This window comes from Helicobacter bilis (assembly GCF_900198365.1).
GTDB classification, from domain to species: domain Bacteria; phylum Campylobacterota; class Campylobacteria; order Campylobacterales; family Helicobacteraceae; genus Helicobacter_A; species Helicobacter_A bilis_B.
This window is the reverse complement of record NZ_FZMS01000009.1, coordinates 57,672-163,299: the sequence shown is the minus strand read 5'-3', so window position 1 is coordinate 163,299 and position 105,628 is coordinate 57,672. Positions and strand designations below refer to the sequence as shown.

Annotated in this window: 91 protein-coding genes, 5 tRNA genes and 5 pseudogenes (1 of these 101 running past the window's edge); 48 read left to right on the top strand and 53 right to left on the bottom strand. The window is 34.5% G+C overall.

Going from position 1 to position 105,628, the window contains the following annotated elements:
- Positions 1 to 279: 279 nt before the first annotated feature.
- The 5 genes from C6H08_RS02135 to dnaB all read left to right on the top strand — a co-directional run bounded on the left by C6H08_RS02135 (position 280) and on the right by dnaB (position 5,811).
- Positions 280 to 942 carry an AtpZ/AtpI family protein gene (locus C6H08_RS02135; RefSeq protein ID WP_233708440.1) on the top strand — a complete coding sequence of 221 codons (663 nt, stop codon included), beginning with the start codon at positions 280 to 282 and terminating at the stop codon, positions 940 to 942.
- A 73-nt stretch (positions 943 to 1,015) separates the two neighbouring features.
- Positions 1,016 to 1,381, top strand: coding sequence for a hypothetical protein (locus C6H08_RS02130; RefSeq protein ID WP_034578983.1), 366 nt, complete (start codon positions 1,016 to 1,018; stop codon positions 1,379 to 1,381).
- Positions 1,382 to 1,554: 173 nt separating this feature from the next.
- Positions 1,555 to 2,898, top strand: coding sequence for an Asp-tRNA(Asn)/Glu-tRNA(Gln) amidotransferase subunit GatA (gatA, locus tag C6H08_RS02125; protein ID WP_034565600.1), 1,344 nt, complete (start codon positions 1,555 to 1,557; stop codon positions 2,896 to 2,898).
- 154 nt (positions 2,899 to 3,052) lie between these two features.
- Positions 3,053 to 4,240: a CapA family protein gene (locus C6H08_RS02120; RefSeq protein WP_034578980.1), complete on the top strand. Its 1,188-nt coding sequence runs from the start codon at positions 3,053 to 3,055 to the stop codon at positions 4,238 to 4,240.
- A 104-nt stretch (positions 4,241 to 4,344) separates the two neighbouring features.
- On the top strand, positions 4,345 to 5,811 hold the full coding sequence (gene dnaB, locus C6H08_RS02115; protein WP_034565601.1) for a replicative DNA helicase: 1,467 nt from the start codon (positions 4,345 to 4,347) through the stop codon (positions 5,809 to 5,811).
- A 538-nt stretch (positions 5,812 to 6,349) separates the two neighbouring features.
- Here the strand turns inward: dnaB and C6H08_RS02110 are convergent.
- A complete protein-coding gene (locus tag C6H08_RS02110; RefSeq protein ID WP_034565602.1) occupies positions 6,350 to 7,885 on the bottom strand; it encodes an anthranilate synthase component I family protein in 1,536 nt (511 codons plus the stop codon).
- Positions 7,886 to 8,170: 285 nt separating this feature from the next.
- Between C6H08_RS02110 and C6H08_RS02105 the strand changes: the two genes are divergently transcribed.
- The 12 genes from C6H08_RS02105 (at position 8,171) to clpP (ending at position 19,534) form a co-directional block, all read left to right on the top strand.
- On the top strand, positions 8,171 to 8,380 hold the full coding sequence (locus tag C6H08_RS02105) for a DUF362 domain-containing protein (RefSeq protein ID WP_034565603.1): 210 nt from the start codon (positions 8,171 to 8,173) through the stop codon (positions 8,378 to 8,380).
- A gap of 22 nt (positions 8,381 to 8,402) precedes the next feature.
- Positions 8,403 to 9,896 (top strand): Ppx/GppA phosphatase family protein, encoded by a 1,494-nt coding sequence (locus C6H08_RS02100; protein ID WP_034565604.1) that lies wholly within the window; start codon positions 8,403 to 8,405, stop codon positions 9,894 to 9,896.
- Positions 9,897 to 9,990: 94 nt separating this feature from the next.
- The gene (locus C6H08_RS02095; RefSeq protein WP_004086899.1) at positions 9,991 to 10,536 is read left to right on the top strand and encodes a DUF507 family protein; all 546 of its coding nucleotides are present in this window, start codon (positions 9,991 to 9,993) and stop codon (positions 10,534 to 10,536) included.
- A gap of 3 nt (positions 10,537 to 10,539) precedes the next feature.
- A complete protein-coding gene (gene carA, locus C6H08_RS02090; protein ID WP_034565605.1) occupies positions 10,540 to 11,685 on the top strand; it encodes a glutamine-hydrolyzing carbamoyl-phosphate synthase small subunit in 1,146 nt (381 codons plus the stop codon).
- A 169-nt stretch (positions 11,686 to 11,854) separates the two neighbouring features.
- Positions 11,855 to 12,700 carry an aminotransferase class IV gene (locus C6H08_RS02085; protein WP_034565606.1) on the top strand — a complete coding sequence of 282 codons (846 nt, stop codon included), beginning with the start codon at positions 11,855 to 11,857 and terminating at the stop codon, positions 12,698 to 12,700.
- Positions 12,701 to 12,784: 84 nt separating this feature from the next.
- Positions 12,785 to 13,450: a glycerol-3-phosphate 1-O-acyltransferase PlsY gene (gene plsY / locus C6H08_RS02080; protein ID WP_034565608.1), complete on the top strand. Its 666-nt coding sequence runs from the start codon at positions 12,785 to 12,787 to the stop codon at positions 13,448 to 13,450.
- Positions 13,451 to 13,544: 94 nt separating this feature from the next.
- Complete coding sequence (locus C6H08_RS02075; RefSeq protein WP_034565609.1) at positions 13,545 to 14,735, top strand: MFS transporter; 1,191 nt, start codon at positions 13,545 to 13,547, stop codon at positions 14,733 to 14,735.
- Positions 14,736 to 14,835: 100 nt separating this feature from the next.
- Positions 14,836 to 15,123, top strand: a complete 288-nt coding sequence (locus C6H08_RS02070) for an SEL1-like repeat protein (RefSeq protein WP_034565610.1) — start codon at positions 14,836 to 14,838, stop codon at positions 15,121 to 15,123.
- Between the two features lie 231 nt (positions 15,124 to 15,354).
- On the top strand, positions 15,355 to 16,686 hold the full coding sequence (gene aroA, locus C6H08_RS02065; protein ID WP_034578978.1) for a 3-phosphoshikimate 1-carboxyvinyltransferase: 1,332 nt from the start codon (positions 15,355 to 15,357) through the stop codon (positions 16,684 to 16,686).
- An 8-nt stretch (positions 16,687 to 16,694) separates the two neighbouring features.
- A complete protein-coding gene (locus tag C6H08_RS02060) occupies positions 16,695 to 17,174 on the top strand; it encodes a hypothetical protein (RefSeq protein WP_233708439.1) in 480 nt (159 codons plus the stop codon).
- 409 nt (positions 17,175 to 17,583) lie between these two features.
- Entirely contained in the window at positions 17,584 to 18,876 is a 1,293-nt protein-coding gene (hemL, locus tag C6H08_RS02055; RefSeq protein ID WP_034578975.1) for a glutamate-1-semialdehyde 2,1-aminomutase, read from the top strand.
- A gap of 67 nt (positions 18,877 to 18,943) precedes the next feature.
- Positions 18,944 to 19,534 carry an ATP-dependent Clp endopeptidase proteolytic subunit ClpP gene (gene clpP, locus C6H08_RS02050; protein ID WP_004088873.1) on the top strand — a complete coding sequence of 197 codons (591 nt, stop codon included), beginning with the start codon at positions 18,944 to 18,946 and terminating at the stop codon, positions 19,532 to 19,534.
- A 295-nt stretch (positions 19,535 to 19,829) separates the two neighbouring features.
- On the opposite strand, the gene C6H08_RS02045 is transcribed toward clpP, so the two are convergent.
- The 11 genes from C6H08_RS02045 to folD form a co-directional block, all read right to left on the bottom strand.
- The gene (locus C6H08_RS02045) at positions 19,830 to 23,294 is read right to left on the bottom strand and encodes a DEAD/DEAH box helicase (protein WP_034565985.1); all 3,465 of its coding nucleotides are present in this window, start codon (positions 23,292 to 23,294) and stop codon (positions 19,830 to 19,832) included.
- A 257-nt stretch (positions 23,295 to 23,551) separates the two neighbouring features.
- Positions 23,552 to 24,418 carry a class I SAM-dependent methyltransferase gene (locus C6H08_RS02040; RefSeq protein WP_233708438.1) on the bottom strand — a complete coding sequence of 289 codons (867 nt, stop codon included), beginning with the start codon at positions 24,416 to 24,418 and terminating at the stop codon, positions 23,552 to 23,554.
- Positions 24,419 to 24,591: 173 nt separating this feature from the next.
- Positions 24,592 to 25,353, bottom strand: coding sequence for a 4-hydroxy-tetrahydrodipicolinate reductase (dapB, locus tag C6H08_RS02035; RefSeq protein ID WP_104686082.1), 762 nt, complete (start codon positions 25,351 to 25,353; stop codon positions 24,592 to 24,594).
- Positions 25,354 to 25,396: 43 nt separating this feature from the next.
- Positions 25,397 to 26,344 carry a thioredoxin-disulfide reductase gene (trxB, locus tag C6H08_RS02030; protein WP_034580207.1) on the bottom strand — a complete coding sequence of 316 codons (948 nt, stop codon included), beginning with the start codon at positions 26,342 to 26,344 and terminating at the stop codon, positions 25,397 to 25,399.
- 24 nt (positions 26,345 to 26,368) lie between these two features.
- The gene (trxA, locus tag C6H08_RS02025) at positions 26,369 to 26,686 is read right to left on the bottom strand and encodes a thioredoxin (RefSeq protein ID WP_034580208.1); all 318 of its coding nucleotides are present in this window, start codon (positions 26,684 to 26,686) and stop codon (positions 26,369 to 26,371) included.
- Positions 26,687 to 26,851: 165 nt separating this feature from the next.
- The gene (locus C6H08_RS02020) at positions 26,852 to 27,682 is read right to left on the bottom strand and encodes a shikimate dehydrogenase (protein ID WP_034580209.1); all 831 of its coding nucleotides are present in this window, start codon (positions 27,680 to 27,682) and stop codon (positions 26,852 to 26,854) included.
- 267 nt (positions 27,683 to 27,949) lie between these two features.
- Positions 27,950 to 28,999, bottom strand: coding sequence for an N-acetyl-gamma-glutamyl-phosphate reductase (argC, locus tag C6H08_RS02015; RefSeq protein ID WP_034580210.1), 1,050 nt, complete (start codon positions 28,997 to 28,999; stop codon positions 27,950 to 27,952).
- A complete protein-coding gene (locus C6H08_RS02010) occupies positions 28,996 to 30,054 on the bottom strand; it encodes an AI-2E family transporter (RefSeq protein WP_233708437.1) in 1,059 nt (352 codons plus the stop codon). The genes argC and C6H08_RS02010 overlap by 4 nt, the downstream gene beginning before the upstream one ends.
- A 54-nt stretch (positions 30,055 to 30,108) precedes the next feature.
- The gene (locus tag C6H08_RS02005) at positions 30,109 to 31,458 is read right to left on the bottom strand and encodes a ComEC/Rec2 family competence protein (protein WP_052100041.1); all 1,350 of its coding nucleotides are present in this window, start codon (positions 31,456 to 31,458) and stop codon (positions 30,109 to 30,111) included.
- Positions 31,459 to 31,610: 152 nt separating this feature from the next.
- Positions 31,611 to 32,006, bottom strand: coding sequence for a hypothetical protein (locus tag C6H08_RS02000; protein WP_034565330.1), 396 nt, complete (start codon positions 32,004 to 32,006; stop codon positions 31,611 to 31,613).
- 69 nt (positions 32,007 to 32,075) lie between these two features.
- Positions 32,076 to 32,939, bottom strand: a complete 864-nt coding sequence (gene folD, locus C6H08_RS01995; RefSeq protein WP_034565332.1) for a bifunctional methylenetetrahydrofolate dehydrogenase/methenyltetrahydrofolate cyclohydrolase FolD — start codon at positions 32,937 to 32,939, stop codon at positions 32,076 to 32,078.
- Between the two features lie 132 nt (positions 32,940 to 33,071).
- Here folD and guaB point away from each other — a divergent pair, with 132 nt between their 5' ends.
- From guaB to C6H08_RS11745, 8 genes are all read left to right on the top strand, one after another.
- Positions 33,072 to 34,517, top strand: a complete 1,446-nt coding sequence (guaB, locus tag C6H08_RS01990) for an IMP dehydrogenase (RefSeq protein WP_034565336.1) — start codon at positions 33,072 to 33,074, stop codon at positions 34,515 to 34,517.
- Between the two features lie 409 nt (positions 34,518 to 34,926).
- Positions 34,927 to 35,415, top strand: a complete 489-nt coding sequence (fabZ, locus tag C6H08_RS01985; protein ID WP_034580211.1) for a 3-hydroxyacyl-ACP dehydratase FabZ — start codon at positions 34,927 to 34,929, stop codon at positions 35,413 to 35,415.
- A 24-nt stretch (positions 35,416 to 35,439) separates the two neighbouring features.
- The gene (gene lpxA / locus C6H08_RS01980) at positions 35,440 to 36,270 is read left to right on the top strand and encodes an acyl-ACP--UDP-N-acetylglucosamine O-acyltransferase (protein WP_034565340.1); all 831 of its coding nucleotides are present in this window, start codon (positions 35,440 to 35,442) and stop codon (positions 36,268 to 36,270) included.
- The gene (gene clpX, locus C6H08_RS01975) at positions 36,263 to 37,549 is read left to right on the top strand and encodes an ATP-dependent protease ATP-binding subunit ClpX (protein WP_034565342.1); all 1,287 of its coding nucleotides are present in this window, start codon (positions 36,263 to 36,265) and stop codon (positions 37,547 to 37,549) included. Before lpxA ends, clpX begins: the two co-directional genes overlap by 8 nt.
- Positions 37,550 to 37,571: 22 nt before the next feature.
- Positions 37,572 to 38,609, top strand: a complete 1,038-nt coding sequence (locus C6H08_RS01970) for a rod shape-determining protein (protein ID WP_034565345.1) — start codon at positions 37,572 to 37,574, stop codon at positions 38,607 to 38,609.
- Between the two features lie 21 nt (positions 38,610 to 38,630).
- Positions 38,631 to 39,446: a rod shape-determining protein MreC gene (gene mreC / locus C6H08_RS01965; RefSeq protein WP_034565348.1), complete on the top strand. Its 816-nt coding sequence runs from the start codon at positions 38,631 to 38,633 to the stop codon at positions 39,444 to 39,446.
- 68 nt (positions 39,447 to 39,514) lie between these two features.
- Positions 39,515 to 39,829 carry a hypothetical protein gene (locus tag C6H08_RS11750; RefSeq protein WP_233708436.1) on the top strand — a complete coding sequence of 105 codons (315 nt, stop codon included), beginning with the start codon at positions 39,515 to 39,517 and terminating at the stop codon, positions 39,827 to 39,829.
- Positions 39,810 to 40,013 carry a hypothetical protein gene (locus C6H08_RS11745; RefSeq protein WP_233708435.1) on the top strand — a complete coding sequence of 68 codons (204 nt, stop codon included), beginning with the start codon at positions 39,810 to 39,812 and terminating at the stop codon, positions 40,011 to 40,013. Before C6H08_RS11750 ends, C6H08_RS11745 begins: the two co-directional genes overlap by 20 nt.
- A gap of 204 nt (positions 40,014 to 40,217) precedes the next feature.
- On the opposite strand, the gene C6H08_RS01955 is transcribed toward C6H08_RS11745, so the two are convergent.
- On the bottom strand, positions 40,218 to 40,388 hold the full coding sequence (locus tag C6H08_RS01955) for a hypothetical protein (RefSeq protein WP_004088155.1): 171 nt from the start codon (positions 40,386 to 40,388) through the stop codon (positions 40,218 to 40,220).
- A 287-nt stretch (positions 40,389 to 40,675) separates the two neighbouring features.
- Between C6H08_RS01955 and C6H08_RS01950 the strand changes: the two genes are divergently transcribed.
- The 3 genes from C6H08_RS01950 to hemN all read left to right on the top strand — a co-directional run bounded on the left by C6H08_RS01950 (position 40,676) and on the right by hemN (position 43,995).
- Positions 40,676 to 41,416: an efflux RND transporter periplasmic adaptor subunit gene (locus C6H08_RS01950; protein ID WP_034580212.1), complete on the top strand. Its 741-nt coding sequence runs from the start codon at positions 40,676 to 40,678 to the stop codon at positions 41,414 to 41,416.
- A gap of 230 nt (positions 41,417 to 41,646) precedes the next feature.
- On the top strand, positions 41,647 to 42,429 hold the full coding sequence (locus C6H08_RS01945) for a toxin-antitoxin system YwqK family antitoxin (RefSeq protein ID WP_034580213.1): 783 nt from the start codon (positions 41,647 to 41,649) through the stop codon (positions 42,427 to 42,429).
- 186 nt (positions 42,430 to 42,615) lie between these two features.
- Positions 42,616 to 43,995: an oxygen-independent coproporphyrinogen III oxidase gene (gene hemN, locus C6H08_RS01940; protein WP_034565640.1), complete on the top strand. Its 1,380-nt coding sequence runs from the start codon at positions 42,616 to 42,618 to the stop codon at positions 43,993 to 43,995.
- Positions 43,996 to 44,002: 7 nt separating this feature from the next.
- Here hemN and yaaA read toward each other — a convergent pair whose 3' ends face one another.
- From yaaA to C6H08_RS01920, 4 genes are all read right to left on the bottom strand, one after another.
- Entirely contained in the window at positions 44,003 to 44,830 is an 828-nt protein-coding gene (yaaA, locus tag C6H08_RS01935; RefSeq protein ID WP_034580214.1) for a peroxide stress protein YaaA, read from the bottom strand.
- Positions 44,831 to 44,950: 120 nt separating this feature from the next.
- On the bottom strand, positions 44,951 to 45,181 hold the full coding sequence (locus tag C6H08_RS01930) for a YdcH family protein (protein ID WP_034565638.1): 231 nt from the start codon (positions 45,179 to 45,181) through the stop codon (positions 44,951 to 44,953).
- A 66-nt stretch (positions 45,182 to 45,247) separates the two neighbouring features.
- On the bottom strand, positions 45,248 to 45,745 hold the full coding sequence (locus tag C6H08_RS01925) for a DUF4149 domain-containing protein (RefSeq protein ID WP_034565637.1): 498 nt from the start codon (positions 45,743 to 45,745) through the stop codon (positions 45,248 to 45,250).
- A gap of 262 nt (positions 45,746 to 46,007) precedes the next feature.
- Entirely contained in the window at positions 46,008 to 47,150 is a 1,143-nt protein-coding gene (locus C6H08_RS01920; RefSeq protein WP_034580215.1) for a toxic anion resistance protein, read from the bottom strand.
- A gap of 151 nt (positions 47,151 to 47,301) precedes the next feature.
- Here C6H08_RS01920 and C6H08_RS01915 point away from each other — a divergent pair, with 151 nt between their 5' ends.
- The gene (locus tag C6H08_RS01915) at positions 47,302 to 48,012 is read left to right on the top strand and encodes a tetratricopeptide repeat protein (protein WP_034565635.1); all 711 of its coding nucleotides are present in this window, start codon (positions 47,302 to 47,304) and stop codon (positions 48,010 to 48,012) included.
- Positions 48,013 to 48,173: 161 nt separating this feature from the next.
- Here the strand turns inward: C6H08_RS01915 and C6H08_RS01910 are convergent, their stop codons facing one another.
- The 3 genes from C6H08_RS01910 to C6H08_RS01900 form a co-directional block, all read right to left on the bottom strand.
- Positions 48,174 to 48,617: a recombinase RecT gene (locus C6H08_RS01910; protein ID WP_034580216.1), complete on the bottom strand. Its 444-nt coding sequence runs from the start codon at positions 48,615 to 48,617 to the stop codon at positions 48,174 to 48,176.
- A 493-nt stretch (positions 48,618 to 49,110) separates the two neighbouring features.
- Positions 49,111 to 49,905: a carbon-nitrogen hydrolase family protein gene (locus tag C6H08_RS01905; RefSeq protein ID WP_052093009.1), complete on the bottom strand. Its 795-nt coding sequence runs from the start codon at positions 49,903 to 49,905 to the stop codon at positions 49,111 to 49,113.
- Positions 49,906 to 49,996: 91 nt separating this feature from the next.
- On the bottom strand, positions 49,997 to 51,529 hold the full coding sequence (locus C6H08_RS01900; RefSeq protein WP_034580217.1) for a YifB family Mg chelatase-like AAA ATPase: 1,533 nt from the start codon (positions 51,527 to 51,529) through the stop codon (positions 49,997 to 49,999).
- Between the two features lie 325 nt (positions 51,530 to 51,854).
- Between C6H08_RS01900 and C6H08_RS01895 the strand changes: the two genes are divergently transcribed.
- The 7 genes from C6H08_RS01895 (at position 51,855) to C6H08_RS01865 (ending at position 53,877) form a co-directional block, all read left to right on the top strand.
- Positions 51,855 to 51,939 (top strand) — tRNA-Leu (locus C6H08_RS01895).
- Between the two features lie 62 nt (positions 51,940 to 52,001).
- Positions 52,002 to 52,076 (top strand) — tRNA-Gly (locus C6H08_RS01890).
- A gap of 31 nt (positions 52,077 to 52,107) precedes the next feature.
- Positions 52,108 to 52,416 carry a TRL-like family protein gene (locus C6H08_RS01885; protein ID WP_034565632.1) on the top strand — a complete coding sequence of 103 codons (309 nt, stop codon included), beginning with the start codon at positions 52,108 to 52,110 and terminating at the stop codon, positions 52,414 to 52,416.
- Between the two features lie 60 nt (positions 52,417 to 52,476).
- Positions 52,477 to 52,562, top strand: a tRNA-Leu gene (locus C6H08_RS01880).
- 22 nt (positions 52,563 to 52,584) lie between these two features.
- Positions 52,585 to 52,659, top strand: a tRNA-Cys gene (locus C6H08_RS01875).
- 30 nt (positions 52,660 to 52,689) lie between these two features.
- Positions 52,690 to 52,777: transfer RNA gene (locus tag C6H08_RS01870), tRNA-Ser, on the top strand.
- A 236-nt stretch (positions 52,778 to 53,013) separates the two neighbouring features.
- Complete coding sequence (locus tag C6H08_RS01865; RefSeq protein WP_034580218.1) at positions 53,014 to 53,877, top strand: fumarylacetoacetate hydrolase family protein; 864 nt, start codon at positions 53,014 to 53,016, stop codon at positions 53,875 to 53,877.
- A gap of 237 nt (positions 53,878 to 54,114) precedes the next feature.
- Here the strand turns inward: C6H08_RS01865 and leuD are convergent, their stop codons facing one another.
- Complete coding sequence (gene leuD, locus C6H08_RS01860) at positions 54,115 to 54,606, bottom strand: 3-isopropylmalate dehydratase small subunit (RefSeq protein ID WP_034565629.1); 492 nt, start codon at positions 54,604 to 54,606, stop codon at positions 54,115 to 54,117.
- A 231-nt stretch (positions 54,607 to 54,837) separates the two neighbouring features.
- Between leuD and C6H08_RS01855 the strand changes: the two genes are divergently transcribed.
- The 3 genes from C6H08_RS01855 to C6H08_RS01845 are packed head-to-tail and all read left to right on the top strand — an operon-like array spanning position 54,838 to position 58,915.
- Positions 54,838 to 55,161, top strand: coding sequence for an ATP-dependent Clp protease adaptor ClpS (locus tag C6H08_RS01855; protein ID WP_004087200.1), 324 nt, complete (start codon positions 54,838 to 54,840; stop codon positions 55,159 to 55,161).
- Positions 55,162 to 55,169: 8 nt separating this feature from the next.
- Positions 55,170 to 57,461: an AAA family ATPase gene (locus C6H08_RS01850; RefSeq protein WP_034565628.1), complete on the top strand. Its 2,292-nt coding sequence runs from the start codon at positions 55,170 to 55,172 to the stop codon at positions 57,459 to 57,461.
- Positions 57,462 to 57,508: 47 nt separating this feature from the next.
- Positions 57,509 to 58,915 (top strand): BspA family leucine-rich repeat surface protein, encoded by a 1,407-nt coding sequence (locus C6H08_RS01845; RefSeq protein ID WP_034565626.1) that lies wholly within the window; start codon positions 57,509 to 57,511, stop codon positions 58,913 to 58,915.
- Positions 58,916 to 59,073: 158 nt separating this feature from the next.
- On the opposite strand, the gene C6H08_RS01840 is transcribed toward C6H08_RS01845, so the two are convergent.
- The 13 genes and pseudogenes from C6H08_RS01840 to C6H08_RS01775 form a co-directional block, all read right to left on the bottom strand.
- Entirely contained in the window at positions 59,074 to 59,370 is a 297-nt protein-coding gene (locus C6H08_RS01840) for a hypothetical protein (RefSeq protein ID WP_034565625.1), read from the bottom strand.
- Between the two features lie 21 nt (positions 59,371 to 59,391).
- Positions 59,392 to 59,847: a helix-turn-helix domain-containing protein gene (locus C6H08_RS01835; protein ID WP_034565624.1), complete on the bottom strand. Its 456-nt coding sequence runs from the start codon at positions 59,845 to 59,847 to the stop codon at positions 59,392 to 59,394.
- Between the two features lie 103 nt (positions 59,848 to 59,950).
- On the bottom strand, positions 59,951 to 61,888 hold the full coding sequence (locus C6H08_RS01830; protein WP_034580219.1) for a hypothetical protein: 1,938 nt from the start codon (positions 61,886 to 61,888) through the stop codon (positions 59,951 to 59,953).
- 35 nt (positions 61,889 to 61,923) lie between these two features.
- The gene (locus C6H08_RS01825) at positions 61,924 to 62,721 is read right to left on the bottom strand and encodes an enoyl-ACP reductase (protein WP_005219380.1); all 798 of its coding nucleotides are present in this window, start codon (positions 62,719 to 62,721) and stop codon (positions 61,924 to 61,926) included.
- On the bottom strand, positions 62,718 to 63,614 hold the full coding sequence (gene dapA / locus C6H08_RS01820) for a 4-hydroxy-tetrahydrodipicolinate synthase (RefSeq protein WP_034580690.1): 897 nt from the start codon (positions 63,612 to 63,614) through the stop codon (positions 62,718 to 62,720). The genes C6H08_RS01825 and dapA overlap by 4 nt, the downstream gene beginning before the upstream one ends.
- Before the next feature lie 297 nt (positions 63,615 to 63,911).
- Positions 63,912 to 65,723 carry a Na/Pi cotransporter family protein gene (locus C6H08_RS01815; RefSeq protein ID WP_052093007.1) on the bottom strand — a complete coding sequence of 604 codons (1,812 nt, stop codon included), beginning with the start codon at positions 65,721 to 65,723 and terminating at the stop codon, positions 63,912 to 63,914.
- Between the two features lie 233 nt (positions 65,724 to 65,956).
- The gene (locus C6H08_RS01810; RefSeq protein ID WP_052093005.1) at positions 65,957 to 66,778 is read right to left on the bottom strand and encodes a 5-methylcytosine restriction system specificity protein McrC; all 822 of its coding nucleotides are present in this window, start codon (positions 66,776 to 66,778) and stop codon (positions 65,957 to 65,959) included.
- Positions 66,779 to 66,792: 14 nt separating this feature from the next.
- On the bottom strand, positions 66,793 to 66,951 hold the full coding sequence (locus C6H08_RS11205) for a hypothetical protein (RefSeq protein ID WP_158656787.1): 159 nt from the start codon (positions 66,949 to 66,951) through the stop codon (positions 66,793 to 66,795).
- A 9-nt stretch (positions 66,952 to 66,960) separates the two neighbouring features.
- A pseudogene (locus C6H08_RS11200) lies at positions 66,961 to 67,660 on the bottom strand (McrB family protein); the annotation flags it as partial.
- A gap of 79 nt (positions 67,661 to 67,739) precedes the next feature.
- Entirely contained in the window at positions 67,740 to 70,280 is a 2,541-nt protein-coding gene (locus C6H08_RS01800) for a DEAD/DEAH box helicase family protein (protein WP_034580220.1), read from the bottom strand.
- Positions 70,280 to 72,376: a site-specific DNA-methyltransferase gene (locus C6H08_RS11740; protein ID WP_034580221.1), complete on the bottom strand. Its 2,097-nt coding sequence runs from the start codon at positions 72,374 to 72,376 to the stop codon at positions 70,280 to 70,282. The genes C6H08_RS01800 and C6H08_RS11740 overlap by 1 nt, the downstream gene beginning before the upstream one ends.
- A gap of 548 nt (positions 72,377 to 72,924) precedes the next feature.
- Positions 72,925 to 73,548 carry a phosphoserine phosphatase SerB gene (serB, locus tag C6H08_RS01780; RefSeq protein ID WP_034565618.1) on the bottom strand — a complete coding sequence of 208 codons (624 nt, stop codon included), beginning with the start codon at positions 73,546 to 73,548 and terminating at the stop codon, positions 72,925 to 72,927.
- Between the two features lie 16 nt (positions 73,549 to 73,564).
- Positions 73,565 to 75,538: a M3 family oligoendopeptidase gene (locus C6H08_RS01775; RefSeq protein ID WP_104686080.1), complete on the bottom strand. Its 1,974-nt coding sequence runs from the start codon at positions 75,536 to 75,538 to the stop codon at positions 73,565 to 73,567.
- Positions 75,539 to 75,619: 81 nt separating this feature from the next.
- Here C6H08_RS01775 and C6H08_RS01770 point away from each other — a divergent pair, with 81 nt between their 5' ends.
- From C6H08_RS01770 to C6H08_RS01750, 6 genes are all read left to right on the top strand, one after another.
- Positions 75,620 to 77,200, top strand: a complete 1,581-nt coding sequence (locus C6H08_RS01770) for a sensor histidine kinase (protein WP_034565617.1) — start codon at positions 75,620 to 75,622, stop codon at positions 77,198 to 77,200.
- Positions 77,175 to 77,885, top strand: coding sequence for a response regulator (locus tag C6H08_RS01765; RefSeq protein ID WP_004088607.1), 711 nt, complete (start codon positions 77,175 to 77,177; stop codon positions 77,883 to 77,885). The genes C6H08_RS01770 and C6H08_RS01765 overlap by 26 nt, the downstream gene beginning before the upstream one ends.
- A complete protein-coding gene (locus C6H08_RS01760; RefSeq protein ID WP_034580222.1) occupies positions 77,882 to 78,655 on the top strand; it encodes a hypothetical protein in 774 nt (257 codons plus the stop codon). The genes C6H08_RS01765 and C6H08_RS01760 overlap by 4 nt, the downstream gene beginning before the upstream one ends.
- Positions 78,609 to 78,824, top strand: a complete 216-nt coding sequence (locus C6H08_RS01755; RefSeq protein WP_052093001.1) for a hypothetical protein — start codon at positions 78,609 to 78,611, stop codon at positions 78,822 to 78,824. The genes C6H08_RS01760 and C6H08_RS01755 overlap by 47 nt, the downstream gene beginning before the upstream one ends.
- A gap of 610 nt (positions 78,825 to 79,434) precedes the next feature.
- Positions 79,435 to 79,575, top strand: coding sequence for a hypothetical protein (locus C6H08_RS11195; RefSeq protein WP_158656786.1), 141 nt, complete (start codon positions 79,435 to 79,437; stop codon positions 79,573 to 79,575).
- Positions 79,576 to 79,714: 139 nt separating this feature from the next.
- The gene (locus C6H08_RS01750; RefSeq protein ID WP_194145868.1) at positions 79,715 to 79,882 is read left to right on the top strand and encodes a hypothetical protein; all 168 of its coding nucleotides are present in this window, start codon (positions 79,715 to 79,717) and stop codon (positions 79,880 to 79,882) included.
- 183 nt (positions 79,883 to 80,065) lie between these two features.
- Here C6H08_RS01750 and ruvC read toward each other — a convergent pair whose 3' ends face one another.
- From ruvC to fabG, 4 genes are all read right to left on the bottom strand, one after another.
- Positions 80,066 to 80,542 carry a crossover junction endodeoxyribonuclease RuvC gene (ruvC, locus tag C6H08_RS01745; RefSeq protein WP_034565514.1) on the bottom strand — a complete coding sequence of 159 codons (477 nt, stop codon included), beginning with the start codon at positions 80,540 to 80,542 and terminating at the stop codon, positions 80,066 to 80,068.
- The gene (locus C6H08_RS01740) at positions 80,539 to 82,719 is read right to left on the bottom strand and encodes a hypothetical protein (protein WP_034565515.1); all 2,181 of its coding nucleotides are present in this window, start codon (positions 82,717 to 82,719) and stop codon (positions 80,539 to 80,541) included. Before C6H08_RS01740 ends, ruvC begins: the two co-directional genes overlap by 4 nt.
- Before the next feature lie 24 nt (positions 82,720 to 82,743).
- Complete coding sequence (locus C6H08_RS01735; protein WP_194145873.1) at positions 82,744 to 83,622, bottom strand: class 1 fructose-bisphosphatase; 879 nt, start codon at positions 83,620 to 83,622, stop codon at positions 82,744 to 82,746.
- 128 nt (positions 83,623 to 83,750) lie between these two features.
- Entirely contained in the window at positions 83,751 to 84,494 is a 744-nt protein-coding gene (gene fabG, locus C6H08_RS01730) for a 3-oxoacyl-ACP reductase FabG (protein ID WP_034580110.1), read from the bottom strand.
- Between the two features lie 184 nt (positions 84,495 to 84,678).
- On the opposite strand from fabG, the gene C6H08_RS01725 reads away from it, so the two are divergent.
- A complete protein-coding gene (locus tag C6H08_RS01725) occupies positions 84,679 to 87,087 on the top strand; it encodes a tetratricopeptide repeat protein (RefSeq protein ID WP_034565518.1) in 2,409 nt (802 codons plus the stop codon).
- Between the two features lie 318 nt (positions 87,088 to 87,405).
- On the opposite strand, the gene rsmG is transcribed toward C6H08_RS01725, so the two are convergent.
- From rsmG to C6H08_RS01660, 14 genes and pseudogenes are all read right to left on the bottom strand, one after another.
- Complete coding sequence (gene rsmG / locus C6H08_RS01720) at positions 87,406 to 87,987, bottom strand: 16S rRNA (guanine(527)-N(7))-methyltransferase RsmG (RefSeq protein ID WP_158656785.1); 582 nt, start codon at positions 87,985 to 87,987, stop codon at positions 87,406 to 87,408.
- 20 nt (positions 87,988 to 88,007) lie between these two features.
- Entirely contained in the window at positions 88,008 to 89,207 is a 1,200-nt protein-coding gene (locus C6H08_RS01715) for a GDSL-type esterase/lipase family protein (protein WP_034565519.1), read from the bottom strand.
- 1,956 nt (positions 89,208 to 91,163) lie between these two features.
- A pseudogene (locus C6H08_RS11735) lies at positions 91,164 to 91,678 on the bottom strand (hypothetical protein); the annotation flags it as partial.
- A 535-nt stretch (positions 91,679 to 92,213) separates the two neighbouring features.
- Positions 92,214 to 92,378: a hypothetical protein gene (locus tag C6H08_RS11730; RefSeq protein WP_233708433.1), complete on the bottom strand. Its 165-nt coding sequence runs from the start codon at positions 92,376 to 92,378 to the stop codon at positions 92,214 to 92,216.
- On the bottom strand, positions 92,375 to 92,611 hold the full coding sequence (locus C6H08_RS01700) for a hypothetical protein (protein WP_034565520.1): 237 nt from the start codon (positions 92,609 to 92,611) through the stop codon (positions 92,375 to 92,377). Before C6H08_RS01700 ends, C6H08_RS11730 begins: the two co-directional genes overlap by 4 nt.
- Positions 92,612 to 93,049: 438 nt before the next feature.
- A complete protein-coding gene (locus tag C6H08_RS11440; protein ID WP_194145870.1) occupies positions 93,050 to 93,826 on the bottom strand; it encodes a bacteriophage T4 gp5 trimerisation domain-containing protein in 777 nt (258 codons plus the stop codon).
- Positions 93,827 to 93,930: 104 nt separating this feature from the next.
- Positions 93,931 to 94,182 carry a hypothetical protein gene (locus C6H08_RS01690; protein ID WP_034565521.1) on the bottom strand — a complete coding sequence of 84 codons (252 nt, stop codon included), beginning with the start codon at positions 94,180 to 94,182 and terminating at the stop codon, positions 93,931 to 93,933.
- A 9-nt stretch (positions 94,183 to 94,191) separates the two neighbouring features.
- Positions 94,192 to 94,635 carry a T6SS effector amidase Tae4 family protein gene (locus C6H08_RS01685; protein ID WP_233708432.1) on the bottom strand — a complete coding sequence of 148 codons (444 nt, stop codon included), beginning with the start codon at positions 94,633 to 94,635 and terminating at the stop codon, positions 94,192 to 94,194.
- Positions 94,636 to 94,678: 43 nt separating this feature from the next.
- Entirely contained in the window at positions 94,679 to 94,966 is a 288-nt protein-coding gene (locus tag C6H08_RS01680; RefSeq protein ID WP_080732241.1) for a hypothetical protein, read from the bottom strand.
- Positions 94,967 to 94,976: 10 nt separating this feature from the next.
- Positions 94,977 to 95,702 carry a hypothetical protein gene (locus C6H08_RS11435; RefSeq protein WP_194145871.1) on the bottom strand — a complete coding sequence of 242 codons (726 nt, stop codon included), beginning with the start codon at positions 95,700 to 95,702 and terminating at the stop codon, positions 94,977 to 94,979.
- 169 nt (positions 95,703 to 95,871) lie between these two features.
- Positions 95,872 to 96,392 (bottom strand): annotated as a pseudogene (locus C6H08_RS01670) (Hcp family type VI secretion system effector).
- A 600-nt stretch (positions 96,393 to 96,992) separates the two neighbouring features.
- Positions 96,993 to 97,220, bottom strand: coding sequence for a hypothetical protein (locus tag C6H08_RS11725; protein ID WP_233708442.1), 228 nt, complete (start codon positions 97,218 to 97,220; stop codon positions 96,993 to 96,995).
- Complete coding sequence (locus C6H08_RS11720; RefSeq protein ID WP_233708431.1) at positions 97,190 to 97,414, bottom strand: NADPH-dependent FMN reductase family protein; 225 nt, start codon at positions 97,412 to 97,414, stop codon at positions 97,190 to 97,192. The genes C6H08_RS11725 and C6H08_RS11720 overlap by 31 nt, the downstream gene beginning before the upstream one ends.
- 477 nt (positions 97,415 to 97,891) lie before the next feature.
- Entirely contained in the window at positions 97,892 to 99,361 is a 1,470-nt protein-coding gene (locus C6H08_RS01660; RefSeq protein ID WP_034565513.1) for a hypothetical protein, read from the bottom strand.
- Between the two features lie 78 nt (positions 99,362 to 99,439).
- Between C6H08_RS01660 and C6H08_RS12630 the strand changes: the two are divergent.
- Positions 99,440 to 99,895, top strand: a pseudogene (locus tag C6H08_RS12630) (DNA translocase FtsK 4TM domain-containing protein); the annotation flags it as partial.
- 2,883 nt (positions 99,896 to 102,778) lie between these two features.
- Positions 102,779 to 104,140: pseudogene (locus C6H08_RS12625) on the top strand (DNA translocase FtsK); the annotation flags it as partial.
- Between the two features lie 517 nt (positions 104,141 to 104,657).
- Here the strand turns inward: C6H08_RS12625 and C6H08_RS01650 are convergent.
- On the bottom strand, positions 104,658 to 105,628 hold the 3' portion of the coding sequence (locus C6H08_RS01650; protein WP_034579396.1) for a M16 family metallopeptidase. Its footprint extends 322 nt past the window's final position; 971 of the gene's 1,293 nt are visible here — the last part of the coding sequence; its start codon lies off the right edge, out of view; the stop codon is at positions 104,658 to 104,660.

Genomic DNA, 105,628 nt, shown 5'->3' with positions numbered 1-105,628 from the left:
AGATAACTTCCAAAGCTAGAAGTGAAATATCTCTATTGCTGTATTTATATATCATTGTTTGCGTTGTGATTGCATTCGCAAGCCTTATTGTGCTATACTAACTATAGAGCCCCTACATTTATTTTCATGCATTACACTTTAACCACAATACAGCATTTAAAAAGTTTAGTTATAATCCAAAGAAGCTTTAAGCTGTATTTTTTGTGTCATTGTGTGCCATGTATATGTTATTTGCCAAAAAGTGCATAAAGCTACAACGGACCCAAAGGACATAGAATAATGCTTGTAGATTCCAAAACAAATTTAAATAAAGATAGTCTGCCTTTTTCAAAAGATCAATACAACAAGTCCTTAGAATCTAAACAGGATGTACTTCTATGCCCTGCATATACCCAAATGATTGAGAGGCTAGATTTTAGAAATGGTGTAGATAAAACACAGCAAGAAAAAGATTCTAAAACAACTTGTCATGTTGGACATCGCGAAGCATCTAACATGGAATTTAAACGAGATTTTGTTTCAAAGACTCAAAATAACAATGAGTTGGAATCTACAAAAAACACAGATAAGACACCACAAGAAGAAAACTCCAAAGAAAGAGATTCTCAAAACGCAGATTCTAAAGATGGTAAAATCAAAATCTTAACTCGCAGTGCCAATGACCTATCACTTGGAATCTCAATGATTGTAGCAGTGCTTTTAGGGCTTGGGATAGGCTATCTATTGTATAAATGGCTTGGATACTATTGGCTTATATGGGTAGGGCTTGGCTATGGGGTGGCAGCAGCTATCCTTAATGTAGTGAAAGCGTATAAAAGGCTTTATAAAGACCTAGATTCACTCAAACATGAAGAAAAGTATAAATACATGCAGGATAGAATCTTAGAGAAAAGAGAGAGGGAAGCTATGCAGAGAAAAGAAAAAAAAGATACGCAAAATTAACATTAAAATTTATAAACATTTACCATATATATATATTACCATCTGCTCACAATTTTATTTTTAGGAGATTTTTATGGCAATAAGTAGTGAAAAAGAGTTGGCAGCAGCTATTGAAAGAGGTGATGATTATATTGAAATTGAGGGTGATTTAAAATCTGGAGTAATAAAAATTAAAGCAGCAGGTAAAGTGGCTTGGGCAATAGCGATAGGTGCAATTGGTGTTGCTGTTGTAGCGATTGTTGCAGCTCCAGCAACGGGTGGTATTAGCTCTGCATTTACGGCAGCAGCGGCTCCAGCGGCAGTTGGGGTATTGGGAGTGGGGACAACGACTACAGCGGTTGCTATTGCCGTAGCTGCAGGTGGTGTTGGTGTTTTAAATAAATTAAGGGATTATGATGTAGAAAAAGTGGGAGATAAAGTTATACTAAGGAAAAAATAAGCTATATCTACATTCTTAGTATTTTATTATTGCTTAACACATTAAGATTATGTATAAATCATAATCTTAACACTATCACAACGACTCTAGATTCTCACATTTCACAAAAAGCATATAAGACCAAATAATTCTTAAATTTTTGTTATAATTTCATCTTTTTATAAAGGAATATTATGCTAACACTTAAACAAGCTATGGCATTACATGCTAATGAGATAGAATCTCTTAAAGAACAAATGATACAAGATATTAAAGCTAAACAAGAACTAAACGCCTATATAGAGACGCCTGAATTAAACGAAAATGATAAAGGCAAGATTCCCATTCTAATAAAAGATAATATTTGTGTTAAAGATTCTAAGCTCACTTGTGCGAGTAAGATTTTGCATGGTTATGTATCGCCATATAGTGCGACTGCTGTTACTAAACTACACGATTCTAATATGTGTGCGTTTGGTAGGGCAAATATGGATGAGTTTGGTATGGGTAGCACGACTGAGAAAAGCTGCTATGGTCGCACGAAAAATCCACATGATACAAGTCGTGTGCCGGGCGGGTCTAGTGGTGGGAGTGCCGCAGCGGTTGCCGCAAAAATTGCCATAGCTAGTCTAGGCAGTGATACAGGTGGTAGCATTAGACAGCCTGCTAGCTATTGCGGTGTGGTGGGCTTAAAGCCTACTTATGGTAGAGTGTCTCGCTATGGACTTGTGGCATATAGCTCAAGTTTGGAGCAGATTGGACCGATTACGCAAAATGTAGAAGATGCAAGCATTTTGCTTGATATTATTAGCGGGGTTTGCAAGAGAGATTCTACAAGTGCAAACCTTGCACCTACAAAGACCTTTGATAAGCTTAATCCTAAAAGGATTCTAAAGATTGCCATACTAGAAGACTTTGTGAAAGAGGCAGATGAAGCGGTGCAAAAAGCCTATTATGACACGATTAAGATTCTAGAAGATATGGGACATAGCATCATAAAAGCACAAATGCTTGATACGACACATCATATAAGTGCGTATTATATTATCGCTATGGCAGAAGCGAGTGCAAACCTTGCGCGTTTTGATGGTGTGAGATATGGCAGTCGTATAGAAGGGCAGAATTTGCAGGATTTATATTTCAAAACACGCGCACAATTTGGCGATGAAGTGCAAAAACGCATTTTGCTAGGCTCTTTTGTGCTAAGTAGTGGCTATTATGATGCTTACTATCTTAAAGCACAAAAAGTGCGAGAACTCATAAGACAGCAATATGCAAGTATCTTTAGTGAATGTGATACAATCTTGCTTCCAGTAGCCCCCAATGTCGCCCCAACATTTAATGCTACAAAAAGCTCCCTTGAAATGTATCTAAGCGATATTTACACTATCGGTGTGAATCTTGCAGGACTTCCAGCTATAAGCCTTCCAGTTGTAAAATCGCCTTTACCTATAGGTATGCAATTTATAGGCAGTGCCTTTAGTGAGCAAACAATACTTGATGTTGCCTTTGGACTAGAACAGAATCTAGGGATATAGCATTACTTTTATATAGATTCTAATATTTGCAAGGCATGAAAACCAGCATAGAATCTTTGTGATTAAAAGATAAAACCATAATATTTTGTTAATAAAACACTACTAAAATTCACACATTTTTAAAATAATAACCCCATAATTTTTAAGGAATATCATGCCTATCATCACAAATAAAACTAGAAGTTATAATCTCATATTCTCATGCTTTCTATGCCTTTATATGTTTAGCTTCATAGCTTGTAGTGATAAAGAGAAAAAACAGCAGGATATAAAACCCACAAAAGATTCTAAACTTATAGAATCTAAGATAAATAATGAACTCACACTTATAATGGGTGGTGATGCACTTTTGCATACCGCAGTATATAATGACGCAAAATATACATTGCCACAAGAAAAAGATTCTAAAGCAAAACCAACTTTTAGCTATGATTTTAGTAAAATGTTTATACACGCAGCCCCGCTTATCTCACAATATGACTTAGCCTTTTATAATCAAGAGACAATTCTAGGTGGAAAAGAGCTAGGGCTAAGTAGCTATCCTGCATTTAATTCACCGCAGGAATTTGGCGATTGCATAATTAATCTAGGATTTAATCTCATCTCACTTGCAAATAATCATACACTAGATCGTGGCGAAAAAGCGATTATAAACTCACGAGAGTATTGGAGTAAAAAGCCTGTGATTGCCGCTGGAAGCTATATAAGTGAAAATGAAAGAAACACAGCAAAAATCTATGAAAAAAATGGCATAACCTACACGCTACTTGCCTACACTTATGGCACAAATGGCATACCTATCCCAAAGAATAAAGAATATTTAGTCAATGTGTATAATAAGGAAATGCTAAAAAAAGACATAGAAAATGTGCGTAATAAAGTGGATTTACTCATGGTTTCAATGCACTGGGGCAATGAGTATGATTTTAAGCCAAATAAAGAGCAAGAAGAGTTTGCACACTATCTCTCAACACTTGGGGTAGATATAATAATCGGTCATCATCCCCATGTCGTGCAGCCTATTGAGTGGATTAATAACACGCTTGTAATCTATTCGCTTGGCAATATGATTTCTGCACAAAAAGGCTTAGAAAAACGCGTTGGAATGTTTGCTGGAGTAAAAATCAAAAAAGATTCTAAAAGTAAGAAAATAACCCTGCATGACCTGCATACGCATCTCATCTATACTTATTATGATAAAAATAGAAAGAATTTTAGCATTTATCCTTTTACAAAGCTAAATGAAAAGATTTTGCTAAACTATAAGCAAATCTATAAAGACTATCTAAAGATAGTTACACAAAGAGATATAGCAGATTCTATACGCACGACAAGGCTTTAAATATTGCATGTGAAATACATGTAACATAATCTCTATTTATCATATTACCACAATGAAATTGTATTGTAACAGCTATCATTACTAACACAAAGCAAAGGAAACACATGCAAGAGCTAGACAGCAAGATTGAAAGGGTTGTGCTATCTGCGATTCTTTTTAGTCCAGATAAATTTGATGAGATATGTGATAGTCTAGTTGCACAGGATTTTTCACTGCCCTTACATGTTGAAATGTTTAAGGCATGTGAGAATCTGCATAGAAATGAGACGCCCATTACCCCAGAATTCCTTTGTATAGAAATGCAAAAAAGCATGAAAGTAAGCCTTGATGATATTGCATTAATTGCTGCTGAATCGCCCATTGCAGACATTGATACCTATGTCAAAATGATTAAAAATAGCTCTATTAAAAGAAATCTTTTTTCTCTAGCAAGCTTTATGCGAGATGAGAGTATGAAGCCAGATTCTATCGCACAAAATATCCTTGCAGATATAGAGCAAAAAGTCTATGCCCTAAGTATACAAGATACAAATAATGCGTTTAAAAATGCCTATGAAGTTGTAGAATCTACCATGCGTCTTATTAAAGAGAATCAAGCAAAGCATGGGGCGCTAAAGGGTATAGATACAGGCTTTAGTAAGCTAAATAACGCTACCACAGGCTTTAATGCGGGTGAGTTAATAGTCATTGGTGCAAGACCTGCGATGGGTAAAACTGCCTTAATCCTTAGCATGACCTTAAGGATTCTAAGCAGTCAAAAAGGTGTAGCAATCTTTAGCCTTGAGATGCCAGCAGAACAGCTTATGACAAGAATGCTTTCGGCAAAAAGCATGGTGCCACTGCAAAATGTGCGTTCAGGTAGTATGGACGATAATGAATTTACAAAGCTTTCAAAATCCGCTCAAGAACTCTGTGAAACACATATCTATATCGATGATAACCCACATTTAAGCCTTGCAGGACTCCGCACAAAGCTAAGGAAGCTAAAGATTAAAGACCCTAGTGTAAGCATTGTTATGATTGATTATCTTCAGCTTATGTCTGGCATGTCAAATGCGAATGCGGCGGCTAGACATGAGATTATCGCTGAGATTAGTCGCGGATTAAAGAATCTTGCCCGTGAGTTAAAAATCCCTATAGTTGCATTATCACAACTTAATCGTGCCTTAGAGCTAAGAGATGATAAGAGGCCCATTATGTCGGATTTACGCGAGAGTGGGTCTATCGAGCAAGATGCTGATGTGATTTTATTTTTATATCGCGATGAGGTGTATAAAGAAAGGGAGTCAAGAAATCGAATTGCCAAGCAGAGAAAGAGTAAAAGCGAAGATTCTAGTGTTGAAATAGAGGAGCAATACAAAGCCCCAGAGGTGCATGAAGCAGAACTCATTCTAGCAAAAAATCGCAATGGCGAAACACGCACAATAAAGATTGAATACAATAGCAAATACACGCTTTTTGTAGATAGAAACGAAGAGAGAGAAATCAAAATGGCAGCACAATCTAGCACCGCCCTTATAGGTGATGTGCAAACCATTAATCTTAATGATGGAGTATTGCCTAAATTTTAGGTGTATTTCTAGGACAAATAGCTTTTAATCATTGCATGAAATCTAAACTAAGTGAGTCTAATGGTGCCACAATATGCTTTTTCTTATTGTTACCTTGCGGTAATTAGTCGTTAGAAAATGCCAGTTATTATTAGAAACTAGAATTCAACTTTAATCTCCTATAGGTGTAATTCATAGAAACTAAAGTTTGTATTTTTGCTATTTATATGATAGTTATCACAATTACATGGTTCTTACATTCCGATCTTCTATCAACTAAATTCAAAACAGTGTTAGGTTTATGGAGATTTGGTTGCATTATTATAACCTGAAACCTGGTTTCTAAATTATTAGGCAGTCCATTAAATTAAATATCCATGTTATACAACTCTACTATGTGTTGTATTTGCAATTTTCTCAATACAAGCAAAATAACTTAACATAAACTTATGGAAATATAAGCAAAAAGTCTGTATTGCTTTGAATTTTAAATTCTTGCTATCCTGCACCCTAAACCCTGCACGCACCTATAAAGGCAGAAATTCTAAAACTCTAATCCCTATAATGAAAGCCCTTGTGGTTGTATCAAAATATCATAAAGGGCTTTCATTTTATTACATGTTTCAATATATTCATTTGTAGGGATAGAATCCATAACAATGCCTGCTCCAGCTTGTAAATAATAGATCCCATCTTGCAATACCGCAGAACGCAAAGTAATCGCAGAATCTAAATCACCATTTCTAGTAAAATACAAAATCGCACCAGAATAAATAGATCGTTTATGCGTCTCATATTGTGCGAGTTTGGTGATCGCCTCAATCTTTGGTGCTCCACTCACCGTTCCAGCAGGGAAACATGCCTTAAAGCAATCGTTATTATCCCGCCCCTCCATAATCTCACCGCATATTTCTGATACAATATGCATAACGCTTGAGTATCGCTCAATAACCTTAAACGCATTTACTTTTACGCTTCCAATCTTAGCATTTCGCCCAATATCATTTCGCCCTAAATCAACAAGCATTAAATGTTCTGCATTTTCCTTTTCATCTTCTAGCAATTCTTGCTCTAAGATTCTATCCTCTTGTGCGTTTATCCCCCTTTTTCTAGTCCCAGCGATAGGTCGCAATGTCTGTATATTATCCTTGCATTGCAGCATGACTTCAGGACTAGCCCCAATAACACTAAAAGATCCAAAATCTAAATAATACATATATGGGCTTGGATTATTATGTCTTAGTGTCTCATAGAAATACAGCGGATTCATATTGCTTTTAATGGCGATAGCTCGACTAAGCACACATTGCAGAAATGTGCCTTTATAAATCTCATCTTTAATTCTTGCTACATTTGCTTCATACCATTCTTTAGAATCTTCATACACAATACTAGATTCTAAAACTTCATGCCCGTTTAAAAGCTCATTTGTCTGTGTATTTTGTAGTGATAGAATCTCTTGCTGCAATACTTCTAATCTTGCCTTAGCCCCATTATCTAGCGTATTGACAACGATATACATAGAATCATAAAAATGATCAAATACAACGCATTCTTGCGGGAATACAAGCAGGGCTTCAGGTGCATTATATAGGCTTTCTTGCTGAAATACCACATTTTCACATTCACTAAAAAATTCATAGCCAACATAGCCTAGCCCACCAAGTGGCAGGGGCAGAGATTCTAAAATCTTTGGGATTTTAGGCAAAGCATTTCTAAACACTTTTGCAAGTTCTAAAAAATCAAAACTCGGCTTATCTTTTACATGATTATTTTGTATAGAGAGAATAGAATCTTTTAGCTGCATTAAAAAAGGGGGTAACTCTTCATATTCTGTAAGATTTGACAAAGAAAAGCTATTTGCCCCATTTTTTGGGGAATCTTTTATATAGGTTTCAAATGTATAGTCTTTATCTCTTTTTTGTAAGCCAAAATTTACATTACGAACGATTATAGAATATCGCCCCTTACCACTTTCAAGTGAAGCAGATTCTAATAAAAAATGTGCGTTAATGCCCTTATATACTGCAAGTGGTGTATGCATATTCGCATTCATATAAGTATAGGCAAACTGCGTATCTTCTTGCTTTACCATAAATCCCCTTTATTAACTACTTGTGTTTCTTTTTTGGAATCTAAACTCTATTTGGATTTATACTAAAAATTTTACTTAACACAATATTTACTTTATAGAGATTCCAAACATTAAAAAGTATAAATTATAGCAAAATATTATGAAGTGTTTAGCCCTATTCCCTATATAAAACACTCTAAAAATATCATCAAACAAAACTATCACATAGTTTTCTAGTTTAAGTTTTATTGTATAATACACAAAGTTTTTAACCAAAATCTTTAACACAAAATATTAGGAAACCTTATGTCTTCACTTGCTATTCTCAATCAATGTATTGCTTGTGATGCGTGTCGCGATGTATGCCCAACACAAGCCATTAACATTGGAGAGCCCATTTATATCATCACACAAGAAAAATGTATTCTTTGTGCGGGTTATGCAGAAAGCCCAAACTGCATAGAAGTCTGCCCTGTTGATGCGATTATTGACACAAAAGGCATGGAACATACATAACCTTATTTGATAAAGGATAACTATGGCAAAAATTACAACGATTATAGATATTGGATCAAACTCGGCAAGAATGGCGATCTTTCAAAAAACAAGTCGCTACGGATTCCATCTTATCCATGAGTTAAAGTCAAAAGTGCGTATTTCTGAAGGCAGTTATGAGCATGATTCTTATTTACAACCACAAGCAATGGCAAGGGCTTTAAACGCACTAAAAGAGTTTAAAAAAGTAAGTGATTCCTTAAAGAGTAGAAAGCTTATATGCGTAGCGACTTCAGCCCTGCGAGATGCACCAAATAAAGCGGAATTTATAGCACAAGTGAAAAAGGAATGCGGCATTGCTATAAAGGTTATAGACGGCACAAAAGAAGCCTATTATGGTGCATTAGCATGTGCAAATCTATTGCATGAAAAAAGTGGTGTTACCATTGATATTGGCGGTGGTAGCACAGAGCTTGCCTGTATTGAAAATGGTGTAATACAAACGATGGTATCACTCAATCTAGGGAGTATCCGCTTAAAAGAACTCTTTTTTGACCACAATAACATGCAAGAAGCATATAAGTATGTAAGAAAGTATGTAAAAGAGCATATTAAAGATATTAAGGCTTTTTGTTTGAGTTCATCTTTTATGCAAAATCTCAATGTATTTGGGATTGGCGGGAGTATTCGCGCGTATGCGAAATATGAAATGGATTTAGAATCTTATGCGTTTAATTTTCTGCATGGCTATGAGTTTTGTGTAGAAAATATCTTAGAGCATTTAGAGACGATTATACATGCGAGTAATGAGTGGCTTTTAGAGAGTGGCTTTGAAGAGGGGCGTATAGATTCTATACGACCGGGTTTGCTTATTTTACAAGTGATTTTAGAGGAATTAAGTGCAAAAAAGCTTATTATAAGTGGTGTTGGTGTGCGTGAGGGGGCGTTTTTAAGCGATATGTTGCGTTATCATCACGGAAAGATTCCAAATGATATTAACCCAAGTGTAAGATCCCTGCAAGATATTTTTCTCACAAGCCTTGATGATTCTAAAAGTATTGGCAAACATGCAAAGACACTTTTTAATCTCTTAAAAGAGTCTTATGACCTAGAAGATTCTCACCTAAAAGCCTTAAGTGTTGCTAGCAAACTCTATAATATCGGGGCAAACTTTAACTTCTATCAAGCACATAAACATAGTGCCTATATTGCATTGCATTCCCTGCATTATGGCTTTGGACATAAAGAGCGTTATACGATTGCCACACTTTTAGAATCCTCACATAAAAAGCGACCAAAAATCATCACCCAAACACTTGAGAATCTTTTGCCACAACACGATGCCCTGCAGATTCTAAGCTTTATTTTTGCTTTAAGTGTAGCCCTTGCTAAAGAGAAAAAGATAACACTAGAATTTAAAGATTATACCCTTTCTATCAGCATACACGCCCTGCCACTGCAGCAAGCACTAAAAGAAATTGTATTGCCACGATTAGAAGAGTATCCGCGACTAGGTTTTATTGTCAATGAGATATGATTGTGAAATCTTATTGCCTTGATAAATTTATGTTATAATAAGCATCTTTATTTTAATAAAAACATAATGCAAATGGTTCTAAATAGGGGAAATCATGAAACTAAAACCGCAACACGCACAATTCTTAGCAGAACGCATTATCCTTGAGTTAAGTCGCTCAAATCTAGTCCAAATCAATGCTGCTTTACCAAATCTTAATCGCCTTACCACAACACTCATAAAAGAAGATATGCAGCAAGAATACGCCATCGAATCTAAAGCAAGGGAATTGCTAGAAGCACACCAAGACACAATCGAAGAAGATGAGGTGAATGAAAAGCAGCTATTTGCAATGATAAAAAAGCAGCTTGCAAAAGAAAAGGGTTTTCTACTTTCATATAAAGAGCGTTACAGCCAGTTAGCCCATGATATTCTAGACGCACTTTTTGAAGAAAGCTATATTGATTTTAATGTCCCAGAAAATGTTGTGAAAAACTTTGTTATAGAATCTATTGATTCCTATTTTGACTTCCACGAGCATGCTTATGATAATGCAGTCGAAAAAATCAAAAATTATAAACGAAAGTTAATTCCGGGCAGTGAAGAGTATGAGTTGATTTTTGCAAAACTCTATGAAGAAGAACTCAATAAAAGGGCTTAAGCGATGAAACTACATGATATATGGCTCTATTTTGCGAATGGGCTTTTATTACAAGCAAAAGGCTTTGGCAAGGAAGGCACAGCCATTGGTGAAGCAGTCTTTAATACCTCTATGATAGGCTATCAAGAGATTATTAGTGATCCAAGCTATGCGGGGCAGTTTATTGTTTTTTGTATGCCAGAGATTGGCATTGTCGGGTGTAATCCGCAGGATATGGAGAGTAGAAAGCCCTTTGCAAAAGGTGTGCTTATTAGAAACCTAAGCAGCATTAGCTCGAATTTTCGCTCTACGCAGGATTTGCAGTCATTTTTCATTGAGAATAATCTTATAGGGATTTGTAATGTCGATACGCGGGGCATTGTGAAAATGTTGCGTAATAATGGGGCTATGATGATGATCGCATCAAGTGAATTAAAAGATAGAGAATCTTTGCAGAAAGCCTTATTATCGGCTAAAAGGATAGAAGAGATAAATTATGTCGCAGAAGTTAGCACAGAAAAATCCTATATACATGATGAAAGCACTTTTGATTTTGCTAACTTTTCATATCCAAAAATTGATATTAACGATAAGACAAAGAAAAAAATTATAGCCATCGATTATGGTATAAAGCGAAATATCCTAAATGAACTTAGCCAAGTAGGACTAATCGTAGAAGTCGTGCCGCATACCTTTGATGCAAAAACTTTAATAGAGAGATACAAGCAAAAAGAGATTAGCGGTATTTTTTTAAGTAATGGTCCGGGAGATCCTGTGTTATTGCAAGACCAGATTGAAAAGATCAAACTATTTATTAAAGAAAAGATTCCAATCTTTGGAATCTGTCTAGGACATCAGCTTTTAAGTAACGCGCATGGATATACTACCTATAAGCTTAAGTTTGGACAGCATGGTGGCAACCACCCGGTGAAAAACATGCAGACAAACACACTTGAAATCACCGCACAAAATCACAACTACAATGTGCCAGAATCTATAATGGAAGTCGCTACTATCACACATAGAAATCTATTTGATAATACGATTGAAGGGGTTTGTTATAAAGATTCACCAATCTTTTCAGTCCAGCACCACCCAGAATCAAGTCCGGGACCACGCGAAGCAAGTAAGCTTTTTGCTGAATTTAGGGATTTGGTGGCTAGAGTGTAGATTTATTAGAATCCCGAGTGCTATTTCACATTTTCTATGACTTTAAAAAAATGAGAGTTTCACAAGTCTTACACGCACACAACAATATGAATCCATATCACCTCTCTTTTAAACCTTTTTAAATAAGATTCTAGAAAATTATAGATCTCATCACTAGGAACAAAACATTATGGATTTTTCTTTGATTGAAACAATACTACTACACAAAGATTCTGTATTTCTTTTGTATTCTCATTTATATAGGCTTTATAGTAGTGCAAAAGCATTGGGCTTTAACTATACAGCCATAGAATCTGCTTTGAAACACTTAGACATAAATACACCACATACCCATAAAGATTTAAACATATTAGAATCTTTAGAGATTTTAGCCAAATCTAGTTTGCCAAACAGAGACATGCAATATCATATTATGAGATTAGAATCTCTTAGTTATTACACTCAACACAATAAAACCACGCCAGATTCTACACTTTATAACGATAATACAAATGCCATTCTGTATTTATGGGATTCTATACATACGCTACAAGAGTTACTGCAAATAGGAAATAATGATTTTATCGCAAACGACTTCTCACTTTGCCGCCTACTCTTAACAAAAGAAGGGAATCTTACATGTAGCATTCAAGCATTACAACCCATAAACAATACTAAAGTAAGATTAGCCACACTTGATACTATAACGCCACTAAGCTATCATAAGACTACAAAAAGAGAGCATTTCAAAGACGCTACGATAAGCATTGCTAAAAATGAATGCTTTGATTATATCTACATAGATAGGGATAGCAAGATACTTGAAGGCTCAAGAAGCAATATTATAATTGCTAAAAATGGTAAATATTACACACCACCACAAAGTTTAGGAATCCTTGCTGGGACACTGCGTAATACTCTTATAAAATGTGGTATATGCACTGAAAAGATTCTATATAAAAAGGATTTATATGAAGCAAGTGAGATTTATTGTATCAATTCCATTCGGGGTATTATCCCTGTAAATCTTGCATAATTTACACGCCATTGACGCACAAAGCGATGAAATCTACAAAAATAGGCTATAATCCTTAGCTAGATTCTACATAAAGGCATTTTAATGGATACAAATCCAAATATTTTATTATATATATGTGCTTATCTCATCGGTAGCATTCCTTTTGGTGCATTGCTAGTAAAGATTTTTGCAAAGCAAAATATTTTAGAAATAGGCTCAAAAAGCACAGGGGCTACAAATGTATATCGTGCGTTTGCTGCGATCTCTCCGCAAAAAGCAAAGTTTTTCTCACTGCTTACCTTATTGCTTGATGCGTTTAAAGGGCTGTTTGTCGTGCTTATCGCAAAGCTTATGGGTTTAAGCTTTGAGACACAATATGCCATTGCTATTCTTGCGATACTAGGGCATTGTTATAGTCCATTTTTGGGCTTTAATGGTGGAAAAGGTGTCGCCACTGCTATCGGTAGCGTTTTGCTTTTAATTCCAGTTGAGGGGGTTTGTGGGCTTATTGTATGGGGGATTGTTGGTAAGGTGTTTAAAATCTCTTCGCTTTCATCATTACTTGGGGTCTTAAGCGGTATTGTTTTAACCTTTGTTATACCAAATATATTTAGTCTGCCAGAATCTATTAATATCAACGCACAAATTGGCACACATGTCCCGGTTGTCTTAATTGGAATTATCATTATAAATACACATTGGGAGAATATCAAGCGTTTAGTATTAAAGCAAGAGCAGCAATTTACAGATAGCACCAAAGCTGCATAGTATTATGTGCTTTAACCATGCTTAGATTCTAAATACAAGGTATTACAAATAGCCATCTCAATATAGCTTAAAGATTTAAGGATTTGGAGTTTATATGCCAGAGATTCCACAAAATAGACTTGAACAGAAATTATACACCATTACACATCGTCCAACTTTTATGTTTGCCCTCTTTTCAAGCACATCTATGACGGTGCTTGGTGGGACTATTATTGCTACTTCAATACCTGCTATTGAGAATCACTTCGCATATATTCCACATATTGAGACACTTTCAAAACTTGTGCTTACTTTACCTGCTTTGTTTATCATGCTATTTTCACCTTTAAGTGGGGTTTTAATCGATAAGTTTGGCAGGTTAAAATTCCTTATTGCTTCTATGTTTTTATGGAGTGTGAGCGGTGTCATTGGTGCGTTTTGGGATAATATCTATTGGATTTTATTTACAAGGGCGCTTTTTGGCATTTCAACCGCATTTGTTATGACAGCTGCAAGTGCTTTAGTGGCAGATTATTATGTAGGGGAAGAGCGGCAAAAAGCCCTTGGATTGCAGGGCTTTGCTACTGCTTGTGGGAGTGCATTATTTATGTCGCTTGGTGGGATTTTAGCCCATTTTGACTGGCATTATCCATTCTATGTGTATGGACTTGGAATCTTTTTAATGCTTTTTGTTTCTACCACACTTTTTGAGCCTCGCCCTCTTAAAAAAGTCGCACATGTAGAGACTTCTAGCAAGGAATTTAAGATTATATCTATTCTACCTTGTTATTTCTTTGGCTTTGTTATTATGATTGCTTACTATACTTCGCCAACGCAGATTCCCTATCTCATCACACAGAATCTAGGACATAGTGAAATGCTTGTGGGATTTTGTATCTCTGCATCTGCCTTTGCCTATGGCACCTCATCGCTTTTTTATCCACGCATACGCAACTTTTTGTCTGTTAAAGGGATTTATATCGTTGGATTCTTATGTATGGGGAGTGGATTTTTACTCATTTATCTTTTACATAATATTTATGCGGTGGTGTTTGGGCTACTTTTAGTTGGCATTGGTGGCGGAGCAATCATTGTTAATAACTCTTCGTTTTTACTTTCAATCGTCCCAAAGGAACACATTGGCAAAGCCATTGGAATCTTGAGTGCTACGGCTTGTTTTGGTCAGTTTGTATCGCCATTTTTCTCACAGCCTATCGTGCAGCGTTATGGTATTATAGATTTATTTCTCTATGTTGCATTGTTATTATATGCTATGTCGATGTTATCTCTTATAAAGCCAAAATAAAAAGATTCTATAAAATATTATGTAAAACTTGTAAAAAAAAAGTAAAAAATGTGAAATTTTACATTACAATTCATACTTATTTTATTGTAAAGGATTTGATATGCGTAAATTTATCTGTGTTATGGCAATGTTGGGATTTTGTGCTACTTCTATGTTTGCAGCAACTCTTGATGAGGCAAATAAGGCATATAATGATGGCGACTATGCAAAGGCTATAGAATCATATAAAAAGCTATGTGATGAAAAAGAGGCAAAGGCATGTTCTAGTCTAGGCTATATGTATCGCAATGCAAAAGGCGTGAGTGAGAATACAACACTAGTCCAAGAGTATTACAAGAAAGCATGTGATTTAGGTGATAAAGAAGCTTGCACAAATGCAAACTGGTAATCTGTAATAATTTGATTATGTTGTAGTTTGTATAGAATCTTTCAAGCATTTTACACTAAGCCTACTCTTTAACTACAAATCTTCACTAAGCCCTATTGTTTAGTGTTGTCTATTAGCTTATTATAAAGGCAAGATGATTTATATAATGTGTTTAGAATCTATTGTCTCTATGCTAAGCTATACTATACTATTTTCACTTATACAAAATTGTAGGTCTTATCAAGGAATATTATGGATCTAGAAATTTCGCCAATACAGCAAGAAATACGAGCAGACTTAGATATTTTAGCAAGTGATAAATCCCTATCGCATCGTGTTTGCATGTTTAGTCTCTTTGCAGATTCTACATGCAGAGTAAAGCACTTTTTACGCGCAGAAGATACGCAAAGAAGCCTTACTATCGCACAGAATCTAGGACTTAAAGCAAAATTTGAAAAAAATGGGGACTTGCTACTCACCCCACCAAAAAAGGGGCTACAAACCCCAAATGATATTTTATATTGTGGTAATTCTGGGACTTCTATGCGACTTTTCACAGGTTTATTAGCAGGGGCAAATCTCTATGCGGTGCTATGTGGAGACATATATTTACATGCTCGTCCAATGGGGAGAATCCTTAAGCCACTTCGCTCAATCGGGGCAAATATTACTTCACGCATAATTAAGACTAAAGATGGCGTAAAAGAAGTCGCCCCACTCTGTGTTATCCCAAGCAAAAACAAATTGCAAGGATTCACATATCACTCACAAATCGCTTCAGCTCAAGTAAAAAGCGCATTGATACTAGCCGCATTACAAGGCAGTGAAAAGTCAGTATTTAGTGAATGTGAGTTAAGTAGAGATCATACAGAAAATATGCTATATGCCCTGCAGAAAAATCCCTATTTACAACAAAAAGATGATAAATTACATATCACGCCCTTTGGTGCTTTTGATATGAAAAATAAGCCGCTAAAAGCCTTTGATGTATCAATCCCAAATGATCCTTCATCAGCATTTTTCTTTGCTGTGCTTGCGTGCATTATGCCAGAGACTTCAATCACTCTAAGGCGTGTAATGATAAATAAAACGCGTATTGAAGCATTTAAGATTCTAGAAAAAATGGGTGCAAAAATACGCTATGAAAACGAGAAAAATGACTATGAAAAAATAGCAGATATTACAATCTCTAGCACAGAACTAAAGGCAGTGGATATTACAGAAAATATCGCATGGTTAATTGATGAGATACCCGCCCTAAGCATTGCTTGTAGTGTCGCAAAAGGGACTTCAAGGATACGCAACGCCGCAGAATTACGCGTAAAAGAGAGTGATAGAATCTCTGTTGTCGCACAAGGCTTAAAAAGCTTTGGGATACAATGTGTAGAATATGATGATGGCTTTGATATTATAGGCGGCACACTTCAAAAAGGCGTGGTAGATTCTAAAGGTGATCATCGCATTGCCATGAGTTTTGCTATCGCTGCTTGTACGTGCGGCGGTAAGATACTAGATACTGAATGTATCCAAACTTCTTTTCCAAACTTTCTAGACTTACTTTCATACTTTGCTAAGATACAATAAGATACAACATGTCTAAAACATGCCCCATAAATCTTATGCCTTTAAGCCTAGATTCAATACATAATGCAGTAATACTTGCCCAGACAGATACCACCATAGGACTATTATCAAAAGATTCTAGAATCATTAATCAAAAAAAGGGTGCAAATCTCAACAAACCGCTTTTAAAGGAGATAGCAAAGCTAGATTCTATCCCACATCGCACACCCACTTCTATGCGAAATATGATAAGAAGGGCTAAAAAAACTTCATTTATACTGCCAAATGGAAGTAGCTTTAGAGTGGTAAAAGATACTTTACACAATGATTTTCTACAAGGCTTTAAATGGCTATATTCATCATCAGCAAACCCCACAAATGGTGATTTTTCCATGGAGTTTGCAGAGAGTGTAAGTGATATTATCGTGCTTGATAAACGCGGGATTTTTGCTACAAAAAGCAGTGTGATTCTAAAAATAGGGCATAATAGGATAAAAAAGATTCGATAACACATAAAATATTAATATCTTTTATACAAAACAATAATAAATCGTTGCATTAACGAAACATGTTTAACCTAATCCTGATAAAACATTTGCTTTTGTGTCGGAATATCATAATCCTTGAAAATCATTGATAATACACCACAAGGACTTGAGTTTATTATCTATTAATTACTGCGTATTTGTAAACATAGAACCCAATTTATTATCATCTTGGGTAGGCAAGATATCTAATTTTTCAACATCTCTTAGTGTTTAAATATTATGCAAATCATGTTAATGATTAAAAAATATTAGATTTTTGTTATAATCACACTTGTATATGTGTGAAGTGTTTGGATTAAAGGCTGATTTAAGATGGGCATTCTAATAAACAAGATTCACACAAGTGGTAAGATAATATAAGGATAAAGATATGCAAACGATTTTACATAGTATCAATGCGTTTAATGAGGCAAAGCAGGTTATACCCGGCGGGGTGAATTCCCCTGTGCGTGCGTTTGGCAGTGTGGGTGGCACACCGCGATTTATTAAGGAAGGAAAAGGGGCATATATCATTGATGAGGATAATAACCGCTATATTGACTTTGTGCAAAGCTATGGACCGCTTATCTTAGGACATAGTGATAGTTTCGTGGTAAAAGCCGTGCAAGAAGCGGTAGCAAAGGGCTTAAGCTATGGCGCACCAACGGAGCTAGAGACAAATCTAGCGAAAGAAATCATAAGTGTATGTGAGGGTGTGGAGAAAATCCGCTTTGTAAATAGCGGAACAGAGGCTACTATGAGTGCCTTGCGACTTGCCAGGGCATTTAGCGGGAGAGATGATATTATCAAGTTTGAGGGCTGCTATCATGGGCATAGTGATAGTCTTTTGGTAAAAAGTGGGAGTGGGCTTGCAACCTTTGGCGAGACTAGCTCAAAAGGCGTTATACAAGATATTGCAAAACATACGCTTGTAGCAAAATATAATGATTTAGATTCTGTAAAAGAGTGCATAAAGTTAAGTGGCAATGTAGGCTGCATTATCATAGAGCCTATTGCTGGTAATATGGGACTTGTGCCCTCGACGAAGGAATTTTTACAAGGTTTGCGAGATCTTTGTGATAAAGAGAATATTGTGCTAATCATTGATGAAGTGATGAGTGGATTTCGGGCAAGTTTGCAAGGGTCTTATGCGTTTTATGGCGTGAGGGGAGATTTAAGCACTTATGGTAAGGTTATAGGTGGTGGTATGCCACTTGCTGCATTTGGCGGTAGGGCTGATATTATGGATATGCTTTCACCCATTGGCGGCGTGTATCAAGCGGGCACACTAAGTGGGAATCCAATCGCTGTTAGTGCTGGACTTGCTACACTAGCCATCATTAAACAAGATAAAGGGCTTTATGAGAGATTAGAATCTCTAGCAAATAGATTGGCAAAAGGCTTAGAATCTGCTGCAAAAAAATATGATATTGCCCTGCAAACTTGTGTTAGAGGCAGTATGATGGGCTTCTTTTTCGCAGAAAATGAAGTGATAGATTGGGATAGTGCGGCAAAATCTGATACAGAGTTTTATGCAAGATTCCATGCAAAAATGCTTGAAAAAGGTGTAAATTTTGCACCATCTCAATTTGAAACAAGCTTTATGTGTAAGCCTTTTAATGAAGCAATTATCGATGAAGTGATTGAAAAAGCAAATGAGAGTTTTAAAGAGCTAAAAGCTTAATTGTTTGATTTAGTGTGTTTTTAACTATAATAACGACTTTATTTAGAATCTAAAGAGAGGTAAAGATATGAATTACATTCCTTATGTTATTGAAAAGACAGGTAGGGGAGAGAGAAGCTATGATATTTATTCTCGTTTATTAAAAGATAGAATCATTATGTTAAGCGGTGAAATTGATGATTCTGTATCAAGCTCGATTGTAGCCCAGCTGCTTTTTTTAGAGGCAGAAGATCCGCAAAAAGATGTGTTTTTGTATATTAACTCACCCGGTGGTAGCGTTACAAGTGGATTTAGCATTTATGATACGATGAACTATATCAAGCCAGATATTTGCACTATATGCGTTGGACAGGCAGCATCTATGGGTGCATTTCTGTTAAGCTGTGGCACAAAAGGCAAACGCTACGCCCTGCCACACGCAAGGATTATGATACACCAGCCTTTGGGTGGGGCTAGAGGACAGGCAACAGATATTGAGATACAGGCAAAAGAGATTCTAAGACTAAAAACTATCATTAATGATATTCTAGCCGCAAACACAGGTCAAAGTGTGAAAAAAATCACACAAGATTGTGAAAGAGATTTTTATATGAGTGCAGATGAAGCACAAAAATATGGCTTAATTGATAGCGTTATGACCCGCTCTAGTAAGAGTTAATGTAAGATCAAAATATAAAAGTTTATTGTAAAAAAGTATGGAATCTTACAACAAGAATGACTCGCGAAGAAGTAAATAGCGTGTAATCTTGCTTGATACATAAGGGTTTAAATCTTAGAGTATTTATTTTAAAATGTGTGTTTTAGTCTTGCGGTAAATGAATTTTGCAACTATTTGCTTTACAATGTTTGCTAGATTAGATTCTATATTTTACTTACCAATTCTAACTGAAAGCTATTTAGAATCTCTGAAGCATTGGGGATAATTTTACAATCCATTATATATTACAATCACTCTATTTCTTCAACATTCCTATAAGTTCTTTTAGTTTTGTTTTAATCGTATTTAAAATATCATCATCATCTTTTGTTGGGGATTGAAGTGTGATTCTTGTATCATCATGTCCTATAAGACTTATATTATATCCTGCGTTGCTAATGGCTTTAATGCCAAGCTGCAAAGCGAGTGTTTTAATAATAATAATCTCTAAAAACTGCAAACTATATATATCAAGCTTGCCAAATCTCTGCTCTATTTCGCCCTCAATCTCACGCACTTCAAATTCACTTTTAACCTGTGATAAACGCCGATATAAATCAAGTCGCATACGCTCACTTGAGACTAAACTCTCCTTTAAAAACGCAGAAACTGATAGCTTAATATCTACCTTTTGTTCTTGCTGCTCGTTTTGCAAAAGGCTTTGCAAGGTATCTTCTAGCATACGCACATACATACCAAAGCCTACTTGCTTAATATGTCCGCTTTGTGCCTCGCCAAGCAAGTTCCCACCGCCTCTAATCTCTAAGTCATGATATGCAAGGGCTGCCCCACTTCCAAGATATGAGTTTTTCTCTAAAGAGAGTAGCCTTTTTGCTGCATCTTGCGTGATATTCTCGCTTGTTAAAAGATAGCAAAAGCCAACATGCTTGCCCCTGCCTACCCTGCCTCTTAATTGATGCAAGTCTGCTATGCCAAAATTATGTGCATCATCGATTATAATCGTATTTGCATTTGGGAGATGAATGCCAGATTCTACAATGGAGGTGCAAAGCAGTAAATCATACTCTTTTTTTAAGAACGCAAGCATACCTTTTTCTGTGTCCTTTGGATTTATTTGAGAATGCAATACTAAGATTCTAAGCTGTGGTAATAAATCATGCAAATAGCTTTGTATTGTGCTAATCTTTGCTATGTTATTAAAGATATAAAAGATTTGTCCCCCTCTTCTTAACTCTCGCAAAATCACTTCTTTTATGAGAGAATCTTGCTTTACTTTTACAAAAGTTTTACTCTCTTGTTTAAAAAATGGTGGTGTTTTTAGCTCACTGATTGATTTTAGTTTAGAATAAGCCATGTTAAGTGTGCGAGGGATTGGGGTTGCAGACATGGATAGAATATGTGTTGTAAGGCTTTTTTGCTTTAAAAGCTCTTTTTGTTTTACGCCAAATTTATGCTCTTCATCAATCACCATTAGCCCAAGATTCTCTATCTCAAGGTTAAAAAGTGAATGTGTACCGATTATAATCTGTATATTATCTTTAAAATTTTCTTGTATAGCCCTTTTTTGTGCTCCGGTTGTGAATCTATCTATTTTTGTAATGTATAGAATCTTACCATTAGGCAATTTTGTATTATGCAGTCTTTCTTTAAAGCTTTCAAAATGCTGATTGCAAAGCAAGGTTGTAGGCACTAGCACAATGCTATTAAAATCATTCAATGCACTAGCAAAGCAAAGACTCATAGCAACCTCTGTTTTACCAAAGCCTACATCGCCATTTAACAATCTATCCATAATCATGCCACTTTTTAAATCTTTAAGACTCTCTTGTATCGCATGGGTTTGGTCTTGTGTGAGTGTAAAGCCCCTGCTAGATTCAAAAGCATTAAATGCGGTGATTTGGTCTGGTGTCTCAAGCTCTATTTTTACGCCTTTAGCTAAAGTTCTTTGCGCTTGTAATCTAATAATTTCATTAGCAATAGCAAATAGCTTTTCTTTGATAGAATCTTTTAGTCTCAAAAAGCTTGATTTCCCAAGCTTATCTATCCTTACCACTGAATCATAAGCACTATACTGCTCTATCATATTGAGATTTTCAACAGGCAAAAGCAGTCTATCATCATTAGCATAAATAATGCTTATGAAGTCTTTCAAGCCGCCCATAATGCTTACTTGCTTTATAGCTTCAAAGATTCCAATGCCATATTCACTATGCACGACATAAGCGCCAACTTTTAGTGCGTCTAGCTCTAGTCTTACCTTTCTTTTACGCACGATTTGTGGTTTTTGTAGGCTTAAAAATAGCTTTTCATTAGAAGTGATATTAAGATAAAAGGGGGTGATTATTTGCTTTGTTTTTATAGATAAAGATTCTAGATTATAGCTTTTTAGCATAGCGTTTGTGGGACTAAGGATTGTTATATCTTTATTGCTATTTAGCTTTAGTGTATTATGTATTTGTGATAGCTTTAGTGGCTCAAGGTCTCTAAAATTTATAGAATCTTTTAAAACATAAAACTCTGTGTTAGTTTGTGGCAATACTTCTGGCATGACAAACTCAAGGTTTAAAAGATACTCGCTTAATGCCTTTGGTGTAAAAACATGGCTATAAGTTTTCAAAAAATCAAGTCCGCCAATGTCCTTTAAAAACCAGAATCCAAGTGAGTTTATACTACACTCTAGCGTATTATCTAACTCTTTTATACGAGATTCTAAGAGTGTGTGCTGGGATTCATCGAGACTAAAGATAGCGGGGTATATCTTTAGATTCTCTATCATTTCATTTTGACTTAATTGTGTCTCATGATTGAAAAAATTAATCTCTTCAATCTCTGTGTCAAAGAGGCTTATTCTTACTGGAAATTCAAAGCTAGGGATAAAAATATCAATTATGTCTCCGCGATGTGAAAACTCGCCCTGCATCTCAACAATTTCTACATGCTCATAGCCATAATGAATGAGTGTGGCTATAAAATCTTTCACAACGATATTTTCATTTTTCTGCACACAGAAGCTGTGTAATAACTCTTTGCTTGGCATGAATGCCATGAGTGTATGTGGTGGGCTTATTAGAATCTGTTTGCAATCATTCTCATACCATAGGGCAAGCTTTGCAAAAAGTTCATGAAACTCTTCATAAAAACTTTGTGTGCTATCAAATGGGCTAAGTCTAATATCTGGCAATACAATTGGCAGTGCGCTTTCTTTTACTTCCTTTTTTGTTTTTTGCATGGAAGCTAGATTGAAGATAGCACAAAGGGCTTCTTTTGCTAATAGAATCTCTTCGCTAGAACAAATTAAAATTTGTGGTGTATTTTTATTTTTCGTGTGATTTGTGAGAGTTTGATTGAGAGATGAAGTCTTTACATGAGTTAGGATTTCTGTTAAATGTTTTGGAGACTTACTAGATTCTAGATTCTCTACCAAATCTGGGTGGGTGCAGGGTTTAGGGTGCGTTATTTTAGAATCTAGAATCTTGCCATTTTGAGACAAAGTCGAAATATCTTTTTTAGAATCTTTTGTAGATTCTAGATTTTTAGATACTTCGCCTAAAGACTCAGTATGACAAATATTAGAATCTTTTGAAAGATTAAGTAGCAATTGGATATAGCTATTATCTTTGTTTGTGTGATTTGTGCTTATAGCCGATTTGATTTGTGTTTGCAAAATATCACAAGCGATTAAATCTTGCAAACTGCATTGTATATACTCGGGGGCTTCTTTTATAAAAGTCTCATAAATAGCACTTTGAATCTTAAACATATAATAACCAAATAAGTGATATAAAAAGTTTGAATTATACTGAAAAAATGAGAATTTATCTATGTTAAAATTGCATACAACACATAGCACAAAAGCAATACTCAACATGTATTTACAAAATAAATTTTAACTCTATAAATATTTTGAAATCATTCATAAAATCATACAAATTTGCTTTTTATGTCTTTAACTTTTTATGATAAGTAATGTTACTGCTTTTAGGGTTAAAAAATATTAAATTATTATTTTAACCCACATTAAATTATACTTCTCCCCACTACAAGCAGTGAGCCACCAAATGGGGCGCTAAGATTTTGTGGGAGATAGTGCTGAATCTTATTTTCTAGCCGACAGATTCCTAGTAATGCTTTATTGATAAGTGCGGGCGGTGGCGTATCGCGTAATTCTTCTTTGTGAGATTCCGCCACAGATTCTGTGTTTGTGCTAGATTTTTCGCTAGATTCTGTATGAGAATCTAATGTGTTATTTTGCTGACTTGCTTGAGATTTTGCAATATGAGAATCTTGCGTTGGATATGGTGCAGAATGCAGCAATGCCCTAACCCAAAGTAATGGCGTAATAGAAATGAAAAAATACTTCGCACATACAATGTCAAAGCCACTTTGCTGCATAATAGCGACAAGCTCATTTTTAGTATATCGTCGCTTATGATGCACGCTCACATCGTGGGCATTCCACAGCCATTTATGTGCTGGGACACTTAAGGCTAAAAGGCTTTTTGTATTATTTTTTAGCATACTTTTCATATTTTTTAACGCTACTAAATCATCATCAATGTGTTCTAACACATCAAAGGCAAAAATGCAGTCAAACTCATCTGCAAAAGGCACATCAAGTAAATCCATACAATACAAGTCTTTTATACCATAGGTTTTAGCGTATTCTAAGCCTTGCGGGTGGATTTCACCTAATGCAATATTATTAAAACCTTGCGATAAAAAATGCCTTGTAACACTCCCTGTCCCAGCACCCAAATCTAGAATCTTTGTGCTTTTGCCATTATCTTGCGGATATAAAGAGGCTAAAATACGGCTTATCTCTTGATAGATAAACTCTCGCCTTGCAATATGCCAAAAATGCTTATTTTCAGCTAGATATAGCATATCCATACCTTCACTTGGGAAGTGAAAGTTTGCATTAGATTCTGTATTTAAGCTAGATTTAGAAGTATCGCTAATGTCTGTGTCTAGTGTGCTTGATATAATGGGGGGGGGGGGGTAAAGTATGTGATACCATTTATAGTATGAGAATCTTTTATCTGCATAATCACTCCGTATTAAAACTCAAAAATATCTTGCATACTATAAAGCCCATTTTGCTGCTTCGCAAGCCAAAGGGCTGCATACAAAGCACCTTTTGCAAAGGTAGCCCTTGAAGTTGCATTATGCGTTAGCTCGATATACTCACCATCAGCATAGAATCCAACGACATGCCGACCGACAACATCGCCACCACGAAGACTTAGCACACCGATTTCATCTTTATTACGCAATGCTATGCCTTCCCTACCAAACTTAAGGGCGTTTTCATCTAGGTTTCTAGCACTTGCTGCAGTTTGCGCGAGAGTTAGAGCTGTGCCTGATGGCGCGTCCTTTTTATAGCGATGATGAATTTCTGTGATTTCAATATCATAGTTGCGAAGTTGTGCGCTAAGCAGAGCAACAAGCTTATTTAGCATAGCCACACCCTCACTCATATTTGTCGCATATAGAATAGGCATAGCTTTGCTACATTCATTTAAAAGCTCAATGTGCGATGGTTGCAAACCCGTTGTGCCGATCACAAGTGGTGTGGGGTGTGTCTTTGCATACTCTAGCAGATTCTTAGTTGCCTCTGCGCTTGAAAAATCAATGACGGCTTGACTTGATTCTAAAAAATCAGCCATACTGTTTGTAACAAGCGTATTTGATGGAATGTTATATTGCAATTCATTCCGCACATACACACTTGCTAGACTAGCTTTTTTAGATTCTAGAATCTCATCAATTAATAATTTACCTACTCTACCTGTTGCCCCAAAAATACCAATTTCTAGCATAGCCTACCTTTTTAATATTTTTGCCTTTTAATATTTTGTGCTTTTAATGTTTTTGCTCTAAATATGCAATAGCTTCAAGTGCAGCTTGTGCGCCATCTCCAGCAGCACATACAACCTGCTTTGGTGCATCTATGCGTATATCACCTGCGGCAAATAGACCTGCCACATTTGTGTGCATTTTTAGATCCACTATCACAGAACCATAAGAATCCACTTCGCAAAGAAATGAGCCATCTCTCTGTTGTAATATTTGATTATTCACTTCATAGCCAACAAACTCAAATATGACCGGCACTTCTAGTCTTTCTTCTTTGTTTGTATTAAGATTCCTAATCGTTAGACCGCTTACACCATTTTCATCGCCACAAATTTCTGTAACGACATAGGGGGTTAGGAAATTTATTAACTCATTGCTTTTTGCATGTTGGACCGTTACTGGTGCGGCTCTAAAGCCATCTCTTCTATGGATAAGATGCACTTTTGAAGCAAACTTTGTAAGATATATCGCTTCTTCTAATGCGGTATCTCCACCACCAAGCACAGCAACTTCTCGTTTCTTATAAAAAAACGCATCGCAAGTAGCACATGTGCTAACGCCCTTACCCCAAAACTCTTGCTCGCCTTTAATATTTGACTTTTTGGGGCGACCACCTGTTGTGATAATCACACTTCTTGCTTCCTGTGTCTCTTCACCTTTACCTTGATTATGGATAATATGAAAAATATCGCCATGCTTTTCAACGCGTATGACTTCCGACATCGCATGTTTCAAACCGAAACGAAAGCATTGCTCCTGCCATGGCTCCATAAAGTCAAGCCCCGACTTTATCTCTCTCACACCCGGATAGTTTTCAATCTCACTGCTACCCGTAATCTGTCCGCCCGGCATTCCCTTTTCATATAGCACCACATCTTTTATACCACCTCGTGTGGCATACAGACCTGCGGATAGTCCCGCAGGACCGCCACCAATGATTGCTAAATCTATCATGGAATCTTCCTGTATGTTACGATATTACAACAAAGCGTTAAGTTTATCCGCAAGGACTGCCTTTGTAGTAGCACCAATGACTTGATCTACTATCTCGCCATTTTTCATAAATATAATGGTTGGAATGCTGCGGATTCCAAATTGTGCGCTCAACGCTTCCTCTTCATCTGTATTGACTTTACAAATATTTGCACGACCAGCAAAATCTGCTGCTAATTCATCAATAACTGGTGCTAACATACGGCATGGACCACACCAAGGCGCCCAAAAATCCACAAGAGAAATGCCATTTTGTGTTACTTCTGAAAAATTACTTTGATTTAACTCAATATATTGTCCCATAATATGCTCCTTAAATTAACATAAATTACAACCGCATGCTTACTCAAAATAAAGCGGTGCTACATTGTAGCGTTTTAATATAAATATTGTATATTTCATGGATATTTATTTTTATCTCTCTTAGTCCTATCAATATAAAAAGTAAAGATTTTCATTTAGGCTCTATTATAAACTCACTTTCAAGGCTTCCGCCATAAGCTTTGCTATATACATAAATTGCATGTCCTGTATCTCCATATCATGAAAATACATTAGGGCAAGAGCACCTTGATACACAAGCATTGCTTTACCATCTAGGGCTTGTGTATAACGCTTTGCTAAAGCACAAAATGGCGTATCATTAGCTTGATACATTAAATCATAGGCAAGTTTGCTTTGCTGTAATAAGGGAATTAGAATCTCTTCTTGCATGGGCAACACACCCTTCACACTAGCACTTGTTGCATTCACTATAATATCATAGCACTCTGTCTTGCCCCCTAAATCAGCAAAACTTAGAGCTTCGCCAAATTGGCTAAAATATGCGAGTTTCTCTGTGCTGCGATTAGCGATTGTAAGCTTGATATGATTTTTAGATAAAATGGTTGCGATACTTCTTGCACTGCCACCTGCACCAAGCAATAAAACATGCTTTGGATTATGACTTTTTATCGCATAATAAAACCCTTCTGCATCAGTATTATATCCTATTAATTTATTGTCTTTACGCACAATTGTATTGACTGCACAAATCTCATTTGCAATACCTTGAATGCTATCTAATGCCCTAAAACATGTCTCTTTAAAAGGCAGAGTAACATTCACACCTGCTAAATCACTCGATAGAATAAAATCAGCCAAATCGCTAGAATCTATATCTTGTGGAAGACAAAAGCGCGTATAAAATGAGTTTAGCCCTAACTTTTGCAATGCATAATTATGCATAAGTGGTGATAATGAATGCTTGATGGGATTACCAATGACGGCTAGAAGTTTTAGTTGTTGTGTGTTTTGCATGAAAGATTCCTTAGCTAAAACATTAAAACAAAATATTTTTATAAAATTAAACATTAAAATATTACACAAGAAATTGAAAAATATCAACACACTATTTTATTGAAGATACATCGATAATTAGCATATTGAGCCTAATTTTACTGAAACATATTTTAGCTTACACATTCTTAAAAATAATCAAAACTATAATACAAAGAGTTTCTTATGTAGTTTTGCATTATTAAATCCTTCAATCATTACAAGAATAATTAAATCACACCAAAAAATCTATGGAAACAAAGGTAATTGCCCCAAAGCTTTATGTTCTGTAAATCCAAAGCGGATATTAAGATTCTGTATGGCTTGTCCTGCTGCACCTTTTACAAGATTATCAAGAGCTCCCATCATGATTAATCGCTTATTTCGTTTATCAAGACATACACTCACATCGACAAAATTACTCCCTTTAACCCAACGCGTTTGCGGTGCTACGCCATATTCTAGCACTCTAATAAAATAGCTATTGGCATAGAAATTTGTAAGAATCTCTTGTATCTCTTTCTCTGTAATGCTCTCATATTTACTCTCTAATTGTGCGTAAGCAGTGATTAAAATGCCGCGATTCATAGGGATTAAATGCGGTGTGAAGCTAAGCGTGATTTCACTATTTGAAATGATAGATAAATTCTCTTCAATTTCTGCTGTATGTCTGTGGTTTATCAGTCCATAGGCTTTCACATTTTCATGCACTTCACAAAAGAGATTATCTAGCTTTGTGCTACGACCAGCCCCTGATACCCCACTTTTTGCATCGATTATAATGCTTTTTTTATCAATGATTCCATGCTTTAAAAATGGAGCAATACATAATGTGCTACAAGTAGGATAGCAGCCCGGATTTGCTATGAGATTTGCTTCTTTAATGCTATCTCTATAAAGCTCACTTAGCCCATATACAGAATCTTGTAGTAAAGAAATATTTGGGTGAGTGAAGTTATAATACTCTTCATATTTCTTAGCATTTTTCAAGCGAAAGTCTGCGGATAAGTCAATAATTACACATTTTTTTAGCATATCTTTTGTGAGTATTTTTGCTAAAAAATCATGCGGGGTTGCCGCTAGAATGCAGTCATTTTCTTCACACACAGATTCTAAGTTCTTATTATCCATGATAGAATCAAAGTGTTTATAAAAATGCCCTAAGCTTTTATCTATCCTTTGTCCAGATTGTGTATTTGCCCCAAAATAATTAAGCTTTACTTCATCATGTGCGTTTAAGATTCTAAGAATCTCTGCGCCGCCATAGCCACTTGTCCCAAGAACTGCAACTTTTATCATATCATTTCCTTATTTTTATCTACAAATTCATGCTCATACACACGCAATAAAGCGATGAAAAGCGCTGTAATCGCAGGTCCAATGATAATACCCCAAAAGCCAAACGCCCCAATACCCGCTAAAATCGCAAAGAATATCACAAACTCATTAATCTGTAAAGGTGTGCGTAAAATGCGTTTATTCACAATGCCTATAAGCCATGGCTTTACAATATTATCGATTATAAAGCCGATAAATACCGCACTATAAAGCCCAACAATTACCGCACCTTTAATATCGCCCTGATATACAAGTATAGCACATATTGGCAGCCATACAATCACCCCGCCAACAATTGGAATCATAGAGCAGATTCCATACAAAATACCAAGCAAAACTCCATCAAAACCAAAAAAATACGCAATAATCCCAAATGCAGTCCCCTGCATAACAACATTAAAAAAAGTAGAGAGAAATACAAGCCGCAAAGTCCCGCTAACTTCCATTGCCACTTCATTAATCTGTGCTTCTTCAAATGGCAATATGCGTTTCATATACACATAAAGTCGCTCTCCAAAGTAAAAAAATACAAATAAAAATACAATAATAACAAAGCCATCGATAATAAATTTTAAGCCATTCTCTCCCACTATGCTAGATATTTTTAAAACAACACCAGATATTTTGCCAAATGAGATTTCATTCAGTAATGAAGGTAAATAATCTTGTATAAAAGGTAGTTTTTCAGCAAGATTCTGTAAAGCTAGTTTTGATTGGTCAAACATACTTTGCAAAGTAGTCCAATTAATCATTTTTACGCCCAAGAATGCACGATAACACACAAATAATACAGGTATAAATACCAATCCTATCATAAGCAAAAGTGCGAATAGAGATGCTAAGAGTGCATTTTTTACATAGTTTTGCAACCAATGTTTTAACCAAATCGTAGCAACACAAAGCAAAAATGCAATCAATATATTAAATAAATAAGCTTGATACAGCATAAGTGTCGCCACACATACACCACCAAACAATAAACCAAAAACTATTTTGCTTTGCATTTTTTGTCTCATATCTTAGAATCTAAAGCTGACATTATAGCTTAGATACATATAAGATAAAACAATCTAGCTAAAAAACAATACTAAATTTATCACATAAAATATAGACGCACAAATAAGACTTGCAACATACGCCCATAAAAATCGCATAGCAAATAGACATAACAAAAGATAAAAGAGCAAAAACCATAAAGGTGTATAAAGCATGGATGAAGAAAATTCGTGTGATATAACCCATAAAATTACAGAATCAAATATATCTCCGAAGCCAAAAATATGTGCGATGATAACAAATGGAAAGAGCAAAACAAAAAGAATGCTAAGTGGTATTGAGATGATTTGATAAGGTGAGAATTGCGGGAAAAAGTAATGCGTGATAGGAATCATTTGCAAAAAAATAATGCAATTAAATAGCACAACGCCAAATACAAACTTTTTTAGCCCCTTATAGTTTGCACTCATACTAGCAAAATGCCGCATAAATAAAAAGATACAAAATACCCCAGCCACAGAGAGCAAAAAGCCAATGTGAAATAAAAGGCTAACATTCCATGCAAGTCCAAATAAAACGCATAAGAAAAGATTCAAAAAAATTGTAACTTGCAATCCAAAAAAGAGTATCATATACGCAAAACATGCCATAATAAATGCCCGTAAGAAACTTGGCTGAAAGTCAATCAATACAAGATAAAAGAATACAAAAATAAGCCCCAACAAACCTAAATCATACACCGCATTACGATAGCAAAAATAGCGATGAAATATAAAATAGATAGGGCAAATAAGAGCATAAAATATAAAGCTTAAGATAGCAAGATGAAAGCCGCTAATAGCAATCAAATGGGCTAATCCAAAGACAATAGCCCCCTGCCTTAAAGGCTTTTCAAGATTGTCTGCAAAAAATAGGGTATTATATAGATTTGCTGCTAGTTTATCTTCATGTTGAGCGTTAATAAAATGTCGCAAAAACTGCTTTTTATCAACGCTTGGGAGAAGTGATAGGCTTGAGTTATAGATATTACAACTACGCAAAAATTGCAAAAAACTGCATTTATAAATCTTGCCATACACAAGAGCCTTTTTACCTGCTATTTGCTTAAACTTCCCCTTATATGTCGCATAGAATATATTGCCTTGTGAATCTTGTAGCTTAAATCTCTCGCTATTTTCCTTTTTTGTGTAGTGCAAAAGTATTGTTGCCTCAAAGACATGCCCTTGCTTTAGGGCTAGAAAAGTTTGATATTTTGTAAAAAGATTGTAGGAACAAAGCACAAGCAATATGAAAATAAGGATAATGTAGTGCTTTAATGGAATCTCTATGGCAAAAAAGTTTGTCTTATTCTGTCTTGTGTTTATAAAATAGATTTGTCGCAACTTGTGCTGGATTGTTTGTGAGATGGTTTGTAAAGACTTCATTGCTTTATCCTGTTTGGATTCCAATTAATTGAGATTCTAAATCATAATAGAAGTATAGAATCCATATCTCTCAAATAGTGTTGCTAAATCTACTTTCATAAAGAATACTTAAGAAAGACTTTAAAGTGTTAATTTTAAAACAAAAAACAAAACTACTTTCTAATCTTAGCTAACTTTGCTTGATAGTCATTATCACTAATTCTTTTAACTTTCTCTTTTGTTGATGGTTTAGGGTAGCGTCTAATATAAAGCATATAGAATCCATCTAAATCCATTGATAGTTCATAAGAATGCTTTGTCTGTAAATCATAGAAAGTATAGCCGATAAGATTCTTAGAGAGTGAGCCAACTATTGGCTCTCCGCCTTCAATGACAATGGATTTTCCATTGCTTTTACTTGTTTGATTATAGGTAACACTCGTGCAAGTTGTGCTTTGCTCTGGACACCTTGAGCTAATCCAAATCAAATAGCTATCACTCTCAAATGCAGCCCCACCATAAGAAAATACCATACTCACGCATAATGCAAATAACATTTTAAAACGCATATAAACCTCCAGAATCTAAAGCCTTTTTCTTAAGCATAAAATATACCTTTTAACATTACCCGATTGATATTATCGTTTAGGTCGCTTTTTTGCGCTCTCTAGTGTATTTTGCAGTAAAGATGCAATAGTCATAGGTCCTACACCGCCCGGCACAGGTGTGATATAGGAGCAATGTGAGATAAGATTCTCTAAATCTACATCGCCTACAATCTTTCCATTCTCTAAGCGATTGATACCTATATCTACTACGATAGCCCCCTCTTTTACCATGTCTTTTGTAATGAGATTTGGCTTACCAACACCAACGCATACAATATCCGCATTTTTTGTATAAAAACTCAAATCTTTTGTGAGAATATGACACACACTAATTGTTGCCCCTGCATTCAGCATTAAGGCTGAAAGTGGCTTACCCACGATGTTACTAGCACCCACAATACACACATCTTTACCTTTAATATCAATATTATAATGCCTAAGTAATGTCATAACACCAAGCGGTGTAGCAGGCACAAAGCCCTTTAAGCCGCTATGCAATTTACCACTATTTTGTGTATGGAATCCATCTACATCTTTATGTGGTGCGATCATATCAAGAATCTCTGAGGCATTAATATGTCCTGGTAATGGCAGCTGAACTAAGATTCCATCGATTTGATCATTTTTATTTAGGCTATCAATTGTTTGAAGCAGGTCTTGCTCACTTGTGTTTGTAGGCATTTCATAAAGAATAGAGGTAATGCCAACCCTTTTACATGCCTTTGCCTTCATTGTAACATAGGTTTGACTAGCACTATCATTGCCTACTAGAATCACGGCAAGACTTGGGACAATGCCTTTTATTGCTAGCTCTTTTGTTTCCTTTATAATGTCTTCTTCAATCTTACTTGCAAGCTTTTTGCCATCCATTAAAACCCCATCTGCTAAAACCATAGATTTCCTTAAGTGTAAAATAAAGCAAGATTCTAGCACATTTTCATTTGATTTAAAAAAATGAAAAACTAATCATTATTTTTTATAAAGTAAAATATTTGCATTCATTCCACATTACAAGAGAGGCACATTATGAATCTAATCACAAAGGCATTGACATTTGAAGATATTCTACTCATTCCCGCATATTCTGAAGTGATACCAAAAGAGGTAAGCACACAATCCATGCTTACACGCAATATAAGTCTTAACATTCCTTTTGTAAGTGCTGCGATGGACACCGTTACAGAGCATAAAAGTGCCATTGCTATGGCAAGGCTTGGTGGTATAGGTATCATACATAAAAACATGGATATAGAATCTCAAGTCAAAGAAATCCGCAAGGTAAAAAAGAGTGAAAGCGGCATCATTAATGACCCTGTGTTTATCACTGCTGACAAGACTTTAAATGATGCCGAACTTATTATGCAAACTTATAGTATCTCTGGTGTGCCTGTGGTAGATTCTAATAAATGTCTTATTGGAATCTTAACAAATAGAGACACTCGCTTTGAAACAGATTTTAATAAATTTGTAGGCGAAGTAATGACAAAATCCCCTCTTATTACCGCACATGTAGGCATTAGCCTTGAGAAAGCAAAGGACATTATGCATAAAAATCGCATTGAAAAATTACCGCTTGTTGATGAAAATAATGTGCTTCATGGCTTAATTACTATCAAAGACATTCAAAAATGTATTGAATATCCAAATGCAAATAAAGATTCTCTAGGTAGATTAAGAGTTGGGGCTGCTGTCGGTGTGAATCAGATTGATAGGGCTAGTGCGTTGGTTGAAGCTGGAGTTGATGTTTTGGTGCTTGACTCCGCTCATGGACACTCTAAAAATGTGATTAATACGCTAAAAGAGATTAAATCAAAGCTTGATGTTGATGTGATAGTTGGCAATGTCGTTACAGGTGAAGCGACTAAAGATTTAATCCTAGCAGGGGCTGATGCAATAAAGGTTGGTATAGGACCGGGTAGCATTTGCACCACAAGGATTGTAGCAGGTGTTGGTATGCCTCAAGTATCAGCCATTGATGGTTGTGCTAGAGTGGCAAAAGAATATCAGATTCCAATCATTGCAGATGGTGGGATTAAATATAGTGGCGATGTAGCAAAAGCCCTAGCAGTTGGTGCATCAAGCGTTATGATAGGCTCACTGCTTGCAGGCACAGAAGAAAGTCCGGGTGATTTAGTCATCTTTCAAGGACGACAATATAAAAGCTATCGTGGTATGGGAAGCATTGGGGCAATGCAAAGGGGCAGCAGCGATAGATATTTTCAAGAAGGCACAGCACAAGAAAAGCTTGTGCCAGAAGGGATTGAAGGCAGAGTGCCTTATCGTGGTAAAATCGCTAGTGTATTGCATCAGCTTGTTGGTGGATTGCGTTCATGTATGGGCTATCTTGGTGCAAAAGATATTCCTACTCTATGGGAGAATGCACGCATTGTTGAGATTACTTCAGCAGGTTTAAGAGAAAGCCATGTGCATGATGTAGTGATTACTAAAGAAGCTCCAAATTATCATGGATAAAATCATTGTTTTGAGAGTATGAAAGAAGTATTTAAATGTGGGGAGTTTATATTTGATTGCTTTGTTTGTTGTGATTTGATTTAATATCCATGTGCTATTTATAAAATCACTTTATTATATTTATGATTATTTTGTATTTTCTCTACAAGAAACATGTGATACAATATAGAATCTACAAGGCAAGCTTTTTATTTTGCTTACAAGTTTTTGGTGTATATAGACTTTCATTAAGTCATATTTAGCGAAAATAACAAAAGGATAGAATCTAAAAGTTTTACAATATTTAAAAGTTTTATTCCATTTTGTATAAAACACATTGTTTTTCGCTTATATAGCATAGAAAAATAATCAATTTAAAAATATTTTGTGTTACAATTAGCCAAAAATTTTCACTTTTTAGGGTTGCCACATGGATAATGAAAACCAACTACAAATTTATGAGAATCTAAATATCGACAAAATCATGCAAGTTTTACCGCATCGCTACCCCATGTTGCTTGTAGATAGGGTGCTTTCTCTTAATCCACATAAAGAGATTAGAGCCTATAAAAATGTAACAATTAATGAGGAAGTATTTTTGGGACATTTTCCAAAAGAGCCAATATATCCGGGCGTTATGATTATTGAGGGAATGGCACAAGCTGGTGGAATCTTAGCTTTTGTTAGCACTTGGGGGCTTGACTTTGACACGAGTAAAGATAAGATTGTGTATTTTATGACAATTGATAATGTGAAATTTCGTGTGCCTGTGCGACCCGGAGATCGCTTGACCTATCATATGGAAGTGATGAAGCAAAGAAGTAATGTATGGCAGCTGCAAGGCAGGGCTTATGTTGACGATTCTCTTGTGAGTGAGGCGGAATTAAAGGCTATGGTAACAGATTCACATAATAAATAAGTTTAAGATTTTAAAAGGTTTTATATGACTAATAATGTCGTTATACACCCAACTGCTGTAATCGCAAAGACAGCGGTTATAGAGGGGAATGTTAAGATTGGAGCAAACGCAATAATAGGGGATTATAGTGTAATTAAGGGTAATGTAAGCATTGGTGAAAAAAGCTATCTTTATAATCATGTAACAATTATGGGAAATACAACTATTGGTAAGAATAATAAGATATTTCCTAATGCTGTGATTGGCACACCACCGCAAGATTTAAAATATAAAGGCGAAGAGAGTGTGCTAGAGATTGGAGATAATAATACGATTCGAGAATCTTGCATGTTTAATCCGGGCACAGAAGGTGGTGGCAATATCACAAAAATAGGCAATGATAATCTTTTCATGGCATATGTGCATATAGCCCATGATTGCATTGTAGGTAGTCATAATATTTTGGCAAATAATGCAACACTTGGCGGACATATCCATGTCGCAGATTATGTGAATATAGGCGGTATGACACCTGTGCATCAGTTTGTAAAGATTGGCGAGGGGGCAATGGTAGCTGGGGCTTCTGCCCTGTCGCAAGATATCCCGCCTTATTGCATGGCAGAGGGCAATAGAGCGCGTATTATCGGGCTTAATAGATTCCGTATGCGAAAGATTATGGAAAGAGATCAAATTGATATGATTGATGCGTTATATAAGCGTTTATTTTCCGGCGATAAAAGTTTGCGTGATTTAGCCGCTATGGAACTTGAAGTAGCAAAAGGTATGGAAAATAATACGCATATTATTAAAATTTGTGAGTTTATATTAGCATCTGAGAGAGGCATACCCTATAAAAGAGGTGAGTTAAATGAGTGAAACATGTAGCTTTTGTGGCAAAAAGAAATCTAAACCAAATCCTATAGTATCAAGTAATGAAAAAATTACTGGAACAAAAGCTTATATATGTAAGGCATGTGCGGTTTTTATCTATACAACGCTGTTTAGTAGTGAAAATAGCATTACAAATTCAGAATCTTGGGGCTTAGATGATGTGCCATCACCAAAAGAGCTAAAAGCACATTTAGATGAATATGTAGTAGGGCAGGAACAAGCTAAAAAGGTCTTTAGTGTAGCAATCTATAATCATTACAAAAGATTATTGCACCAACAAAGAGTAGCCGCTAAAACAGATGAAACTATCGTCAATGTAACGGATTTAGAAGAAAATGTAGAGTTATCAAAGTCAAATATTTTACTCATAGGTCCAACAGGTAGCGGTAAAACTCTTATGGCACAAACCTTAGCAAGATTCCTTGATATTCCTATCGCAATCTCTGATGCTACTTCTCTTACAGAGGCTGGATATGTTGGCGAAGATGTGGAGAATATTTTAACGCGTCTTTTACAAGCAGCAGACTATGATTTAAAACGCGCTGAAATGGGCATTGTTTTCATCGATGAGATTGATAAAATCTCTAGACTTTCTGAAAATAGATCTATTACGCGTGATGTATCAGGCGAGGGAGTGCAACAAGCTTTATTAAAGATTATTGAAGGAAGTGTTGTAAATATCCCTCCAAAAGGTGGGAGAAAGCACCCAAATCAAGAGTTTATCAAAATGGATACAAGCAATATTCTTTTTATCTGTGGTGGTGCATTTGATGGGGTAGAAGATATTATTAAACGAAAACTAGGCAATAATGTCTTAGGTTTTGATTCTAATCCTAAACAACAAGCAGATGAAGAAAATATCCTGCATAAGATTGAAACTGATGATTTAGTGAGTTTTGGTTTAATACCAGAACTTATAGGGCGATTACATGTTATTGCAACGCTAGATTCTATAAGTAAGGAAGCTATGATTTCAATCTTAACACAGCCAAAAAATGCGATTATAAAGCAGTATCAAAAGCTATTTGAGCTTGATGGGGCAAAGCTTGTATTTGAAGATGAAGCGATTGAACGGATTGCAGAACTTGCTATGGAGAGAAAGACGGGTGCTAGAGGATTGCGTGCTATTGTTGAAGACTTTAGCCTTGATATTATGTTTGACCTGCCCAATCTTAGCGGATATGAAGTCATCATTACACGCAAATGCGTAGATAAGCTTGAAAAGCCTATTTTAATCAAAAAGAAAAAGACAAAAGCTATATAGTTATTAATAAGGAGATTACAAAGTGTTTTTAAATAAATTAGTCGGTTGGTTTTCACATGATATTGCGATCGATTTGGGGACTGCAAATACGATTGTGATGATAAAAGGACATGAGATTCTAATCAATGAGCCCTCCATCGTAGCAGTGAAAGTCGATAAATATCGCGATGGAGAGATTCTAGCAGTTGGTAAAGAAGCAAAGGAAATGATAGGAAAGACACCGGATAATATCCGTGCTATACGACCTTTGCGTGATGGTGTTATCGCAGATTTTGAGATTACTGAAAAGATGATACGATACTTCATAGAAAGGGCGCATAAAAGAAAGTCCTTTGTTAGACCTAGAATTATGGTGTGTGTGCCTTATGGGCTTACCTCTGTTGAGAGAAAGGCAGTTAAAGAATCTGCTATGAGTGCTGGGGCTAGAGAAGTATTTCTTATAGAAGAGCCACTTGCAGCAGCCATTGGTGCGGGATTACCTATACAAGAGCCACAAGGCAGCCTTGTCGTTGATATTGGCGGTGGGACAACTGAAATTGGTGTGCTTTCACTTGGTGGGCTTGTTATCTCAAAATCGATTAGAATCGCAGGAGATAAACTCGATACAGCGATTATGGAATATGTCCGTAAAAAGTTTAACCTGCTTATTGGTGATAGAACCGCGGAAGAGATTAAGATAGAGATTGGTTGTGCCGCACCACTTGATACACCTTTAGTGAAGTTAGTAAAGGGTAGAGATCAAGTAAGCGGGCTTTTAAATTCTATTGAATTAACAAGTGAAGATATAAGAGAAGCGATCAAAGATCCTATTAAAGAAATGGGAAGTGCCCTAAGGGGCGTGCTAGAGGAAGTCCCACCAGATTTAGCAGGGGATATTGTAGAAAATGGCATTGTGCTAACTGGTGGTGGTGCTTTAATACGCAATCTTGATAAATATTTTTCAGACATTGTAAAGCTTCCTGTATATGTCGGTGATGAGCCTTTACTCGCTGTGGCAAAAGGCACGGGTGAAGCGATGGGTAATTTAGACATGCTTGAAAAGATTGCAGCAAGAAGTTAGATTCTAAAATAGGCATGTAGTGTGAGAAGATTCTATGTTATTATTGCTACACTATGCCTTATTATAGCCATAGCATTTGGATATGTGCCATTTTTACAACAATACACCCTTAGTATTTCACTACAAATCAAAAAATACTACAACGATAAAAAAGAGGGCATAACACTCTTTATTAATGATTATATGAATCAAGCCGCACAAATAAAAGATATGCGAGAAAAAATCACACAATTAGAAACAGATTCTATAAAATACAAAGCACTGCAAGCAGAGTTTGATAATCTTTATTACGCCCTTGAGAGTGAGAGACATTATCTAGACCCCGATGTGCATTTAGTAAAAGTGCTATCCTACAAGACACTTGGGACATATACAAAGATTTGGATGGATTATACATATATAAGTGATGAGCCAAAGATATTTGGACTTGTAAAAGATGGCTATGCAATCGGCATTGCTAAAATGGTGGATAATCACATGCTTGGAATCTTAAATGGCGATGAAGATTGCAGTTATAGCGTATATATTGGGGAAAATCGAGTCCCGGGGACCTTGCGCACCATGGAGAATGGCGAGATTGTCATTGATTATATCCCTGCATGGCAGAGCATTAAAAGTGGGGATAGTGTGGTAACAAGTGGGCTAGATGGAATCTTTTTTGAAGATGTGCAAGTTGGCACAATCGGCAGTATTAAACCAGAGAATGGTTATTTACATGCCGAATTAAAACCGCATAGATTCAGTAATCGCTTGAGTTATGTATGGCTCATTGATACCAAAATCCCGCAAACAACAAATTTAAATACAAATATATTGAAACCAGAAGATAACGACTAAAATCGCTTGACTTGTTTTTTTTTTTTTGTAAAATCGCTGCTTTAATATTTTAACACAAGGATTAAAGCATGGAAAATACAGAAGCACTAAACTCAAATCAAGCATTTGATTTAGATAATTTTGTCTCTAAAAAGTATGGCATATCTTTTATTGCGTATGTTAAAGTTGGTCTTATACATGCCTTTTTGTTCATGGTATTGTATTATACTTTGTATTCACATACATTTATCTTAATGTGTCTAGCACTTATACAGATAATCATAGTCGCTCTAACTTTTATATCATATCGTGTGCAGTATGTCTATTTTGACACAAGGGGTGTGTGGTATTATAATGGCTTTTTACCATGGACTAAGGGCATTCGTGGTATTACTTTGGAGTGATTTTGGCGGTGCTTCATTTTATACCGGCTTTTTTGCATACATACTACATGCTTACAAAATCTCAATAAATAATAAATACACAGAATCTAGCAGAATTTTCATCAGCAATATACACAATGGCAATGAATTTGTATCAGCAGTAAATGAATGTCGAGATATATTAATACAAAATGGAAAAATCTAAGATTCTAAATATGCACCCATTTTAGATTGTGTAAGCTTGTATATACAATTCCTAGCCTATTTTCTAAACTCATTTAAAATTAAGGATTTTATTCTAAAATCTTGCCAAAATACACAGGAAGCCTCATGCTACCTAGTAAAGGCGTAGAATCTAAAACCCTTACTCACAAAAAAGTATGTTTCTAACACAGAACTTAAATATTCTCTATTTCAAAGTGCCTTCAACTTGTGTGCAAACTTGATTACATTCTGTGTTGCTACATACCATATCGCATTTTGTGCTGACAAACACACCAGAGGGCTTTTGCTTTTTTGCAGCACAACCAGAGAGTGCTATAACACTTGCAATACAACCAATAATAAAAAGTAGTCTCATCACATATCCTTGTTTATAAAATCTCACTCATACAAGCAAAAAATAATCCAAAAAGAAAGCGAAAGCTTAGAATCTATAAAGAGAATAAAAAGCTAATAAAGAATATAACCCATAAAAGAATTAATACAGACAAAACATATATAAAGCTATTAAACAAGCCTTATTTAGACTATGATGAAGCATAACTTTTACATTCTAAAATTTAAAATCTATCGCAAATTTTTGTATATAATAACACTTTCAAAGACATAATAGAATCAACATAGATTCTATACATAAGGAATAGTATGCGGTTATTTATCACATTTTTTGTAAGTATGCAGATTATGCTTGGAGCAGAAGTTTATGGGGTGTTTAATGTGGCAGCAGTAAGAGATTCTAATCTCATGATGGATACAAGCGGCATTGTGTCAAATATCTATGTTGATGTGGGGACAGAAGTCAAAAAAGATGATGCACTTCTCTCACTCTCAAATGAAGATAAAATACAAAATGTCAATATGCAAAAAGCACAGCTAGAGGGTGCAAAGGCACAATACATTTTTGCAAAAAAACAATATGAAAGATTCAAAAAGAGTGGAAATGCTATCGATAAAAATACACTAGAGCAAAACTACTCAAACTACAAGAATCTTGAGAGCACCTATAATAACCTGCAATATAGTCTTAAATATCAAAGTGAGCTTTTACGGCGGACAACACTTATCGCACCATTTGATGGGGTGATCGCTAGTCGCAATATCGAGCTAGGCGATGGTGTGGGGGCAAATCAAACGAAGCTTTTTCGCCTGATTAGCAATGAAAAAAAGATGATTATCCAGTTTGATTCTAAATATTTACCAGATGTAAAAGTCGGTGATATTTATCGCTATAAAATCGATGGCAAAGGCGTGGAGAGAGAAGCAAAGATTTATAAGATATACCCAGCTGTTGATGTGAATACAAGAAAGGTGAGTGCTGAAGCTATTGTGCCAGATTCTATGCAGCCCGGTCTCTTTGGAGATGGATATATTATTACGAAAAAGTAGAATGAGTAAAAAACATATTTGAATCTTAGGAAATATTTTAGAATCTGTTTAGATTTGATAGATTGTCATTAAGCATAGCTAAATATCTAATATAGAATCTAAAGGAGATTTTTCAACCATAGCTTAAAATAACAAAAACTTAAATCCACAATTTTATAAGTGTGTGGTGTAAAGATGAATTTTAGAATCTTTGATTATAATTTAAATCCATTTAATATAAGGAATTTACAATGCAACACATAATTCTAAAGGCTTTTTATACACTTTTGTTTTTACAAAGCCCAAGCGAATACCAACAAGAATACCACAGCTTAAAAGAATGTCAAAGCTATAACGACAAGCAAATAGGCTGTGTTGAGCGAAAATTTTATGAAAATGGTGTGATTGAGGAAGAGTTGCCGTTTAAAAACAATGAAATAAATGGCATTTTTAAAGGATATTATAAAAATGGGAAGTTGGCAGACATGATACCCTATCATAATGGCAAAATGCATGGTGAAGCAATATTTTATCATGAAAATGGGAATATCGAATGCAAGGCGACTTATCATCATGATATGCTTGATGGTGTAGTGACATGCTATTATGAAAATGGGAATATTGCCAGTGAAACAAGATATAAAAATAATAATAAAGAAGGTATTGAAACTCTCTATTATGAAAATGGAGAGATACAAGAAACAACTATATATAAGAATCATAAGGCAGAAGGTGTGAGAAGAAGTTACTATCAAAATGGAATCTTACAAGAGAGTGCAACATTTTCTAATGATAAACTACATGGGCTTACAATAACCTATGATGAAAATGCAAAGATTATAATAGAACAAACTTTTAAAGACGGAAAACTAAACGGCGTTACAAAATTTTATGATGAGAATGAAAAACTTAACATTGAAATTCTGTATGAAAATAATGCGATAATACAAGCAGTATGTGGTAATGGCAAACTAGTCTCAAACAAAGATTTTTATAAGATAAAACAGGCAGATTATAGTATGTGTTTAGAATAGCTAACGCGAGTCGTTTGCTTGTAAATATTGCAATTTTTATAAGACATAATAACTACACAGAAACTAAAAAACAAAACCCCAATGCTTTCTTATGTTTCTTTTGCGTATTAACACATTCCTTTTTGCTTTAGATATAATTACAAATCTTAAACCCAAAAAGTATTCAACAGGCAATAAAGGAATGATATGTATGAATCTATTGATTTTTCAACATTAGCAAAGCACTCAAAGCCCGGACCAAGATATACAAGCTATCCTACTGCAAATGAGTTTAATAAAGACTTTAATGCAAACACTCTTTTAGAATCTTTTAGTCGAGCAGATTCTAAGTATAAAGACAAGGATTTATCGCTATATACGCATTTGCCATTTTGTAAAAGCGCGTGTTATTTTTGTGGTTGTAATGTGATATATACAAGCAAAGAGGATAAAAAAGAGCGGTATATAAAGTATTTAGAAAAAGAGCTAGCTTTGCTTAAAGATTCTATGGATACAAAGAGAAAGGTGGCGCAGTTTCATTTTGGTGGTGGCACGCCCACATTTTTTGATGCAAAGCAATTACAAATCATTACACAAATGATAAAGCACACTTTCCCAAATTTTGCCAAATCTTGTGAAATAAGCTGTGAGATAGACCCTCGCCATTTTGGTGAAGACCAAATGCGTGTGCTAAAGGATTGTGGCTTTAATCGCATAAGCTTTGGTGTGCAAGACTTTGATGTAAATGTGCAGCAGCATATTAATAGAATCCAACCCTTTAGCCTTGTAGAAAGTAGCGTGGCGTTGGCTAGAAAATATGGTATAGATTCTATTAATTTTGATCTTATTTATGGTTTGCCCTATCAAAGTGAAAAAAGCTTTGCAAATACTTTAGAATCTGTTATAAAACTTAGCCCAGAAAGACTTGCAATTTTTAATTACGCACATGTCCCATGGGTGAAAAAGAGTATGCGTAAAATCGATGAGACGACCCTGCCTAGCCCAGAAGAGAAGCTAAAGATTCTGCAAAATACCATTGAATTTTTACATGCTAATGACTATGAAATGATAGGTATGGATCACTTTGCAAAAAAGAGTGATAGCATATCTATCGCAAAAAATAAGGGGGAATTGCGTAGGAATTTTCAAGGTTACACAACAAAGGGCTTTTCACAGACTATTGGGATTGGGCTGACTTCTATTGGCGAAGGGGTGGATTACTATACGCAAAATCACAAAGACATGATGAATTATGAAAATAGCCTTGATAACAACATTTTGCCTGTAGCACAAGGCATTCTTTTAAGTCCTGAAGATATATTGCGTAAAGAAGTGATTATGAGTTTAATGAATAATGCAAAGCTTGATTTTAAAGCGATTAATGAGAGTTTTGGTATTGATTGCATCACGCATTTTTCAAGTGAATTTGAATCTTTAAAGCCTATGTGTGAGCTTGGGTTGCTTACAATAGATTCTAATAGCATTCAAATAAGCCCAACGGGAAAAATGCTGATTAGAAATATTGCAATGGTTTTTGATACTTATCTTGTGAAAAATATCACAAAGCGGTTTAGTAAGACTATATAATCTCTCTTTAAGATAGAATCTCATAACACAGAGTAGAACAATTAGCCTTTTGCGTATAGCTATGGAATCTAAAGTCTGTGTTATGTACAGAGCAAAGATATTCAAAGCACTTTTCAAAAGATTCTAATGCAGATTGATTGCACCCATCTTGTGCGATTGAGTGCAATATTTTTCCGCGATATAGCTTTGCATAATGACTTATGGTTTTTCCATTTTTTTGAAACTCAAAAAAGAAATGGGGTAACTTTGGCTTAAAAAGTTTCGTATAGATTCCAGCACGCAAATCAATCACATAATCTTTTGTTTGCATTGCTTTTTCTAAAGGTAGGATAAATGGGGCATAAATGTCTTTTAATGTGAGAGACTTTGTCTTTGTGCCTTGCTTTAGTTTATAATAGGGGATCAAATCACTAGCCCTTATCACACCAAATAGATTGCTAAAAATAAGCACATTTTCTAAGATAAAATCTTTGGCATTCTGTGCTAATGTGCTAAAAGATAATCCTTGAAATGCTACGCCACTATAAATCTCTATCGCCTTTAATAGTTTTTTAGAATGCAAGGCGGCATATAAATCAAAAATATTTTTATCATTAAATCCTTTTGCACCATATAGAGATTCTAGCAAAGCCTTATCTCTATGTTCTAAAATCTTACATAAGTTTTCATAATAGCGTTGCATAATATTTGTTCTATGAGTATTTAACATCTCATTTTCCCATAAAGATTCTAAAAAAGCGGGTGGCATTATCTCTGGCATAGATACTTCTTTGAGAAAATCATCATTGTTTAGAATCTTATCTTCACTGGGACTAAATAAAATGATAAAGTTCATGTCTTTCCTTAGTGTTGTGTGAAAACTGATATTATATAAAAGCTTCAAAATTGCATGAGAGTTTGGAGTAAATCAGGGCGATAGCAGATTCTGCTATCTTATGGTTGTGTGTCGCGTATGCTAGGCTTTTGGATGGGCTTTTCTATGCTCAAGTATCATTGCATAAGCTTGGTCTTTCAAATGCAGTTTTTGCTTTTTTAGCACTTCGATTTCTTGATTGCTTAGATGTTCTATACCATTTTCCGCATTCTGTATCTTTTGGTCTAAGTCATTATGCTCATTAAAAATCTTTTCAAAATGTGCGTTGTGCTGTTTGAGATATGTAGTCTCTTCTCTGTATTCATGAAACATGACTTCTCCTTAAATTTAAATTCACATATTGTAGAATAAAATAATTAATAAGCTACAACATTAAAACTACTTTTTAGGGCTTTGTGGAATATAGTGCAGAAGATAAGCCCTCCATATAAGCAATACGCTTAAGCCAAACATTAAAGCTTTAAATACCCACACACTTTGTTCGTGCATACTCGCAAAATTTTCACTCAAAAGATTCTGTGTGTCTAAAATAAAAGGCGTATAATAATACACAAATAAGACGATAAGCACAATATTAAGCACACCTAAAATAAGCCAAAAATTTGAATACAAAATATCACATTTTAGAATCTTCGCAAAAAAGCTAAAGCCCTCATATAACGCCATAATAATCGCTAAAAACATCAAATACGCATTCAAACGCACAAATATTTTCCCCATAACAAGCCCACTATCCATCTCTGAAAATGTAGGGATAAACTTATTGATATTAAAAATAATCGGTGCAGCAAACGCCCCACAGGCAATAATACCGCCAACCCCAACACCAAGCAATAATAAATAAAAAGAATCAAATATCCGCATGTATCTTGTCATAGCATATCCTTAGAATAATAATGAGATTAATTATAGCATATTTATTGTTAGCCCGACTAAAATAGAATGGAAACCCTACCGGAAAGGCGACATGAGATATTGTAGGACTTAAATACAAATAGCTTTAATCCTAGTCTTGATTCGGTAAAAACTATATATAAAGTATATAACTTTTATATTCCACGCTTACACTTATATAACCAAAACATAGCAAAATCGGATTTCCAAACGCCTATTTTCACACGATTAATATATAGCTAAACTACCCCATCACCTTTTTCTTTTTTTCGCTCATTTCATCAATGTATTGATTGTAGAGTTGAATGTTTTCTTGCATTTTTGGCAAGGCGTTGATTCTAAAGTTTTGTGTATCTTCCATCGCACTTAGCACATCATCAAATGCTTTTTTAAGTTTTTCCATATCAAGCATTGCATTTGCAGCACCTTGCTGTATAGCTACGCCCTGCTGCTTTAGGTTTGCAGCATTTTGTGCGAGTAAATCACTTGTTGTTGCGTTAATATCATTGACTGCTTTTAACACTCTTTGCTGCTGGTCTAGCCCTTGTGCGGTAATAATTGCGACATTTAGGGCATTAAGCGTTACGCTTTTTGTCCTATCTACGCTATTTGCAAGCTCTTTATTATTATTAATAAGTGTTTTAATGGCGATTTCACCTTGCGTATGGACTAGGATTTGTTGTTGAAAGTCTGTGATTTTTTGCTTCAATGGAAAAAGGATTTGATTTTGTATTTCTAGGCGTTTTTCTGGGCTAATCTCTTGTGAAGTAACCACCGCATAAACATCTCGTATAGAATCTTGTGTGCTTGTCTGCGTGATGGCTGTGCTAGATTCTGTATTTTGTGGAGTTAGATTCTGTGCGAGTAGTTGTGTGTTTTGTGTAGCTATGTTTTGATTATTTGCCCCTTCAGCTAGTAAAGATTCTATATAGTTATTAGCTTCTAGGGCGAGTTGTAGTTGTGCTTTTATTTTTTCTGCAAGTTCTGCGTTTTTTGTTGCTTCAATCTCTAAGGCAACATTGTCTCTTAAAAGGATTTGTTTGCCTTCTTCAAGTTTTTTTATCAGCTCATCAAGCAAGGCTTGATTTTCTTGAAATTTATCAAAATATTTTTGCATAAAATTACTTTTACCAAATAATTTATCAAAAAATGAAAGTTTAAAATTACTTGGATTAATGTCATTTACCGCATTTTTCAACGCACTTAGTGCATTATAGACAGGCTTATCTGTTGCTTCAAAATTCGCTAGATTTCCACGCACCATTTGACTGATTTGTATGCTTTCATTCTTTTCTTGTTCTGCGAATCTATCAACCATATCACGATTTATTGTATTGCCTTTGATTGCTGATTGTAAATCACTTAGAAGTGTATTTGTCTGTGCCATTATAGCCCCCTTTATCCTTTAAATAGAAAAATTATAGCAGAATTAAACCTATTTTCTATAACATGTGTGTTAAGGTTGTATTTTTAATAATTGCGATAGAATTTAAGCTATAATTGCATTCTTATATTCTACGATGGTGAAAGGAGAAAACATGCTATTTACATTAAAGACATTGCTACTTTCTAGTGCGATTTTAACACAAGATGACATGGCTTTACAAGCTAGGGTAAATACATTGTTGTCGCAAAATAGAGTGCAAACCCTACAAGATGAAAAGCGTGATAAGGCAGCAAAACTTGTATCGCAAAGCTCGTATGCAAGTGTGATAGAACATAATGAAGATCTTGGATTGGAGTTATTGCGGGAAGCTTGTAATCTTGAATATGGTCGTGCATGCTGGTATTATGCCTATGAGACGCTGGAAGAGGCCGATATTTCACACGCACAAGCAGTGCTACAAAAGTCTTGTTTTAGTCCGGTAGCAGATAAGTATAATGGGGAATCTTGCACATATCTTGGCATTATGGTATCGAATAATAAGGCGGATATAGTGGAGAGTGAGCAAGAGCTTTATAATCGTGCGTGTAATCTTGGTGATGGCTGGGGCTGTTATCGTTTAGCAAGGGATTTTGTCATTGATGAAGATATAGAGAGGGCAAAAGAGATTGAAGAAAAGGCTTTAAGTATTCTTTTGCAAGATTGCGGTAAGAGTGAAGCGGCAAGTTGCTACTTTGCTGGTAGTATGTATGCAGAGAAAGGGGGCGAAGATGACATAGTTAAAGCGCATGAGTTTTATAAGAAGGGCTGTAATCTTGGCGATGGTGACTCGTGTTATGAATTACAACTAAATAAATATAAATAAGATTCTTTGTGTAATTTTACTTTGTCTAGTGCAGGGATAATTATCCTGCATTATATAAGCATTTTTAATCCTTTTTTGCTAGAAGGTGTGTAATCTTATAAGTTCGTTTTCAAAGTTTTATAACTTCATACGCCAAGATAGCTTAGAAAATCATGTTTCATCTAAGCATATTTAGGGATTAATGTCATATTCTCATCAACACCTACTACATTATAGCTAAACTCATCGCAATCAAATACGCTATGTGCTTTTACGCTTAACTTGCTACGCTTTGCTAACTCTAGCCAACCTTTATAGCCTATATCGATTCTAGCTTCAGTTACATAACTATTGCCCTGCCTTACACTGCGTGGCACAATATAAGCTTTACCTAAATTCTTATTTAGATTTAGCTTTAACCCTGCTATATCTAAACTTGCTTTAACTATGCTTTGCATACTACAAGCAGATAAATTGGAATCTAATGCAATATTTAATAAACTTGCTTTAAACTTATCTTTACTTGCTTCATTACCGCATAAAGCACATAAACGCTCTTGTATCTCTTTATTCTCAAGCAAAACCATAACTTCATTTTTGCGTTGCTGTATCATGTTATTACTCATTGTTAGCTCCTTTCTCTAGCTTGTCTAATCGCTTTTCAACTTCCTTATCAGTTTTTATTCTTATAATGTCTAGTATGATTGAGACAACAAGTATAAGAATTAACAAAACAATCAAAAAACTATTCATGTTTCAACCTTTCTGCTATAATAGCATTTCTTCATTCCCCCTCCCCTTTATTTTTGGGGACGTCAAACCTAATTCCACATTTTAACAATTAAGCTCAAAACTGCAACAATCTTTAAGCTCACAAGTATAATCTGTAAAATTAGTTTGATTTTCTTAAGTTTCCTCATAAGATAACCTTTATAGAAAATCATGTAACAAGCTATCTCTAACTTGTTACAATGTAAATAAAGGATTATCAACTTCCCTCATCATGCCGTCTATTGCTTGCCTCCTTTTCAAGTTTTTCTAACCACAACAATTTTAAGCTAAAAGTATAATCTACAACAATATAAAAATATTTTGTTAAACCCAAACTATCACAATGGGTTAACTTCTAAACCCCCATTCTTTTTTAAGTGCTTCTAAGGCAGCTTTGTCAATCTCTACACAAAGCATGCCTTCTTCATTTAATAGAGAATCTATAATATCTTGTCCTAAGCTCACAAAGCTATGTCCGTAAAAATCCCATGTTTGCCCATCGCTTGCATGATGTGTGCCTATGCGATTTGCCCTAAACACATAGCAGGAATTTGTAAAAGCGTGTGTTGTGAGTAGATTCTGCCAACGCTTTTGTGAAGTAAAGGTGCTTGCACTTGCGACCAACACAACATCAACAGAATCTTTCTTAAACTCCATCCAAAACTCATCAAAATGTGCTTCAAAGCCAAATAAAATACCAAATTTTATACCATTTGCCATGAAAGTCATGGGTAACTTTGGCAGCTTTTTTGTATCATTAGAAAAAAAGTTTGCCTCATTCCAATGTGGATATTGTATCAGTCGCTGTTGTGTGTAGGTGGCAAAGCCATCTTGCGTGATTATTGCCATTTGCTTATAATAGCCCTTGTTTTTATGCTGTATAAAAGGCACGATGAATGTATGTCCGTATTTTTTTGAAAAATGCATAAATATATCAAGTTTATGTTTATCCTTAAGACAAGATTCTGGCTTCATTCCCCAATCTTGTGAAAAAAAGCTATCAACAACATATTCTCCAATAAGCACAATGCTGTGTTTTGGTATGCTTTTTATATATGTTGTTACCCGCTCTTTATTCTGTAAATCGCCAAGTTGCAATATCGCAACAGATCCACTAAAATCCTGTATATTTACATCTTTCATGTTTTACCTTTTGTGTAATAATCCAAGCAAACCGTTAGTGTAACACAAAGCTAAGGATAATAGGCAAATATCAACATATCACTAGAATCACTCACACCTTACGATAGCTTAGGGCTTCTAAAATATGCTCTTTTTGTATGTTATTAGAATCTTGCATATCAGCAAGGGTTCTAGCGACTTTTCTTATCTTTTGTTCGCCTCGATAGCTTAGATTAAACCTTGCTTTTGCTTGGTCTAAAAGATTCTTGCACTCTGGGCTAAGCGGGCAGTATTGCTCCACTTGCAAAGGCGATAGCTTACCATTAAAGATAATATTTCCCTTTGTATCCATTTGCCCTCGCTCAACTTGTCGCTTAAATACGCTAAAGACAATTTTTTGCATATCTTTAGATTCTATAACACTAGTTTGTTTTGGTGTATCTATATGCTCTTGCATTTGTATATAAAGGTCTATTCTATCTAAAAATGGCTCACTTAGATTATTTCGATAGCTTCTAATTTCAGAATCCTTGCACCGACACTCTTTTGTGGGTGAAAGTAGATTCCCACAAGGGCAAGGGTTCATCGCACCGATAAAGAGAAATGAAGTATCATATATAACCTTTGAATGCACTCTTGAGATAGCTAACTGATTATTCTCAAGTGGCTCTCGCAAAGATTCTAAAATATCTCGCTTGAAATATGGCAATTCATCAAAAAATATAATGCCATTATGTGCTAGGGCGATCTCGCCCGGATTTACCTTAAGGTGCGTCGCACTGCCTAGAATACTAGCTTTTGATGCACTTTGATGGGGCGATCGAAAATTCCGTATAGGCTTATAGCATAGTGTTTGCTCGTTATAGGCTTGTAGTTTCACACTCTCTATCATCTCTTTTAGACTAAGTGGCGGGAGAATGTATTGCATACGCTTTGCAATCATACTTTTACCACAGCCTGGACTCCCTTCAAACAAGATATTATGGAATCCACATGCAGCAATTAATGCCGCCCTCACTGCCCTTTCTTGACTTTTCACATCAGCAAAATCTAACTCAAAAGAAGTATCATAATAAAATGGCATATCATTAATCTTAAAAGATTTAAACTCAAAATCACTGCTTGTATCTGCCTGTGCTATATTCCCCCTTAGAATCTCAAGTGCCTCTAATATATCACTGGCAAAATACATAGATAGATTTGGAATCTTGCTATAAAGCGACCTTGCCTCACTTGGTAAAATAACCTTTGCGTTTGGCTTTTGCAGGGAAATATCAAGTAGCATAGGATAGATTAAGGGCACATTTTTTATCACACCAGATAGCCCTAACTCACCAAAGGCAAACCATGTATCAAGCACAATACTCTCTTTACTCGCAGCTATCAAAAGTGCGATGGGTAAGTCAAAATGGCTGCCATTTTTTGGTAAATCTGAAGGTGAGAGATTGATGGTTAGCTTTAGCGGTGGAAAATCTATGGAGAGATTAGCAAGTGCGCTTGTAACGCGGTGTTGAGATTCCTTAATAGAGCTTGAAGCAAGTCCTGTGATATTAAAGGTAGGTAATCCACGCGTAAAAGTCGCCTCAACTTCAATGATTTTAGAATTTAGTCCATCTTGTGTCGCACAATATATTCTATTTACCATGTTTTTCTTACCACTATTTTTGAAACAATGTTTGGATTATAGCATAAGTCCTATGAAAAGAGAGATGATTTGTAACGCAAAGTCGTCTCAATAGTCTTTTATGTAAGACCAACACAGCTTATCAGCCCAATATGACTTTATACTTAATCTTTCATATTATTTTCAGAGTCAAACATAAGTTCGTGTTTTCTACGCATGATATATTTAAAAAATTTATACTCACACAAAAAGAAGTGTCAATCTTATTCCGCATTAAAATCAAATAATTACTAGAAATTTTATTTTATTTTAAGTTTATTGTGGTATAATCTCAATTTGTTTTTATGCGGAAGTGGCGAAATTGGCAGACGCACTAGACTTAGGATCTAGCGCCGCAAGGCATGGAGGTTCGATTCCTCTCTTCCGCACCATTTTATATTTTTTTTGTAAAATATCGTTTTTTATGCTATAATTCTTCACCCTCATTTGTTTTGCGGGAATAGCTCAGTGGTAGAGCACAACCTTGCCAAGGTTGGGGCCGCGGGTTCGATCCCCGTTTCCCGCTCCATTTTTGTTAATTTTTTTGTAAGGATAAGATGATGAAAAAAGGGTTGTTAGTTGCTTCTTTATTAGCTGGTTCGTTGTTGATTAGTGGTTGTGCTGCACCATATCCTATGGGTTCTTTATATACAGGCGTAAAACAGGGTGTTGGTGGTGATAGTGCTAAGTATTCTAAAGAGGGCACGGCTACATGCACAAGCATTTTAAGTCTTGTGGCTTTCGGTGATTGTTCTGTGGAGGCTGCCGCTAAAGCTGGTGGTATCACTGATATCAAGCTTATAGATCAAGAGGCTAAAAATTATCTTGGTCTGTATGGTCAATACACCACTATCGTAAAGGGTAACTAATATACCCTTGAAAATATGACTAGAGAGTCTATGATGGTTTTTGTCATCATAGACTTGTTTGCCCAGGTGGTGGAAATGGTAGACACAAGGGACTTAAAATCCCTCGGACATAGTCCGTACCGGTTCAAGTCCGGTCTTGGGCACCACTTTTATATGTATGAGATAATCGGCGACATAGCCAAGTGGTAAGGCATGAGCCTGCAAAGCTTTGATTCCTCGGTTCGAATCCGAGTGTCGCCTCCATAAAAAGTGTTTGCTATGTTTTAGAGTATGCGGGAGATGGCTGAGTGGTCGAAAGCGGCGGTCTTGAAAACCGTTGAGGGTCACACCTCCGGGGGTTCGAATCCCTCTCTCCCGGCCATTTTTTTGTTAGATCTTAATAAAATCATTTAACTGCGATACTTTATGATTCTAGTTATCCCCTCTCCATTTTTTCATGATTTAGCAGTTTTCTTGTAAATAATTAATAACAAATATTTGAATATATTGTGTCTGCATTCGCACACAAGAAATTCCAAAAAGACTTGACTATACAATAATACTACCCACTTATATGCTATCATTAAGGTTTGTAATAAAATCACAAAAGGATAAAGAATGGAATTACATGGTAAGCTTGTAAGATTCTTAGATAAAGGCATTGAATTTTTGGGAATCTTATGTGAGAATGATGCAATGGTTATGCCACTTGATATAAGCAATAATATGAACGATTTTATCGTGCATTATAATAGCTTCAAGCAATATCTAAATAAGCCAAATCCACTCATACCACTTAGCGATATAACGCTACTCGCACCTATTAAAACGCCTATGCAAGATGTTATCTGTCTTGGCATTAATTACATGGAACACGCAGTAGAATCTATGCGTTTTAAGAATGAAGCATTCGATGGCAAACGCGAAGAGGCAGTCTATTTTAGCAAACGCATTAATGAGTGCAACGCACCAAATGGTGATTTTTTCATCACAAATAATACAAATCAGCTAGATTATGAAGTTGAGCTTGTGGTAATCATCGGCAAGGATTGTCGCCATGCAACAAGAGAAAATGCGCTTAATTTTGTATTTGGATACACGATAGGCAATGATATTTCCGCAAGGGATTTGCAACAAAAGCATAAGCAGTGGTATGCGGGTAAAAGTTTAGAGGGTGCATTTCCTATGGGTCCATGTATTGTTTTGCGTGATGATTTGGATATTACAAACCTTGATATTAAAAGTTATGTGAATGGTGAGTTGCGGCAAAATAGCAACACTTCTAAGCTAATTTTTGATGTGCCACATGTCATTGCTGAATTATCCTCATATTTTACATTAAAGGCGGGTAGTATCATATCTATGGGGACTCCAAGTGGCGTTGGCATGGGATTTACACCGCCTAAGTTTTTAAAAATAGGTGATGAAGTCGTATGTGAAATACAAGGTATTGGGACTTTGAAAACAAATATTAAGAAATAGAGTTAAGATTTCATAAAAGCATCAAGAGAAAACGCTGTCTATACCACATGGATCTTAAATAAAATCATGTGATGTTTATTCTTGATGCTTGTTTTAACATGTTTCACAAATGATGGAGGCAAATTAAAAGCATCAAATATCCAATCTCTTTTCAAAATTTTTCTAAGAAATTTTCTAAAGACGCTTCGTTTTGTGAGTCGTGAGGTTTTTATGCTTAGTAAAAAATAAATACACAACCTACTTCTTATTTTTCGCTATCCAGTTCAAATACCCATTTGCGTTGATAATCTCTTGTATAAAAGGTGGAAAGGGCGTTGTGCTAAAGCTTTTTTGGCTTTTAGATTCTATAATTTCACCTTTATCAAAGTCAATGCTTACACTATCGCCATCTTGTAAAAAGTCTGCTATCTCTTCAGATTCAATAATCGCTAAGCCGATATTAATCGCATTGCGGTAAAAGATTCTAGCAAAGCTTTTTGCGATAATGCAGCTTATCCCACTTGCCTTAATCGCAATAGGTGCGTGTTCCCTGCTACTCCCACAGCCAAAGTTCCATCCGCCCACCATAATATCGCCATTCTTCACTTTTTTCACAAAATCCTTATCAATGTCCTCCATACAATGACTTGCAAGCTCCCTATGATCTGCGGTGTTTAAATACCTTGCGGGAATAATAACATCAGTATCTACATTGTCGCCGTATTTATGGATAAATCCTTGTGCTTTCATCGCTTTTCCTTTTAATGTGCGTATGTTTCATGTTTTATATTCTTTACATTTCTAACATTTTATCCTAAAAATTCAAAAAAGCATAAATTTATGTTTTACAACGTTATATAACTTGCATTTAATATCGCAATTTAAGCTCAATATAATCATTTAAAATATAAAAATAATTGCAAAAACTAAGTGAATTTTTGATAAAATGAAGCTTTGTTGAATCAACAAGTGGAGTTTATAATGCCAGATAATAAATATGAATATTCAGATTCTGCTAATTTTGAAACATTGCATGAGGTAGAGATAGCCCAGCCCAGAATGCAAGAGATTATCCTGCTAAATGATGATTATACAAGCGTTGATTTTGTTATTACCTTGCTTATGCGTGTGTTTAACAAGAGTATGCTTGATGCACAAACAATCACGCAGTTTGTGCATAACACAGGCGAGGGAAGTTGCGGTGTGTATCCCTATGATATTGCGGAGCTAAAGTTTAGCATGGCGACAAATTTTATACGAGATAGTGGTATGCCATTGCGACTTGTTTTGCGTGATGTTATGTAGGGGTTAAAATGGATGAGCTAAATTCGACTTTATCAAACATTTTTCAAAAAACACTTCATTTTGTAGAAGATATGCGACATAATGTTTTAACGATTGAGCATGCTTTTTATGTCATGCTTGAGAATCCTTTGGGTAGAGAACTCGTCGAAGCAACTGGGGCAAATACAAAGATTTTAATGGATTCTCTTAGTGCGTATTTAGAAAAACATATACCAAAGGGAAGAGCCCTAAAAGAATTAGAAGCACCACACCAAACACCAGCCTTTATGCGTGTATTTGATCACATGATTTCACATGCAAAAAACGCACAAAAGGCTAGTGTTGGAATTGGTGATTTTTTTGTAGCCCTTATGCAAGAAGAGGATTGCTATTGTGCGAGATTATTAAAAGCACAAGGCATTCAAATAGAAGATGTAATGCGTATTGTGGTAGATTTTGATGAGCATGTCTCTAGGGAAAAAACAAAAGATTCTCAAAGTCAGCTTGAAAAATACGCAAAAAATCTTAATCAATTAGCTATTGAAGGAAAAATTGATCCGCTTATAGGTAGAGATTTAGAGATCAATCAAATCGCACAAGTGCTATGCCGTCGCAAGAAAAATAATCCTATGTTAATAGGTGAGGCTGGAGTTGGCAAAAGTGCCATTGTGGAGGGCTTAGCATTGCGTATCGTAGAGGGAAGTGTGCCTGCAAAATTGCTTAACAATGTGATTTATGCGGTTGATGTAAGCTCTGTTGTGGCGGGGACAAAGTATCGTGGCGAGTTTGAAACGCGTATTAAAAAGATTCTAGCTGAAGTGGAGAAAGATAAGAATATCATTATTTTCTTTGATGAGATTCACATGATTGTTGGAGCGGGTCAGTCAAATAGCGGTGGCATGGACTTTTCAAATCTTTTAAAGCCTATGCTTGCTAGTGGGAGACTGCGTTGCATTGGTGCGACTACAAGTCATGATTATAAAAACTCATTTGATAAGGATAAGGCATTAGCACGCCGTTTTACGCAGATAAAAGTCGAAGAGCCAAGTGAAGATGAATGCCTATTAATCCTTGAGAAAATCGCACCGCTTTATGAAAAGTTTCATAATGTAACCTATGAAAATGAAGCGATAAAAGCCTGTGTGAGCCTATCAAGCAAGTATATCACAGAGAGACATTTGCCCGATAAAGCCATAGATTTAATGGATGAGGCTGGAGCAAAGGCACAATTAAACGAGTTTTTATGCAATGATGAGAAAAAAAATGAGACTTTAGAGAAGCTAACAAAGACAAAGAAAACAAAAAAAGATTCTAAAACACAGCATAAAATCATCACCAAAGAGCATATTGAATCGCTTATGGCTTCAATTACAAACATTCCAAAATCAACGATTAATGCCGATGAAAGTATGCTATTAAAGAATCTAGAATCAAAACTTAAAAAACGCATTTTTTCTCAAGATAAAGCAATTGAGAAAATCGTAGAAAAGATAAAAATTAATAAGGCTGGTTTGGGTGAATTGCACCGCCCAATTGCAAGTTTTCTCTTCACTGGTCCTTCTGGTGTTGGCAAGACTGAGTTAAGCAAGGAATTAGCAAAAATACTTGGCATTAAATTTGAGCGAATCGATATGAGTGAATACGCAGAATCTCATAGCATTAGTAAGCTGATTGGCTCTCCTGCTGGATATGTAGGCTATGAAGAAGGTGGGCTTTTAATCAATAAAATACGCATAAATCCGCATTGTGTATTATTGCTTGATGAGATTGAAAAGGCACACAGCGATGTGTATAATATTTTGTTGCAAATCATGGATTCTGCGACATTAACGGATAATCAAAATAATAAAGCTGACTTTAAAAATGTGATTTTGATTATGACGAGTAATGCAGGGAGTAAAGAGGGTAACTCTGTGGGATTCCTTGATACAAGTGAGCATAGAGTTGGCATGGCGATTAAGGATACTTTTAGCCCAGAGTTTCGCAGTAGGCTTGATGCGATTATCCCCTTTATGCCACTTGGTGTGAATGAACTGCAAAAAATCGCACAAAAATATATCGCCGATTTAAACGAAACGCTAAAAGAAAAGCATATTACGCTAAAGCTTAGCACAAAAGCCGCACAATTTATAGCGCAACAATCTATTGATAAAGCACTTGGGGCAAGGGAGATTAAAAAAACTATAGATTCTGCTATTAAGCTTCCTTTAAGCAATGCCATGCTATTTGGAGAACTGCGTAAAGGCGGGGTAGCCCATATTAATGTAAAAAATAATACCCTTGTGTTTGATATACAAAAACAAAGGCAAGAGATTATATAGCCCTAAATCATGCTAAGTTTTAGAATCTATAAAGTAAAGGAATAGTTATGCGTTTTATCTTTATTGCCACTTTATTTTTTTGTCATATTGTAATGCTAGGTTGTGTGAAAAATACAACACCGGATTCTAAAGATTCTAAAGAAACTACGAGTAAAACAGAAAAAGATTCTAAAGCTGACCCAAACACAGAAGATTCTAAAAGCAATGTAAATAAAGATAAAAAACAAGACACAAAAACACAAGATACAAGCCTAGAATCTAATCTAAAAGACACAGAAGAAAAGCTAGTTTCTAAACAAAAAGCTACAAAACCAAAAACTACAAAAAAACTTCACGCACCGCAGACAAAAAACGAGCTAAAAGCCCTTGTGGATAATAATACCATAAAGCTAGGCGACATTGATACAAGTGCGGTTACAGACATGAGTGCGTTATTTAAAAACTCGATGCGGAGAGATTTTAGCGGTATAGAATCTTGGAATGTCAAAAATGTTACCAATATGTATGCAATGTTTGATCATGCAAAGTATTTCAACCATGATATTTCTAAATGGAATGTAGCAAATGTTACAAATATGGACTTTATGTTTGCTGATGCCATGCAGTTTAATCAAGATATTTCACGATGGAATGTAGCTAAAGTTGAAAGCATGAATAACATGTTTGCAAGAGCTAAAGCTTTTAATCAGTCTTTAGAATCTTGGAATGTGGCGAATGTGCGTTATATGAATGCCATGTTTTTTGAAGCAGAAAGTTTTAACCAAAGTCTAAATAAATGGGACACAAGAAATGTCGAAAGTATGCGTGAGATGTTTTTTGGTGCAAAGTCTTTTAATGGCGCTTTAGAATCTCTTAATGTGGCAAATGTCATCAATATGAATGCCATGTTTGCTTTTGCTACTTCTTTTAATCAAAATATTAACGCTTGGAATGTAAGTAAAGTAAAATATATGGAAAATATGTTTGAAAATGCAATAAGCTTTAATCAACCCCTAAATTCTTGGAATGTAGGTAGAGTGGAAAGTATGTTTGCTATGTTTAAAAATGCAAAAGAGTTTAACCAACCTTTAGAATCTTGGAATGTGTCAAAAGTGCGTGAAATGCGATCTATGTTTGAAGGGGCATTGAAATTTAATCAAAGCCTAAACACATGGAATGTAAGCCATGTAACAAGCATGAGTGCTATGTTTAAAAATGCAAAAGAGTTTAATCAGCCCTTAAATAAATGGAATCTTGCTGATGTGTGGAATACTAGCGAAATGTTTAGAAATGCAACTTCTTTTAATCAAGAGTTAAGATTCTGGCGTATGCACAATGTAAGATATATGGATAGAATGTTCGAGAGTGCTACAAGCTTTAATCAAGACTTAGATTACTGGGAGATAAATGCTAAAAGCAAAATAGATATGTTTAAAGATTCTGGTATGGAAAAGCTCCCTAAGTGGTATAAGTGATAAAAAACAAGTTCTTATATATCATGTGTGAAATATCAAAGCAACGAATAGTCTAAAATTTGCCTGAAGTATCATTCCTTTATTAATACAAAAAAAGCAAAAGTATAGACTTATGTATAAATCTTATCGAATTTTTTTTGTAATTATAAAGAAGGATTCTATATCCAGTCTAAAAGAATATTGTTGGCACCAGCCTCTGTGATTAACTCTCTTAGTTTGGCAAGTCTTTCTTCCCCATCTTCAAAAAATCTAGCATGTGTTTCACAGGCAATATAGTCAATTTTTTTCAATAGTGATGTTACTAAGCCGCCATGATGATCGCCTGTATAGCTTGTATTTAGAACTAATTCTTCTGGTTTATCGCTTAAGTTATAATCAGAATCCATTTGACTAACGCCGATATTTTTAAGGTTTTTGATTACCAAAACTCTTTGCTGTGTTTCTTTCTTTGCCATAATATGCTCCTTATAATAAAATTAAAGTTTTAAACCAAGACTTTCATAAAGCTTTAAAAGTGGTTGCAAAAATGCCTTGCTTTCATCGCTTAATGTGTCTTTCTCTAAAAGTTCATAACATGAAATAAAATAGCCAAGTAAGTCATCAAAGCGATTAGATTCTAAAAGCAAGGTAATGAAAGCATCTTTTTGTGCGTTGCCTGTGATTGTTACCTTGTTCTGAAAATCTTTCTCTTTAAGTCTTAAGATATTTTGCGTGATATAGATAAAGACATTTTTCGCATTGATAAACTCATTTTGCGTAATGTAATTAAACAATGCGATATAGCTAGAATCAAGATTTTCTAACGCATTTGTCTCATAAGATTCTATATGCTTATAGAGTGTGGGGCGTGATATATCTAGCATATTTGCTAAATCTACAATCTTTATGCCTAACTCCCGCAGGCGATCTCTTAATGTGCTGTTTTTATCCATATTATGTCCTTTATGCTTAGAATATTAGCATACTTTACATATATTGTCAATATAAATGTAAAATATTTTTACAAAAATAGTAAAAACTTTACATTATTAGCTATCAAGGTTTATTACAATCTGTTTGTATCCATGTAGATTCTATCTCGTTATAGTCTTGTTGCAAGCAAAAATTTAGGCTTTGCTTAGTTAAAAGATTTTCAAAAAGTTTTTCATACATGAGTGGATATTGCTGCTTTTTGTGATAGAGGGAATCTATTTGCGTGCTATGTGTAAGGGCTTCATGCCTTAGATATTGAAAATACTCATATTTATGATAAAAAAGTGCTAAAAAATAGAATATAAATATACATAAAGTTGCAAATAAAAGCATTTTTAGGAATGAACGCATACTATAAAATGCCCTTGCGTAAAAGTGAATATAAGCTGGTTTTGTGCGGATATACTCTAATGCAAGTAGCTGCAAACATTCTTTCAAAGGCAGGTTAAATAGGCTTGCAATGTCCTTAAAATCTAGCAATAAATCTGCCTTGCCACTAAAATCACAATAAAAAATCTCACCAAAATCCTCAATCAATGAATAATAATTCTGCAAGGCTTCAGTGCGTTCCAACACAACACTTATGGTTAAAAAGCCCTGTGTGTAATGGCATGAGGCATGTTTGTTAGAATCTTGAAAAATGATGGTGTAGCGTTTTAAATGCGGGTAGAGTGTGAAAAGCGATGAAAACATTTCAAGTGGGTTTAAGCATAGAATCTTGCCTGAATACTTTAGGGCATAAGATTCTAGAACTTCACTTTTTATCGCAAAAAGCTGAAAGTTAAAATGTGTTTTGTTTTGATTCTGTAAGAAATATTTGCATTCATAGTTGTAAGGTATTAATCCATTGCTTTTTGCTTTTAGTGGCACGATGGAATCTAGCATATTTGGGCTTTTTAACTCGCTTTTTTCAATGTCAATATTACTTGCTTCTAATGAGTTTAGCGGCAGGATTGTATAATACATTCGCATACTTTTCTTGCAATGAAATATATTTGCTAGTGGGTGTGGCTTTGTGTGATTGCTATTTAATTGATTTAATGTGATATAGGGCTTTTTTAGGGCGTGGAGCAAGGGGGTTAGATTTGCTTGAGTTAGATTCTGTGTGGAATGGATTGTATCTTTTGTGCTGGGATTTTTATTTGTTGTTTGTGTGGAGTATAAATTTCGTGTTAAATCTGCTTGGGGCTGGGAGTTTAGGGCATGATTTTTGGAATCTAGGTTTTGTGCTACTTGTGCGGATGTTGAACTTTGGGGCATAGATTTTATAGAATCTAGATTTTGTTTATTGTCATTTTGAGCGTTAAGCGAAAAATCTGTTTTAGATTCTATATTAGATGTTTCGCTACGCTCAACATAACAAGCTGGTTTAGAATCTAGATTCTGTTCTAACTCTATGCTAGATATTTCCCTTTCGCTTTGCTCAAGGTTAATATGACAAGCCGTCGTATTGAAATCTAGATGCTGTGTTGATTTACTTATGAAATCTTGCGATTTGCTGACACTAGGGCTAGGTTTTAGATTTTCCTTATTTTGCACTACTGCACCCTGCACCCACCCATTTGGACTAGACTCTAAACTCTCTGTTGTTTGCGTGATAGTGGTTTGTGCGAAAGCGGAGTTTTGTAATGTGGAGTGTATAGAATCTAAACTTTCACTATTATTTAAATTAGCACTAAATCTTGAATCATAATTATTAGATTCTAACTTCTCATTACTATCCTTAGAATCACTTAACCTATCGAAACTTATGCTAGATTCTAGACCTGTTTCATTTTGTGCTACATAAGGTTGGATAGATTCTATAGTTTCTCTCTCTTTATTGCGGGCAGTATTGCATGCAGAATCTATTGAGTTGTTTTTATTTGGTGCAGAATTGTTAGTATCTAAGGGAGTCTTTAAATGCGGATACAAGTCGATGTAAGTATAAGTAGCAATATGCGTATGCCAAAAGTCCCTAAATGCCCTATACTTGCGTATAATTGCATTCAATATCTGCATTATGCACCCAAAATACACACTTTAAAACTTCAATCTTATACGAAAGTTGTGCCACCATCAATTACAATAGTTTGTCCCGTTAGCCAAGAGCTTTGCGTATTATCACAAAGGAAGAATGCAGCCCCTGCTAAGTCATTTGGCGTTCCCATTCTTTTTAATGGACTTTGTTCTTCAACCTTTGCTTTTACCTCATCATAATCTGGGAAAGCTTTTAGTGCATCTGTGTCAATGGGTCCGCCACTCACTGCATTTACGCGGATATTAAACTCGCCTAAATCTTGTGCGGCGTATTTTACCATTGTTTCTACCGCATTTTTAGAGTTACCATGCCCTGCATAGTTTGGCATATAGACAAGATTTCCTGTGGAGCTAAGTGTTACAATATTGCCACCGCCTACTTTTTGCATACGCTTAACTGCCTCTTGTGCACCTACGACAAAGGCTAACACGGTTGCTGTGTAAATATTATTTAACCCTTTAGGCTTTAAACGCATAAATGGTGCAAACCCACCAACAACACTTCGTCCATAAATAATAGCATTTGATATAAAGAAATCCACTCGATCAAAATCTTTATCAATCTGCTCAAATAGCCCTACATACTGCTCTGGCTCTAATACATTAAGCGGATAATATCTTGCCTTGATTTGATACTTAGATTCTAAATCTTGTGCGATTTTTTGTGCTTCCTCTTCATTCTTATTATAAGTAAAAGCTACATTCACACCTTCTCGTGCAAAGCGATAAAGAATAGCCTTGCCGATACCCCGAGTAGCACCACTTATAACCAGAGTCTTGCCTTTCATGTATTCACTTGTAAGTTGTTCTTTCATTTTTGCACCTCATAATGTTGTAAAGTTTTCTCAAGCAACGCTTTGCATTCCTTGCTTGGCTCACACAATGGCAGTCGATATTCCAAAGTAGGGATAAGCCCCTGCAAAAACATCGCCGCTTTAATCGGGATGGGATTGCTTTCAAAAAACAAAGCTTTATTTATATCATAAAGTTTATTAGAAATAGCTAAACTCTCATCATTTTTTTGCTCTATTGCAAAATGACAAAGGTTAGCAATATCTTGTGGGAAAATATTGCCCGTTACTGATACAACGCCACTTCCACCACTGCATAAAATCCCATAATTAAGCGCATCATCACCGCTTAAAATATGCAATCTCTTTTGTGAATTACTCTCTTGCATATTCATAAGTGAATACACTTTATCAAGCATACCACTTGCTTCCTTAATCGCATATATATTTTTTACTGATTTAAAAAGCCTTATTGCTGTTTCTACCTCGATATTACAGCCTGTGCGTGATGGGACATTATAAAGCATAATAGGTATATTTACAGAATCTGCTATTGCCTTATAGTGTCTATAAATGCCCTCTTGCGTGGGCTTATTGTAATATGGGGCAACTGATAATATAGCATCTGCACCACACTTTTCTGCAAATTGTGCTAACTCAACGGCTTCAGTCGTATTATTACTTCCAGCCCCTGCCAATACCTTTATGCCTGTGTTTTTACATGTCTGCACGGCAATTTCTATACACTCTTTATGTTCGCTATGACTCATAGTAGCACTCTCACCAGTTGTGCCTGCTGGCACACATGCGTCCATACCATATTTGATTTGTCGCTTGATAAGATACTCGTAAGTCTGCGTGTCTATTTTTCCATTCTTAAATGGGGTGATTAATGCACTCATCGCACCTAATGGCATATATTCCTCACTTTTCATAGGCAAATAGCCGTTATAATACCTAAAAAATGTTAGAGTTTTGTATATTTTTACTTTTTCTTTGTTTTGTATTAGCTTGTGTAAAAGTGGAATTAAAAAAAATCAAATCCACATTGCTTTAAATGTGAGTTTAGAAGTAAATATATGAAAGTTTATGAACAATAAAGCAAAATTGCAAAAAGATAGCAAAACATGGAATTAAGTGTAAGAAAGCATAGCGATAAATCAAAACTAGAGAATCTGCAAAAAATAAGCGTCTAAAGCAACACTTATTAGCCCCTAATCCTGTATATTTGCTTTGCCAACTGCCTTAATATCTGACATGCCATAGATATGATTTGCCGCACTAATGAGTTCTTTTGCTACATTGTGGATAAATGATAAATCATTCAAAAGCGAAGTGCCATTAGCCGCATTAATTGCATTTTCTTGTATCAGCTTTTCTACGACATTAAAGGCGTCTTTATCCTGTTGTTTAAAAAACTTCTTTTGTTTTTTAAGGTCATCTTTTAGGGCTTCCAGACTTTCTTTTGGTGCGTGTTTAATCTCTTCAATCATACGCAAAAGCTGTCCTAACTCCAAACGCATATCATCATATTCTTTTTGCAATGCAGGATTATTACCTGTTGCATGTTTTTTCATATTTGCTTGTAATAAACCGATATTTTTGGTCGCTTCTGCGATTTTCCTTGAGGCAATCTGTAATACCACAATGCGTTCAACATATTGTGTTTCATTTGCAAAAGTTTGTAACTTTGTAGAAAAGTCCATGATTGCATTAAATAATACTTTAATTTGCGTGTTGTAAAGCTCGGTAACATTAAAGGTTTGCTTAAACCAGTCTTTATTATTTTTTATCTCATCAAACTCTTTTGTGGAGCGAATGTCTGCTCTAGAGAATCCTATCGTATGAGAAATGATTGCAAACGCATTATCATAGAGATGCTTGACTTCATTATCAAGTGCTTCAAGCGCAGTATCTTTATATGGCAATATGCTATCATTGATAAATAAAGGCACATTCTCGCCTGTATTGTGTCCTTTTAAAGTTTTAGTGAGAAAGTTAGCAATCTTTGGTATAAATGCGATAAGTAACACAACACCAAAAAGGTTAAAAAGCGTATGAAATACGGCAAGTCTAAGAATAGAATCTTGCTCCAAGCCAATAGCATCAGAAATCGCATTATTTATCATCACAAAGTAGTTAAAAAACACTGCGACAATAAACACGGTCGTAAAGTTAAAAATACAATTTGCAACCGCTAATCTTCTCCCCTCAATATTTGTGCTAATTGAAGCCACAAGAGCAGTTACCACCCCACCAACACTTGTGCCAAGCACCGCAGCTAAAGCCTGCTCATAGCCTATCTGCTGCTCAAAATATGCGGTAATAATGATCGCAAGTGTAGCATGTGAGCTTTGAATAATTGAAGTAATCAATGCGCCTATAAAAAGGAAGCCAAGCACCGCCTTATAACCCTCAAACTCATATTGAGATAAGTCCATAACATCTTTAAAACCCTCAAAACCAGCCTTAATATAAAACACGCCTAAGAAAAAGAAGCCAAGCCCCGCTAGAATCTTACCCACACCTTTATAGAGTAAATTGCTTTGAAAGTTAAAAAGCAAACCACCGACAATAAGCGGCAGGGCAAGTGATGAAATGCTGATTGAAGAAGCCCCAGCGATAAGCCATGAACCAGTCGTATTGCCAAGATTTGCCCCAAACATCACGCCAATACCCTGTATCAAAGTGATTAAAGAGGCACTCACAAATGAGATAGATAAAACTGAAACAAGGCTTGATGACTGCATAAGCGTGGTAACGATCGTGCCAAATATTACGCTACGAAGCGATGTCTTTGTGGAATTTGTAAGTGTTTTTTCCAAAAATCCACCAGAAAATGCCTTAAACCCATCGCCTAAAAAAAGCATACCAAAAAGCAAAATAGCAACCCCAGCACATAATTTTCCAAGCTGCTCATTCACTGACAACGCATAGATTACAATAATCACCATTATAGTTATAGAATATTGTCGTATTAAAGATTGAAACCTAGCCAACATAGCCACACCACCATAATTTAACATTACATATAGTCATAAAGCTGTCATTATATCGAATTTTTTGTAATTATTGCTTGAATTTTTTATGAGTTTGCATTGTGTTTAGAATTTAAAGTTTGTTTTTTGTGATTGTTTGTCTATTTTGTAAAAATTATTTCTAATCCATCATGCATAATGGAGCAAAGGCAAGGGATATAGAAATGCTAGATTCTGGCATAGCATCTTTATTTTGATTAGAATCTAGCTTTATAGAATCTTTACTGGATTCTGCATTTTTTATTTTTCCATAACTCTTCTATGTCTTTTGTTCTTTCACATTGTGGATAGATAAGCACTGCACTAACTTTTTTAGATTCTAAGCGATACTTACTCGCATACGCCCACATTTGATAGAGATCGCTTTGTGAGATTCCATATTTTTTCTCACTAGAGTTAGAATCTGGGATTTTCCACTTTGTATCTACAGTGATAATTCTATCCTTACTACGCATTATAATATCAGGCTTTAAGCAAAATATATTGTTTTTATTCTCATCTTGTAGTAGATATTTTCTACTCTCTTGTGTTTTTACTTCAAAGCCTTTAGCACATTTTTTAAGCCAGAATCCCACAAAAGATTCAAAAAGTTTTTCCATCGGGAATAAAAATGCGATCGCCTTATCGCTTCCAACATAAGGGCTAAAAGCTTTTTGTCCTAAAAATACCTTGCACCACAATATAATCATTTTATATTCTTTAGCCCTACCCATATTATTACATTTTATAAAGTCAGATTCTATATTCTCACTCGAGCTAATATCAGCAAAGATAAATCGCATAGAATCTAGCTTTGTTTGTGTGCTAGGGCTAAGGCTTAAGCGTGATAGAATATGAAGTGTTGATTGTATCAGGCGGTTTGGGGTTATGTCTTGTGTGTATTCATCACTACTTGTGAAAAATCTCTCTTTATGGATAAGATTTTGTGTGATATGTTCTTTAAGCTCTAATTTACCTTTAAGGAATACCCTATTTTGTGTCATACAAAGATAATCGCTTTTTAGTCCAGCTTTGATGAGTTTTTCACATTCATTCAAAAACATACGCACAAAAATTTCTACAAATGGTTGTGCTTTTCATCACTAGCAAAGTCTTTTAGCTCATTAAAAATCTTTTGTGCTTTTTGCTTAGAATCTTTTGTCTTACAATATTCTAAAGTCTTTTGTATATCTTCTACTCCAAAGCTTTGATATTCAGCGATATAAAGTGTAGGCACAGATTCGCCTTAGCTAGATTCTGCGTTGTTATAAATTGTTTGAAAAGTTTCAATATCCCACTTGCTAGAATCTGTGATTGTCCATATTTTCTTTTCACTATCTACAAAATCATCGCTTAAAGAAATTTTCATATCACTCATTGTTTTAGATTCTAGCATTCCGTTATTATTCAGCACAGCATTTATCTTGGCATAATCATCATAGAAATATTCTTGTAAAAGCGGTAGAATCTTATTTTTAAACACTGCTTGTAAATCATTAAGATTTTCTACATCTATAAAAAAATGCGTGTCCTATGCTTCTCTCTCTATCAAGCAAAAATTCTATGCGGGTATTCATCGCTTCTAATAGCTTTTGTAAATCTATCTCGCCATTTTCACAAGAGATTTTTTCCAGCTTGTTAGAATCTGGTAACATTTCTATAAACTCAAATCGCCTACGCAATGCAGTATCAAGCAATGCGATACTTCTATCAAGCAGTATTCATCGTGCCGATAATGTAGGGATTATTTGGCACACTAAAAGGCTCTTGGCTATAGGGCAGCTTCACTTCACGGGCTTCTTTTTCACCTTTCGTTTGCTAGGCTCTAGCAAGGTAATAAGCTCTCCTAGAATCTTAGAGATATTTCCACGATTGATTTCATCAATGATTAGGATAAAGGGTTTTTGTGTATTATCTTCTGTGGTTTCAATTTTGGAATTTTTTATATATACGCTCTAAAATCTGTGCAGGTTTAATGCGTGTGAGTTCATAATGTATAGGTTTTATCGCGTTTATTAGCAATCTTTATTTCTGCTTATTTAAAAACCCATCAAATTCATCAATAAATGTTTGATTTTTGCTTATATCTTTATTTATAAAAAATGGTAAAGATTCTAATGTCAATATTTGATTTGTATCTGTGTTAATCTTTTTGCCCTTTAGCATTGCTAGAAAATCCTCTTTCCAACTATCTTTAGGAGCTAAATGCTCACCCTTTGTTTCCATAAAACATTGAATGCTTAAAAATTTGTTATCCTCTTCATCTTTTCTTTTACCAAAGAAAATAAAATCAGGCTCAAAGCCCATTCCATAAGTTACTTCATTTACGCGATTATCATAAATTTTAAATTCTTTAAATCCCTCATTTCTTATAATAAACCATTGAGAAAACATCTTATCAATATCATTTTTTCTGCTCTCTATAAATTCCAAAAATTCTCTTTCTAGCTTACTATCATAACAAAATGTCTTATGATATAGCCAAGCAAATTGAGAATCTTCAAAATTATCATCATTTTTAAAGATTATTCTATCGCTTATATTAAATTTATGAGACTGAAACTCACTTACTTCATATTCTTGCTTGATACTTTGCTTTAAGGATTTAAAATTTTCCAAAACATACTTTGCTATTTCAAGTTTATTTTCCACATTAAATGTTTGTTTTTTTGAAAAGCATACATATATTTTTTTTAAATAATTTTCTATAAAATCCCTTTTGCTTTTAAAGTCAAGATTCTCATTAATTTCTTTAAAACTAAGCCCTAACATATTCATTGCTTTAAGAAAATATTTAGTATCTATAAATTCAAGTGTTGAAGAGTTTTGTAAATCATATTCTTCTTTCACAATCTCAAATTTCTCTTCACTTTCTTTTATGGAGTTTGAAAAAAGTGGAATTTGTAGTCCTTTTATTTTCTGCTTTATTTCAAATGGTGTAAAAGGAAGTGTTAAATCCCCTCTTCTAATCCTTTTATTATTGGCATAATAAATTTTGTTATTATTAATAATAGGCTTTATCTTTTCATTGACAATTAAATCTACACGCTTTTTTTCTTCTTCAAATAGCAAGCCTTGCTTATTCATACTTTCATTAAGATTTTCAATAAATGCAACATCATTAATGGTATGATAACTTAGTCTCTCTAATGCGTTTAGCTCATTATCTAAGTCGTTATCATATTTTCTTACATAAATAGAATCACTATCAAGCTCAAATGAGTGGTCTTTAAAGGGATAATATCTAGCACCTCTTCCTATGAGTTGCACTTCCTTAGTCGTAATAGCTTTGCTAACTTTACTACCCCCAAGTCTAACTATATCAAAAAGGTTTAGCACATCCCAACCCTCATTGAGTTTATCTACTGAAAAAATCACTCTTATTTCATTGCTTGTATCCTCCAAAGTATTTAATAATACTTGATTTTTTTCAAGCTCTTTTTCATCATTTGTATTTAATATATACAATGATTTAAAATTATTCTTTAAAAAGTTGATAATGCTATTTGCATACGACAAGCCATATTCTCTTTTAAAAAATTCTAAGCTTTTATGTAAAAGCTCACTCTCTTTGTTAATACTTTCATAAAAGCTACTTATTTGAGAAGTTTCTAAATTTTCTAAAAAATTTATAAAAAACTTTTCATTTTGCTTTGATTCATTTATAGATTCACTTTTATACATTATTACAGGTTTTAGTATTATATTATGCTTTTGTGCGAGTAGCTCTCTATAAAGGCTTGTTAGCATACTTCCTAAGATTCTATACTCTAAAGTTTCATTGTTATATTTTGTTAGAAATATCCGTTTAGAATAGCCGTCTTTGCAAAACTCTTTTAAAGCATATTCATAAATTATTTTATTTGTATATTTTTCTAAAACATTAGCCTCTTGTGGTATCGTAGCACTAAATTCAAATAATAAATTTTCTTTATTGCTTTCATAAGCCTTTGTTATGATTGTCTCCCAACCCTCTTTATTTTCCTTTTCACTTTTACTTTTAGTATCACTATTTAAATGATGTGCTTCATCAGCTAATAACACAATCTTTTTATCCACTAAATCACTAAAGCTTAAAGAATTTTCCTTTTCATTTTTAAACAAAGAGTATAGAGCCTGTATAGTCGTAAAATGTATATTGATACATTCATCTTTACTTTCACTTAGATTATTAATAATATTAATCTCTACATTTTCAGAATCTATATTGATACTCTCTTTAAAAAGGTATTTACTTGAATATTTATCAGCAAAATTCGCCTTAGTTTTTTCCAATATAGAATTAGTATTTACAAAGAAAATAAAATCTCTATATCCCCTTTTATAGCAGTCAAGTATTAAAGCCGCCATTATCAGCGTTTTCCCACTGCCTGTTGCCATATTAAACATTAAATGATTTTGTTTTATAGAATCTATGTTAGCATAATAATATTTCAGTGCTTTTTCTTGGTAGATTCTTAACTCTTTGGATAAATTTTCTTTGATATAAAAAGGTATCTCTATATCTTCCAACCCTCTTTTTCCAAACTCTTCTAGTAAGGTCTCATATAACTTTTTATTAAACATTATTTTCCTTTTTTGTCATTGCGAGATTTTGCGTTAGCAAAATCGTGGCAATCCCCATAAAAGATTCTATTTAGCTCTATTGTTTCATCGCTTATTGCATAATCCTCATCTTCTATATCCCCATACAGCACATAGTCCATATTAGAATCTAAAATGTTTAGTAAAACTTCTTTTTTATTTTTTAAATCTAATTCTTTAAACTCTTTATCTTTTAAAATACTATCTAAATCTATACGATAATCCAAAAAAGCTTTAGATTCTAAATCTTTGTAAATAGAATCTAGCATTTTTTCATCATTTATATTTTTTATTCTCTCTTTATATATTGCATTTAAAGGCATAAGCTCTGCATAGATAAAGCTTCCGCCTCCTTGCCAATCTACCGCTTTGCTAATCCCCCCTTGCTCCCCATTTATCACTTTTTTAAGTCGCTCTTTTGTGATAGATTCTATATACTCCATTTGTTCAATCCCTATAAATTGCCTTTTCATTTTCATAGCTACTGCTAGAGTCGTTCCACTTCCTGCGAAAAAGTCCATTACTAAATCGTTTTCATTTGTAGATATTTCTATAATTCTTTGAAGTAAAAATTCGCTTTTTGGATATGAAAAAGAATCTCTACCCAACATTTGCTTAATGTGTTCTGTTCCCCTTTCATTTACAAATTCCCTATTATCCCAAATACTTCTTTGCCTTTTTAGAGATAACCTATTTTTTTGAACTATCATAAATCCGCCATCTTGTTTTCTCTTGCCTTTTATTTGGGTATTTAAAAATTTTTCTGCTTTTTCTTTTCCCCAACGCCACACGGTATCAATATCTTGCGATTTAAGAGGATACAACTCTATAAAATTATTTTTTGATTCTAGTGAAATTTCAAGTAATTCATTTTCATCGGCATTATTTGGATTTATATAGAATGGATAATACAAGTTAGGGCGATTTTCCTTATTAAATCGTATATTTCTGTTTCTCAATTCCATTAAATTAAATCCACCATTTTCATCGCTAAATTGAAACTTTTTGTCTTTATCTTCAATTTGATAAAGCTCTGTCAATAATGTTTTTCCATAGATTAAAAGATAATCGTGTGTTTTTGCTATTCCCCCATAATCCCTACCGCCACGATTTACGATAACAGGGCAACACCCTACAAAATTATCTCTCCCAAAAATCTCATCCATTAGCACTTTTAAATATGCCTGTTCGTTGTCATCACATTGTATAAATATCACGCCATCATCTCTTAAAAATTCCCTTGCAATCTCAAGGCGATTTTTCATAAAGGTAAGCCAAGTAGAGTGGTTAAAGTTGTCATTATAATTAAAGCTATCATTGCCTGTATTATACGGCGGGTCAATATAAATAAGTTTTATTTTATTTGCAAACTTCTTTTTTAAAGAGTGCAAGGCTAAAAGGTTATTGCCTTTGATTAAGAGATTAGCCCCTGCTTTTAAGCTATTTTTAAGCTTATCGTTGTCTCTCTCGTTTTGCGTGCTAGAATCTTGCTTAGAATCTTGGCATTCTAAGATTGTGAGTGAATTTTTGGGGTTATGCAAGGTAAGCGAATGAGGCGTATTAGACATACGCCGCAATGAAGCGTCCGCCGCATTCCCCGAAAAGTCGCCACAAGCTGAATGCCCTATGAGTTCAAAGTTTTGTAAAGCTTTTCTTGCAAATAGCACATCTATTTCATCTTTTGCTAAAATCTCATTGAAAAATATCTCTTTAGTCTTTTGCTTCTCATCTTTACTTTGTCCGCCTTTTAGAACGCCATCTTTGTAAGCAAAATTTAGCACGACTTCATTGTTTGTTTTTAAAAAGCTTTTTGTTTTAAATCCTAGTCCTATTTTATTTGTATAACTTGTGAAGCTACCGCTTAAATTTCTAAGGTCTAAAAAGGTTAAAAAGTCATTAAGCTTAAAAATATAAGTGTTATTTCGCATAATAAAGAATCTATTCTTAAACTCATCTTTGTATGTGCTTTGGTCTAAAAGATAACAAAACAATTTTTCATCATAGCTTTGTGCTAAATTTCTAATATGATTTAAAGTTTCAAAGCGATTTTCTAAATCTTGCAATAATTCATTTTTCATACATTCTCCTGCTTGTAGTGTTATTTATAGAATCTTGCTATCTATATGTTTAGCCATGTTTATATTTTAATAAAAGCATAAGTATAGCTAATATATCTTTAAATCATCTTTTATAGTCTTTTGTTTTGTGAATAGTATTTTAAATTATAGTGAAGTGTTTTAGCGTAAATAGTGATAAATAATGCTATAAGTAATCTAAAAAAACAGCTTAAAGGATAGGCAAAAAGAAATGGAAATTATGGAATATACATGGAATCAAATAATAGTGTGGATTAATGCTCTTGCTATGATAGGTAATTTTTACACTTCTTTTATAAACAATACAAAATCTTAAAAGAAGAAAAAGAAAAAGAAAGCAAACGAAAATAAAAGCAAGTATAATCGCCTTTTTGGTTGCCATTCTTTACCATAGGAGGTGAGTTTTATCCATGTCTTTTAAATGCGTGAATAACTTCACTAGGTGTTATGCTTCTTATGGTTTTTTGTAAGATTCTAAAAACTACAATTATGTAAAGATCGAGAATAACTAGATTGCAAAGTAGAATCATCTAGTCTATAATCTCTAGCACTTCTCTTAAGTCTTTTGTATCAATGCAATGTGTAGCACTCTTTTTTAATATATCTTTCGCACAGAATGCGATCTTTGTATCAGCATAAGCAAACATGGATAAATCATTTGCACCATCACCAATGACCGCACAATCTTTAGAAGTTAAGCCCAAAACACCTTGCAAGTTCTGCAACATATTACCCTTAGAATCTGCAAACATCATATCCCCGCCAACTCTTCCTGTAAGTTTAGAATCTTTATGGTGCAAGATATTGCTAAAAGTAGCATTTAGTCCTAAAATCGGTTTGAAATATTCTGTAACAATGCGAAATCCACCACTAAAGCAAACAACAATATGCCCCCTTTTTCTTAGCTCTTTTACGCATTCAATAGCCCCTTGCATGAGATGAAAATCGTTTTCTACACTCTCTTGGACTAGACTTAAAGGCATATTCTCTAAAAGCGCCACTCGCTTTAACAGACTTTCAAAAAAGTCAAGTCTGCCCTCCATAGCTTCTCTAGTGATATAGGCAACAGCAGATTCTACCTTATATCGCTTTGCAAAAATGTCAATACTCTCGCCATCCATAAGCGTTGAATCAAAATCAAAAACAACAAGCATAATACTCCCTTATATGTTATAGTCTCGTGCTATTGAGTAAATCTTCAAATTCACTCAAAAGATTCTTTACTTCATTCATACCGATTTCCCAAAATGCACTTTCATTGACATCAAATCCAAAGGTAAGGATTAAATCTCTTGGGCTTTTACTACCACCAGCACTTAAGAAATCTATGTAAGTTTGTATAAATTTTTCTTTATCTTCACTTCTTTTATAAAGTCCAAAAAGTGCTAAAACCAAAAGCTGTCCATAAGAATAAGCATAACAATAAAATGGCGAATGGATAAAATGCGGGATATAGCTCCACCATTTTGCATATTTTTTTGTCAAATGCACGCTATCGCCAAACATTTTTTTATTTTCATCAAGCCAGATTCTATCAAAATCTTCACTTTTTAGCTCTCCCTCTCTTTCATGGATTGCCCTCTCAAAGTTTGTCATTACAATCTGTCTAAATAGAGTTGAAAAAATATCTTCAATTTTACCTGCATATATATCAAGCAATTCTCTGCCTTTTAAGGTCTTTTTCATGCTATCAAATAAAAGCATTTCAGCAAATACTGAAGCAGTCTCTGCGGTTGTAAGCGGTGTGTCGTGGTTTAGTGTGCCTTGAATCTTGCTTAGTTCCTGATGGATTGCATGTCCTAATTCATGTGCGATTGTAAAAGCATCGCGTCTATTGCCTGTGAAGTTTAGCATAACATAGGGGTGAGCACTTGGCACACTTCCATGACTAAATGCCCCGCCTCTTTTTGCGGGTTTTGGGTGAGAATCTATCCAGCCATTAAAGATAGCTTCTTTTGCAATCTCATAGAATCTTGGGCTAAATTTATAAAAAGATTCTAATGTATCATACAAGGCGTCTTGAAACTCGACTTCCGCTTTTTTAGAGTTTTCCTTAGTAAGTCCTAATGGTGCATAGCGATCGTAATCTTTAAGTTTATGTCCTAAAAGTTGTGCTTTTACGCGATAGTATCCATGCACGAGATTCATATTCGCATTGACACAATCAATCATGCTATCAACGCTTTCTTGTGTCGTTTGATTGCTAATATGACGGAAAGATTCTGGCTTTTCATAGCCCCTTAGATTCTGTGTTATAGCGACATCTTTACGCACCATATTTAAAATGTAGGTTAATAAATGAGAGTTTTTACGCAAACCTTTTGTAAAGTTTTTTTGTGCGAGTTTTCTTAGCTTTCTATTCCTTACATGTAAGAATCCTAGTATCTCTTCTTCGCCTATCTCTTCATCATTCATTACGCCTTTAAAACGCATATTTGCAAAACTCTCATCAAATAATCTTTTGAAAGCATCAACGCCAACAGGCGATACATTCAGCAATATTTGCTCTTCTTTTAAGCTGAGTTTATATTTCTTATTTGCTTCAATAGTTTGTAAGAAAAAGGCGTATTTTTCATTTGCTTTTATAAATTCATTCATTTTAGTAGAATCTAAGTCAGCAAACTCAAGCTCAAAAAACATAACCTTTGCATACATAGCATTGCATTTCATTTCATAATCAGCATATAATGCCCCGTATTTCTTACTATCTATGGCAAATTTTAAAAAGACATAGGTCATAATAGAGCCTAAGCCTTCACTAAATGAATCATAAGTTTGCAATGCTTTAGAAAACTCTTCAGCTTTGAGTGTAGATAGCTTCCCTGCATAGCTATCATTGAAAGTTTGCAATTTTTTATCAAGCTCTTTTGCGAAAGATTCTAAAGATTCTTCATCTTTAAAAAGTGCGTTTAAATCAAAATCAAGTGTTTTTGGTAAAGCCTTTTTTTCAACAATTTTTGTCTTTTTATCACTGATTTTAGAATCTTTAGGCTTAGAATCTTGCTTTTTATCTTTTGGGGATTTTAAGTCTTTTTTATCCCTACTTAACTCATCTGGTGCTACTTTTTCTTTTTTTAGAATCTCTTTTGTGCCTTTGTCCTTAGTTTCTGTGCTTTCCTTATTCTTCATGGAATCTTTTGCCATAGCCATACCCTTTTAGTAAAATCTTATAATCTACATTATAATATGTTATAGTTTTGTTTTAGCTTAAAATAGGGTTGCAATATGCAAAGTCATAATCAATTTGGTATAGCAAATAGTATGGGTAATAGCCGTTTGGGCTTTACCTTTTATGCGAAGTTTCTGCCCTTTGTTTTTTCTGTCGGGCTTTTTACATTATTTCTTGTCGCATATTTATCGATTAAGGGGTTAAAAGATGATTTTGATGGGAGTGTGCCAGAACCACTAAGTGAATTAAGCCTATTAAATGACTTTCAAAGTCAATATATGCTTGAAACAATTGATATACTACAAGATAATCCAAAAGGGACTAAAACCTATGCTACAAGCTTTTATCAATGGAGTCTTTATAAAAATCTCTCACAATCTTTGAGTGAGCAAAGGGGTGTGTTTAGCTTTTTAAGACATATTTATAAAACTACTTTTTTAACAAAACAAAATGAAATGATTCTAGCATATCAAAAGAAAAAGCAACAATTAGTGGAAGAAGTAGAAAAAACCATTACCCTTGAGGCAGCAAATATCCTAAAAGCAGATAGAGATCTCTTATACGAACATGCAAAAAAGGTAAATAGCATTAGTGCAAATATCATTAATACACAAGTTGCCCTGCATACACTTGAAAAAGAGGTAACAGATCATTTTCATAACGCAACGATAGGGCTATTGTGTATGATAACGCTGCTTGTATTTATTATTGTTGTATGTATTTATATTGTTGTGATTGGTTTTATCCGCCGATTAAATCAGTATTTAGAAGAGCAGTTTAATAATGCAACGGCAGATTTACGCAAATTAAACGCACATTTGCAAAATGAAATCGCAAAAAAAGTCGAAGATATACGCAAAAAAGATATAGCCATATACGCACAATCAAAACTTGCAGCAATGGGAGAAATGGTGCAAAACATCGCACATCAATGGAGAAATCCGCTCAATTCACTAGGCTTAGTCATGCAAGATATACAACAAAAATTTAATAAAAACTCTCTTACAAAAGAGATATTAAATAAGCATATAACAACCTCTCTAGCACTCGCAGATAATATGAGTAATACCATTGATATTTTTCACAATTTCTTCCGCTTAGACAATAGTTTTGAAAACTTTGACATAAAAGATGCAATTCATGAAGTAGTCATTATTTATGAGCCATTATTACAAGCCTTAAACATACAGATTCATATCGAATATGACACACAAGAAGAATATAGAATCTTTGGTAATAAACATGCGTTTATGCAGATTGTGCTTGTGCTACTTGGCAATATAAAAGATGTATTTACTGAAAGAAAGATAAAAAATCCGCATTGCTTTATCGCACTTGAGAAAAAAGATTCTATCCTGCATTTAGATATATATGATAATGCGGGTGGGATTAATCCACATATTATTGATAGAATCTTTGATATTTATGTTACAACAAAAAAGATGGGAACAGGCATAGGACTCTATATGGCAAAAGAAATGCTAACAAAATATTTACAAGGCAATATATACGCAAGAAACATTACCTTTAATTGCGATGGGGATTATTGTAAAGGGGCATTATTTGTGCTAGAATTGCAGCTTAGTGACACGATGGAGGGAGAAGTCGGCGATGAACGAGAGATTAAAAGAGATTGAGATTCTAAAACAGCTCACAATCCTTTATGCAGAAGATGACTATACAGCAAGGCAAACACTTGCTTCAATATTGGAGGATTATTTTGGCAATGTTATGGTTGCAAAAGATGGGTTAGAAGCATGGGAGATATTTCAGGCAAATCATATTGATATTGTTTTGACAGATATTGTCATGCCACGCTTTGATGGCATAAAGCTTATGCGACAGATTCGCTACAATGCAAAGAAAGATATACCTATTGTGCTTATTAGTGCTTTGACAGAGACGCATTACTTTCTTGAGGCGATTAAGCTTGGTTGCAATGGCTATTTATTAAAACCTATAAAGATAGATGAGCTGACAGACACACTGCATAATGCGGTATTGCCCTTTGCACAAAATAAAATTATTGAAATGCAAAATCAATTACTTCTAGCCTTAAATACACTTTTTGGTGGTAAAAAGGTAGAAATCGTGCAGTATCTCTTCACACATTGTGATAATGAACAAATCTTTTATGGCACACATGATGAGATTGCTGAACATTTAAATACGACACGACAAACTGTGGCGCAATGCTTTAAAGATTTAACTCAAAAAGGTTTGCTACAAAAGATTCGAAACAAAGCCTATAAACTAGGACATATAGAAGATTTTACACATACAACCATATTAGAATCTAATTACGATGAGGAGCAAATATGAAGCTATCATCTTTCTTTACACAACCTTTTAATCATCTAAGATTCCATAAAGGCTATTGCTTTCAGTTAAATGCTTTTTCAAATGCTTTTTATAGAATCTTGAATAAAATCTCTCAAATACTTGCCCTACTCTTCATGTTACTCTTAAGCACTTTTTCATCTATATATGCAAAGGATACTGAAAAAGGGCTTAAAAACTCACAAGAAAAAGTTACAGAAGCAAATGGCTTAATAGGCATACCAGAAGATGATAGAAAAACAGAAGTATTTAATCATGATCTTTATATATTGCCCTATTTTCATGCACAAGTTGGCATGGGTGCAGCTAATACAGAAAAAATAGCACAAAAAAATAGCACAATTACAGAATCTACTATCCCGACATTTATGATTGGCGTAGGCTTTCAACAGCAATATTATATGTTAGGTGTAAATATGGGCTATAAAATACAGCTATCCTATGAAGTCGGCGTAAAATCTCTTGGTGAAAATACGATGGCATTCCGCAGTGGTGGGGCATTTTTCCAAATCCATGCGGGATACAAATATGTCTTACCACATATAAATATTGGCTATGAAATGCTCTCTGTTGGCAATGATTTTCTCCCAAGCTCAAAGGAAGAAGTCATCTATGCAGATAAAGGCATGGCATTTGGTTATGGGCTAACATTCCTATTAAACCGCTATAATGCACTCGAACTTAGCATAAGGCACTCAAAAATCTATGGCAACAAACCCCGACTTCTCTTTAACTATGAGTTTAGATTCTAATAATATGTGCAGTATTTATGATTCTCGTCCTAGTATTTGCAGGGTGGATATAATGTTTGAAAAAGTGTATTTCAAGCATTATAGTAAGGAAGAGTTTTACAGGCTAAATGTAGAAGCTTGTAGGGCTTTGCAGGAAAAAGAGTTGGTAAGAGATGAGTTAAGATTGTAGAAATTTTGATTTATTTTTTACTCAGTTGTGTTTAAGAAAGGATAAATTATGGCATTACCATTATTAGCTGCTGCGGCTGCTACAACGATAAAGATTGGAATTGACATAATGATAAAAAAAGGTCGATAGATTTATCTTTTAACATAAAAAGGAGATGTTATGGCGTTACCAGTAATAGTTGCAGGAATAATTGCAAGTAAAGTGGCACAGATTGGCGTTGAAGCATTATTGAAAAAATAGTGTTTCTTAGTAGAAATCGTTTATATTTGAATATGAAAGGATAGATTATGGCATTACCAATGTTAGCTGCAGCAGCCATTTCAATGGTTGTAAGTAAAGCAGCAGCATCTGCAATAGATTCTATTTTGGATTAAGCAATAAGTTTATTAATAGTGATATAAGGAGAAAACATGCCATTACCATTTTTGGTAGCGGCACTTCCTATGGTAGCTGGTGCTGTGGCAGGAGCGGCTGCTCGAAGTGTTACTAAAAAAGTGCTTAAATAAAAGTATCTTTATATAGCAAAGCTAAAGGTTTAGGGTTTTAGGTATGCAAATGAGTTCAATATTATTGTTTGCATTATGATTGATTTTTAAGTAAGGAGAATATTATGGTAGTTGGTTTGACAAAAGGCGAGGGTCCTTGGGGACCATTTGAAACGGATAATCCAGTGGTAGAATACTCAATAGCTGGTGCCATAATACTTGGTGCTGCTGGGCTTTGCTGGAGAACTATCACGGGTGGAAAATAATCCCCCCCCCCCCCATTTATATGTGAAATAAAGCTAGAATGCTAGATACTTCACTTGCTACAATTTCATAGCATTTATAAGGTTTAATTTCACATTTTTAAACACTAATATAAACGATGCGGTTTTATTAGCCATTGCCATGCGTAATAAAATGAATGATGGTAATATAAGGGTTATTCTCACGCTATTTAACTCAAAAGAAAAAAAGATTATAACTACACCTAATACAAAAGCTTATATTGTAAAAACGCTAGATTCTGATTTAGAGCAAAGTTTTGGTGATAAAGAAATGCTTGTGCTTGAATAATCACTTTAGAATCATTTCATTATAACACGAGATTATAGCTACTTGCTTTGTATCTAAAGAGATAAAAACTCTTTTTAGATATACTAAGCTTTGCAAGATTAAGATTCACAAAAATTTACATTTTATACGCCAGGTTATTTTCATATATTTTCAAGTTTTGCTTTTAGTAAAAAGTATTGAGTTTTATCTCCCATATCGTAATGCTTGTGCGTGAGTTAGGGCTACGGCTAGGGCATCGCTAATATCAAGCGGTTTAATATCGCATTGCAGTCGTAACAAAACTTTTACCATATAGGCGACTTGCTTTTTATCGGCTTTGCCATTGCCTGTTAGAGACTTTTTAACTTGCAGGGGGGTGTATTCTGCAAAGTTGCCTAAATCTTGCAGGATTTTTAGACTGATTGCCCCGCGAAATTGTGCGAGTTTAATCACACTTTTTGGATTATACGCATAGAAAATATCTTCCATTGCTACCTCATCGATTTCATAATTCTTTAAGATAAGATCAATGCCCTCGATAAATTCTACAATCTGGCTTTGCAGCTTTCTTGTCTCAATCTTAATAATACCCGCATTAAGCAGACTAGCTTTTCCAGATTCTACATTAATCACGCCATAGCCGCAATTCCTGCTGCCCGGATCAATCCCTAAAATAATCATAAGTCTAAATAATCCGTGCCGCCAAGTTTAGCAAAACTTACTTCCATATTCTTTGGGATAGCCTTTATAATCTTATCAAGGAAGCACTGCTTTAACAGTAAATCCCCGCAAATAAAGACTTCTTGTATCCCATAATTTAGCATCATATCACCCGCTAATGTGCCGATAAACTCCGCCAAAGAATCTATAACTCCATAGCACAATAGCTCGTTTTCCACTCCAGCAAGCTGAAAGCTCATCACACTACGCAAGATTCTCGCATAATCAAGCACGATAGAATCTCCCATTCTAATAAGCTTATAATCAATGCGTGGTCCCCTATCCCTTACGCAACGACTCGCATACTCTAGCACACTCGATTCTATCCCTAGAATCTGTTCTATAAGCAGTGAAATATCAAGTAAATTAGTTGTGATTTTACTCTCTCTCATTACACTTGAGGGCGTGATAAGACTAAGCAAGCCAAGCTTTTCTAGCTCACTTTGTGTTAGATTCCATTGTGATACAATGTCCTTGTTTGCCTTTGTGAAGTTAGCAATCAATTTATCGCCATTTTTATAGCTATGCAAAGTCTCTAAATGCGTGTATAAATCAGTGGAAAAGGAAATATCTAAAATGCGTTGCAGACTAGATTCTGTATCTTGTGGCTTTTCGATTAAAAATTCACTCTTATGCGTGGTGGATAAAAAGGGGATAAATCTAGCAGATTTTGCCTTATTGCTTGTGAGTAAAGAAGAGAGATTTTTATGCGTTTGCAGGTGGCTTAGATAGATATGCTCTGCTACGCTATAAGTAGATTCTAACATTTTAGTTTTATCTGTATAGCTGTATGGATAGGCATCTTTGTAGCACAAAAGGGCTTTAGATTCTAAAGGACTTTTGTTTGAGTTTTGTTGATTAGAATCTTGTGTTATAGAATCTGATTCTATAAAATCTACTTGGGGCGTATAAAATAGATAGGATATTTCATGATTTTTTTGTAGATATGAAAGCAGTAAAAGCACTATAATATCACAAGATAGTCCTGCAAATATCGTATTTGAGCTAAACTCTTTTATGAAGACTTCTTTACATTGTATGCTTATAAATGGCTTTTCAAAACTTGCTAACATGCTTTTTTGTGCTTCACTCATACGCAAGTAGCTTTGAGCAGAATCTAATGTGCTAAAGAGAATGAATGGAATTTCTTTTTTGCTTTGTGCTGTATTTTTTAGTGAGAGTGTGAAAGAGATAGAGTTTCGCTGTAATGTAATCTTTGTGTTATCTAAAAGTATTTTAGCAAGAGATTCTATAAGTTCGTATTTTATGAAATGCTGCATTTGTGCTTTGCTTAGTGCGTTTAATGTGCTTGTATGTATTATGTTTAGATTGATAGATTCTAAATATAAAAAGTTTGTAAGTTGTGGAGTGTTTTGTGTTAATTTTGCTGTGTTTGTAGATTCTACAATCTTGTCATTTTGAGCTTTTGAAACAAGCGAAAAATCTTCTCTAGTCTCCACACTAGATACTTCATATAAAGGCTCAGCATGACAAGCTGTCATGCTAGATTCTGTATGACTAGATGTTTCGCTTTGCTCAACATTACAAGTGGATTCTAAATCCTTATAAATCAATGCGTGCATTTCATCTACATTTGGTATTAAAAGAGAATGATTTTGTTTAGAATTTAGAGTTTTTGCTTGTGTGTTGTTTATGCTATTATTTTGTGCATTTGTAGATATAGAATCTATAAGGCTAGATTCTAAGTTATTTTTACTTGTTTGTATCATTACACAATCACTAGATTTTATACTATTAAATTCATCTATACTAAGCTGTGCAATGTCTCTAAAGGTAAAGTCAAGCCCTAGTGGTAATTTGGAACTAAGAGTGTCTGCTAGATTTAATATAGTATTAGAATCTGCTTGTATATAAATGTGAAATTTGCCTTTTTCATTATCGCTATAAAATAATTCTTTGATATTTTCACTCTTAAATTCACATAATAAGCGGATAAGAATGCCCTTTAATGCCTTGCTATATGGGCTATCCTTACGCACAAAGGTAAATACACATTGCAAGATTTGTGTGTTTTCTAGCGTATTATTTTCTGTGTCATGTTTATGTATTTGAATTTGCTGTGATGGATCACCGATAAATAAAACTTCTTCAATCGTTTCTTGTGGTTTTTGCTGCATTACTTCCTCTAATGATTCTAAAAGTTATGATTTATAGGCGTTTTGCACGATTTGCATTTCATTATTACTGCCAAAAAAGCAAGGTGTGCTTGCATGTATAGAATCTGTGTGTATATCAAGCAGCCTTTCACTACCATTACTCGCCATGCCACCAGCACACTCAAAGATATAAGCAAACGGGAATATCTCAAAAAGATTCCTAAGTTTGCCTTGCTTAGAATCTGTTGTAGCAGGATAGCTAAAAATGCCCCCGCCCTTACATAGAATCTGATGCAAGTCTGCTACCATACCGCCACTATATCGCAGTCTATACCCTTTGAGAAAAAAGCTTTCTACTAACTCTTTATGCTTTGGATACCAATTCTTCTGTGTGCCACCGGGTGAGTTTAGTTTGCCTTCATCTCTTAGCTTTAGATTCTGTATAAACTCCCATGTATGCTTTGTGTAGTCATACAAATAGTGCATACTTTTAGAATCTTTTGCTACAACCATTTCTAAACGCGGACCATAGAGAAAATAGAGTGAAGCTACAAGATTTTTCCCTTGAAATTCATTTGCATATATTCCAAAAATACTGCCGATAGTGAGATTGCTATCCATAAGCGATGAGCCATCAAGCGGATCGTAAGCGACAAGAAGCGATTGTGATTTATTCAGCGTATCATTATCATAGCCGTATTGATTCTGTTTTAAAAGGGTAGCTTCATCTCTCTCTTCACTAGCAAATCCCTTGATATTTAGCTCCCCTAAAATATCGCCAAAAAGTTTGTCTGCAAGGATGTCAACTTTTAATTGATTATCACCGCTTGTATTCTCTGTATCGCTATATTCGACATTTCTTTTTTGCAATAGATTTGCAACTTGGACTGCACCTATCTGTAATGCTGCTATAACCTCATCGATCGCATAACTCATTGTATTCCTTTCACTAGCTTTTAAATCTGTAATATTAGCATGTTTATGTGTGTTTCATGTTTTTAGTTATGACTTAAAAATGCTAGATTAGTAGGGAACGCTTACAAGATTCTATACTACGTATACAACCCACCATTTACTTTTAACACTTCGCCTGTGATATAGGTAGAATAATCGCTTAATAAAAACGCAACTGCATTTGCGATCTCTTCTGGTTTGCCAAGCCTTGAAAGTGGGATATTTTTTGTATATTCGGCTCTTACTTCTTCACTTAGTCCAGCAGTCATATCTGTCTCAATAAAGCCGGGTGTAACGACATTAAAGCGGACATTTCTAGAGCCAGATTCAAGTGCAAAGCTTTTAGTCATTGCTATCATACCGCCTTTACTCGCTGCATAGTTTGTCTGCCCGGGATTTCCTTTTTCTCCAACGATTGAAGCGATATTTACGACACTCCCATGTCTTTGCCTACCCATAATTTTTAATGCTTCTCTACAACCAATAAAGCAAGACTTCAAATTCGCATCAATCACACTTGAAAAGTCATCTATACTCATACGCAAAGCAAGTTTATCATTTGTAATACCCGCATTATTCACAAGATATGAAAGCTCCCCATCACTCTCTTTAATGAGATTTAAAGCCTTAATGAAAGCCTCTTCATCTGTCGCATCAAAGGCGATTACTGCTGCCTTTCCGCCTTTAGATTCTATCTCGTCTTTGAGTGCGTTTGCAATCTCTGGCTTACTACGATAGTTAATCCACACTTTCAAACCAAAACCCGCTAAAGTCCGTGCGATTTCTGCACCAATACCCTTACTTGCACCCGTGATTAAAACATTCTTACCGCTAAACTGCATTATATCTTTCCTTTAAAACAAAATATCTTTTTGCAAATTTTTACAAAAAAAGGATTATAGTATAGCAAAAAAAATAAAATACCCTTTATAAAATGCAAGAAAAAATAGTAGAAAAACATAATGTTTTATCGTATAATTGCATACATTAAACCACATAAAAAGCGTAGAAATAAAGGATACTTACTTGCGACTCACACATTCTATTATTCTATTATTATGCTGTTTTATGCCGCTTTTTGGCTTAGATATGAAACTGAATTATGGCAAAGAAGATAAAGAGACTTTTGCAGTTTTAAACCTGCGTAATGAGCATCCATTCAGCTGTGAATCTAAGCTAAAAATAAATGGTGATGTAGAAAAGATTCTATGCAGAATAGTAGGTATCCCACAAAGTGGATTTAACCCCACAAAAAGCCCAATGCTAAGCTTTAGCTACACTATGGAAGCAAAAAAAGAAGATGATGAAAAAAGGGCTATGATTATAGAGATTACCCCAACAAAAGGGGTAAAAATGCAGTTATTCTCTGTCTTTAGCGATCTAAAAACAGAGAATCCAATCCCTGTAACAAGGCAGACAGATTCTAAAAGTTATCAAATAGTCGCCTATTATAAAAAACTCCCATTTTTACGACCTGATGAAAATCTTGAAAAAAGAGATTCCATTAACTTCCCTGTATCTATACCAAAGACTGCAACGCCCACTATTAGTGAGCTTGATATAAATCGCAAACCGCTTGATTATATCGCTGGTAAAGACCTTGATGCGTTTTTAGAGATACGAGAACTCATGAATGCTAGAAAGTATCCAGAAGCCCTTGAGAAAATAGCAAAAGCATTGAAAATGTATCCAAATAGCCTTTTTGCAAAAGATATGGTGTATTATACAATCATTGCCCTAAGCCATTCTAAAAGTAAAGAATCTCAATCTTATTTAGCAGAAGCCGCAATCCCATGGATAAAAGCCTATGCAAGTGATGATAAGATTCCAGAAGTTATGTATCTTTTATCTAAAACTCTTTTAGCCCAAAATAAGATGAAAGAAGCTTACTATTATCTTAATAGAACCATTGAAGAGTATCCAAAAACTCGCTATGCCGCACTCTCAAAAATGCAAATCGCAAATACGCTAAAATCTCCAAGCGATATAAAACGCGCACCACTCATTTATACAGAAGCCTATCAAGAGGCACAAGACCTTGAAGCCGCAGCGGAGATAGCTGTATCATGGGCGAAATTTAGCTTAAGAGATGAAGATACAGAATATGCAAATGAGCTATTACATAAGGTATATAGCGTATTTCCTGCATTTTTCCTTATCGACAAAGACGCTACAATGGAGCTTTTAGATGAGTTAGAGGAAGTAGAGCAATACACTATGGCAGCACCCATTGCTGCATATCTAAGTGGAAATGTGCCTTATAATAGCGAGTTGCACGCAAAGCTTTTAAATAAATCTTCAGAGTTTTATACAAAAATCGGGGATTTTGATATGGCGCACAAATTGCATTTAGACTTCTTGCATTATCACCCAAATGACAAGTTAGCCCAAAAAGTCAAACAAAGAGATGACTCTCTATTATTCCAAGTAACAGGCGATTATAAAACAAAGCTTGAGCGATATGACTATGTCCTTGCCAGCTATCCAAATACAGAGAGTGCGAAAAAAGCCTTAGAATTAAAAGCAAAGCTCTATCTTGAAAACAAAAAATATGAAGAGATTTTACAAATGCAGTCTCTTTTACCAAAAGATTCTGAAGTCGTCCAAGCGGCTATTGATAATCAAGTTGCAATCTTTTTGAAAGAGAATAATTGCGATGGTGTAGCGGGTGTGCTTAGCCGTGCAAATAAGGTAAAACTTAGCACAAGTGAGAGTTTGCAAGCCTTTGAATGCCTTTATAATCAAACCGCATTTAAAAAGGCACATGATCTTTTCTCTGGATTATATAAGCATATACAAGATGGTGGAGAACAGCTAAAATGGCTTTATTTGGAATCTAATACGCTTTTTGCACTTGGGCAGAATAAAGAGGCAATCAAAGCAGGGCGAGATGTTATGGACCTAGCCTTTGCTATGGGACAAACGCAGTATTATGATATTAGCTTTAAAATGTTTCATGCCTTTTATAACGATGAAGCAACAAGACATGAAGCGATAAATCTAAGCAAGAAAATGGATAAATGGTTTCCAACAGATAGAAGAATGCTAGAGGTGCATTTCACATTATTAAATGAAGCCGAACATAAAAAAGACCCCCTTGCCACAAGCACAGAAGCACGCATAATTATGGCTTTGCAGGATAAGATAAAAGAATATGATTGCAGCCCTTATGTAAATTTTATTTATGTGAATACTTTGATGAATGAGAATAACTATACAGAAGCCCTAAAGCAGCTAGACCGCATTAAAGATTTTAAAATGACAACTGATGATAGGCAGCAAAGATTCTATAAAATCGCTACGATTAACTATACGCTAAAATATATGGACAATAGCAAAAAAGCCCTTGATGCTTGTGTAGAACTCGGCACAACTTCTGCTTGGGGAACTCTCTGTAATAACGCCCTTTCCTTGCATGATAATGGTTTTGAGTAGGCTTGTAAGTTTTGTTATGTTTAGTATAGTTAAACATTTATTGGTATAGATACAATAGATACCAAATGGAATACTCACTTTTTTAAAGAATTAAAATGACAAATTTCTACAATCCATATTATTTAATATATTCCGCGATTCTCATGCCTAACTTAATATGAAAAGCTGTGTGTTAGCCTGATCTCACATTAATTTCACGAAGCTAAGAATGTGGGTGAGATTGACTTAGAGATTCAATAAGGTATATAAAAACAACCATGCCTAAAGACTGAGATAAACATTAAAAGAAGTTTTGCAATCGTGGATAATAAAACAATCTCAAACAAAACTTGCATAAATATACGTACGATTGGTGTTTGTAAAGATTTGTGTTTGCATATCATCTAATAAATCTTTTTCATTTGCAGTATTTGTGCCTTTGTAAAGCAGATAATGTCCGCTAGATTCTAATAAATGTCTGCTATCACGCACTAAAGTATCACTTCTACACACTGCACGAGATGTGATTAAATCCCCTTTTATATCCTTCACATTATATGAGTAATCTGCAATCACTTTGACATGTGATAAGCCCATGCTAATAATCGCATTTTCTAAAAATGATACTCTTTTCTTACGCGGCTCTAATAGATAAAACTTGCTATCAGTATAATAACACGCAAGAATCAAAGCAGGGAATCCAGCTCCACTACCTATATCAATGCAGGTATGAAATGGCTTTAAAAATGATATAGGAAGCAAGCTATCTGCTATTTGATGATATAGCTCTTTAGAATCTTTTATCGCGGTTAGATTATGAATCTTTGCCCATTGAAGCAAGATATTACTGAATCTTTCTAGTGGCTCTGCAATGTGTGGCTGCGATATAATGGCTTGTATGTCATAGTCAATGTGCTGCATCATATTCTCCTATATTATGCCTAATTTGCTTTTATTGTATTGATTAGGGCTTGATAGATTCCATGTGCGATGAGTTTGTAGCCTTGCGGGGTTAAATGCACATCTTGTTTTGATAGATTAAGCTCGGTCCATGCGGGTTTTGTGCCATTTTTTTCAATAAATTCATCAATGTCAAATAGCATGATATTCTCTAGCTTTGCAACCTTTAGTATCGCCTCTTTTACCGGCATAAAGGTTTTTGCACTCTTATATCGCTTTTTTGAAGCATCAACAGGGAGTAATACCGGCGGTGGCGACATTAAAATAATAATTGCATTTGGATTATATTTTTTTAGCATAGATATAAACTCTCTATAATTTTCAATAAAGCGATCTTCTTTTAGCACATTATACATTGCATCATTTGAGCCATAACAAAGCATGATAATGTCATAATCAAGCACTTGCAATTCTTTTTCTAGAATCTCTTTATTCCACTTTTTCCAAATATCAGAACGCACCCCATTAATCCCCAAATGCTCGATAATATTGCTCTCTTTTTCCTTATAGATAAAATAACCCCCAAGTTTTACCTCTTTGCTTAAAGCATGAATAGTGATAGGAAATCTAAGCTTTAGATTCGCAATCTCCCAAGTATCATTTTTATCTGCACGCAATATATGACTTTTAGAATCTGCATCTTCTATCCTTAATGCCTCTTTTGTGTCATTATTTTTAAATACAATTTGTGCGATAAAGTTATTATTCCAAGCACGGATTTGCTTTGGATTTATGCTAAGCTTGATACTTGCTGGTAAAGATTCTGGGTAGGCTATCACACCGCCCATAGGATAGTCTGTATAATCGCTAGGTTTTCTTGAATCTAACACTAAAAAGCCATCATTTTGATATTCTAAAAGCAAGGTTTGATGATATGAGGGCATAAGCGGATAGGTAAAACCTATGGCATTAATATTTCCCAATATACTTCGCAACTCATTTGTGATAAAATCACTTGCAACATGGGAATCTCCAAATACACGGATACGCAAATCCTTACGCCTTTTCCATTTGTGTTTTAACTGCTTTAATAACATAGAATCTTGCATATAATTTTGCAATACCGCATGTTCCATGTATGGCTTATATTGTGGATTAAGCTCTAAAAAAGTAAGCGTTTGAGCATTTATAACACTAATTAGGGCAAAATATGCGATAAAACACATTACATACTTTTTCATATTTGTCCTTTGTAATTTTTGTTGTTATAGTTTTAACTCGTTTTATATATTTTGTAGAAACTTAATCAAACTTATCGAATTCGTAATGATATCTATTTTTTTTAAATTTAGGAATTATAGAATCTATGTAAAGAAGCAACAATATTTGTAGTAACTATTTCAAAACAATCCTTTTTAATACTAATCTTTCCTAATTACTCAGATAGAGATACAAAATTTTATAAGCCTTTTCAAAACATACAAAAAGATTCTAAAGAAACCTTATATAATCCTTAATCAATACAATCCCCTTGAGACTACAAATCAAAAATGCTATGATTCTAAGACAGGCAATCCATTAAAAACACAACAATCTATATCTATAATCATGGATCCAAAGAGTAGTGGCAAAAGGCACAATAAATTCTAAAGGTTCTCTAAAAATAGATAGAGTTAGTATGGGATAAGAAACAAGCATTGATAAACTAATCTTTATAGTGGGTAGGGATAATTTAAGTGAGAGTAACTTTGAGCTAAGTAAAACACAATATGCCGCAACAACCAACATTCAAACAAAACACAAAAAACCAAAGAATATAAATCTAGTAAACTATACTTAGGATTTAACAAGATACAGGGCAAGCTAAAATCTAATTATGAAGCAATAAAACTTGTAGTGCAAATTGGAATCAATGTTATAATTCTCACGCCGCAGATAAACATTACTGATGCAAGATATAAACAATCACGCAATTTTCCTATGTGGTGTTTGATATAATGGATAGCAATATAGATGAATATATCGCCGATACAAGTATTCTCTTTTAATCACGAATACCGTATGCAAAGAGTAACCAAAATGTTGTTGCGATTGAATACCACATAAAATACCAAATCCACTACTTCTTGTGTCAAACATATAAATCTTTCTTATTAAACAATTCAAGGGATATAAAGTCCAGTAATTTAATGCCATAATCAGCAACCAATAAGCCTATACTAAAATTGATAGCGACTAGAAATAAAAAACTTAAAAAGAGTGCAATGGACTTTTATCCATAAACCGCCTTGTCATTAGAATCTAAAGCTAAAAGAATTTAAATCTATTCTCCCATTCATAATGTGTGGGATATAATTTTATATGTTTGCGCATAGAAAAACTTAATCTCATATCTACAATTTTATTATTTCTTTAGAATCTTAAGGGCTATACACAACAATATAAACCACAATATATGCCACAAAAATACGAATTGCAAGAAAAATGCAAGTCTCATAGATCCATTTTTATATGCCACAAATGCCAATATAAGAAAGCCCAAGATAATGATGGGTAATTTTATTATATTGAGCAATTATAAACTCAAAACTTGAAAAGCCAAAGCCACTAATGTGATAATTATCGACATCATAGGGATTTTAAATAAATAAAAATATAGTGTAAAAAGTAGAATTGCTATACACAAGGCTTTAAACTTTGTCAAACTGCTAAAAATAATTGCTACTACAAACCCGCAACACACCGCCAAAATATCATAAATTAGGGAGTAGTCTATATTAAACAAGATTCTAATAGGCATTAAAGCAACCACAAAGCACAAGCCAATAATCATCGAAAAATAATTTTTTTTATAATATATCTTTCCAAGAGAATCCTTTGACAAGTTTTATATTGGATAGTTGGTAATTTTTACATCTTTCTTGCCTGACTTGTAAAATATTATCTATTACTATTGTTTGTTCTCTATCTTTAAAGTTTTGATTTTGATTAATAAATCAGCAACTCTCAGAGTTTTTATGAGAGTTGCTAGTATGTTCTGCAAGTCATGATAAAGTTTGCAAACATAACATTAAAGGTAATATTCTCTTCTCTTTCAATTGTGAAACATTGTTTCTTTATGTCATAAAGTATTATATTGCTACTAGGGCTACAATAAGTCGATATTTCTTTGCAACTCATCTATTAATCTCTCCAATCTAACGCACAATATCACCTTTAGAATCTATATCCACTTCTAAGTCTTTGTATTTATTATAGAATCTAAGGGAAAGGATTTTGTTGAAGTATTGTGTGCCTTTGGGGGTTCTTGCTGCCCAAATATTATACTGACTCCAATATCTTGGAGTATCCCAAGAAACATCATCTAAAAGAAACATCATCTAAAATAAGACTATATCCCTCTCATCTGTTGTGTCAAGCTCATCTAAGTCCCTATTGAATCTATTGGCATAAAAAAATTATCCCTAAAGTGTATCCACGCTTGGTATTTATCCTCTTTGTAATAGGAAAGATTGGTGGGATAGTCTATCTTATCGCGGTTGTCATTGTTGCAATATGAGCCAAAATCTATATATCCTGTTAAAAAGAGTTATCCTATAACATTAATGTATTCGCTTATGTAGGTTGGATTTGGAGTATTTATAAAAAGAATCTCATCGAGTTTGTCTATATGGCAGGTATTTATTAACATTAATGTATCTAATTCTCGTCGATAAATTGGCAAACCGTATCGCATATTGGCTTAGGCTCTAGTTCTTTAGTGTTTTTGGTTAGTCTTTCCCATAGTCCATCAAGCTCTTTTTTAGAATCAACTAATTTTCTACGAAACTCTTTAGGGTTTCTAGGCAACTTATCCACTTATCCCCGAAACCTCCTCTCTACTCAAAACCTTTGTTGCTAGAGTTTGGTAAGCCTATTGTAATACCTGCTGTGTTGGGGTTGTTACTATTGTGATTCATGAGTCATTCCCTAATAAAACGGATAAAAAACATATTAAGGTTCATAGAATGAGTATCAATGCTTTTAGATTCTAAGGCTATTTTACTCTTTTTTCTTATAAAATCCCATATCTCATAAATTTTCTCATCATCATTTAAGAAAAAAATTAAAAAATGTAAGCGATAAGTATTTTTTCGCCTATACCAACCTTTTGAATTAAAAAAAGGGGGGGGGCAATAAAGATTTCGTTGTGATTACATAAAACAAAGACTTCATATTCTCCTATACTTACTTCAACTTCTCCAAATTTAATTTTTTTTTTGGATTCCAAATAGCCTTCTACGCTCAAAGCCTATACCACTATTTGTAACATAAAAGCAAACCATTCCAAATAAAGTATTATAAATATGATAAATGCTAAATCCAAAAAATATGCTCCACACAATCTCATCACCATTAGAATCTAATCTCACTTCATTCTTTTGTTTTTAGAATCTCTTTTAGATTCTAGCCTTGTGGATTCTGTTTGTATTGTTTCATGCTTAGATTCTCTATCATTTTTTAGACTCTTACTAAAGCTTACATACCCTCTAGAATCTGTTGTTTGTGTATAGGTTTGTTTAGAATCTATATTAGTGAGTTGGATTTGTTTATTAGCTAGAGTTTTGGAGGTTTTGTAGTCTTTGAGTTGGAGGGAGAGATTCATTTTTTATTTCCATTTTTTGTATTGATATGCAATCTGCTTTCATCTAAGATCAGTTCATTGTATTTTATCTTAAGTCTTATAGAATTTCTATGTATCTCAATACTTGAAGAATCCCCAACACAGAGCATAATACTATTGCTAGCATTATAGCTCATATCCTGCTTACTTGTGGCAAATAAGTCTTTAGTATTGATAGTAAAATTCTCATCACTCCTTAAACCAAGTGATTGTTTTGTGAGATGAGGGCTAACTCATCATTGGCACTCACATGTGGATTCTGATTACTATGGACACTTAATGTTCTCCACAACCTCACTCCTATTTTCTTTTATATTCTTGCTAGAATCCCCCTGTATAGATTCTGTAAAACTCCCCACCACCTCCACACTCTTATCCCCTCCAATAGATTCGCTAGAATTTTTTCCTACTCTTAGCGTATTATCTACATCTACATTTAAGGTATGAGATAAGTCCTATTATTGTATCTTTAGATAAAACTACATTTGTAAGGTATTCTGCACCAACTCGGACATCTTTTAAACCTAGTATTTCTTGTTTATGATATTTAGTAATAGATTCTGTATAGCTTCCTAAAACTAGAAAATCTTTATTATTTTGTATCCTTTGAGAGAAGTTATGCTTTATATATTCATTATAGTCTTTCTCTGCTCTTACATAGATTTCTTCATTGTCTTTTATGTTGGAGAGAGTTATTTCGTTTAATCTAGATTCTAATGGATTGTAATGAGAGTGTGTAGTCTCTGCTTCCTTTGTATTGCTTTGTAAGCTATTAAGAGTTCTTGCACTTAAACTTGTTTGATGAGAAGCTAAGGGCAAAGAAGGCGAGACAGAATTACTTTTATTATAGAGACTACCACTGATATAGGGCTTATCTATATCATTATTTAAGAAAAATATTATAACTTCATATCCAGCTCTTGGTGTATGGTAGAATTTAGAACTTGCACTTGCAATAGGATAGGCTACTTTAAGGAATGGAGTATAAGAGTATCTTTTGTTATTGCTAGAATACGTTTGTATAGCATTTGTGTTGGTGTTATCTTTATTTTGTTGTGTTTGGTTGATTATTGTAATAGTATGTTCTTGATCGGTGTTTGTTTGATTTGTGCCATTGTTATTGCTACTCACAATATTGCTAACATTGCTAGCAACTTGATTGTTTTGTAAATAATTATTTCGCAGTACTTCACTCACATATCTCGCAGTATTTTTTGACTATGTGATATACTTTAAGTCGATACTCTTCTGACCAATATAAGCTCAAGCACCTATCAAAACGATAAGTATTCATAGGCTCTTTAAAAAAAAGATTTATCATCAAAATATTTTTGTAAATCTAATTTGCCCAAAGCAACATCTTCGCGCAAAAATCCATATTGATTGGGTTTAAATAAATTTTCCTTATCATATTGCAAACAATATTGCAATCCCCATTTAGCTAGGATAGAAGTTTGTTCTCTATTCGTTATTGCGTTAGCTATAGCCAAGGGGTCTGAAGCATATATGAGTGTATAACTCATAACCAAATATTGTAAAATAAATTTTTTCATAGAATCTCCTCATAGTAAATCCCAAAAATATAACTCTCGTATTATATATGTGGGGTGATTAAGAAAATCGCCACTTACTCCTAGTGCTGTATCCACAAAATCATTTCCATTCCACAAGGTTGTATGTCGCAATCCATCTGTGCCAATCATCGCCACAATACCCTTTCTTTGAATGGATTGTAATTCTTTGAAAAATTGTCTATTTTCATCTTTTGAAGTCATATTGTGATAAAAATCTTCAGAGCAACCATACTTAATCTTTTCTATAATTTGAGTGTAAGTGGATTTCTTCCAAGACAATTCTTTCCAATTTAGTTTTAAAAGCTTCATAATATCAAAGACACCTAAATAATAAGTTTGCTTATCTTTTCCTTGATAACCTCTTCCTACAACTTGCTTATCCATAGTATTTATGGGGTGGGTGCTATGATTAAGTGCATAGCTAATACGCAAAGCACAGGTTATTTACATATGCTCTTTGATCGCTATTAAATAGCTATTCTACTTTTCCACCCACTTGTTTATATCTAGGTTCAGCAAATTCTATTGATACAAGCCACAAAGATTCGTTCTTTGCGAATTCGTGTGCCAATTCATCACTTTTTCCTTGATTTTTAGCCCATTTATATAATTCATTATATAAATCCTTTTTGCGCTTTTCATAAATTTTAATGTCAAACTCACTTATTTCCTTATACTTCTTTTCTAGACAATCAAAACTTGGTCTTTGAATCTTAATACTTGCTTCCATATTGCCACATTTTACTCTGCAGACATTTGACATTCTGCCCTCCTTAGACTTTATTGAGAATATTTATAATGATAACTTGATTATCTTGTATAGTTACAGAAATTCGAAAAGATTCCCCTTGAAATTCCAATGTCGCATCTATAATTTTTCCATTCTCATATCCTTGCGTTATGATATGTAAGTTTATATCATCTGTATGTTTAGATATAGAATCTAGCTTTTGCTTATTTTCACCATAGGAATAATACATTTCTAAAACTTGTTTTTCTTGGATTTGCTTTGTTTGTTGGGAGTTTGTGTTGTTTTCTGTTGCATTATCTCGCATATTAGAATCTTTTGCATTGACATTTGTGTTTGTTGCATTTATAGCAGTGCTAGATTCTGTATTAGCATTGTGTGGGTTATGAGAATCTAGCTTTTGTTCTATTTCACATAATCCTTTTGCTTTAGGGCTTTCTTGTAAGAATAAAGGAGAGCCTTTATCAGTTAGGACTTGATTAATATATTCTGTTAGAACAATCTTTTCTTTATTGACTTCAAGGAGAGTAGAAGTAATAGATTCTGGTATGCTTATTATGAGTTTTGTGCAAGGAGCAGATACACCTAAGATTTGATTTTGACAGCCTAGAATCTTAACTTGTGCTAAATCTTGTAAAGTAATAGCACCTGCATTATTGATTGAGAGTAGATTGCTTATGCTAGATTGTAATAATACCTTACCCTTATGGATACATTCTAGTTTATCAGATTCTAAGAGTGGAATGGGCATAGGAGGTGTCCTTAAGATGAATACATTTTACCGCAAGGCATAAAACACTTAGCTTAATCGTGCAGATAAACACCGCACAGATTCAAGCTATCTTAAATTTTATCCAAAGGTAATTACAAGGTAGGCAAAACTAAAAGCAATCCCTCGCAAACACATAAAAACAATGGGGCTAGACCCTTGTCTCTATCCAATCATCACTCCCACTTGTTCCAGCAGCGATATGCTCCCAAACCACTTTTCTATAATTGAGAGAAACTTTAAAAAGTTCTGTTTTGTCGTTATTGTCTTGGTCTTGCGCATTAGGCATTACAAGATTAATATCTGTAATGATGGCATCTTCTAATCTTGTTGTAAAGTAATACTCCTGTCCTCCGCTTGTAGAAGTCCTAAACCAATGAACTTCCACAATCGGCAATCTTTCTCCATTTGTAAGAGCATTATAAAGGAGTGGAACAGCCTTATTTAATGAACAAGTAAAAGAAAATGGCTTATGCACTCTTTGTCCGCTTGGCTGTCCGCTTTGTTTTGTGGGTCTGTTGGGACGGTTACAATATGAGCGACTTCTTGAGCCATAATTTCATCTTCGTGTCCTAATTGGTAACGATTCCCTATACTTTCTGGTGTGGAAGCACCACTTGAAATAAGTCCTTGAGTAGAACCTTCAATCTTTATGTAAGCTGGCTGTGCCATGTGTATCCTTTGTGTGTGCCTCTGTTCCTATATTGGATGCATATAACAAGCTACTGCTATTGTAATATTTTTTATAAAAAAGTCAAGATAAACTCTGCGGAGTGTAGATATGTATTTAAAAAATTATTTTAATTTGTTTGAAAGTTGGCGTTTTCATATTTACAGGGGGGGGGGGGTGCGCTTTGTTAAAAATGCATTTTTTGATATGTTAGTAAAAGCAATGATAAATTGATAATTACCTATCTTGCCAAGATATTTTTTAAACAATACTTATTAAAATAAGTATTGTTTAAAAAAGTCATAAATAAGCTTATATTTTAATTCAGTCTTTTTTCGATATAATTTAAGTCGTTTGTGTCTATTCAGCTTACACACTATATTGCTGTATATTGCTATCTTTCTTAGAAAATGATTGAAACAGCTAAACGACATGAAAATATACTTAAACTATTACAGAGCAGAATACCCAATTCAATAAAAAGATGAAAATAAAGAAAAATTAAATGTGATGTATATATTAATGATAATCCATGTAAAAAGATGATGACGTAAAATAACAAAAGTAAGGCAAAAAGTGGATACACAAGAAGTTATAAAATGCTAGAAATAAGCCCACAAAAAGGAGATGATAAGATTTTTATTGGTGCGGAAAATCTTAACGCTGAAGTGATTGCTTAGGCGATAGATAATAACAAGAAAACACCAACTTAACACATTGGACGAGACAAAGGCAAAACAATTGGTTTTAGAAACTTTACCATGTAAAATATGCGTTAAAGCTCTATCTTGCCACTCTTTCATAAGTGCAGGTGTGCTAAACCAAAACAGCGGAAATTGAAAGATGATTTTTGTGGATCTTTGAGTAACGCCATTTCAGATTCTGCGTTTATCACGCCATCTTTATAAGTCTCACTGAGATTATGAATCTTTACATTTGAGAGTGTTTTAGCAGATTCCAATAACACCCTATTGGCTTTAGAATCCTTCCAAAATGTGTGTGAAAAAAGTAGTAGTGTTTGCATAATTTTCCTTTTTATTACAGCATAAAATTGTATTGTAGCATGTTGTTTTATAGTTGTTATTAAATTATATATTTGTTATTAAATTATATATTTTATATAATGTAGTGATATAAAATATGTGAAGAATATTCTATCATATTTTAGTTATACCAAATATAAAAATAAAATACATTATAACATGGGCTATAACATGTATTTAGTGATATAAGATATTATGAATATAGCATTTAGGTTTTAATTCATATGGAGAAAAATACGCATTATTAAAATACTATCTGGATATTAATTGGGAATATAAACTCACAAAATATGCTTGATGATGCCAACATTTACCGGATATTATGAAACTATATTTTTATAAAAAAGTTTGCATAAAAGCTAACAACCCACAATCGTAATTTTCAGATTGCAACTCCTTGCCTTATCTTCGCCAAAAAAAAAGACTGGGCTTTATCTTTCAAATCGTTCCCAAAAACTCTATTCCTTCATAGAAGCGATCTGTTCTTTTGTGATAAGCGAGATATTTGCCTCTTTATTATATTTGGATTCTTTAGTGTCAGCCAGAATGCGTTGCAAGGCGGTTTTATCCAACCCTGTTGTATCAATATAAATACCCTCAAACTTCTCTTTATTTACAGCGACAAAAAATTGTGAATCTTTTTTAGCAATCACAACATTATGATTTTTACTTTGACTCATAATGTCAATTTTTACATTGACTTCTACTTTTGGCTGATTTGTTAAAATAAGAAACTTTTTGACATAGTTTTTTTGATGGCTTGTGTAGTATTTATACATAGCCTGTTCGTTTGCTGCAGTGATTTTTCCTTTATCAAGCTTTTTAATCGTTTGTCCTAAGAAAGTCATCATGCAATAAGGCTCATTAATATCATGCTTGAAAAATACATTGCGTATAGAGACTGACTTCATGCCAAGTTCCCATATCTGATTATCAAGCTGTGTAGCGGTAACATTTAATGCTTCTTCTGTTTTTTCTCTTAGCATATTGATAGTTTTTCTAAACACAGCTTCAAAGATTTTTAGATTTTTCTCTGCAAAACTTTTGCATAGCCCTTCTAGATTCTCATGTGCTTTTGTAAGCGTTTTTGTCTCTTCATGCGCTTTATCGGAGTTTGCCCTCATTCTTGCGATTTTTTCTTTTATCTCGTTTTCATCGCCCTTTTTTGCTTCAAGTCGTTTATAAAGGATTTTTAGGTCATGTGCGGTTGTGCGGATTTTATTTTGAAGTTGCATAATGCGTTCTTTTATGCCATTTGCAGCACGCACTGCCCCTTTATAATTAAACTGATATTCAAGAAATGCTTCTTCAAAGATTCTCTCTGGATTAAGCTCATTTTTTGTAAAAAAGTTATGAGAATATTCAAGTGTGCCAAGCCTTGAGTGATACTCTGCAAACATATCAATATTGAGTTTTCTATCTGAAAAGATAAGGTGATCTAATGCCTTATTTAAGAATCTTTTGCTAATTGAGAAATTAATAAGTGGCGTTAGCGTTGATAAATCAAGCTCTTTTAAAAACTCCACACTTCTAAGCTCTGTACCAAAAAATTCCTTGATACAATCTTGCACACTGCGATTAATTTCAATCTCGGTTAATTTCAAATAATTTGTTTGTGCGAAAATCTTTTGCACTTCTTTTGCGCGCAATTCAGATTCTTTATTTTGCAGCTCTTCATCAGTATTGCTTTTCCAAAAGTCTATCTCTCTAATAAGCGCATCAGGCGGAAAAGATTGATATTTTGAAGCACGCGCATCGGTTACTTGAATGCCACCATCATTTGTTCTAAATTCCACATACATACCAACGGCTGGACGATTTCTGCCATCATGCCAACCATCTTTTTTTAGCTCAAAAATCTTTTTTGAAGCATTCATAATGACGCCTGAACCAGTCGTAGCGGTATAACGCGTTATTTTTCCGTGCATCAAAACTCCTTATCAATCTAAAAATCGTAAATCATTTAAGACAAAAAATTGCTATAATTTTAACAGAAAAATTACATTTTGTTGCAACAAGGATTTATCATAAAAAAAATCTATATATTCGTTTTCATTAGCTGTTGTGTGTTGTATTTATGGTTAGCAACTATCTTTGGTTACACTCCGCCTGATGCGGCTTTAAGCGGTGCTGCAGTGTCAAATAGTTTCTTTAAAATAGGTGGCTTTGGCAATAGTTTTGCAAACTTTAATCGCGGTATGTTTGGTTATCTTGCTTACATTTATTTGCCTTTACTTTTATTGCCTATTTATAGATTACATGATGATACAAGTTATTCTTTTCGCAAGATTCAGTTAAGCTTTGCGTATTTATTGCTTTTTATCGGGCTATTACTCTTGCAATCGCTTGTATTTCACAGCGGTCAGTTTGGTAACTATCTGCAAGAGGTGCTAACGCCCTATATTGGTCTATTTGGGGTTGCGATACTTACATTTATTTGTATTAGCACTGCATTACTACTTATTGCTGAACGCACAGCGACTTTTATTTTAGGTTATCTTGGCGGAAGTTTGCAAATGGCTTATTCTGCCACAAGTAATTTTGCAAAGAGAATGTTTCAGCAACTCAAATCAAAATATACTGATTTTAAATTAGATTCTATACAAAGGGAAAAGAGAAAGATAGTCAATCAAGAGTTAAGTGAGAAAGCCACGACGACAAAAAGTAAATATATAGATCGTGAGCCATTGCTTGAGACTGCCCTTGATGAATATCCACGCACAAATACTAACAATGGTTACACAGATACAAATATGCAAAATCTAGCAAAAAATGAGAATCTAGCACACAACAAAGATATGCAATCTAGCAACACACAAACAACAAACAAACAAGAAGCACCACAAGATTCTAAAGAGTTTAGCATTCAAGTAAAACCTAGCAACAACATAAATACGACACAAACACTCTCATATCAGCAATACGATGATAGCAATATCTCACCTATCACACACACACCACGCACACAAATGAAAAATAATGATGAAGAACTTCTAAGGCGATTCCAAAAAGCAAATCTCTATCCAAAGCAAAAGGACCAACAAGCATTTCACACAGATTCTCCAATGACTTTTAGACTGAAGCAAGAAATGAGTGAAGCAAATCCGCTTGAAAGCTTTGCAAAAACTCAACCTCCAAAGATAATACCTACAATAGATGACTGGCAAACCACAGATATACCACCACGAGAGGTAAAAACTACAAATCTAATCAAACCAAAGACACAAGAAAGAGAGCAGCCAAAAACAGAGACTTTTAGTATAAAAGAGGGGGTTACAATACGAGATAATGCGATACCCACTACACCAAAAGTTTTAGAATCTTCTAAGGAAGATAATATAGCCCAAATGCAACCAAAAACCATCACACAAGAATCCCCTACTATACGCATAAAAGAGCCAGAAATAAAGGATAGCACCTATACTCATTTAAACACGCCAAAGCTAGAAATAAATCCAAATCAACAACACACCAAGCAAAAAAAAACGATAAAAATCCAAGCGATTAACACGCCAAAAATAGAGCAAATGCCAGCACAAGCAAACTACAAAACGCTTGACATGAGCTTCACACAGAAAGAATACAAAACTACAAATCCTAGTATTAATGAAAGCACAACAACGCTAAGTCAGCCTAATAGCACAGGCTTTAACCAAACTACACAAGAGATTACAAATCTTAATCAAACACAAATTACAGAATCTCATCTCAATGTAGCACAGACTTTAGAGTCGCAACATATAGATTACACTTCACAGCAATATGATTTAAATACACAGACTTTACAACAAAACACATTAGATTCACAACCAAGTAAGCTAGTTTTACAACAAGATATACCAGAAACAAATAATCTACAAGATAGCCCTTTTATAACACCTTTAGAATCTACCCAAAACAATATAGACTATACAGAAACCACCACGATAATAATCCCGCCATTGCTAGATTCCAATGAAGACTCTATTCAGTATATTAGCGAAGATTCTATAAATGATTTTAGAGACGAATTTCGTGGGGATTTTAATATACAAGATTCTATAAGCAAAGATTCTAGTATCAACAACTCACAGGATTCTATAATTATAGAATCTATCCCGCAAGAATCCACGCATTCACCAGATTCTACAGAATCTAATCATACTTTACAAGATGATATAAGAGAAGAGATAAAAGAAATTTTTATTGAGCCATTAGAGTCGCTTGAAGCACACGCACAAAGCCTCTCGCAATCTAGCCAAATAGATTCTAAACAGACTGATTCTATATCAACAGAATCTAATATGCTAAACTCCAACAAATCAGACACTATTCACATAGATTCTATACCAACAGAATCCAATGTATCAAACCTTAATCAAATAGAATCTAGCCATACAGATTCCATAGATTCGCTTAAGACAAACTCTAGCATAGAATCTAAACAGGCAGAATCTATCCCACAAGATTCCATATTAATAGAAACTACTCAAATAGAATCTAATATCCAAACACAGCATACACAGGATTTTGAGATAAAAGAGATTACACAAGAGAATACAGAACATGTAGAAAATATAGAATCTAGCCTTACAGATTCTAATCTCACAAAAGAGCTAAAAAATAAAGATTATTTACAACAAAGCACCATGCAGGATTTAGAGCAACATCACACAGGCAGCAACATCACACAGGAAATAACACCAGCACAACAAAACATTACAATCAATACATACACACCACAAATGACACATTCACATTTTCCAACACACACAAACCCGACAAATTACTTCACAGGCATACCAACGCACTCTCAAGCACAACCTATGAATTATATCTTTGATAGCACAGCACATACACAAACAAGCACAATAAAGCCAAATGTAGAATCTGGCACAATAGAATCTAATAACCAACAATTTCATAACACAGAATCTAATCTAGCACAACCAAATAACACACAATCTAACGAAATAGAAAACAACACAACACAACACAATCTAGCACAATCAAATAATATAGAATCTACACATACAAACCCCACCACACAACCAATAAAAATAAAACTCTATGATGATACGCAAACAAGTCGCACAATCACACATAAAGACATAATACAGAACAATATATCTACACAAACAAAAGACTTAACGCATTCTTTTACAATCAAAGATTCATCGCCACATATAGAATCTAAAACAACACAAATCACAAAATCAAGCGATAATGAAAATAGAGAAGATATGATTATAAGGCAAATCGCACAGAAAAAAGAAGAGGCAAGACAGGAAAATAGCATTCTCATCGCAAATCATGATACAAATATAGCACATCTCGCACAAAGCACAAATCTGCCACCTTTCATACTCCCACCGCTAAAGCTACTCCAAGAGCCAATCGCCCAAGATAGCATACAAGATATTGAGCTAGATTCTAAAATTGATAAAATGCTGCAAATCTTTAACGCACACAAAATTCGCGGTGATATTATCGCCACGCTTACAGGACCGGTTGTAACGACCTTTGAGTTTCGCCCAGAAACCCATGTAAAAGTCTCAAAAATCCTAAGCCACAAAAACGATTTAGCAAGGATTCTAAAAGCAAAAAGCATTAGAATCCAAGCCCCAATACCCGGCAAAGATGTCATCGGTATCCAAATCCCAAATAGCAAGGTAGAGACGATTTATCTGCGAGAGATTTTGCACTCACAAGCCTTTTTAGATTCTAAAGACCCACTAACCATTGCTTTAGGCAAGGACATTAGCGGCACGCCAATTGTAGCAAATCTAGCAAAACTACCCCATTTACTTGTCGCAGGGACCACAGGTAGCGGTAAGTCAGTCGGGGTAAATGCGATTATCCTTTCACTTTTATATCGCAATGACCCAGATAATCTAAAGCTTATGATGATTGACCCAAAACAAGTAGAGTTTGCTCCTTATGAAGATTTGCCACACCTAATCACACCTATCATAAATGCCCCAAATAAAGCCATAAAAGCCCTGCAAGTCGCAACGATTGAAATGGATAAACGCTACGAGCTATTCTCACAGATTAAAGTCAAAAATATTGCTTCATACAATGAAAAAGTAAGTATTAAAATGCCAAATTTTGTAATCATAATCGATGAGTTAGCAGACCTAATGATTACAGGTGGCAAGGAAGCAGAAGCCTTTATCGCAAGAATCGCACAGATGGGAAGGGCAGCTGGTATGCACTTAATCATTGCTACGCAAAGAAGTAGCGTAAATGTCATCACTGGACACATTAAGGCAAATCTTCCCTCACGCATTAGCTATCGTGTCGGTAGTCGCATTGATTCTAAAGTGATATTAGATGAAATGGGTGCTGAAGACTTGCTAGGCAATGGCGATGGACTTTTCACAACCACAAATGGGCTAATGCGTATCCATGCCCCATGGGTGAGTGAGCAAGAAGTAGAGCATATCGTAGATTTTATCAAGGCACAAAGAGAGCCACAATATGATGAAAGCTTCCTTAGTGAGACAAAGCCCGGGGCAGTTTCTGGTGATAAATTTAGCGGTGATGGCAGTTTGCTAGATAAGGCAAAAGAAGTTATGATGCAAGATAATAAAACCTCTATTAGCTATCTACAAAGAAAGCTAGGCATTGGTTATAATAAATCCGCATCACTTGTAGAAGCACTAGAAAAAGAGGGCTTTCTCTCCCCACCAAACAGCAAAGGCGAGAGAAATATCTTAGTTTAAACTTGCTTGTATCTTAGTTTATTTTGAATTAAAACTCCTTTATTTTACTTATAAATTTTATTTAAAATTTAATTTTAATTTCATTGGTTTCTAAAGAAATTTTGAGAATAAAATGCGATATGAATTTTTAGAGTCTAGCTAGGAAAATCCATAATCGTTTGTAGCACAATCTCATATCATCGCATTTTGTAATTTTAGATTTTATGTGTTGTGTAAAATATACACAATATTATGCTTTTAATATAATCAGGTAAAATTAGTATTTAATGTATTGCCTAACTTCAGTTTATTGTTTTATGATTTTGGTATTTTTAATGATTTAATCTTATTGTAAATACATGAAATCTATCTGGTTTCTATAAATCACGCAAAACGGCGTAACGACAGATACGTAACCTTGCAAGGATTCTATCCAAATAAAAGTGGCATTAATAAACCCCATACACACTCTACAATGCATATAAATTACCTATGGATTGGGTAAGAATTCTACTATTCACAACAGAGTAATTTTATCCTATTTTGTAATCACGGCAAAGCTTAGATTTGCAATCTCTGCATGTGTGCGGATAAATTCATTCAGAGTCTCTAAATCAAGCGAAGCAATTTTCTGTAAAAATTCTTCTCTATAATCTAGGGGCAAACCATTATAATAATTCATAAATTTTGCATTTAGTCTCTGCCCTAGCGTTTCTTCCTGCAATGGTTTATTGCCGAGTATAAACTGCTTTGCAGAATCTAACTCTTTTTGGGTAACCCCTTTTGCGACAAAATCTTTTAGGATTTGCTGTGTTAGAGCAATCGCTTCATCTTGTTTATCAAGTGCTGTTTGCATATAACCTGCAAAATAAGTGCTAGTTCGCGTAATGTTTGGACGCATGTAAGCAGAATATGCAAGTCCTCTTTTTACCCTGATTTCTTCCATTAAACGACTGCCAAAGCCAGAACTTCCCAGTATAAATCCAGCGACTTGTGCCTTATAACCATCATCTTTTATGCTTTGGATATTTAGAGGGCTTGCGAAGTAAATATAGGCTTGTTGTGTGTCTTTTTTGGCGGTTTTCATAGCGATAGTTTTAATTTTATATTGCGGTATGCTAACCTTTTTTCCTTGCGGTAAATGTGAGAACACTTTTTGAAGTTTTGCAAGGCTATTTTTTATGTCTAAATCACCACCGATAACAATCACCATATTTTCAAGTGTGAGCGTTTTATCAAGGTAGTTTCTAATATCGCTTAGACTTACAGAATCTATTTCTTGTGTTGTGTTACCAAGGGCTGGATAGGCTAAAGGCGTCTTTGCAAAAATACCTTTTTGAAGCAACAAAGTAGCCTGATAGTCAAAATCACTACTTTTACTCATAAGGGCTGCGTGAAGCTTTGTTTGCACATCTTGTAATGTGCTTTTTGTTAAGTTTGGATCTTTTATAAGACTTTCTAATTGTGTATAGGCAAAGTCTTCATATTCTTTTAAAAAATCAAGCGTAA

What these genes read in the sequence shown, in the direction of transcription:
- carA (WP_034565605.1), top strand. Translation starts at nt 10,540, where the DNA reads ATGAAACTACATGATATATGGCTCTATTTTGCGAATGGGCTTTTATTA.
- C6H08_RS02040 (WP_233708438.1), bottom strand. Translation starts at nt 24,418, where the DNA reads ATGCTATATCTAGCTGAAAATAAGCATTTTTGGCATATTGCAAGGCGA.
- C6H08_RS01950 (WP_034580212.1), top strand. Translation starts at nt 40,676, where the DNA reads ATGCGGTTATTTATCACATTTTTTGTAAGTATGCAGATTATGCTTGGA.
- C6H08_RS01840 (WP_034565625.1), bottom strand. Translation starts at nt 59,370, where the DNA reads ATGGCAAAGAAAGAAACACAGCAAAGAGTTTTGGTAATCAAAAACCTT.
- C6H08_RS01915 (WP_034565635.1), top strand. Translation starts at nt 47,302, where the DNA reads ATGCTATTTACATTAAAGACATTGCTACTTTCTAGTGCGATTTTAACA.
- folD (WP_034565332.1), bottom strand. Translation starts at nt 32,939, where the DNA reads ATGGTTTTAGCAGATGGGGTTTTAATGGATGGCAAAAAGCTTGCAAGT.
- C6H08_RS11740 (WP_034580221.1), bottom strand. Translation starts at nt 72,376, where the DNA reads ATGAAAAATGAATTATTGCAAGATTTAGAAAATCGCTTTGAAACTTTA.
- C6H08_RS01690 (WP_034565521.1), bottom strand. Translation starts at nt 94,182, where the DNA reads ATGAAAAAATTTATTTTACAATATTTGGTTATGAGTTATACACTCATA.
- C6H08_RS02120 (WP_034578980.1), top strand. Translation starts at nt 3,053, where the DNA reads ATGCCTATCATCACAAATAAAACTAGAAGTTATAATCTCATATTCTCA.
- trxA (WP_034580208.1), bottom strand. Translation starts at nt 26,686, where the DNA reads ATGGGACAATATATTGAGTTAAATCAAAGTAATTTTTCAGAAGTAACA.
- C6H08_RS01740 (WP_034565515.1), bottom strand. Translation starts at nt 82,719, where the DNA reads ATGCAGCAAAAACCACAAGAAACGATTGAAGAAGTTTTATTTATCGGT.
- C6H08_RS01855 (WP_004087200.1), top strand. Translation starts at nt 54,838, where the DNA reads ATGCCAGATAATAAATATGAATATTCAGATTCTGCTAATTTTGAAACA.
- rsmG (WP_158656785.1), bottom strand. Translation starts at nt 87,987, where the DNA reads ATGCAGCACATTGACTATGACATACAAGCCATTATATCGCAGCCACAC.
- C6H08_RS01775 (WP_104686080.1), bottom strand. Translation starts at nt 75,538, where the DNA reads ATGGCAAAAGATTCCATGAAGAATAAGGAAAGCACAGAAACTAAGGAC.
- C6H08_RS02045 (WP_034565985.1), bottom strand. Translation starts at nt 23,294, where the DNA reads ATGTTTAAGATTCAAAGTGCTATTTATGAGACTTTTATAAAAGAAGCC.
- C6H08_RS02020 (WP_034580209.1), bottom strand. Translation starts at nt 27,682, where the DNA reads ATGCAAAACACACAACAACTAAAACTTCTAGCCGTCATTGGTAATCCC.
- C6H08_RS01800 (WP_034580220.1), bottom strand. Translation starts at nt 70,280, where the DNA reads ATGTTTAATAAAAAGTTATATGAGACCTTACTAGAAGAGTTTGGAAAA.
- C6H08_RS01850 (WP_034565628.1), top strand. Translation starts at nt 55,170, where the DNA reads ATGGATGAGCTAAATTCGACTTTATCAAACATTTTTCAAAAAACACTT.
- C6H08_RS01680 (WP_080732241.1), bottom strand. Translation starts at nt 94,966, where the DNA reads ATGTCAAATGTCTGCAGAGTAAAATGTGGCAATATGGAAGCAAGTATT.
- C6H08_RS01815 (WP_052093007.1), bottom strand. Translation starts at nt 65,723, where the DNA reads ATGTTAAATTATGGTGGTGTGGCTATGTTGGCTAGGTTTCAATCTTTA.
- dapA (WP_034580690.1), bottom strand. Translation starts at nt 63,614, where the DNA reads ATGCCATTAGGTGCGATGAGTGCATTAATCACCCCATTTAAGAATGGA.
- C6H08_RS02130 (WP_034578983.1), top strand. Translation starts at nt 1,016, where the DNA reads ATGGCAATAAGTAGTGAAAAAGAGTTGGCAGCAGCTATTGAAAGAGGT.
- dnaB (WP_034565601.1), top strand. Translation starts at nt 4,345, where the DNA reads ATGCAAGAGCTAGACAGCAAGATTGAAAGGGTTGTGCTATCTGCGATT.
- C6H08_RS01765 (WP_004088607.1), top strand. Translation starts at nt 77,175, where the DNA reads ATGAACGAGAGATTAAAAGAGATTGAGATTCTAAAACAGCTCACAATC.
- C6H08_RS01865 (WP_034580218.1), top strand. Translation starts at nt 53,014, where the DNA reads ATGGAATTACATGGTAAGCTTGTAAGATTCTTAGATAAAGGCATTGAA.
- C6H08_RS01930 (WP_034565638.1), bottom strand. Translation starts at nt 45,181, where the DNA reads ATGTTTCATGAATACAGAGAAGAGACTACATATCTCAAACAGCACAAC.
- C6H08_RS11750 (WP_233708436.1), top strand. Translation starts at nt 39,515, where the DNA reads ATGGAAAATACAGAAGCACTAAACTCAAATCAAGCATTTGATTTAGAT.
- C6H08_RS01925 (WP_034565637.1), bottom strand. Translation starts at nt 45,745, where the DNA reads ATGACAAGATACATGCGGATATTTGATTCTTTTTATTTATTATTGCTT.
- C6H08_RS01845 (WP_034565626.1), top strand. Translation starts at nt 57,509, where the DNA reads ATGCGTTTTATCTTTATTGCCACTTTATTTTTTTGTCATATTGTAATG.
- C6H08_RS01660 (WP_034565513.1), bottom strand. Translation starts at nt 99,361, where the DNA reads ATGCACGGAAAAATAACGCGTTATACCGCTACGACTGGTTCAGGCGTC.
- lpxA (WP_034565340.1), top strand. Translation starts at nt 35,440, where the DNA reads ATGACTAATAATGTCGTTATACACCCAACTGCTGTAATCGCAAAGACA.
- C6H08_RS11435 (WP_194145871.1), bottom strand. Translation starts at nt 95,702, where the DNA reads ATGCCCATTCCACTCTTAGAATCTGATAAACTAGAATGTATCCATAAG.
- C6H08_RS11720 (WP_233708431.1), bottom strand. Translation starts at nt 97,414, where the DNA reads ATGCAAACACTACTACTTTTTTCACACACATTTTGGAAGGATTCTAAA.
- C6H08_RS01945 (WP_034580213.1), top strand. Translation starts at nt 41,647, where the DNA reads ATGCAACACATAATTCTAAAGGCTTTTTATACACTTTTGTTTTTACAA.
- yaaA (WP_034580214.1), bottom strand. Translation starts at nt 44,830, where the DNA reads ATGAACTTTATCATTTTATTTAGTCCCAGTGAAGATAAGATTCTAAAC.
- C6H08_RS01905 (WP_052093009.1), bottom strand. Translation starts at nt 49,905, where the DNA reads ATGAAAGATGTAAATATACAGGATTTTAGTGGATCTGTTGCGATATTG.
- C6H08_RS01770 (WP_034565617.1), top strand. Translation starts at nt 75,620, where the DNA reads ATGCAAAGTCATAATCAATTTGGTATAGCAAATAGTATGGGTAATAGC.
- C6H08_RS01830 (WP_034580219.1), bottom strand. Translation starts at nt 61,888, where the DNA reads ATGCAGATATTGAATGCAATTATACGCAAGTATAGGGCATTTAGGGAC.
- ruvC (WP_034565514.1), bottom strand. Translation starts at nt 80,542, where the DNA reads ATGATTATTTTAGGGATTGATCCGGGCAGCAGGAATTGCGGCTATGGC.
- C6H08_RS11195 (WP_158656786.1), top strand. Translation starts at nt 79,435, where the DNA reads ATGGTAGTTGGTTTGACAAAAGGCGAGGGTCCTTGGGGACCATTTGAA.
- C6H08_RS01760 (WP_034580222.1), top strand. Translation starts at nt 77,882, where the DNA reads ATGAAGCTATCATCTTTCTTTACACAACCTTTTAATCATCTAAGATTC.
- C6H08_RS02075 (WP_034565609.1), top strand. Translation starts at nt 13,545, where the DNA reads ATGCCAGAGATTCCACAAAATAGACTTGAACAGAAATTATACACCATT.
- C6H08_RS02105 (WP_034565603.1), top strand. Translation starts at nt 8,171, where the DNA reads ATGTCTTCACTTGCTATTCTCAATCAATGTATTGCTTGTGATGCGTGT.
- C6H08_RS02000 (WP_034565330.1), bottom strand. Translation starts at nt 32,006, where the DNA reads ATGCGTTTTAAAATGTTATTTGCATTATGCGTGAGTATGGTATTTTCT.
- serB (WP_034565618.1), bottom strand. Translation starts at nt 73,548, where the DNA reads ATGCTTGTTGTTTTTGATTTTGATTCAACGCTTATGGATGGCGAGAGT.
- C6H08_RS02005 (WP_052100041.1), bottom strand. Translation starts at nt 31,458, where the DNA reads ATGAAGTCTTTACAAACCATCTCACAAACAATCCAGCACAAGTTGCGA.
- C6H08_RS01900 (WP_034580217.1), bottom strand. Translation starts at nt 51,529, where the DNA reads ATGGTAAATAGAATATATTGTGCGACACAAGATGGACTAAATTCTAAA.
- plsY (WP_034565608.1), top strand. Translation starts at nt 12,785, where the DNA reads ATGGATACAAATCCAAATATTTTATTATATATATGTGCTTATCTCATC.
- clpP (WP_004088873.1), top strand. Translation starts at nt 18,944, where the DNA reads ATGAATTACATTCCTTATGTTATTGAAAAGACAGGTAGGGGAGAGAGA.
- C6H08_RS02100 (WP_034565604.1), top strand. Translation starts at nt 8,403, where the DNA reads ATGGCAAAAATTACAACGATTATAGATATTGGATCAAACTCGGCAAGA.
- dapB (WP_104686082.1), bottom strand. Translation starts at nt 25,353, where the DNA reads ATGCTAGAAATTGGTATTTTTGGGGCAACAGGTAGAGTAGGTAAATTA.
- C6H08_RS02070 (WP_034565610.1), top strand. Translation starts at nt 14,836, where the DNA reads ATGCGTAAATTTATCTGTGTTATGGCAATGTTGGGATTTTGTGCTACT.
- C6H08_RS01700 (WP_034565520.1), bottom strand. Translation starts at nt 92,611, where the DNA reads ATGAATCTCTCCCTCCAACTCAAAGACTACAAAACCTCCAAAACTCTA.
- C6H08_RS01825 (WP_005219380.1), bottom strand. Translation starts at nt 62,721, where the DNA reads ATGAAAGAACAACTTACAAGTGAATACATGAAAGGCAAGACTCTGGTT.
- aroA (WP_034578978.1), top strand. Translation starts at nt 15,355, where the DNA reads ATGGATCTAGAAATTTCGCCAATACAGCAAGAAATACGAGCAGACTTA.
- C6H08_RS01955 (WP_004088155.1), bottom strand. Translation starts at nt 40,388, where the DNA reads ATGAGACTACTTTTTATTATTGGTTGTATTGCAAGTGTTATAGCACTC.
- C6H08_RS01750 (WP_194145868.1), top strand. Translation starts at nt 79,715, where the DNA reads ATGCGTAATAAAATGAATGATGGTAATATAAGGGTTATTCTCACGCTA.
- leuD (WP_034565629.1), bottom strand. Translation starts at nt 54,606, where the DNA reads ATGAAAGCACAAGGATTTATCCATAAATACGGCGACAATGTAGATACT.
- C6H08_RS01835 (WP_034565624.1), bottom strand. Translation starts at nt 59,847, where the DNA reads ATGGATAAAAACAGCACATTAAGAGATCGCCTGCGGGAGTTAGGCATA.
- C6H08_RS01910 (WP_034580216.1), bottom strand. Translation starts at nt 48,617, where the DNA reads ATGAGTAATAACATGATACAGCAACGCAAAAATGAAGTTATGGTTTTG.
- clpX (WP_034565342.1), top strand. Translation starts at nt 36,263, where the DNA reads ATGAGTGAAACATGTAGCTTTTGTGGCAAAAAGAAATCTAAACCAAAT.
- C6H08_RS02060 (WP_233708439.1), top strand. Translation starts at nt 16,695, where the DNA reads ATGTCTAAAACATGCCCCATAAATCTTATGCCTTTAAGCCTAGATTCA.
- guaB (WP_034565336.1), top strand. Translation starts at nt 33,072, where the DNA reads ATGAATCTAATCACAAAGGCATTGACATTTGAAGATATTCTACTCATT.
- hemL (WP_034578975.1), top strand. Translation starts at nt 17,584, where the DNA reads ATGCAAACGATTTTACATAGTATCAATGCGTTTAATGAGGCAAAGCAG.
- trxB (WP_034580207.1), bottom strand. Translation starts at nt 26,344, where the DNA reads ATGATAGATTTAGCAATCATTGGTGGCGGTCCTGCGGGACTATCCGCA.
- C6H08_RS01810 (WP_052093005.1), bottom strand. Translation starts at nt 66,778, where the DNA reads ATGTTTTTGAATGAATGTGAAAAACTCATCAAAGCTGGACTAAAAAGC.
- C6H08_RS02135 (WP_233708440.1), top strand. Translation starts at nt 280, where the DNA reads ATGCTTGTAGATTCCAAAACAAATTTAAATAAAGATAGTCTGCCTTTT.
- C6H08_RS02095 (WP_004086899.1), top strand. Translation starts at nt 9,991, where the DNA reads ATGAAACTAAAACCGCAACACGCACAATTCTTAGCAGAACGCATTATC.
- fabZ (WP_034580211.1), top strand. Translation starts at nt 34,927, where the DNA reads ATGGATAATGAAAACCAACTACAAATTTATGAGAATCTAAATATCGAC.
- hemN (WP_034565640.1), top strand. Translation starts at nt 42,616, where the DNA reads ATGTATGAATCTATTGATTTTTCAACATTAGCAAAGCACTCAAAGCCC.
- C6H08_RS02110 (WP_034565602.1), bottom strand. Translation starts at nt 7,885, where the DNA reads ATGGTAAAGCAAGAAGATACGCAGTTTGCCTATACTTATATGAATGCG.
- C6H08_RS02010 (WP_233708437.1), bottom strand. Translation starts at nt 30,054, where the DNA reads ATGAGACAAAAAATGCAAAGCAAAATAGTTTTTGGTTTATTGTTTGGT.
- C6H08_RS01755 (WP_052093001.1), top strand. Translation starts at nt 78,609, where the DNA reads ATGGCAACAAACCCCGACTTCTCTTTAACTATGAGTTTAGATTCTAAT.
- C6H08_RS01715 (WP_034565519.1), bottom strand. Translation starts at nt 89,207, where the DNA reads ATGAAAAAGTATGTAATGTGTTTTATCGCATATTTTGCCCTAATTAGT.
- C6H08_RS01885 (WP_034565632.1), top strand. Translation starts at nt 52,108, where the DNA reads ATGAAAAAAGGGTTGTTAGTTGCTTCTTTATTAGCTGGTTCGTTGTTG.
- fabG (WP_034580110.1), bottom strand. Translation starts at nt 84,494, where the DNA reads ATGCAGTTTAGCGGTAAGAATGTTTTAATCACGGGTGCAAGTAAGGGT.
- argC (WP_034580210.1), bottom strand. Translation starts at nt 28,999, where the DNA reads ATGATAAAAGTTGCAGTTCTTGGGACAAGTGGCTATGGCGGCGCAGAG.
- C6H08_RS02085 (WP_034565606.1), top strand. Translation starts at nt 11,855, where the DNA reads ATGGATTTTTCTTTGATTGAAACAATACTACTACACAAAGATTCTGTA.
- gatA (WP_034565600.1), top strand. Translation starts at nt 1,555, where the DNA reads ATGCTAACACTTAAACAAGCTATGGCATTACATGCTAATGAGATAGAA.
- C6H08_RS01920 (WP_034580215.1), bottom strand. Translation starts at nt 47,150, where the DNA reads ATGGCACAGACAAATACACTTCTAAGTGATTTACAATCAGCAATCAAA.